Annotated in this window: 104 protein-coding genes and 1 other RNA gene (2 of these 105 only partly in view); 60 read left to right on the forward strand and 45 right to left on the reverse strand. The window is 48.8% G+C overall.

The features are described from left to right. Positions 1-1,347: the 3' portion of a dihydroxy-acid dehydratase gene (gene ilvD, locus ACJJI7_RS04795; protein ID WP_282952261.1), read on the forward strand. The gene continues 489 nt to the left of window position 1, outside the view; the window shows 1,347 of its 1,836 coding nt (coding positions 490-1,836); its start codon lies beyond the left edge, outside the window; its stop codon occupies positions 1,345-1,347. Between the two features lie 48 nt (positions 1,348-1,395). On the opposite strand, the gene ACJJI7_RS04800 is transcribed toward ilvD, so the two are convergent. The 10 genes from ACJJI7_RS04800 to lgt form a co-directional block, all read right to left on the reverse strand. Continuing rightward, positions 1,396-2,046, reverse strand: a complete 651-nt coding sequence (locus ACJJI7_RS04800; RefSeq protein WP_282952260.1) for an energy transducer TonB — start codon at positions 2,044-2,046, stop codon at positions 1,396-1,398. A 221-nt stretch (positions 2,047-2,267) separates the two neighbouring features. Beyond that, positions 2,268-3,620 (reverse strand): tetratricopeptide repeat protein, encoded by a 1,353-nt coding sequence (locus ACJJI7_RS04805; RefSeq protein WP_020414280.1) that lies wholly within the window; start codon positions 3,618-3,620, stop codon positions 2,268-2,270. A gap of 11 nt (positions 3,621-3,631) precedes the next feature. After that, a complete protein-coding gene (locus ACJJI7_RS04810) occupies positions 3,632-4,249 on the reverse strand; it encodes an energy transducer TonB (protein WP_282952259.1) in 618 nt (205 codons plus the stop codon). A 5-nt stretch (positions 4,250-4,254) separates the two neighbouring features. Next, complete coding sequence (locus tag ACJJI7_RS04815) at positions 4,255-4,656, reverse strand: ExbD/TolR family protein (RefSeq protein WP_282952258.1); 402 nt, start codon at positions 4,654-4,656, stop codon at positions 4,255-4,257. Positions 4,657-4,771: 115 nt separating this feature from the next. Next, positions 4,772-5,299, reverse strand: a complete 528-nt coding sequence (locus tag ACJJI7_RS04820; RefSeq protein ID WP_282952257.1) for a MotA/TolQ/ExbB proton channel family protein — start codon at positions 5,297-5,299, stop codon at positions 4,772-4,774. Between the two features lie 14 nt (positions 5,300-5,313). After that, the gene (locus ACJJI7_RS04825; RefSeq protein WP_282952256.1) at positions 5,314-6,684 is read right to left on the reverse strand and encodes a MotA/TolQ/ExbB proton channel family protein; all 1,371 of its coding nucleotides are present in this window, start codon (positions 6,682-6,684) and stop codon (positions 5,314-5,316) included. Continuing rightward, the gene (locus ACJJI7_RS04830) at positions 6,681-7,463 is read right to left on the reverse strand and encodes a DUF3450 domain-containing protein (protein WP_020414275.1); all 783 of its coding nucleotides are present in this window, start codon (positions 7,461-7,463) and stop codon (positions 6,681-6,683) included. Before ACJJI7_RS04830 ends, ACJJI7_RS04825 begins: the two co-directional genes overlap by 4 nt. 287 nt (positions 7,464-7,750) lie before the next feature. Continuing rightward, positions 7,751-8,260, reverse strand: a complete 510-nt coding sequence (locus tag ACJJI7_RS04835; RefSeq protein ID WP_020414274.1) for a dihydrofolate reductase — start codon at positions 8,258-8,260, stop codon at positions 7,751-7,753. A gap of 10 nt (positions 8,261-8,270) precedes the next feature. After that, positions 8,271-9,104, reverse strand: a complete 834-nt coding sequence (locus ACJJI7_RS04840) for a thymidylate synthase (protein ID WP_444902532.1) — start codon at positions 9,102-9,104, stop codon at positions 8,271-8,273. Between the two features lie 6 nt (positions 9,105-9,110). Beyond that, positions 9,111-9,962 (reverse strand): prolipoprotein diacylglyceryl transferase, encoded by an 852-nt coding sequence (gene lgt / locus ACJJI7_RS04845; RefSeq protein WP_020414272.1) that lies wholly within the window; start codon positions 9,960-9,962, stop codon positions 9,111-9,113. Between the two features lie 95 nt (positions 9,963-10,057). Here lgt and ACJJI7_RS04850 point away from each other — a divergent pair, with 95 nt between their 5' ends. The 5 genes from ACJJI7_RS04850 (at position 10,058) to mepK (ending at position 17,533) form a co-directional block, all read left to right on the forward strand. Beyond that, complete coding sequence (locus ACJJI7_RS04850; RefSeq protein WP_020414271.1) at positions 10,058-10,894, forward strand: NRDE family protein; 837 nt, start codon at positions 10,058-10,060, stop codon at positions 10,892-10,894. A gap of 426 nt (positions 10,895-11,320) precedes the next feature. Next, a complete protein-coding gene (locus tag ACJJI7_RS04855) occupies positions 11,321-13,288 on the forward strand; it encodes a L,D-transpeptidase family protein (RefSeq protein WP_282952253.1) in 1,968 nt (655 codons plus the stop codon). Between the two features lie 179 nt (positions 13,289-13,467). Further along, complete coding sequence (locus ACJJI7_RS04860; protein WP_020414269.1) at positions 13,468-14,724, forward strand: L,D-transpeptidase family protein; 1,257 nt, start codon at positions 13,468-13,470, stop codon at positions 14,722-14,724. A gap of 27 nt (positions 14,725-14,751) precedes the next feature. Beyond that, positions 14,752-15,930, forward strand: coding sequence for a L,D-transpeptidase family protein (locus ACJJI7_RS04865; protein WP_020414268.1), 1,179 nt, complete (start codon positions 14,752-14,754; stop codon positions 15,928-15,930). 1,069 nt (positions 15,931-16,999) lie between these two features. After that, positions 17,000-17,533, forward strand: a complete 534-nt coding sequence (gene mepK / locus ACJJI7_RS04870) for a peptidoglycan L,D-endopeptidase MepK (protein WP_020414267.1) — start codon at positions 17,000-17,002, stop codon at positions 17,531-17,533. Between the two features lie 56 nt (positions 17,534-17,589). Here the strand turns inward: mepK and ACJJI7_RS04875 are convergent, their stop codons facing one another. Both ACJJI7_RS04875 and ACJJI7_RS04880 read right to left on the reverse strand, forming a co-directional pair. Beyond that, the gene (locus ACJJI7_RS04875) at positions 17,590-18,768 is read right to left on the reverse strand and encodes an imelysin family protein (protein WP_282952250.1); all 1,179 of its coding nucleotides are present in this window, start codon (positions 18,766-18,768) and stop codon (positions 17,590-17,592) included. A gap of 47 nt (positions 18,769-18,815) precedes the next feature. Further along, on the reverse strand, positions 18,816-19,481 hold the full coding sequence (locus tag ACJJI7_RS04880) for a histidinol-phosphatase (RefSeq protein ID WP_020414265.1): 666 nt from the start codon (positions 19,479-19,481) through the stop codon (positions 18,816-18,818). 168 nt (positions 19,482-19,649) lie between these two features. On the opposite strand from ACJJI7_RS04880, the gene ACJJI7_RS04885 reads away from it, so the two are divergent. Together ACJJI7_RS04885 and ptsP are read left to right on the forward strand one after the other, a co-directional pair. After that, complete coding sequence (locus ACJJI7_RS04885; protein WP_020414264.1) at positions 19,650-20,327, forward strand: RNA pyrophosphohydrolase; 678 nt, start codon at positions 19,650-19,652, stop codon at positions 20,325-20,327. A gap of 95 nt (positions 20,328-20,422) precedes the next feature. Next, the gene (ptsP, locus tag ACJJI7_RS04890) at positions 20,423-22,690 is read left to right on the forward strand and encodes a phosphoenolpyruvate--protein phosphotransferase (protein WP_444902531.1); all 2,268 of its coding nucleotides are present in this window, start codon (positions 20,423-20,425) and stop codon (positions 22,688-22,690) included. Positions 22,691-22,760: 70 nt separating this feature from the next. Here ptsP and gcvH read toward each other — a convergent pair whose 3' ends face one another. From gcvH to ACJJI7_RS04930, 8 genes are all read right to left on the reverse strand, one after another. Next, a complete protein-coding gene (gcvH, locus tag ACJJI7_RS04895) occupies positions 22,761-23,147 on the reverse strand; it encodes a glycine cleavage system protein GcvH (RefSeq protein ID WP_020414262.1) in 387 nt (128 codons plus the stop codon). A gap of 66 nt (positions 23,148-23,213) precedes the next feature. Beyond that, the gene (gene gcvT, locus ACJJI7_RS04900) at positions 23,214-24,302 is read right to left on the reverse strand and encodes a glycine cleavage system aminomethyltransferase GcvT (protein ID WP_282952249.1); all 1,089 of its coding nucleotides are present in this window, start codon (positions 24,300-24,302) and stop codon (positions 23,214-23,216) included. Positions 24,303-24,505: 203 nt separating this feature from the next. Beyond that, positions 24,506-25,621: a CNNM domain-containing protein gene (locus ACJJI7_RS04905; RefSeq protein WP_444902530.1), complete on the reverse strand. Its 1,116-nt coding sequence runs from the start codon at positions 25,619-25,621 to the stop codon at positions 24,506-24,508. 173 nt (positions 25,622-25,794) lie between these two features. Further along, entirely contained in the window at positions 25,795-26,757 is a 963-nt protein-coding gene (locus ACJJI7_RS04910) for a rhomboid family intramembrane serine protease (protein ID WP_444902529.1), read from the reverse strand. 107 nt (positions 26,758-26,864) lie between these two features. Next, positions 26,865-28,100, reverse strand: coding sequence for a UbiH/UbiF/VisC/COQ6 family ubiquinone biosynthesis hydroxylase (locus tag ACJJI7_RS04915; protein ID WP_444902528.1), 1,236 nt, complete (start codon positions 28,098-28,100; stop codon positions 26,865-26,867). A gap of 41 nt (positions 28,101-28,141) precedes the next feature. After that, positions 28,142-29,383, reverse strand: a complete 1,242-nt coding sequence (locus ACJJI7_RS04920) for an FAD-dependent monooxygenase (protein WP_444902527.1) — start codon at positions 29,381-29,383, stop codon at positions 28,142-28,144. Positions 29,384-29,451: 68 nt separating this feature from the next. Continuing rightward, entirely contained in the window at positions 29,452-30,801 is a 1,350-nt protein-coding gene (locus ACJJI7_RS04925; protein ID WP_282952245.1) for an aminopeptidase P N-terminal domain-containing protein, read from the reverse strand. Continuing rightward, positions 30,801-31,487: a UPF0149 family protein gene (locus ACJJI7_RS04930; protein WP_020414255.1), complete on the reverse strand. Its 687-nt coding sequence runs from the start codon at positions 31,485-31,487 to the stop codon at positions 30,801-30,803. The genes ACJJI7_RS04925 and ACJJI7_RS04930 overlap by 1 nt, the downstream gene beginning before the upstream one ends. A 74-nt stretch (positions 31,488-31,561) precedes the next feature. On the opposite strand from ACJJI7_RS04930, the gene ACJJI7_RS04935 reads away from it, so the two are divergent. From ACJJI7_RS04935 to ACJJI7_RS04950, 4 genes are all read left to right on the forward strand, one after another. After that, complete coding sequence (locus ACJJI7_RS04935) at positions 31,562-31,765, forward strand: TIGR02449 family protein (protein WP_020414254.1); 204 nt, start codon at positions 31,562-31,564, stop codon at positions 31,763-31,765. Then, complete coding sequence (locus ACJJI7_RS04940; RefSeq protein ID WP_353375535.1) at positions 31,765-32,103, forward strand: cell division protein ZapA; 339 nt, start codon at positions 31,765-31,767, stop codon at positions 32,101-32,103. The genes ACJJI7_RS04935 and ACJJI7_RS04940 overlap by 1 nt, the downstream gene beginning before the upstream one ends. 85 nt (positions 32,104-32,188) lie before the next feature. Beyond that, a non-coding RNA gene (gene ssrS, locus ACJJI7_RS04945) (6S RNA) lies at positions 32,189-32,369 on the forward strand. A 27-nt stretch (positions 32,370-32,396) separates the two neighbouring features. Further along, on the forward strand, positions 32,397-32,975 hold the full coding sequence (locus ACJJI7_RS04950) for a 5-formyltetrahydrofolate cyclo-ligase (protein WP_020414252.1): 579 nt from the start codon (positions 32,397-32,399) through the stop codon (positions 32,973-32,975). An 87-nt stretch (positions 32,976-33,062) separates the two neighbouring features. Here ACJJI7_RS04950 and ACJJI7_RS04955 read toward each other — a convergent pair whose 3' ends face one another. Next, positions 33,063-33,200 (reverse strand): hypothetical protein, encoded by a 138-nt coding sequence (locus tag ACJJI7_RS04955; RefSeq protein WP_157533578.1) that lies wholly within the window; start codon positions 33,198-33,200, stop codon positions 33,063-33,065. Between the two features lie 245 nt (positions 33,201-33,445). Beyond that, positions 33,446-34,960 carry a threonine ammonia-lyase, biosynthetic gene (gene ilvA, locus ACJJI7_RS04960; RefSeq protein WP_444902526.1) on the reverse strand — a complete coding sequence of 505 codons (1,515 nt, stop codon included), beginning with the start codon at positions 34,958-34,960 and terminating at the stop codon, positions 33,446-33,448. A 215-nt stretch (positions 34,961-35,175) separates the two neighbouring features. Between ilvA and rpiA the strand changes: the two genes are divergently transcribed. From rpiA to ACJJI7_RS04975, 3 genes are all read left to right on the forward strand, one after another. Further along, positions 35,176-35,847 (forward strand): ribose-5-phosphate isomerase RpiA, encoded by a 672-nt coding sequence (gene rpiA, locus ACJJI7_RS04965; protein WP_020414249.1) that lies wholly within the window; start codon positions 35,176-35,178, stop codon positions 35,845-35,847. Between the two features lie 15 nt (positions 35,848-35,862). Continuing rightward, positions 35,863-36,492 (forward strand): transglycosylase SLT domain-containing protein, encoded by a 630-nt coding sequence (locus tag ACJJI7_RS04970; RefSeq protein WP_020414248.1) that lies wholly within the window; start codon positions 35,863-35,865, stop codon positions 36,490-36,492. A gap of 204 nt (positions 36,493-36,696) precedes the next feature. Then, entirely contained in the window at positions 36,697-37,092 is a 396-nt protein-coding gene (locus ACJJI7_RS04975) for a DUF4168 domain-containing protein (protein WP_020414247.1), read from the forward strand. Between the two features lie 32 nt (positions 37,093-37,124). Here the strand turns inward: ACJJI7_RS04975 and ACJJI7_RS04980 are convergent, their stop codons facing one another. Then, a complete protein-coding gene (locus ACJJI7_RS04980; RefSeq protein WP_444902525.1) occupies positions 37,125-37,442 on the reverse strand; it encodes a helix-turn-helix domain-containing protein in 318 nt (105 codons plus the stop codon). Between the two features lie 398 nt (positions 37,443-37,840). Between ACJJI7_RS04980 and ACJJI7_RS04985 the strand changes: the two genes are divergently transcribed. Further along, positions 37,841-38,875 (forward strand): AraC family transcriptional regulator, encoded by a 1,035-nt coding sequence (locus ACJJI7_RS04985; RefSeq protein WP_245556709.1) that lies wholly within the window; start codon positions 37,841-37,843, stop codon positions 38,873-38,875. A gap of 130 nt (positions 38,876-39,005) precedes the next feature. Here ACJJI7_RS04985 and ACJJI7_RS04990 read toward each other — a convergent pair whose 3' ends face one another. Further along, positions 39,006-40,250 carry an OmpA family protein gene (locus ACJJI7_RS04990; protein ID WP_444902524.1) on the reverse strand — a complete coding sequence of 415 codons (1,245 nt, stop codon included), beginning with the start codon at positions 40,248-40,250 and terminating at the stop codon, positions 39,006-39,008. A 384-nt stretch (positions 40,251-40,634) separates the two neighbouring features. Between ACJJI7_RS04990 and ACJJI7_RS04995 the strand changes: the two genes are divergently transcribed. The 5 genes from ACJJI7_RS04995 to ACJJI7_RS05015 all read left to right on the forward strand — a co-directional run bounded on the left by ACJJI7_RS04995 (position 40,635) and on the right by ACJJI7_RS05015 (position 47,626). After that, complete coding sequence (locus ACJJI7_RS04995; RefSeq protein WP_444902523.1) at positions 40,635-41,846, forward strand: acetyl-CoA C-acetyltransferase; 1,212 nt, start codon at positions 40,635-40,637, stop codon at positions 41,844-41,846. 13 nt (positions 41,847-41,859) lie between these two features. After that, positions 41,860-44,016 (forward strand): 3-hydroxyacyl-CoA dehydrogenase NAD-binding domain-containing protein, encoded by a 2,157-nt coding sequence (locus ACJJI7_RS05000; protein WP_444902522.1) that lies wholly within the window; start codon positions 41,860-41,862, stop codon positions 44,014-44,016. A 182-nt stretch (positions 44,017-44,198) separates the two neighbouring features. Beyond that, positions 44,199-45,347, forward strand: coding sequence for an acyl-CoA dehydrogenase family protein (locus ACJJI7_RS05005; RefSeq protein ID WP_020414241.1), 1,149 nt, complete (start codon positions 44,199-44,201; stop codon positions 45,345-45,347). Between the two features lie 143 nt (positions 45,348-45,490). Continuing rightward, positions 45,491-46,684: a CaiB/BaiF CoA transferase family protein gene (locus ACJJI7_RS05010; RefSeq protein WP_020414240.1), complete on the forward strand. Its 1,194-nt coding sequence runs from the start codon at positions 45,491-45,493 to the stop codon at positions 46,682-46,684. Positions 46,685-46,999: 315 nt separating this feature from the next. Next, on the forward strand, positions 47,000-47,626 hold the full coding sequence (locus ACJJI7_RS05015) for a hypothetical protein (RefSeq protein ID WP_020414239.1): 627 nt from the start codon (positions 47,000-47,002) through the stop codon (positions 47,624-47,626). Between the two features lie 70 nt (positions 47,627-47,696). Here ACJJI7_RS05015 and ACJJI7_RS05020 read toward each other — a convergent pair whose 3' ends face one another. After that, entirely contained in the window at positions 47,697-48,242 is a 546-nt protein-coding gene (locus tag ACJJI7_RS05020) for a carboxymuconolactone decarboxylase family protein (RefSeq protein WP_020414238.1), read from the reverse strand. Positions 48,243-49,135: 893 nt separating this feature from the next. Here ACJJI7_RS05020 and ACJJI7_RS05025 point away from each other — a divergent pair. The 6 genes from ACJJI7_RS05025 to ACJJI7_RS05050 all read left to right on the forward strand — a co-directional run bounded on the left by ACJJI7_RS05025 (position 49,136) and on the right by ACJJI7_RS05050 (position 54,577). Next, entirely contained in the window at positions 49,136-49,297 is a 162-nt protein-coding gene (locus ACJJI7_RS05025) for a P-loop NTPase family protein (RefSeq protein WP_475717131.1), read from the forward strand. A 44-nt stretch (positions 49,298-49,341) separates the two neighbouring features. Continuing rightward, on the forward strand, positions 49,342-49,605 hold the full coding sequence (locus tag ACJJI7_RS05030; RefSeq protein WP_444902520.1) for a hypothetical protein: 264 nt from the start codon (positions 49,342-49,344) through the stop codon (positions 49,603-49,605). A gap of 118 nt (positions 49,606-49,723) precedes the next feature. Continuing rightward, positions 49,724-50,191: an ATP-binding cassette domain-containing protein gene (locus tag ACJJI7_RS05035; RefSeq protein ID WP_444902519.1), complete on the forward strand. Its 468-nt coding sequence runs from the start codon at positions 49,724-49,726 to the stop codon at positions 50,189-50,191. 93 nt (positions 50,192-50,284) lie between these two features. Next, entirely contained in the window at positions 50,285-51,802 is a 1,518-nt protein-coding gene (locus ACJJI7_RS05040; RefSeq protein WP_475717132.1) for a cryptochrome/photolyase family protein, read from the forward strand. 385 nt (positions 51,803-52,187) lie between these two features. After that, positions 52,188-53,501, forward strand: coding sequence for a hypothetical protein (locus ACJJI7_RS05045; protein WP_444902517.1), 1,314 nt, complete (start codon positions 52,188-52,190; stop codon positions 53,499-53,501). Positions 53,502-53,512: 11 nt separating this feature from the next. Beyond that, positions 53,513-54,577 carry a hypothetical protein gene (locus tag ACJJI7_RS05050; protein WP_444902516.1) on the forward strand — a complete coding sequence of 355 codons (1,065 nt, stop codon included), beginning with the start codon at positions 53,513-53,515 and terminating at the stop codon, positions 54,575-54,577. A gap of 971 nt (positions 54,578-55,548) precedes the next feature. On the opposite strand, the gene ACJJI7_RS05055 is transcribed toward ACJJI7_RS05050, so the two are convergent. After that, the gene (locus ACJJI7_RS05055) at positions 55,549-55,965 is read right to left on the reverse strand and encodes a VOC family protein (protein WP_020414234.1); all 417 of its coding nucleotides are present in this window, start codon (positions 55,963-55,965) and stop codon (positions 55,549-55,551) included. Between the two features lie 873 nt (positions 55,966-56,838). On the opposite strand from ACJJI7_RS05055, the gene ACJJI7_RS05060 reads away from it, so the two are divergent. The 8 genes from ACJJI7_RS05060 to ACJJI7_RS05095 all read left to right on the forward strand — a co-directional run bounded on the left by ACJJI7_RS05060 (position 56,839) and on the right by ACJJI7_RS05095 (position 66,136). Further along, positions 56,839-57,624, forward strand: a complete 786-nt coding sequence (locus ACJJI7_RS05060; protein WP_444902515.1) for an outer membrane protein OmpK — start codon at positions 56,839-56,841, stop codon at positions 57,622-57,624. 1 nt (position 57,625) lies between these two features. Further along, a complete protein-coding gene (locus ACJJI7_RS05065) occupies positions 57,626-58,975 on the forward strand; it encodes an NCS2 family permease (protein ID WP_444902514.1) in 1,350 nt (449 codons plus the stop codon). 11 nt (positions 58,976-58,986) lie between these two features. Continuing rightward, positions 58,987-59,550, forward strand: a complete 564-nt coding sequence (locus ACJJI7_RS05070; RefSeq protein ID WP_020414231.1) for a phosphoribosyltransferase — start codon at positions 58,987-58,989, stop codon at positions 59,548-59,550. 234 nt (positions 59,551-59,784) lie between these two features. After that, the gene (aptA, locus tag ACJJI7_RS05075; RefSeq protein WP_020414230.1) at positions 59,785-61,125 is read left to right on the forward strand and encodes an omega-aminotransferase AptA; all 1,341 of its coding nucleotides are present in this window, start codon (positions 59,785-59,787) and stop codon (positions 61,123-61,125) included. A gap of 223 nt (positions 61,126-61,348) precedes the next feature. Next, entirely contained in the window at positions 61,349-64,033 is a 2,685-nt protein-coding gene (gene pepN, locus ACJJI7_RS05080; RefSeq protein WP_444902513.1) for an aminopeptidase N, read from the forward strand. 155 nt (positions 64,034-64,188) lie between these two features. Next, the gene (locus tag ACJJI7_RS05085) at positions 64,189-64,650 is read left to right on the forward strand and encodes a GNAT family N-acetyltransferase (RefSeq protein WP_020414228.1); all 462 of its coding nucleotides are present in this window, start codon (positions 64,189-64,191) and stop codon (positions 64,648-64,650) included. Between the two features lie 49 nt (positions 64,651-64,699). Next, positions 64,700-65,728: a Kelch repeat-containing protein gene (locus ACJJI7_RS05090; RefSeq protein WP_020414227.1), complete on the forward strand. Its 1,029-nt coding sequence runs from the start codon at positions 64,700-64,702 to the stop codon at positions 65,726-65,728. Between the two features lie 33 nt (positions 65,729-65,761). Then, positions 65,762-66,136, forward strand: coding sequence for a RidA family protein (locus ACJJI7_RS05095; RefSeq protein WP_020414226.1), 375 nt, complete (start codon positions 65,762-65,764; stop codon positions 66,134-66,136). A gap of 27 nt (positions 66,137-66,163) precedes the next feature. Here the strand turns inward: ACJJI7_RS05095 and ACJJI7_RS05100 are convergent, their stop codons facing one another. Further along, positions 66,164-68,359 (reverse strand): transporter substrate-binding domain-containing protein, encoded by a 2,196-nt coding sequence (locus ACJJI7_RS05100; protein WP_444902512.1) that lies wholly within the window; start codon positions 68,357-68,359, stop codon positions 66,164-66,166. 237 nt (positions 68,360-68,596) lie between these two features. Beyond that, positions 68,597-70,099: a hypothetical protein gene (locus tag ACJJI7_RS05105; RefSeq protein ID WP_444902511.1), complete on the reverse strand. Its 1,503-nt coding sequence runs from the start codon at positions 70,097-70,099 to the stop codon at positions 68,597-68,599. Between the two features lie 327 nt (positions 70,100-70,426). Here ACJJI7_RS05105 and ACJJI7_RS05110 point away from each other — a divergent pair, with 327 nt between their 5' ends. Together ACJJI7_RS05110 and ACJJI7_RS05115 are read left to right on the forward strand one after the other, a co-directional pair. Then, positions 70,427-71,977 carry a CocE/NonD family hydrolase gene (locus ACJJI7_RS05110; protein ID WP_282952226.1) on the forward strand — a complete coding sequence of 517 codons (1,551 nt, stop codon included), beginning with the start codon at positions 70,427-70,429 and terminating at the stop codon, positions 71,975-71,977. Between the two features lie 137 nt (positions 71,978-72,114). Further along, on the forward strand, positions 72,115-74,847 hold the full coding sequence (locus tag ACJJI7_RS05115) for a M1 family metallopeptidase (protein ID WP_444902510.1): 2,733 nt from the start codon (positions 72,115-72,117) through the stop codon (positions 74,845-74,847). A 119-nt stretch (positions 74,848-74,966) separates the two neighbouring features. On the opposite strand, the gene ACJJI7_RS05120 is transcribed toward ACJJI7_RS05115, so the two are convergent. The 3 genes from ACJJI7_RS05120 to ACJJI7_RS05130 form a co-directional block, all read right to left on the reverse strand. Beyond that, on the reverse strand, positions 74,967-75,548 hold the full coding sequence (locus ACJJI7_RS05120) for an HdeD family acid-resistance protein (protein WP_020414221.1): 582 nt from the start codon (positions 75,546-75,548) through the stop codon (positions 74,967-74,969). Between the two features lie 427 nt (positions 75,549-75,975). Beyond that, on the reverse strand, positions 75,976-77,289 hold the full coding sequence (gene aptA, locus ACJJI7_RS05125) for an omega-aminotransferase AptA (RefSeq protein ID WP_020414220.1): 1,314 nt from the start codon (positions 77,287-77,289) through the stop codon (positions 75,976-75,978). Between the two features lie 130 nt (positions 77,290-77,419). Then, a complete protein-coding gene (locus ACJJI7_RS05130) occupies positions 77,420-78,865 on the reverse strand; it encodes an NAD-dependent succinate-semialdehyde dehydrogenase (protein ID WP_444902509.1) in 1,446 nt (481 codons plus the stop codon). Positions 78,866-79,069: 204 nt separating this feature from the next. Between ACJJI7_RS05130 and ACJJI7_RS05135 the strand changes: the two genes are divergently transcribed. From ACJJI7_RS05135 to ACJJI7_RS05185, 11 genes are all read left to right on the forward strand, one after another. After that, complete coding sequence (locus tag ACJJI7_RS05135) at positions 79,070-79,990, forward strand: LysR family transcriptional regulator (RefSeq protein WP_020414218.1); 921 nt, start codon at positions 79,070-79,072, stop codon at positions 79,988-79,990. A gap of 86 nt (positions 79,991-80,076) precedes the next feature. Continuing rightward, positions 80,077-80,580, forward strand: coding sequence for a riboflavin biosynthesis intermediates N-glycosidase (gene ybiA / locus ACJJI7_RS05140; RefSeq protein WP_444902508.1), 504 nt, complete (start codon positions 80,077-80,079; stop codon positions 80,578-80,580). A gap of 105 nt (positions 80,581-80,685) precedes the next feature. Next, on the forward strand, positions 80,686-81,063 hold the full coding sequence (locus ACJJI7_RS05145) for a PH domain-containing protein (RefSeq protein ID WP_020414216.1): 378 nt from the start codon (positions 80,686-80,688) through the stop codon (positions 81,061-81,063). A 102-nt stretch (positions 81,064-81,165) separates the two neighbouring features. Continuing rightward, the gene (locus tag ACJJI7_RS05150) at positions 81,166-81,396 is read left to right on the forward strand and encodes a hexameric tyrosine-coordinated heme protein (RefSeq protein WP_020414215.1); all 231 of its coding nucleotides are present in this window, start codon (positions 81,166-81,168) and stop codon (positions 81,394-81,396) included. A gap of 864 nt (positions 81,397-82,260) precedes the next feature. After that, complete coding sequence (locus tag ACJJI7_RS05155; protein ID WP_040629038.1) at positions 82,261-82,722, forward strand: YccF domain-containing protein; 462 nt, start codon at positions 82,261-82,263, stop codon at positions 82,720-82,722. A gap of 197 nt (positions 82,723-82,919) precedes the next feature. Next, positions 82,920-83,273 (forward strand): hypothetical protein, encoded by a 354-nt coding sequence (locus tag ACJJI7_RS05160; protein ID WP_353375519.1) that lies wholly within the window; start codon positions 82,920-82,922, stop codon positions 83,271-83,273. A gap of 95 nt (positions 83,274-83,368) precedes the next feature. Then, positions 83,369-83,647 (forward strand): DUF5694 domain-containing protein, encoded by a 279-nt coding sequence (locus ACJJI7_RS05165; RefSeq protein ID WP_020414212.1) that lies wholly within the window; start codon positions 83,369-83,371, stop codon positions 83,645-83,647. A gap of 133 nt (positions 83,648-83,780) precedes the next feature. Continuing rightward, positions 83,781-84,608: a DUF5694 domain-containing protein gene (locus ACJJI7_RS05170; RefSeq protein ID WP_020414211.1), complete on the forward strand. Its 828-nt coding sequence runs from the start codon at positions 83,781-83,783 to the stop codon at positions 84,606-84,608. Positions 84,609-84,710: 102 nt separating this feature from the next. Beyond that, positions 84,711-85,643, forward strand: coding sequence for an alpha/beta hydrolase (locus ACJJI7_RS05175; RefSeq protein WP_444902507.1), 933 nt, complete (start codon positions 84,711-84,713; stop codon positions 85,641-85,643). A 65-nt stretch (positions 85,644-85,708) separates the two neighbouring features. Then, positions 85,709-86,413 (forward strand): lipase family alpha/beta hydrolase, encoded by a 705-nt coding sequence (locus tag ACJJI7_RS05180; protein ID WP_245556708.1) that lies wholly within the window; start codon positions 85,709-85,711, stop codon positions 86,411-86,413. Between the two features lie 37 nt (positions 86,414-86,450). Further along, positions 86,451-86,906, forward strand: a complete 456-nt coding sequence (locus tag ACJJI7_RS05185) for a phosphate-starvation-inducible PsiE family protein (protein ID WP_444902506.1) — start codon at positions 86,451-86,453, stop codon at positions 86,904-86,906. Between the two features lie 92 nt (positions 86,907-86,998). Here ACJJI7_RS05185 and ACJJI7_RS05190 read toward each other — a convergent pair whose 3' ends face one another. The 6 genes from ACJJI7_RS05190 to ACJJI7_RS05215 all read right to left on the reverse strand — a co-directional run bounded on the left by ACJJI7_RS05190 (position 86,999) and on the right by ACJJI7_RS05215 (position 92,032). Next, positions 86,999-87,760 carry a TerC family protein gene (locus tag ACJJI7_RS05190; RefSeq protein ID WP_020414207.1) on the reverse strand — a complete coding sequence of 254 codons (762 nt, stop codon included), beginning with the start codon at positions 87,758-87,760 and terminating at the stop codon, positions 86,999-87,001. Positions 87,761-87,871: 111 nt separating this feature from the next. Further along, positions 87,872-88,258 carry a SpoIIAA family protein gene (locus ACJJI7_RS05195; RefSeq protein WP_020414206.1) on the reverse strand — a complete coding sequence of 129 codons (387 nt, stop codon included), beginning with the start codon at positions 88,256-88,258 and terminating at the stop codon, positions 87,872-87,874. Positions 88,259-88,708: 450 nt separating this feature from the next. Continuing rightward, complete coding sequence (locus ACJJI7_RS05200) at positions 88,709-89,074, reverse strand: putative signal transducing protein (RefSeq protein ID WP_444902505.1); 366 nt, start codon at positions 89,072-89,074, stop codon at positions 88,709-88,711. A gap of 14 nt (positions 89,075-89,088) precedes the next feature. After that, on the reverse strand, positions 89,089-89,487 hold the full coding sequence (locus tag ACJJI7_RS05205) for a hypothetical protein (protein WP_020414204.1): 399 nt from the start codon (positions 89,485-89,487) through the stop codon (positions 89,089-89,091). A gap of 214 nt (positions 89,488-89,701) precedes the next feature. After that, complete coding sequence (locus ACJJI7_RS05210) at positions 89,702-91,210, reverse strand: aldehyde dehydrogenase (protein ID WP_444902504.1); 1,509 nt, start codon at positions 91,208-91,210, stop codon at positions 89,702-89,704. A 159-nt stretch (positions 91,211-91,369) separates the two neighbouring features. Then, positions 91,370-92,032, reverse strand: coding sequence for a fumarylacetoacetate hydrolase family protein (locus ACJJI7_RS05215; RefSeq protein ID WP_020414202.1), 663 nt, complete (start codon positions 92,030-92,032; stop codon positions 91,370-91,372). Positions 92,033-92,192: 160 nt separating this feature from the next. Here ACJJI7_RS05215 and serA point away from each other — a divergent pair, with 160 nt between their 5' ends. The 5 genes from serA (at position 92,193) to ACJJI7_RS05240 (ending at position 96,435) form a co-directional block, all read left to right on the forward strand. Then, positions 92,193-93,440, forward strand: a complete 1,248-nt coding sequence (gene serA, locus ACJJI7_RS05220) for a phosphoglycerate dehydrogenase (protein WP_020414201.1) — start codon at positions 92,193-92,195, stop codon at positions 93,438-93,440. 226 nt (positions 93,441-93,666) lie between these two features. Further along, positions 93,667-94,575, forward strand: a complete 909-nt coding sequence (gene rarD / locus ACJJI7_RS05225) for an EamA family transporter RarD (protein WP_444902503.1) — start codon at positions 93,667-93,669, stop codon at positions 94,573-94,575. Positions 94,576-95,014: 439 nt separating this feature from the next. Continuing rightward, complete coding sequence (locus ACJJI7_RS05230; RefSeq protein WP_444902502.1) at positions 95,015-95,137, forward strand: hypothetical protein; 123 nt, start codon at positions 95,015-95,017, stop codon at positions 95,135-95,137. Between the two features lie 21 nt (positions 95,138-95,158). Continuing rightward, positions 95,159-95,224 (forward strand): histidine kinase, encoded by a 66-nt coding sequence (locus ACJJI7_RS05235; protein ID WP_445366292.1) that lies wholly within the window; start codon positions 95,159-95,161, stop codon positions 95,222-95,224. Between the two features lie 317 nt (positions 95,225-95,541). After that, positions 95,542-96,435 carry an MBL fold metallo-hydrolase gene (locus ACJJI7_RS05240; RefSeq protein WP_444902501.1) on the forward strand — a complete coding sequence of 298 codons (894 nt, stop codon included), beginning with the start codon at positions 95,542-95,544 and terminating at the stop codon, positions 96,433-96,435. Between the two features lie 237 nt (positions 96,436-96,672). Here the strand turns inward: ACJJI7_RS05240 and ACJJI7_RS05245 are convergent, their stop codons facing one another. From ACJJI7_RS05245 to ACJJI7_RS05265, 5 genes are all read right to left on the reverse strand, one after another. Beyond that, complete coding sequence (locus ACJJI7_RS05245) at positions 96,673-97,053, reverse strand: VOC family protein (protein ID WP_020414195.1); 381 nt, start codon at positions 97,051-97,053, stop codon at positions 96,673-96,675. A 323-nt stretch (positions 97,054-97,376) separates the two neighbouring features. Then, a complete protein-coding gene (locus ACJJI7_RS05250) occupies positions 97,377-97,898 on the reverse strand; it encodes a DUF4166 domain-containing protein (protein ID WP_444902500.1) in 522 nt (173 codons plus the stop codon). A gap of 120 nt (positions 97,899-98,018) precedes the next feature. After that, positions 98,019-98,999, reverse strand: a complete 981-nt coding sequence (locus ACJJI7_RS05255; protein WP_020414193.1) for an alpha/beta hydrolase — start codon at positions 98,997-98,999, stop codon at positions 98,019-98,021. A 120-nt stretch (positions 99,000-99,119) separates the two neighbouring features. Next, a complete protein-coding gene (gene fba, locus ACJJI7_RS05260; protein WP_444902499.1) occupies positions 99,120-100,184 on the reverse strand; it encodes a class II fructose-bisphosphate aldolase in 1,065 nt (354 codons plus the stop codon). A gap of 92 nt (positions 100,185-100,276) precedes the next feature. Next, positions 100,277-101,440: a phosphoglycerate kinase gene (locus ACJJI7_RS05265; protein WP_444902498.1), complete on the reverse strand. Its 1,164-nt coding sequence runs from the start codon at positions 101,438-101,440 to the stop codon at positions 100,277-100,279. A 547-nt stretch (positions 101,441-101,987) separates the two neighbouring features. Between ACJJI7_RS05265 and ACJJI7_RS05270 the strand changes: the two genes are divergently transcribed. The 4 genes from ACJJI7_RS05270 (at position 101,988) to ACJJI7_RS05285 (ending at position 109,452) form a co-directional block, all read left to right on the forward strand. Next, complete coding sequence (locus ACJJI7_RS05270; protein WP_353375512.1) at positions 101,988-102,386, forward strand: globin; 399 nt, start codon at positions 101,988-101,990, stop codon at positions 102,384-102,386. A 275-nt stretch (positions 102,387-102,661) separates the two neighbouring features. Next, positions 102,662-105,469: a M16 family metallopeptidase gene (locus ACJJI7_RS05275; RefSeq protein WP_444902497.1), complete on the forward strand. Its 2,808-nt coding sequence runs from the start codon at positions 102,662-102,664 to the stop codon at positions 105,467-105,469. 333 nt (positions 105,470-105,802) lie between these two features. Beyond that, positions 105,803-107,305 carry a S8 family serine peptidase gene (locus ACJJI7_RS05280; RefSeq protein ID WP_444902496.1) on the forward strand — a complete coding sequence of 501 codons (1,503 nt, stop codon included), beginning with the start codon at positions 105,803-105,805 and terminating at the stop codon, positions 107,303-107,305. 641 nt (positions 107,306-107,946) lie between these two features. Beyond that, a complete protein-coding gene (locus ACJJI7_RS05285) occupies positions 107,947-109,452 on the forward strand; it encodes a S8 family serine peptidase (RefSeq protein ID WP_282952207.1) in 1,506 nt (501 codons plus the stop codon). Positions 109,453-109,543: 91 nt separating this feature from the next. Here the strand turns inward: ACJJI7_RS05285 and ACJJI7_RS05290 are convergent, their stop codons facing one another. Next, the gene (locus tag ACJJI7_RS05290) at positions 109,544-110,497 is read right to left on the reverse strand and encodes a LysR family transcriptional regulator (protein WP_444902495.1); all 954 of its coding nucleotides are present in this window, start codon (positions 110,495-110,497) and stop codon (positions 109,544-109,546) included. 231 nt (positions 110,498-110,728) lie between these two features. Here ACJJI7_RS05290 and ACJJI7_RS05295 point away from each other — a divergent pair, with 231 nt between their 5' ends. Beyond that, entirely contained in the window at positions 110,729-111,022 is a 294-nt protein-coding gene (locus tag ACJJI7_RS05295) for a putative quinol monooxygenase (RefSeq protein WP_020414184.1), read from the forward strand. A gap of 142 nt (positions 111,023-111,164) precedes the next feature. Here the strand turns inward: ACJJI7_RS05295 and ACJJI7_RS05300 are convergent, their stop codons facing one another. After that, a complete protein-coding gene (locus ACJJI7_RS05300; RefSeq protein WP_282952205.1) occupies positions 111,165-111,866 on the reverse strand; it encodes an SPFH domain-containing protein in 702 nt (233 codons plus the stop codon). A 356-nt stretch (positions 111,867-112,222) separates the two neighbouring features. On the opposite strand from ACJJI7_RS05300, the gene ACJJI7_RS05305 reads away from it, so the two are divergent. After that, on the forward strand, positions 112,223-112,453 hold the full coding sequence (locus ACJJI7_RS05305) for a DUF350 domain-containing protein (RefSeq protein WP_143730198.1): 231 nt from the start codon (positions 112,223-112,225) through the stop codon (positions 112,451-112,453). A gap of 11 nt (positions 112,454-112,464) precedes the next feature. Then, positions 112,465-113,289 (forward strand): transglutaminase domain-containing protein, encoded by an 825-nt coding sequence (locus ACJJI7_RS05310; protein ID WP_020414181.1) that lies wholly within the window; start codon positions 112,465-112,467, stop codon positions 113,287-113,289. 74 nt (positions 113,290-113,363) lie between these two features. Here the strand turns inward: ACJJI7_RS05310 and ACJJI7_RS05315 are convergent, their stop codons facing one another. Continuing rightward, on the reverse strand, positions 113,364-115,343 hold the 3' portion of the coding sequence (locus ACJJI7_RS05315) for a zinc-dependent metalloprotease (RefSeq protein WP_444902494.1). The gene runs 414 nt beyond the window's last position; the window shows 1,980 of its 2,394 coding nt (coding positions 415-2,394); its start codon lies beyond the right edge, outside the window; it ends in the stop codon at positions 113,364-113,366.

The following is a 115,343-nucleotide window of genomic DNA, read 5'->3' on the forward strand; positions in this document are numbered from 1 at the left end:
GATGCGATGGTGATCGCTGCTACGGATACAGCAACTGATGAAGAGGTTGCAGAGTACGAGCGCTCCGCCTGCCCTACCTGCGGCTCATGCTCCGGCATGTTCACCGCAAATTCTATGAACTGTCTGACTGAGGCACTGGGCCTCTCACTGCCAGGCAATGGCACCCTGTTAGCCACCCATGTGGACCGCAAAGAGTTGTTCCTGCGCGCAGGACGAGAAATCGTTTCGCTAACGAAGCGTTACTACGAAGAAAATGACGAGAGCGCCCTGCCTCGCAATATCGCCAACCGCAGTGCTTTCATGAATGCCATGGCTCTCGATATCGCCATGGGTGGCTCGACCAACACGATATTACATCTACTCGCCGCTGCCCAGGAGGGCGATATCGACTTCAACTTACAGGATATCGATCGACTCTCCCGCGAGGTACCGCAACTGTGCAAAGTCGCGCCTAACACAGAGAAGTACCATGTTGAGGACGTCCACCGAGCCGGTGGGGTAATGGCGATTCTCGGCGAATTGGAATCTGCTGGGTTAATTGATGCCTCCCTGCCCACAGCCTACGGTGGCTCATTAGCGGATGCACTAAAGCAATGGGATATCTCTCGCACCGATAAGCAATCGGTGCGTGACTTCTACCGGGCTGGTCCCGCAGGAATTCCCACACAGACCGCATTTAGCCAGGCCTGCCGCTGGCCAACTCTTGATGTCGATCGCCAGCAAGGCTGTATTCGCTCAGCCGAGCATGCTTATTCTGCTGAGGGCGGGCTGGCAGTTTTATTCGGCAACCTGGCCCCTAATGGCTGCGTAGTGAAAACTTCCGGCGTAGACGAGGCGCTTTGGCATTTTGAAGGCCCGGCTCATGTGGTTGAGAGCCAAGAGGAGGCGGTTTCGCATATTCTCAAGGGCAAAGTTCACAAAGGTGAAGCCGTGATAGTGCGCTATGAGGGCCCCAAAGGCGGCCCCGGTATGCAGGAGATGCTCTACCCCACCAGCTACCTGAAATCCAAGGGATTAGGGGAACACTGTGCATTAATTACTGATGGTCGCTTCTCAGGCGGAACTTCCGGCCTCTCTATCGGGCATGTATCACCAGAAGCAGCTTCTGGTGGCACTATCGCCTTAGTGCGAAATGGAGATCCAATACATATTGATATTCCCGCCCGAAAAATAGAGGTCGCGATTAGTGATAAGGAGCTCGAGAAACGCCGCCAGGATATGGTCAGCCTCGGCCCACAAGCCTGGAAACCGGGTGAATCTCGCCCCCGCAAGGTTAGTAAAGCTCTTAAAGCGTATGCGTTACTCGCCACCAGTGCCGATCGGGGCGCGGTGCGAGAAATTAATTGACTAAAAACATGAAGTAAAACGGCCCTCTTTGAGGGCCGTTTTTTTATTTCATTGCGCCAACTTATAAGTAATACGATTACGCACACCATAGCGCTCTACAGGCTGACCGTCTTCCATTTGCGGCTGGTATTTAAATCGCTCAGCCGCTGCCAGTGCCGAGCGATTGAATACATTGGTAGGCTTCCCAGCGCTGTCGAATCCCCCAACTACCTGGGCATCACGCACCGCTCCGGTTTTGGTTATCGTAAACTCCACAACTACGTAACCCTCCATGCCTCTGCGCATAGCCACACTAGGGTAACGCGGTGCGGGCTTATAAACAGGAAGAGGTTCTCTCGATACAATAACCGGGTTACCCCCAGTTTCAGCAACCGGCGGAGCAACCGTTGGTATGGTATCTATAATCTCTACGTCTCTGATCACCTCAGTGCGCTGAATTGGTGGCGGAATATCCTGAGGGCTGGGCGGTGCCTGGTACTCTTTAACCGTTACCACCTTTTTCTCAGTGATATCTATTGGTTGAATCGTCGGTAACGGCTTAGCCACCGGCTCCACAAAATTAGTGGAAATCAACTGGCTCATTAAAAAAATCAACCCGAGAGTTATCAGGGCAGCATAGGCCAAACCTTTGGCATAGCCAGAAAGCTGATAGGTAAGTAGAAATTCAGGGCTGGAAATTGGCGGGCAAGCTCTATCCATAACACCTCTCCTATTATTGTTAGGGTGCAAAAACGGCATCTGGAGTGCCGAAATGGAAAAAGCTGATCAGCTGACTCTAATCATTAGTCAATTCACGAAAAAATGCAAATAGTCCATTAATACAGGTTATTTAGCCTGGGCAATTGAGAGAACTCTAGAAAAGAAAAAAGGCCATACATTTCTGTATGGCCTCCTAAAAAAAGGTAAATAATTGAAGGAAATTAAATCGCTAACTGCTCTTCACGCTTTTTCTCACCCTCAACGTAAGCGATCCACTGCTGCGCAGACTTTTTAGAGCGCTCATCTTTTGAAGCTTTCTTGAGACTTACCAAAGCTGCGTCATAACGTTTCAGGTTAGCATTAGCCATACCCATCACGATGTGCAGCTGATCGACACGCTTAATTTTGCCTTTTGCAAAAGCCTTCTTGCCCATCGAAATGGCTTTCTCATTCTGATCCAGATCCAAATAGATACCGGCCAAACGTGAGTAAATTTCCCCTTTGTCAGACAAGCTAGCTGCAGCCTCCAGCTGAGGGATTGCTTTTTGCAGCTCCTGAGCCATCTGGTAAGCCTGGGCTAAAGTCTCCAGGTTCTTAGCTGTTCGAGGGATCTTCTTCTCTTTAATACCTTTGGCAATAACCTTGGCACCTTTATAAGGCATTTCATGCCCCATAAAGAGATAGCCCATGTTCAGTAAATCCCGATCTTTCTCCAAAGCACCAGCAATATAAGCTGCTTCCATCATATGAAGCTGGTCTTTGTCACGCTTAAGCTCACCGTACATAGCTGCAAGAGTTTTGTAGTACACCGGCTTCGGGTAATACTGCACTAATTTTTCCAGAACACCCGCTACTTTTTTGTAGTCGTTGCGCTCGAAATACACAAACTGCTGCAACCCGTACCAGCCTTCCTTCGGTACCTTGCCCTCTTTCTCATACATGGATACCGCTACGTTGATATCCTTCAGTGCCTTAGCTTGGTCACCAACTTGGTTATAAGCCTGAGCACGCAATGCATAAGAATCTGCAGTAATACGATCAGAAACCTTGAACCACTGGTTCAAGTAATTGATCGCCTGCTTATAGTCTTCGGTTACGAAATAAAGTTGGGCCAAGGTAAACAAAGTGCCCACTTCAAGTGCTACTGGCAGGTTTTTTTCACCCTGACTCAGCACTTTCTTGAAGTAAGGAATAGCCTCTTTGTAGCGCTCGGTACTGTAGTAAACCACACCAAAGAAATTGTACATCTGTGCTATTTCATAGCCATTGTACCGTTTCTTGCTCGCATCCATTTCCTTCAGCGCAGCAAGAGCACCCGCCCAATCCTCTGCATCTGCAGCTTCCTGGGCCTTTTCCAGTTTTTTATACGCCGCTTCGCGCATTGCCGGAACTTTACGGGTCTTTTCTTTACTAGGCTTTTTTTGCTCTTGAGCCTGTGCCGAGGCGAAAGATGCGGAAACACCCGCTGCTTCAAGCACGGTAACACTGACTGCTGGTGCCAAGACCAGGGGCAGCGCTACTGAGGTGCGCAGAGCGAGCTTGGACAAACTTTTGCTAATGCTTGTCAACTTCATAGTGCTTCCCCTTAGTTTTTGGCCATATTAAAGCTGATCTTAGTCCTTACATTGGGAACTTCGGTCGGCTTGCCATCGACTACCCGCGGCTTGTACTTGTATTTCAGTGCAGACTTAAGCGCAGCTCTGTTGAAAACAGAAGTAGGCTTACCATCTAGCGTGAAAGCTTCAATTACGATGGGGTCACGTACAGAACCGTTTGTGGTCACCGTATATTCCACAATCACATACCCTTCCATTCCGCGCTGCAGGGCGCGTCGAGGGTACTGAGGCTGCACCTTAACAATTGGCAGATAATCCCCCTCACCAAAGCTGAAGCCCGACAACTTGACGCCGCCACCTGCTCTAGGGGCAGCAACACTGATACTGGTATCAATATTCGGGTCTTCAAACTCAGGCTCTGGCATCTCCGGCGGAGGCGTTTCTGGCTCCTCCGGTTTCACCGGTTTGGTCGTATCGTACTGTGTTTCGATCTTCTGCTCAGGCATCACCACATCGGCAACTTTGAATTGCTCCTTTTCCTCTGGAGCCTTCATGTTTGCCTGAATCAGCTGATGCATGGTGAAGATGAGGCCGAAGGTGGTGGCTACCGCCAACGTACCTGCCCCAAGAAGTCTTACCGGATTCATAGCTGTTAACTCTTTTCTGTCGCGACCGAAACTTTCTTGATGCCAATTTTCCTGGCAGCTTCCGCAATCAGGGCAATCTTCTCAATACTCGCTTCCTTATCGGGCTGAATTACCAACCACCCTTTTGGGTTTTCCGAGTAGAGGCGCTCCAGGACAATTCTCACCTGGCGCTCATCAACCTTATCTTTGGCAATCCAGATCTCATCACTGTCGTTGATCGCTACCAGAATAGAGGCGGCCTTGAGTTCAGCGGTTGTCGCATCCGGCTTCACAACATCAGCACCCGGTTCTTTAATAAAAGTCGCGGTGACGATAAAGAAGATCAGCATGATGAACACCACGTCCAGCATGGGCGTGAGGTCAATAGCACCCGCTTCTTCTTCTGCCGTATTTTGTCTTTTGCTCATAGCAACTCTCTTAGCGAACTTTCCCGCGAGGGGCTCCAAGGGAGCACCCTCGGTGAAAATATCTGGTTGGCTAAACCTTCACAGCAAATAAGCTCGCCTATTCGCTTATGTGTGCTTAGTGGTCCATCGTCAGATGGTCTTCCAGCAGCTGAGTCTCACGCTCTGCTTTCCGGGCAAGGTAAGTGTTGGCAAATACACCTGAGAGGGCCGCAACCATTCCCGCCATTGTCGGGATAGTTGCCATGGATACACCACTGGCCATCTGCTTGGCGTCACCACCACCAGTAATCGCGAGAACATCGAACACATTGATCATGCCCCAGACCGTACCCAGCAGCCCGAACAAGGGCGCAAGGGCAACACAAGCCTGGATCATATCCATATTGTCCTGAATTTTCTCGGATACCCGGGAGATCATCGCGTAGCGGATCTGGTGGGCCCCCCAGGATTTGCGCTCACCGCGTCCCTCCCATTGGTCAACCACACCTTGAACATCAACCTTCAACGCTTTGTTGAAGTAAAAGACCCGCTCAAAAATCAGCGTCCACATAAAGAAGGTCAGGCCGGCGATCAGGAACAGTACTGGCCCGCCCGACGCCATAAAGGCGTTGACGGCGGCCCATGCGTCGATTAATGCGTGCATGTTGCCGCCTCCTCTTATTTACGCTCGGCGTTTTCCGCCACGATACCGGCACTCTGCTCTTCCAGAATATGCAGAATACGCTTGGCGCGGCCGTTAACGATGGTGTGCATCAATACAGTCGGGATAGCAACACACAGACCGAGAACGGTGGTAATCAATGCAGAAGAGATACCACCAGCCATAGCTTTAGGATCACCAGCACCGAAGATAGTAATCGCCTGGAAGGTAATGATCATACCGGTAACGGTACCCAGCAGACCCAGCAGCGGAGCTACCATTGCAATAATCTTCAACAGGTTGAGACCGGATTCAATTGCTGGGCGCTCTTTCAGAACGGCTTCTTCCATCTTCAGCTCTAGAGTCTCGCCGTCGACACCTTTGTTTTCTTCAGCTACTGCCAGTACACGGCCCAGTGGGTTATTCGTATTAGGAGTAGCTGAACGCAACTGAGCACTTACCTTGGCACTAACACCGGTCAGAACAATCAGGCGGAAAATGGCCAGCAGCATCGCAAATACACCAACTGCAGTGATGATATAACCTACGATGTCACCCTGGTGCCAACGCTCAACAATATCCGGGCTGTTGATCATGGCTTTCAGGTAGGAACCACCGGTAGGACCAGTCGGGTCAACACCAAATGCACTGAAGCCAGCTGTGGAGGCCTGCAGGCTTTCTGCCATACCCTGGAACTTGGCATCCGGCTGACGGATCAACTCAGCCATTTTGTAGGCTTTATTCATCTCCAGGTACTTGCCGTTGGAAACCAAGTTGAAGTTACCAACACGCACAACTTCCTGCTGAGCCTGTTCTCCGCTAGGCTTGATCACAGTTGCGTTGAACTTAACAACCTTGCCAGACTCCACGGTCTCACGCTGAATCTCAAACCACAGGCGTTCGATCTCTTCGATAGTGGGCAGCTGAGTAGCGCTGTTCATCTTTGCCAGCAGGCCATCAATAAACTCGGTACGGCCAGGATACTGGGCAGATACCAGAGAAGAGCCAACATTCGCTCTCAGGTCTGCTGCAGTAGAGGACATATGGCCGAATAGCTCTTTCAGGGAGCCCAGACGCTCGTCCAGCTGCTGGCGCTTCTGGTCAACAGCAACTTCCTGTTCCTGGTATTTCTTTTCCAGCTCGGCAGAGCGCTTTTCTTCCGCCGTGCGAGTGTCTTTGGCCTTGTTCAGCAGAGATTGCTGATTAGCTTTCTGACGACGGAAATCAGCTTCACGCTGTTTGTGCTCTTTGGATTCAGCAATTTTGGATTGTTGAACCATTTTCAGCAGATCGTCGAGGGAAGCTGCTTTCTCTTGGGCAACAGCAGAGAAGCTGATCAGGCCAGCCGCTGCTGCAACTAATACGCGTTTGGCAATAGAGGATTTCATTGCGCTGCCTCCGGAGCCGGGATCGGCATGGTCATGATGTCGATAGTGGCCTGCTTCTTGGCGATCTTCAGGCCATTCATGAGGGCGCGGCGATATTCGCCAGCATCGATTTCAACCCAGGCTTTCTGGCCTTTATCGTAGGCAAGAGAGATCTCGGAATCGGTAGTCTGAGCCAGCAGAGCGATACGGCCGATCTGCAGCACGTTTACTTCGCGCTCCTGGCCATTTACATTCAGGGAATCACCGTAAGTGTCAATCTTACGCGCGTACTCCGCTTCGAAGTTGTACAGCTCCAATACCTGACGGAATTTCTCCGCAACAGTAATATCGGAACGGTCCATATTGTTCTTTACACCTTCGAGGTTCGCCATGCGCTCGTCCAGTTTGAACGGGGCATCCAATTCGATGAACTGCTCCAGACCTTCCAGCATGCGCAGGATCAGCGGCTGGATTTGACGTTCAATGACAGTAACGTTGGCAATAGATGCATCCAGCTCATTGATAACCTGGAGCTGGTTGGCCAGCTGCTTTTCCAGCTGACGGTTGTATACGCGCAGACCATCGATTTCTTTATTGACCACCTTGAAGTCCTGCAGCAGGCTGCTAGTTTCTTCGGCAATCTTGTCGATGCGCTTTTGCGATGCCTGGGCCGCAGTGGTTTTCTGCTGGCCGACGGCGAGTACGTTATCGAGAGTATCCGCAGTGGCTACGCTGCCGTAGAGCGCGCCGGCAGACAGCGCAGTGGTCAGCGCCACAGCCATGAATCGCTTGGTTTTCATTAGACCCCCCAGTGGGTTCAATATTTCACAACATGGTCGCGATGAGTTAGCTGCCACAACGCGGTGTCCTTTTGTTTTAAAAACATTGGTTAGAAGACAGCTAAGAGCCGCACATTGTAAACAGCCGATTTGATTATTCAAATGCCGATTGTCAGCATCGGCCCGCATGGGTAGCAAGGTAACAACCGGGTAACAAAACCGGGTCACTTGCACACATTGGCGGCGGTGTTCCTTGTGTAGGCTGTCGCAGAATTTAACAGATTGATCAACTTTTAATCAAATTGTTTTTATTTAAATCTGTCGTACTGAACTAATGCGTAGTTGTACTCATTCTTGTCTGAAGCAGGGTAACACTCCCGCACCACTTCGACCCATGAGTCGTCAATCTCTGGGAAGAAGGCGTCCCCTTCCACATCGGCATCCACCTCGGTGATATAGAGTCGCGCTGCCATTGGTAGGGCCTGGCGGTAGACCTGCGCCCCACCGATCACCATCAATTCAGCCGCACCTGCCAGTGAGGCCCGCTCACGGGCAAGGTCCAGGGCGGACTCCAGAGAGTCCACCACTTCGACACCTTCAGCTGCCCAATCACGATTGCGGGTGATCACGATATTGACGCGACCCGGTAGAGGTCGGCCGATAGACTCATAGGTTTTGCGCCCCATCACTACAGGTTTGCCCATAGTCGTGCGCTTAAAGAACTGCAGATCACCTGAAATACGCCAGGGGAGCTCATTGTTTTTACCGATAGCACCATTGCGCGCTATAGCCGCAATCAGGGCGATAGATGTATCCATACCTCTCCCCTTAAACCGCGACCGGTGCCGGTATATGCGGATGAGCTTCATAGTTTTGCAGCTCGAAATCTTCAAAGCGGAAGGCGAACAGATCTTCCACATCGGGGTTTAGTTGCATCTTTGGTAGCGGCAGAGGCTCACGCTGCAATTGCAGCTCAACCTGCTCCAGGTGATTGGAGTAGAGATGAGCATCACCAAAAGTATGAATGAACTCGCCCGGCTTAAGGCCACAAACCTGTGCCAGCATCAGGGTTAGCAGGCTGTAGGAAGCAATATTAAAGGGGACTCCGAGGAAGATATCTGCGCTGCGCTGATACAGCTGGCAGGACAACTTACCCTCAGCCACGTAAAACTGAAACAGCGCGTGGCAGGGAGCGAGCGCCATACGCCCCTCGCGGGCATTATCTGCCGGGGAAATCCCCTCATCGGGAAGATCTGCCGGGTTCCAGGCACTGACAATCAGGCGCCGGGAATCGGGACGGGTTTTTAATTGGTGTACCAGCTGTTCAATCTGGTCGATTTGACGGCCATCCGGTGTCGGCCAGGAGCGCCACTGATGGCCGTAAACCGGACCCAGGTCACCATCTTCTGCGGCCCACTCATCCCAGATTCTTACCCTATTTTCCTGCAGGTAACGGATATTGGTATCCCCCCGCAAGAACCAAAGGAGTTCGTGGATGATCGAGCGTAAATGGCACTTTTTCGTGGTAATTAGCGGAAACCCCTCCGCGAGGTCACAGCGCATCTGATACCCAAAAACGCTTAAGGTGCCGGTGCCTGTACGGTCACCTTTTTCCGTGCCGTGATCGCGCACATGGCGCATTAGATCGAGGTACTGCTTCATCTATTGCTATGCTCCGCCATTAACTTGGGAACGCGTCCGCTTATTGCCATTTTTACCACTACGCCCCTCTGGTAGAGGCTGGGTTCGGTAACTCCACACCAGCAGAGCGATACCGGCCAAAATCATCGGCAGGCTCAGAAGCTGGCCACGGGTCATCCAGCCAAAAAGATCGAAACCGATATGACCATCCGGTTCCCGCACAAATTCCACGAGGAAGCGGAATATGCCGTAAAGCAGAACAAACATACCGCCTACGGCAAGGCGTGGACGCGGTTTACTGGAAAACCACCAGAGCACAGCAAAGAGCACAAGCCCTTCAAGAAATGCCTGGTAAAGCTGGGAGGGGTGCCTGGACAGCAGCTCAGGATCGCGGGGAAATACCATGCCCCAGGGGCCTTCAGTCGGCCGGCCCCAGAGTTCCTGGCCGATAAAGTTGCCCATCCGGCCCAGTCCCAAGCCAATAGGCACCAAGGGAGCCACAAAGTCGATTAGCACGGGGAAGGTTGTACCAATTTTACGGGCGTAGAGAACGGTAGCCAGCATCACTCCCACCAGGCCTCCGTGGAAGCTCATGCCGCCCTCCCACACTTTAAGCAGCGAAAGCGGATTCTCAATCAATTGCGGCAGGTTGTAGAAGAACATATAACCGAGTCGCCCGCCAACAACTACGCCTATTGCACAGTAAAGAATTAAGTCTTCGACTTCTGATTTAATTACCGGAGACCATGGTTTGGTGCTGCGACGCAGTGCCAACCACCAGGCTGCGATAAAGCCGAACAGGTACATCAAGCCATACCAGTGCACTTTTAATGGGCCAATAGCGATGGCCACCGGGTCTATTTCAGGGTAAGTCAGCATGGGGGAATCGAGATTGTTTGTTAAGCGCGTATTATGGTCGCAAAGCGCCCCGCAGCGAAAGGGGCGCGCCCTTCCCCACCTCCCAGGAAGCCGCTATGTGCCTACTACTGTTTGCCTATCGCTGCCACCCCGAGTACCCACTCCTGTTGATCGCCAATCGAGATGAATTCTACGCTCGTCCTACCGCCCCAGCAGCGCAGTGGAACACGGGAAGCTTGGTAGCCGGGCGGGATTTGGAAGCTGGCGGCACCTGGGCAGGCATATCCCCCGGCCGTGTCGCCGCAGTCACTAATATCCGCGAACCCGGCACACCCGAACCTGACAATGCGCTTTCCAGAGGGGAAATTCCGGTTAATTTTTTGACTGGCATGAGTACACCAGAGCAATTTGCCAGGACCCTTCAAGGGCCTCGCTACCGCGGCTTTAATGCGCTGCTATTTGACCTGAGAGCAGAACACCCTCTCACCTGTGCCGGCAATCGCCACACTCCATTTTTATTTACGGCAGGGGTTCACGGAATTTCCAACGGAGCACCAGATGCCCCCTGGCCCAAGGTCGAAAAGGGAAAGGCCGGTTTAGAACGGATTGTACAAAATATCAAGGGCCCAATTTCCGGCCATAACTTCGTAGAGCCAGCCCTCAGCTTGCTTCAAGACAGACAAAGAGCTGCGGACGCAAACCTTCCCAAAACGGGGGTTGGCCTTTCCCTTGAACGAGCCCTGTCGTCAATATTCGTACAGATAAACCATAGGGAAAAACTTCTGCCAGCCGACACCAAAACAGATAACTTGACTGGAGGTTACGGTACTCGCGCCAGCACCGTAGTCGCTTTTAATCGAAATGGCGCCAGCCAGTTATGGGAACAGACCTTTGAAAATGGTGAGCCGCAGGGACCCTTGCGTCACTTTTGCCTCGCTCCTCCAGAGCCATAAAAACCCCATGAAAAACTGTGACTTAGCCCACTTTTCACATTTGATTAGCCGTATCTAATCGTACAAGCACCCACCCACTAATGGAATTATTTCCACCAAAAAGAATAAATGTGCATGGTTGATACAGCTAGATTGTCGCTTTTTTCTTTCACACTTAATCTAAGAAGAAGCAAACGCCAAGCAAATTCCTCATTTGTTGCCATACTTACTTTCACAGACTGAAATTGGTTGATATTCGCGCAAGTGCGGCGCCAATTGTGGTCTAAATAAGAGGATGTCGCGCGGGACGCATGACAAGTGCGAGTCAACGCTGAACACCAAAATGTTTCTGGATGGGCTCGCCACAGGTTGGGAAGGTATGAACGATCTGGCGCCCGGTATTATCCGCAAGACAACCCCGGGCCCCTGCAGTATCGCTGAGGTACCATGTCTTATTTCAACCCTGAGCTCCGCAAACGAAAATCCATTCTGCCCCTACTAACCCTGGGCACTCTTTGTGTCTCTATTCTCTATTATGCCTTTGCCGCGAACCAAGAAACGGTGCCGGTATTGCCTGAAAACGCCGTACGACCTCACTTGGTTCACTGGCTGGAAGAAAACCCTGACGCTTGGCCAGCCCAGGATCCTATATTCAACCCTGCCGCGGTGCGCAGAATTTACCAGCGCACGGATTACCGTCTACTGTGGTTCGATAACTACAACCTGAGTGAAAGCGCCAACGATCTGTTGAAGCAACTCACAGCAGCCAGCTCAGGCAATCCCAGCAGCATGGTGGATTACCGCTACCATCTCGGTTATTTCGACCGCACTTTGAGAGACACCCCCCAGCGACTGCAGATGGCCGCAGTTCTCGATATCCTGCTCACCGACGCGTTTGTCTCCTATGCCCAGGACACCCAACTGGACCGGCTAAGCCCCAAGAGTCGACCGCGTCGCGGTATCACTCCTGTGTTCCGTGATGACCAGGGATTTCGCATGGTTGCTCTGATACAACCCAGCCAGCGAGAGACCAATGAACATCGTGGGCGCAAACATTTTCGCGGCTACAACCGAGCGCGCATTATCGGCAGCACCCCACGCAGCCGCCATTACTCACGCGATTACGAAACTGACCGCGATCGCAATTATTCCAGCTCATCAAGCGCCAATCGCAGCTACAACCGCTCACGACACAGCTCTTACCGAGATAACAATGTAAATGGCTCTGGAGCCGGGAGTAATGGCAGCCGCGTATATTACAATCAAGGCCGTAATGCCAATGGTCGGGGAAGCGAGGCGGTCCCGCGCACGGAAAATAGCGAGGGGCCCTACTTCGAGGAGAATAAACCCTACGGTAGTGATGCATATGCCTTGAGAAATGAGCTTGAACGGCTGCGCAAAATCTCTGCTAGCGGGCGCTGGCGTCCCATTCCTCCAGGACCTGTTATGACTATGGGAGCACGCCACCCCCATGTGAGCCACCTGCGGGATATGCTCTCCCTATACGGTGACTATTCCAGTCGCTACAGTTATGGGGGCGTCGACCCCAACCGATTCGACCGCGGACTGCACGAGGCAGTGCTGCGTTTCCAAAAGCGCCATGGTCTTAAACCCGATGGAATTGTGGGCCGCGGCACGCGCAAACGGCTCAACCTCTCCCCTACTGCTCGGGCAAAAATTGTTGAGATGAATATTCTCCGCAGGGAGGAGTTGCCGGCCAATCTTGGGGAGCGCTTTATCCAGGTCAACATTCCCGCTTACCGTCTCCAATACGTGGAGAACAACCAGGTAAAGCTGGCCATGAATGTAGTTGTGGGTAAGAAAAAACATGCAACGCCTGAAATTACTACGAGGGTTAGCAAAGTAGTGTTCAATCCCACCTGGACTGTACCACGCAGTATCCTGGTGAATGAGATCCTGCCCAAAGCGCGCAAGAACCCCACCGGCATGGAAAACATGGGCTATCGGGTGGTTAGTGGTAGAGGGGAGTATCTACCGCTCACATCCCAGAATCTCTCGGCGGCAGGCGCGGGTTCCTACCTGATGCGCCAGATGGGTGGGGAGGAGAATATGCTCGGCCGGGTGAAATTTGAAATCCCCAATAAACACGATGTCTATCTGCACGATACGCGCGCGCGCAAATTATTCTCGCTGACCGACCGGGACTATAGCCACGGCTGTATCCGGTTGGAGAAGCCACGCCACTTGGCTGAGGCGTTATTGCGTCCACAGGGCGAATGGGATCATTGGCGTATAGACAAGCTAACCGTCGGCGAGGAAACCACCGAAGTAGACCTGAGGCAACTGGTCAAGGTGTATATCACTTATTGGACCGCCTGGGTGGATGGCCAGGGCAGGCTGAACTTCCGCCCTGATATCTATGACAAGGACGGACTCAGTGATAACCAGTTCTAAGTTATCGGGGCGGTCCCAGGGCCGCCCTTAGCCTCGTGAAAGTAATACCTATATACCTTTTCCTGTGAGTACCAGCAGCATCCATTCCCCATAATTATTTAGAGTTTCACGGTCACAAGTTACCACTGTGAGCAGAGTGATCATTTCCGGTGATCCTTCTTTGCTTACAGGGGTGACTTATGGGTGTTGGCTTTTTCCCTTCTCGTTTGCGTGTTGCACGAAAACCGATGTGGTGCGGTTGCGCAATAATATTGGCTGTTGCACTGGGCTTTGAGCAGTCGATAGCAGTCGCCGCGCCAGGAAACGCCAAAAAAGATGATTCGATTGAGGGCGTTTCTGGCAGTGATCCTTTTTCCCCTTACGGCCGTCAATATGCCTTGCTAAGCGAGGAGCTGGCGCGCTACAGCGCCTTAGCGGAGGGGGAACAGTGGAAGCCCCTATCTAAAGGGCAACCTATAACTCCCGGAAGCCGCAGCCCTAGGGTCGCGCAGCTCCGCAGCCTGTTGATGCTGTATGGCGATTACCGGCCAGAAGACTTTGCTGAAACTACCGAAAAAGGCAGCCTGGAAGCTGATGTCTACGATAAGCCCCTGCAGCAGGCAGTACGCCGGTTTCAAAGACGCCACGGCCTGAAAGCCGATGGACTTGTGGACGAACGCACTCGCAGTCGTCTCAATACCAATCCTGCCAAACTGGCACAAATCCTGAGCGCCAATCTTCAGCGCTGGGAACAACTGCCCAAAGACCTGGGGCCACGCTATATCGTTGTTAATATCCCGGAATTCAGCCTCCGCCTGATCGACGGTGATCGAGAGCAGTTTCGTATGAAAGTGGTAGTGGGCAAACCGAAGCACAAGACTCCACTGATCGCCACGCGTATGACCCGCCTGGAATTCAATCCAGTGTGGCGTGTGCCGCCGAGTATCGCGCTGAAAGAACTTTTGCCAAAAGGCAGCTCGGCCCTGAGCGCCAAGGGCTACCGACTGGTCAACCACCGCGGCAGGGCTGTTCCCTTTACCAGAGGTAATGTCGCTGGCGTTCGCCGAGGAAAAGTAACGCTGCAGCAAAAAGGTGGACCGGGCAATGCACTGGGACGGGTCAAGTTTGTTATACCCAATCGCCAGGCAATTTTCCTGCACGATACAAACAGCAAGCACCTTTTCAAAAAAAACCAACGCGCTTTCAGTCATGGCTGCATTCGTCTGGAAAAACCGCTGAAGTTTGCCCGCATGATGCTGGCTCAACAAAATCGCTGGAATAGGGCGCGCATAGACCGGGCACTGATGAGTAGCCGCACCCATGGCGTACAACTGAAAAATCCTCTTCCGGTCTATATCGCCTATTGGACTGCCTGGGTGGATGAGCATGGACAGCTACAGTTCCGACCGGATATTTACCAACGTGATAAAGCCGGTGCGGGGACAAACCGTGGTTAAGCACAAGTATCACCACGGGAGTTATTTATGGTCAAGATTCCCCGCCATCTAGGCCTAGCAGCCTTACTCAGTTTGGCTATCGCCTCTGCGACGCCAATACACATTGCCATGGCAACTAAGGAATCTGTGGCTCTAAACCCAGTCAATATCAGTAATCAACTGCGCTCTGAAGCCAACCATTATCGGGAGATTGCCAAACGCTGGCGGCCCATTAATGAAGGGGGCCCTCTTCAGGCAGGGGATAAAGACTTACGCGTGCTGCAATTGCGCAAATTGCTTGAACTATATGGAGACTATCGCGGGCAACCGGGACCTGCGTCAGCCCCTCAGAAGGATCACTTGCGCTTCGACAGCGCCCTACAGTCAGCCCTTGAAAATTTTCAGCGCCGCCACGGACTTCCCGCCACCGGGGTTGCCGATAATGAAACTCTCTCCGCCCTGTCAGTTTCCCCCGTTGAGCGCGCTAGGCAAATGACCCTGAATGCGGATCGCTGGGACCAACTATCCCTTCCCGAGGATGGCCGCTATATATTGGTCAATATTCCCAGCTACCGATTGCAGTTGGTCGAGAATGGACAGGTTAAGCTGGACATGAAAACAGTGGTTGGCAAAAGTAGCACCCGTACACCGAACATGCACAGCCGTATTACCAGTGTCGTCTTCAATCCCACCTGGACAGTGCCGCGAAGCATTCTGATTACCGAACTCCTCCCCAAGGCGCGACACAACCCCGCCGCCATGCACCGTCGTGGCTACCGAGTAGTTCAATATCGTAGCGGAGCCACATCACCAATTACCGATGAAAGCCTCGCCCGTGCAGCCGGTGGCCACGCCACCTTGCGTCAGGTGAGCGGTCCTGACAACACCCTCGGCAAAGTAAAATTTGTTATTCCCAATAAGCAGGCAATCTTTCTACACGATACTCAGGCCCAGAGCCTATTTTCAGAACAACAGCGAGCATTCAGCCACGGGTGTGTACGGCTCCAGCAGCCGGAAGAGTTAGCTTACTCACTTCTTGAGTCTCAGGGATGGGACAGAACTCGCGTTGCTCAGGCCACAACCGGCAGTGAGGTCCTCAATGTTCCGATCAAGCCCGCCCCACGGCTTTTTATTGTCTATATGACAGCCTGGATAGATACCCATGGGCGCCCACAGTTCCGTCAGGATATTTATCACCGCGATAAACATCAGGCCCCTCTGAACTAGCTCCACAAGTGAGTCCGATTTTTGACAACCTGAAAATTATCTACGCTTTAAAACCTAAAAAAATAGTGAAATAAACGCGAACAAAATTTTAGTCATCTGGGCTAAACGTTTTTGTAATGAAAGAAGCACAGCGCTTTTACGGTATCTTTAGGAAAAATCTCAATTCTTAAAAAATCAGATTCAAAAGCCCCATAGCGCTAAGATATGGAATTGAACAACTTGATTTTCTTTCTGGTTATTTAGCTAAAGGCTCTATTTCGACTAAAAAGTCCAACACACATTGAATACTGATAGAGTTACAATTCTCAAAACTGTAAAAACGGCTGCAGCCTACGGTAGTTTTTAAGTACTGAAAAAAGAAGGTCGCAAAGGCAACTTTAGCCACAAACCCCAGCTAAGATTTATAGCAATGGGTAACCGAGATCGCAGAATTCTATAGCTTTGCAAGAATTAAAAAAGGAGTACTGTGGCCAACATTCTTATTTAATAAAAATATGAAGCATCCTGCAGAACTTTTACTTACACCAATCAGGCGCACTCTTATCCACAACCATCACATCGGGATAAAGTATCTATCTGAAGGATATGTAGGAATCATACCCTCAATGTTGTATATACATGTATATACATTCAAAGGGGGAGGGGTAATAGATAGAGGTGGACTTTCTCCCATGCTACATAGGGCTTTCTAACAACCTACCAGCAGCACTCTTCGTATATTTGAATAGCTCTCAAAAGAGTAGGTAATAGGCCTCTTACCGTGTCCGAGCCCCACTTTTCTATCACTTTCCCAGCCCTATGGAACCTAACAGTCGCAGAAAAATGTTTTTTTAACGTTGGCAACAAAATGACAACGCTGTCTCATTGCTAACAGGTATCCTTGAGTTATTTCTGGAAAATTTCCACCCGCCGGTAGCATAAGAGAAAAAATTTACCAGCATAGCGGTATGATTATTTCCGAATTAGCAGCTGCAAATTTGTAACAACTGGTTATTTTTTGTACATTTTCCGCCGTACCCGGATGCGCTATCCGACGCGCTCCGAAGAGAATTAACGACGAGGCGGAATTATGAAGAATCCATCCAGACGTCGATTCCTGGCAGTGACCTGCGCAACTGCGGCGGCGGTCAGCGCCGGACCGACTTTCGCTAAAGTAGGTAGCTCCCGCACCCTGAAGATGCGCAACCTGCACACAGGGGAGAAGCTGGAGGCCGCCTACTGGGCTAACGGAGACTACAGCAGCAATGGCTTGAAACAATTCAACAAATTGCTGCGCGACCACCGAGCCAACGAAGTGACTCGAATGGACCCGAAACTGTTGGATATCGTGTATAAGCTGAAGGAAAAGTTCAATTACACAGGTACCATCGAGATTATCTCGGGATACCGATCGGCCAAGACCAACGCCAAGTTGCGTGCTGCAGGCCGCGGAGTTGCCAAGCGCAGTTACCATACTCGTGGTATGGCCCTGGATATCCGCATGCCGGGCGTCCCACTGTCAAAACTGCGACAGGCGGCACTGGCTCTAAAAGCAGGCGGTGTTGGCTACTATCCGAAAAGTAACTTCGTCCATGTAGATACTGGCCCTGTACGTCGCTGGTAAGACTGAGAAAGTATTCCAAATCAAAAACCCCGGCCATTGCCGGGGTTTTATTTTGATCAGTTCCCTATCGTAGGCAGGGATACCGGCATAACATCCTTTTCCGATAACGGAACCTGGGTTGTTCCTGCCATCAAACCCGCCATACGTTCAAGCAGTTTACGCGCCCGCACCAATTGCCCCGGCTCAGCCAGCTCAAACGGATCCTCCATCTTCAGCAACAAGGCCTCAAAATCCGAAAAAGTCTCTTCCAGTGCACTGACCTGATGACGGTCAAGCAATACTTCCGCCATGCCGCCACCACCGGTAGGTATCCAGTTGGACTGTAAAGTCGCCATGATGCCCAACAGAGCCTGCTTAGAATCCGCAGCCCGACCACTTTCCACGTCACTCTCTGAGCCCTCGGGAAGGCGCCGTAATACTTGTTCATCAATTACCTGAGTATGCGCAGCACGAATTTGCTGCAGCCGTGCCACAGGCCCCAGAGACAGATACTCACGTGACAAATTATTGGCTGAAGTCGGCCAACGGCGCGCGAGACCGGCCATATCCTCTTCCATACCCTTGGCAATCAGCCGGGTCAGTTCGCGGCGACGATTCACCGCCAGCGCCTCAGGTTTCTCACCGTTACTATCGGGGATAAAGTCCTCTGCAGTGCGCTCTCCCGTGGGCCCCCAAAGCATGACTTCCAAGGCATGAAACCCCGTACTGGCTTCCTCATGGGCGGTAAGCCTGTGTTGCTTACGTAAATTAGCCAGGGTCAGCTCGATTGCAGTGTCATTGACAATGCCGCTGTCTGAATACCCTGGCACCGTATCCAGGTAGCCAGCCTGGGCTGGCCAACTGTCCAATGCCAGCATCAACTTGCGCCCCTGGCTACGCAAGTCCACCGGGGAAAACGCCAACTGTATATAGGGAAGGGTTGCCGCAAACTCCCGGTGTGCATCCAGCCAGGAGAGCCTGGCCTCTTCAAGCTGGTCCTCACTGGGATTTGCCAGTAGAGCTTTAACTGCGCGCTGTAAAGTTTCCACTGATGCATGCGTGTGGAGTACCTGGGCCTGTCCCGCCTGCCAAATTGCCAGAGAAAGGTCTGAGGCCGCCTGTTCACTGATCTGTTGCGGCGCCACATCCCGAAGAGTCTTGGGCGGTTCCACGGGCTCCTTCTCACATCCCAATGTGAGCGCCAAGCCACCGAGCAAGAGCACCACAACCAGATACCGAATGCTATGTCCGTTCACTCAATTCCTCATTATTCCCATCACCGCAAAGATCTTGGCTACGCAATTCAGCGGCTCTCCCGCAAGCTGATAACTGGCCAACCGCGCGCTTCTGCCTCTACACGCAGGCGCGCGTCGGGATCTACAGCCACCGGGTGCTCCACTTCGGCCAATAGGGGCAGGTCATTAATGGAATCGCTATAAAACCATTTCTCCCTGCTTTCAAACTCTGGGTTATGCGCCAGCCATTGGCGCAGGCGCAGCACCTTGCCGGCCTGGTAACAGGGCTCTCCGACAACCCGCCCAGTAAACCGGCCCTCTAATTCTTCGGGCTCTGTAGCCAACAACGTGTCTACTCCCAGACGCGCGGCAATGGGCTCTACCACAAAACGATTAGTGGCTGTGATAATCATAATGTGATGCCCTTTGCGGCGATGTTCGCCGATCAACTCCTGCGCCGCAGGCAACCACAACTCACTGACCACTTCCTGCATAAATTCGCTCTGCAGGTTTTCCAGTTGACCGCGTGAAATCTGCGACAATGGTTCCAAAGCGAATTCCAGATAGGCAAAAATATCCAGATCACCACGTTGATAATCCTGGTAGAAGCGGTCATTGGTGGAGCGATAGCGCTCACTATCCACATGCTCCCGATCCACAAGGAACTCGCCCCAGGCGTGATCACTGTCTCCACCGATCAATGTATTATCGAGATCAAATATTGCCAGATGCACCGCCAGCTCCCCCGTAAACTATAGATTCCCAAAGGGTATTTCACCGCCATGGTTAGGCCACCATCAACGTAGCGGCAGTCAATTTTACCTCGCACTTGCCCGTATCACACGGACTACGTCACTGAATTGCTGTAAACCCACCTCTGTGGAACAATGCGGGACAAGTAAGTGCTGCGCACGGCAACACACAACAGTATTGAGGACGGTATTTTGGGCGACGGCAAGCCGGCACAAGCCGGGCGAAGAAACCGCCGTAGGCCCGCCAAACAGTCAAATCGCACCGATAACCCCGCAGCCAACAACCGCAACCGGGGCCAGGGTAGCGAAAACAGCAGCAATATAGATACCGAGGGTTTCCGCCCCAATGTCGGTATCATTGTGCTGAATGTCCGCGGTCAGGCACTGTGGGCTAGGCGGGTAGGTGGCAAGGACGCCTGGCAATTTCCCCAGGGAGGCATAAACCCAGGCGAAACCCCAGAACAGGCGCTATATAGGGAACTGTACGAGGAAATTGGCCTTACTCGCGATCAAGTCAGTCTGATTGCCTGTACTCGTGGCTGGCTGAGATATCGCCTGCCTCAGCGACTGATTCGTCGACGCTCTGAGCCACTGTGTATAGGGCAAAAACAAAAGTGGTTTTTGCTGAAGCTGGAAGCGCAGGAGTCCTCTATCAGCTTCGATAATGGCTACAAACCTGAATTCGACCACTGGCGCTGGGTGAATTATTGGCATCCACTGAGTAAAGTAGTCACTTTCAAGCGCGAGGTTTACCGTCGTGCTTTGACCGAGCTGGCCCCCCAACAGCTTCAGCTGGAAAGACGCTGGCTGCGCGACAAGGGTGAGTGACCCGAAACCTGCTCCTGGTGCGGCTCCGCACCTCCTCTGGCCCCAGGTTAGCCCTGGGCCTATAAATTTCTCCGTTGATTGGCGAGGACAGGCCATTGCTCGGATCTTTACGTAGTATCGTTCAAGAAGTAAACACCGCCAGAGACCTTCCTGCGGTGCTCGAAATTATTGTTCGACGTGTGCGTGAAGTGATGCATACCCGGGTCTGCTCCGTATACCTTCGTGACAAACAATCCGGAAATTATGTCCTGATGGCCACCGATGGCCTGCTCCCAAGTGCCGTGGGTCAAGTGCACTTGGCGCCTGGCGAGGGCCTTGTGGGCAACGTGGTTACCCGCGAAGAGCCCATTAACCTGGAAAAGGCCGAAGCTCACCCCGCCTTCCAGTATTTTCCCTCCACTGGCGAGGAGCGCTTTAGCGCTTTTCTGGGCACGCCGATTATTCACCACCGCACCGTACTTGGTGTTTTGGTTGTCCAGCAGGAGGAACAGCGCCGTTTCGATGAGGGTGAGGAAGCCTTCCTGGTCACGCTGTCCGCTCAATTGGCCGGGGTTATAGCGCATGCGGAGGCCACCGGTATGCTGGCCACCATCCGTAGGCAGCGCCAGGAAACCCATTTCTCCGGTATTGCCGCCTCACCTGGCATTGCCATCGGTCGTGCACATATTGTCACCCCCCAGGCCAACCTGGCCACCGTGCCCTATTCCCTGTGCTTGGATATTGAGGACGAACTCGCCTTATTCCAGCAAGCACTCAGCACTGCCAGGGAAGAAATCCGCGAAGTAGGAGAAAGGCTCAAAGGAGACCTGAACCGCGAGGAGCGTGCGCTGTTCGACGCCTATATCAGTATGCTGGACGATAACTCTCTCGCCGTTGAAGTCTGCGACCGTATCCAACAGCAATTGAGTGCCCCCAGGGCCTGGGCCGAGGTCATGCTCGAACATGTAAGGCGCTTTGAAGCCATGTCCGATTCTTATTTTCGCGACAGGGCAGCCGATGTTCGCGACCTGGGCTCCAGGGTTCTCGCACATCTGCATCAACGCCAGCAGAGCGAGCGAGACTACCCGGATAACACCATTCTCGTGGGAGAGGAGTTAACAGCGGCTGTATTGGCTGAGGTCCCACGGGAAAAGTTAATCGGCGCCGTCTCTGTAAAGGGCTCTTCCAATAGCCACGTAGCTATCATTGCCCGGGCCATGGGCCTGCCTGCCATTATGGGGGTGCAGGATCTCCCCTATGAGACTATCGATGGTGTCGATATGGTTGTGGACGGCTATCGGGGCGACCTACATATCCATCCCGGCGCGGAACTGAAGCGCCGCTATGACGATATTGTGGAGGAGGAACACCAGCTTGCCCGTAGCCTCGACCATATGGCCGGGCTACCAGCGGAAACAGCTGATGGCCACCGGGTTTGCCTGCTAGTTAATACCGGGCTAATGGCCGATGTAGTGCGCTCCCTGGAACGAGGTGCGGAAGGCGTGGGCCTATTTCGGACTGAAGTACCTTTCCTGCTGCGCGACCGCTTCCCCTCTGAGGAAGAGCAGCGGGAAATCTACCGGGAACAGCTGGAGGCCTTCGCGCCCATGCCGGTCACCATGCGAACCCTGGATGTCGGTGGCGATAAGGCGCTGGCCTACTTCCCTATCGAAGAAACTAACCCCTTCCTCGGCTGGCGCGGTATCCGCGTTACCCTGGACCATCCGGAAATATTCCTGGCGCAGGTGCGCGCCATGATGAAAGCCAGCTTAGGGCTCAACAACCTGCGTATCATGTTACCAATGATCAGCGGGCTCAATGAACTGGAAGCTGCGCGCAGGTTAATAGAACGCGCCTACGGAGAGCTGCTGGAAGAAGGGTATGAGATTGAAATGCCGCCGGTTGGTGTCATGGTGGAAGTACCTTCAGCCATTTACCAGATTCGCGAGCTGGCCGAGCGCGCCGACTTTATCTCAGTAGGTAGTAACGACCTGACCCAGTATCTGTTAGCGGTAGACCGCAACAACACACGTGTAGCCAATATCTATCACGCCCTCCATCCCGCGGTGCTTCGCGCGCTACAGGAAATCGTCACCATTGCACATGCAGAGGGCACCAAGGTGAGCATCTGTGGAGAGCTGGCCGGCGAACCCGGGGGGGCGCTGCTGTTAGTGGCAATGGGCTATGACAGACTATCGATGAATGCCACCAATTTGCCAAGGGTAAAGGCTACCTTGCGCGCTGTGCGCCAGGCAGATACCGAGCTGCTTCTACACCAGGTGCTCAAAATGGATTGCGCTGACGAGATTGAACAAACCGTGAGCGCCTTTTTGCAGAGGATCGGCCTCAAAAATATTCTGCGCCCAGCAAGTGCACGGCATTAAGTCCGATACTCTTCAAACAAAAAAGCCGCTGCATTTGGCAGCGGCTTTTTTGTTTGAGAGCAGGAAGTAATTACTCCGCTGACTCCTCGCGATACGCCTCGGCATCCAACATATTGTCCAGCTCACTCACGTCACTGGGCTTGATACGGAAGAACCAGCCATCATCATAAGGGGAAGAGTTCACGGTTTCCGGAGAGTCTTCCAGAGCCTCGTTCACCGCGACAACCTCACCGGAAACGGGGGAGTAAATATCGCTGGCAGCTTTCACCGACTCGACCACACCAGCCTCATCTCCTGCAGCCAGGGTGCTGCCAACTTCGGGGGTTTCAACGTATACCACGTCGCCCAGAGCATCCTGAGCGTGATCGCTGATGCCGATAGTTACGGTGCCATCCTCTTCCAGGCGCGCCCACTCGTGGCTGGAGAGGTATTTCAGTTCATTGCGGATTTCGCTCATGCTGTTATCCCTTGATTAAGCATCTGAATTTATTGTCTTGCCAACGCGTACACCTGCGGGCGACGCTTAAATAACCGATTTGCCATTGCGCACGAAACAGGGCTTCACCACCCTGACTGGCTGCAGCTTTTTGCGGATTTCCACCTCAGCGGTATCGCCAACACTGACCGGTACCCGCGCCATGGCAATGGAGTAACCCAGGGTCGGCGAGAAGGTCCCGCTGGTAATGATACCGCGCTCTTCTGTACCGTCTACCACCACCTGTTGGCCCGCCCGCAGTACACCGCGCTCCTCCAGGACCAGACCAACCAGCTTGTGCTTAACGCCCTGCGCTTTTTCTTCTTCCAAGACTGCACGGCCAATAAAGTTGCGGCCTTCCGGCTCCCAGGCGACGGTCCAAGCCATATTGGCCACCAGTGGGGAAGTCTCTTCATCCATTTCGTGGCCGTAGAGGTTCATACCGGCTTCCAGACGCAGAGTATCGCGAGCACCCAAACCACAAGGCGCTACGCCAGCATCGGCGAGAGCGCGCCAGAAGCCGCTGGCGTCCTCACCCGAGAGCATGATTTCCAGGCCATCTTCACCGGTATAACCGGTGCGCGCCACAAACCAATCACCACGGGCCACACTTTCAAATACTTTCAACGCATCGATTGCCGCAGTCCAGTCGATACCCAGGACTTCCTTGGTTTTAGCGATTGCATTGGGACCTTGGATAGCGATCATTGCAAGATGAGGACGCTCTGTGAGAGTCACATCAAAAGATTCTGCCTGCTTGTTCATCCAGGCTAAGTCTTTGTCGCGGGTCGCGCAGTTCACCACCACTCGATAACCAGGATCACGCAGGTAGACGATCAAGTCGTCGATTACACCGCCTTGGTCATTGAGCATACCAGTGTAGAGAGCCTTGCCAGGCTTGCCGTCTAGCTTGGCCACATCATTGGCCAGCAAATAACGCAGGTAGTCGCGAGCAGCGGGCCCATCGACATCTACTACGGTCATGTGGGAGACATCGAACATCCCCGCATCGGTGCGCACCTTATTATGCTCATCCAGCTGGGAGCCGTAGTGTAGCGGCATGTCCCATCCACCGAAGTCCACTATTTTGCCACCCATGGCGACATGTGTGTCATACAAAGGCGTTCTGTTTCCCATCTTAATTCTCAGTCCGTCAGGTTCCGAAGCGGCGTATTCTAGCGGCTTGAGTACAGACCTTGCCAGCAGGCTATCCGCGGCGACATTTATGGTCAGCAAGCTTAGCAGCCGCCGGGACTAAAACCTGCGCAGAATGCCGGAGGCCGTCAAAGATTCCGCTGGTGCCACCGGTAGTAAAAAAAGTGGCATGAAGAGCGGATAGATTAGTCCCGCGGACGCTCACTCTCCTTATTGCTTTCTTCTGGTTTTTTCTCTTCTTGAGCCGATTCGTCCACCTTTAGACCATATTTTTTGGAGCGCCAACGCCACAGCCGCTTAGCCAACTCCTGGCGATCAGGGGTTTTATCAGCCTCATCGACAATCTCTTCACCGAGCAAGGTCTCAAGAAGATCCTCAAGGGTAATCAATCCCTCAAGGCCACCATACTCATCCAGCACTGCGCTGATCTGCACCCGACGAGATAGCATTTTCTGGAAGGCCTGATAGATCGTGGCAGTTTCTGGCAGCATCAGCATCTCACGGCGGAAATCCTCCAACTTACGCTCGCGCTCTCCCTTGGCATAAGCAAGTAAAAGCTCCTGTTTAAGTACAAAACCTACAACGCAATCTGGATCGCGATTTTCATAAACAGGGATACGCGAGAAGCGCCCTTTTTCAACTTCCTCATAAGCCTCAGCCAATGTTGCATCCTGGGGCAGGGAAAAAACCACGGTGCGTGGAGTCATCACCTCTCGTACCGAGTGATCCCGCAGGGTAAAAAAGAGATTGCGTAAAATATTGGACTCACGCTGTTCCAGCTGGCCCTCAGCCTCACCAATCTCGGCCATAATCGCAAATTCATCGCGGCTAAAGCCGGTCAGGGTCGGCCCATGGGAGAGACCGCGGGTTAACATTTCAGACATTTTGACAAATGGATAGAGCAGCCAAACCAGCCCCCGCAACCCGTAAGCAGTAAATGGTGCCAGTTGACGCCAATAAACCGCTCCCAGGGTTTTGGGGATAATCTCAGAAAAAACCAGAATTAACAGTGTCAGGATCGCAGAGGCAATTCCCAGGTATTGATTGCCAAAAACCGCCGCTGCCTGGGCTCCAGCCCCGGCAGCACCGGCGGTATGAGCGATGGTATTCAGGGTAAGAATTGCGGCCAGGGGCGCATTGATATCCCCCTTGAGTTTACGTAGCAGAGGGCCGGCCTTATGTCCCTCGCGCTCCAATAGTCGCACGTAGGGCGTTGTTACACTGAGAATGACGGACTCGGCTATAGAGCACAAAAATGAGAAACCGAGAGCGATAAATACATAAGTAATTAAGAGAAGCATATATCCCTGGTTACAGAAAAACTGGAATTGAATTTTTGCGTACTGCCAACGACACAACAAGCCTGTAACAAGCTAAAAAAGCAAAAATATTATCAAATGGGCCAATAACAGCCGGACAAGGCCCCACTTATCAAAACAGGAACAACAAACGCAAGTGCACCTTAGGGAGCGGTTCAGCCTGGAATAAACTTCCGCCCCCCGCCCACAACGCAATACACTAAAGCAACGACTAAGCCGCTAACGAAGCCCCCTATATGTGCTGCGTTTGCAACCCCGACTCCGGTGAAAAATGTCACAACCCCCAAAGCGCATAAAACCAGCCAAGCCAAAGCCACGGTGATAATACCTACGGGAATATCACGCCATGCTGGCTGAAAACGCTGCACTACCAAAGCAAACCCTACAAGGCCATACACCACTCCAGACATACCACCAAAAAGAACCCTCGGCTCCCACAAATACTGGGAAAGATTGGAGGCGATAGCCCCGATAAGTACCAGCAACGTATACATGAGGCTGCCACCCCGGGCTTCCAATGGCCGACCTAATATCCAAATACCCAAAGCATTGAACAAAGCATGGGGCAGGGAAAAGTGCACAATAGCTGGTGTCAACAACCGCCACCACTGCCCATTTTGTAGATGCCAGGCAAGAGTGGAATCTGAGAGAGGATTGCCCGTTTGATCCGGGTAGATCAGCAAAGCACTGGAGAAATTATTCGCTTGCAGAAACCAGCCAACAAAACATAGTGCAATCAACAAGAGGCTGACTGGTGTCTTATCCAGGGGAAAACTTGGTAACACTGAGACTTGGTTATGTGCCTGTTCAGACGATACATTTCTTTTAGGTTGATGCGCTGATTCCGTCTCGGGATCATTCACTTCAACTGCCGAATCAGGCGCACCATTTGGCTGAGCAGCTTGTAACTGGACCCTGTCGAGGTCAACTTCACCAGCATCCCAGCGCTGCAGCAGGGGTTTAAGTACTTCTGCTAGGTTGCCATCAAAGGTCATTATCTGCTGCCGGTTTTTCTCCTCAACGATTCGCAACGGCAGTTGATAACGTTGAATAAAATGCGCCAGTGCACAGAGATCCTTCGAAAGAGGAAAGGAATAAATAACTAACCACTGGCTCAAATCGGTAAACCCTTCTAATTGGATTGCCTGACATCACTCATTCCAACGGGCCCTTTTGCACTTACCGGCGCTATATTTTAACAGCAATTACAAGGGGCAAGCTCTCACTACACTGCCATGGCCCGCAGAATGATACGCTTTTTTAACATGGGGCTGGCGTCCACCATACTCAAGCCAGTATTGCGCAGCCAGCGCCAGTGCAAATCGCCAGCACCAAACAGAGATTTAAACGCACTCATGGCTTTTAAGGTTGCAGCATTATCCCCGCGGCGACGACGTTCGTAACGCGCCAACACCGAGGCGTGTGCAGGTTCCAGCCCGCGGGACAAGGCACGGTCTACTTCATCGGTGAGAACACGCACATCCTGGAACCCAAGATTCACGCCCTGTCCAGCCAGAGGATGGATACTATGGGCCGCGTCCCCAACCAGCACGGCACCGGGGCCATGATAACGCTCCGCATGGCGAGCACGCAGAGGAAAAGAAAAGCGCTCACTCACTGATTCGACTTTACCGAGCCGACTTTCGAAAGCTTTTTCCAGATTCAGAGCGAAGGCCTGGTCATCCAACATCAGCAGCTCCCGAGCGAGTGGGTCATCCGCCGACCAGACAACGGCACAGTGATTGTCATCCCCGAGTCCAGCTAGTGGCAGGAATGCCAGGGGGCCACTCTGCAGGAAACGCTGCCAAGCGGTATGGCGATGAGGCTTTTCGCAGCGAGCGACACATACCAGGGCTGCCTGATGATAATCCGTATCCTGGCAGCGAATTCGGAGCAGGTCTCGCACTTTAGAAAGAGCGCCATCGGCCCCAATCAGCAGGCGGGTGCGCACTATCTCGGCCCGTTCACGCAACTCTTCTATGTCATTAAGCTGCTCACCACGCGGCTGTAAGTGCCAAAGCCCACAGTCTCGCCACCAACTTTCCAAACGAAAGCCATTGACCAGCTCCACATTCGGCAGTGCCTCAAGCCGGGCCCTCAAAGCAGCAACAATCACATTGTTTTCAACAATATGGCCGAGATTTGGTAATTGCACATCGCGGCTGTTAAACCTTACTGAACCGGTGCCGTCGGCATCCCAGACTCGCATTTCCACATATGGGCAGGCGCGGCGCGCAGAAATCTCCGCCCAGGCACCAACCTCCTCAAGTAACTCCCGTGAAGCTTGAGTTAAAGCCACCACCCGCGGCTCATAATTTTGGGAAGGTTCCGGCACAGTCCCCTCGGAGGCCTCCAGCAGGGCAAGACGCATATCCGGGTGGCGCACCGCCAACAGTGCGGCCTGGGCCATCCCCACCATACCTGCGCCAACAATGGCAAAGTCCAAACGGTGTCTATTCATATTCAAGCCAATTCCGCTGTTGCACCCTCACAAGGGCACCGTTAAAGCCCAAATCCTGCCGCCTGGCTGACAAACTCCGCTCTCAGCGGCGGTACCAGTGTAAGGCCGAGCAAACCCATTTGGCGCACAACTTGCTGAAAGGGGTTCTCTGATGTGAATAGTGACGGTATTTGGTCACTAAACCCAACAGTCAATTGCTGGTCAAAACTGCGACATCGACCATAGGCCCGCAGGCGATCCAATTCTGCTTTTGAACCCTGCGCAGGTTGATCTCCCGCTAAAGTCTGTGCCAGGGCATAGCAGTCGCGCAGAGTCAGGTTAAACCCCTGCCCGGCTACCGGGTGCAGGAAGTGCGCGCAATTACCAACCAAAACCAGGTTGCGGCGCCATTGCTCCCGCGCTAAGGACAGACTGAGCGGGTACCCCTGTAGGGCTCCAGCCCGCTCAAAACGGCCCGCACGCCAGCCAAAATTTTCTTGCAGACGCAGCAGGCGCTCCTCCTCCGACAGCGTAAAGAGGGCCACCGCCTCACTCTCTGGGCAAGCCCACACCAGTGCAGCGCGATGTCGTCCCTGTCGTTGCTGCAAAGGCAATAACGCCATAGGCCCCAAAGCGGTAAAACGCTCAAAAGCGACGCCACCATGGTCCCGCTGTAGACCAACAGTAGTGACCAGGGCCCTCTGTTGGTACTTTACCGTATCAATTTCTATACCCAACTGCCGACATAGGGGCGATTCCACTCCATCGGCAATAACCAGTAACCTGGTGGTCAATTTATATTGAAAGCCCTGCTCAGCGGCACTCCAATTCAGGTGTGCCCCTGCGGAATCCATTCGAACCCGGCTGACCCTAGCGGGAGCCAACAATTGCACCGCTGTATCCGCCAAAGCGCGATGCAGGATCGGCCCAAGCGCAGCATTCTCAATCACAGCACCGAGCATGCCCTGGAAGCTTGCTTGCTGCTGTGTATGGGTGGACAGAGATGCGCCAAAAGAGTGGCCACGGTCACTCACTTGGATACGCTGGATGGGCGCACAATATTCACGTAAGGCGGACCACAAACCCAGCTGTTGGAATAACTGTAAGCTGCCAGCGGCGATAGCTGTGGCGCGGGTGTCAAAGCTGGGCAACTGGACACTGGCAGAGGCATCAGGTAGCGCTCTCTGTTCCAGCAGTGCAACACTCAGCTGAGGGCAAAAATGTGCCAGCATAAGCGCCAGACTGGCACCGGCCATACCCCCACCAACGATAGCCACATCAAATTGTTGACCTGCCTCAGTCATAAAACTCCCCCAGGCTCTCTATCCATCAATGTAAAGGGCCCGTAAGCCGCAAACTCTTAGTGCTATTTTTAGCGGGTCAGTAAATCCCGCCCATGACGCATTGCATATTCGATCTCTTCTACAGACTTTGGCGCTGCGGCGGATAGGACTTCCACCCCTTCGCCAGTTAGGGCCACGTCATCTTCAATGCGAATACCAATTCCCCGAAACTCTGTTGCAACGCTCTTGTCGTTCAAGGGCACATAAATACCCGGCTCGATGGTCATCACCATGCCGGGCTCCAACTGGCGCCAGGCGCCATGTACCCGGTAGTCTCCGACATCGTGTACATCCATTCCCAACCAGTGGCCTACCCGGTGCATATAAAAGCGCTGGTAAGCACCTGCTTCAATCAAACTCACTAAGTCGCCTTGCAACAGCCCCAGATCTACCAACCCCTGAGTAATTACCTCAACGCTAGCTATATGAGGCTCATCCCAATGGTTGCCGGCCTGTACCCGCTCGATGGCAGCCAGCTGCGCGGACAAAACAATTTCATACAGTGCTTTTTGTGCGCCATTAAAACGGCCATTCACCGGATAAGTTCTCGTGATATCCGCCACGTAACCGCGGTACTCACAGCCAGCGTCCACTAACACCAGATCGCCATCACTCATCTTTGCCTGGTTGCTGCAATAATGCATAACCAAGGCATTGCGACCACTGCCGACAATGGTTGGGTAGGCCGTCTCTCTTGCACCAGCATCGACAAAGGAATGCAGCAGGGTCGCCTCCAGTTGATATTCATAGAGGCCTGGCTGGCAGCGTGCCATGGCTCGGCGGTGTGCTGTAGCACTGATTTCTGCCGCTTGCGCCATCAGACGCAGTTCCTGCGCGCTCTTAATCAAGCGCAACTCACGCAATTGGTAATCCAAGTCCACCATCTCCGGGGCACCCTTGCTGCCTGGAGCCTCGGTAATATTTTGCAAATAGCTGCGAATACGCCGGTCGAGGTGGGCATAGCGTCCCATGGGAAAATAAATACGTTCACGCCCTTCCAGCAGCCCAGGCAAAATGTCATCGAGATCACCTATCGGAAAAGCATCAGATAAACCAAGCCGCTGCACAGCCTGTTCCGGGCCAAGCCGCGGCCCATCCCACATTTCCTTTTCCGCATCGCACTCACGACAAAACAACAGGGTTTCGCCCTGGGTGCGTCCCGGCACCAGAACCAGCAGGGCTTCAGGCTCTTCAAACCCACTCAGGTAGAGAAAATCACTGTCCTGGCGGAAGGGGAAGAAAGTATCGCGGGATCGCAGTTGTTCACCAGCAGAAGAGACAATCGCCAAGCTGTCTGGCGCCAGTTCAGCCATCAGACGGGCGCGACGACGGATATACTCCGTCTTGCTGATTACCGCTTTTTTTCCGCTATTGGACATTAGTGTACAGTTGGACCGCTATCGGATTGCTTGCCGCGCACTTCGGTGAAGATATTGAGTACCGCGACGCGCACGTACTCCTGTAATTCCAGCAGCTGTTGTTCGTTCTCCTCACTCTCCTCTACATGATCGGCATCTACTTGTGAAATTGCACCAATGTCCTTCAGAGCTTCATCGCTGGTGGGAAGCAGCTTCCCCTTGGCACTACCAATACCGAAACCGTGTAAAAAACCTTCGCACCAATGCCCTAGCGCAAGAGTACGCGCGACAATATCGTCATCGTCACAGAGCACCAGTCGGAAAGAAAAGTCGGTATCACTGAGCTGCTTTTGGCTCTCTTTCGCTAATTGCAGAAAATCCTTGTTTAAATCCGCCGGCACAGCCTCCAAATCGAGAAGTTCCGCCAGTTCATGCTGCCAGCGTTTTTTGTCCGGCTCCGCACCTGCAGCCAATATGCCACAGATAAAGCCGTGCAGTTCACTGGGATCCGCCTGGCCGCCGGCCGAGAGAATAGCATTAGCAAGAAGCTCAAATCGGTTGGTTTCTGATGTCATAGTTACCGTGCAATTTTTCTTGATCGGGATATATTCAATGCGTGCAATAGCAGCAGCATGGAAAAGAACTTGTGTTTTCAGGACAATTTTGTGATTGCCCGCGCAGGTGGAGCGATTGACCCACCTTTTCACCGGCAATATAGTAGCGGAATCCCTCGCAGTCTGTCGTGTTGCGAACCCAGACGTCGACCCCAAACGCAGGAAATATGGATAAGCTGCAAGCGTTAGAAAGCACTGTGGATTCACTGATCGCCCGCTGCCAACAGCTGGCCGAAGACAATCGTGAACTGCGCCGGCAGGAAGCCGACTGGCTACGCGAGCGCCAGCGCCTGATAAAAAATAATGAGGCCGCCCGCTCGCGGGTCGAAGCTATGATTAATCGTCTTAAAGGGCTAACGCAAGATTCCTGATGTCTGACTCCGTACCAACATCTGAAACAGTCACCGTATCTATTCTGGGCAAAGAGTACCGTGTGGCCTGTGCAGACCACGAGCGCGCAGGCCTGCAGGCTTCCGCGCACCTTCTGCACGAGCGCATGGCGCGTATCCGCTCAACGGGTACCGTTATTGGCATTGAGCGTATCGCCGTTATGGCCGCACTGAATATTGCTCACGAATTGATCCAGGCCAAAGCGGAATTGAGTAGTATTCCTCTCCAGGAGGAAATGATCGACCGCCTAAAGGACAAAGTACAAAATGCGTTAGGTGAGATAGACCCGGAGCGGGAAACCCAGTCACCGCAAGGATAAAGGTATACGCCTTCCTAATTACAGGCACAACAATTTCCTTTAAATTTCCAGTTAACACCCCCCCCTGCCCAAGTTATAATTAACCTATACCCTGGGGTGTTGGCCAGCAGACTATGTCCTTGAGCCGATAATCTTACCCCGGTGGTTTCCAGCGGGTGCTGGTGCGCAGGTCCGCCATGCAGCGGAAAGCCTTATGTACTCCGGATCCCACCACCTTGAACCTTACGGTTCAAGGCTCCGTCTACAGCCGCACACTCGGGGTTCCTATTTCATCTCCAGTCATTCCCCTACTAATGAGTGAAAATAAAACGCAACTGCGCCAACGTATGCGTGCGGGACGGCGGGGGCTCAGTGCTTATCAGCAGCGTTTGCATGGTCGTGCAGCAATTACCTTATTGAGCCGAATACCACAGATAAAACGCGCCCGCCATATCGGTATGTTTTGGCCTATGGATGGTGAACTGGATGTTCGTCATTTGTTACGGCGTTATCCCAATAAGTATTTTTACTTGCCGGTACTGCCTGTAGAGCCACATCCGCACCTCGGCTTTAGGCGCTGGGCTGGCGAACCATTGTCATTCCGAAATCGCTTTAATATTCCCGAGCCGGTACGCAGCCCCAGTCGAGCACCGAATTTATTGGATTTGGTACTGGTACCGTTGGTGGCCTTTGACCCCAGCGGCGCCCGCCTGGGTATGGGTGCAGGCTTTTACGACCGAACTTTCGAACACAAACTACTGCTGCCGGGTACCGGGCCACAGCTGATTGGCGCTGCCCACCAACTGCAATGCGTGGAGCAATTGCCGACGGACAATTGGGATATACCTTTGGATATGGTGGTGACAGAAAAGCGTATCTATCGCTGCCGTTAATGTTGGAGTTAAAACAAAAAAGGCCGAACACTTTAAGTATTCGGCCTTTTTTGCTGTTTCGTGGGCAGAGCGCCCCCCGGCATCAGCCTAACGGGTAACCACTCCCTGTTGCAGAGCAGCCGGTGGCTCAGATTCCGAGGCAAATACCTCGGTCAAACCACTGGTGCTCAGCAGAACGCCCGCGACAAAGACAACCACAGCGATTGTCAGCGCATCGGCTTTCATTGGGACCATCCTGTACAATCAATTTTTTTGTTATATGCGTTTCGCCTCGCATATGACCTGAGCCATAGCAAAAGTTCCACGATCAAAGAAGATACTGAAGAATCGGCGTGATAGTAACTGTTTATTGGATAATTTATGCGTTTTTTGTCGCATTTTTACGCAAAGGGGTTCGACAAAGCAGAAATTACAGTCTACACCCCAATAACTTCTGAGACGCTTAACCCAATTAAAGGTTTCTCTTCACCTCAGCTACCCAAGAAAAAGCGGTAAGCTGGATTTTCCGTTTCATCCCAAAAGGGATATTGCAGCTGCTCAAGTAAATCCAAAAGTTCTGTGCGAGCCTCGGGCTCGACTTGCAACCCAACCAATACCCGCCCATACGCAGCACCATGGTTACGATAGTGGAACAAGGTAATATTCCAGCGGCCGGCCAAGTGCTCGAGAAACTTCCGCAAGGCTCCGGGCCGCTCAGGAAATTCAAAGCGGTATACAACTTCATCGTGTAATCCAGGTACCCGCCCACCCACCAAGTGGCGAATATGTAACTTTGCCATCTCATTCTCGGTAAGGTCAGTTACCCGATAACCGCCCTCTTTAAGCTTGTCGACCATCTGGCGCCGATCGTTATCGGTAGCCACCTGCAGGCCAACAAAAATATGTGCCTCTTCATCTCCTGCATAGCGATAATTAAACTCGGTAATAGCCCTGTCACCTAAGTCACGACAAAATCTCAGGTAGCTGCCTGGGCTTTCGGGAATACGAACCGCAAGTACCGCCTCGCGCTTTTCGCCAGTTTCTGTGCGCTCGCTAATATAACGCAGCCGATCGAAGTTGATGTTGGCTCCGCTACAAACAGTGGCGAGAACCGAATTGCGGCAATCAATCTGTTCAATAAACCTCTTCAGCCCCGCCAACCCAACAGCCCCAGCCGGCTCGGCGATAGAACGGGTATCCTCAAAAATATCTTTAATCGCTGCACAGATCTCATCGGTACTCACGGTGATCACACCATCCACTGTTTCACTTAGAACTCGGAATGTCTCCTCACCAATTTGCGCTACGGCAACACCATCAGCAAACAACCCTACTTGGGGTAGGCGCAAACGCTCTCCACTTTCCAGGGCAACTTTCAAGCATGCGGCATCTTCAGGCTCCACCGCATAAACCTTTGTTTCCGGCCTTACATACTTGATGTAGGTAGCCATGCCGGCAGCCAGCCCACCTCCACCCACGGGAATAAATACAGCTTCAAGGTTGCCAGAGTATTGGCGCAGCATCTCCATAGCCACAGTTCCCTGGCCAGCGATCACATCCGGGTCGTCATAGGGGTGTACAAAAACCAGGTCGCGTTCCTTCACTAGTTTCCTGGCACGCGCGGCAGCCTCATCAAAGGTATCCCCGTGTAATACCACTTCAGCTCCGCGCATTCTCACAGCATTAACTTTGATCAGAGGTGTGGTCTTCGGCATCACAATCGTTGCACGCACCCCCAACTGGGCTGCACCCAATGCCAATCCCTGAGCATGATTGCCAGCCGATGCCGTGATTACCCCACGAGCACGTTGCTCAGGGGGCAGTTGTAACAACTTGTTATAAGCACCGCGAATTTTGAAGGAAAATACTGGCTGCAGGTCTTCCCGCTTGAGCAGAATGCGGTTACCCAGGCGGTGGGATAGCTGGCGCATCGGTTCTAATGGCGTCTCGGTGGCGACATCGTAAATGCGCGCGTCTAAAATGCGCTTGATATAAGACTTGGGCATGATGTGTATCGGCTGCCGTTGCGATTAATTTCTATGCACGACTCAGGAAAGCCTAGTAGCGTAAGCACTGGCAAAACACTCCCAGCACGCGCAACACCGGCAGGCCAGTCTAAGTCTTGATCAGCACAATTGCCAACAATTTGGCCTTATTGCGCTTTTTTTTGTCGAAAGGTAAAAATAAAGCATAAATAATTGCACAGGAAACTATCCAGAGTATGACCCAGGATGAACTGAAGCAGGCCACTGCCCGCGCCGCTATAGACTATATCTCCCCTCGCCTGGAAGCTGACTCCATCGTCGGAGTGGGCACAGGCTCCACAGCCAATTTCTTTATCGACTATCTGGCGGAGATCAAAGGCAAGTTCGACGGTACTGTCGCCAGCTCAGAAGCCTCGGCACAAAGGCTAAAATCTCATGGAATTCCGGTCTATGAGCTGAATAGTGTAGATAGCATCCAATTTTATGTAGACGGTGCCGATGAAGCTAATCCGGCACTGGAACTAGTCAAGGGAGGCGGTGCCGCCCTAACTAGGGAGAAGATTGTCGCGGCTTGTTCCGATGAGTTTATCTGCATCGCCGATGAGAGTAAGTCTGTAAAGATCCTTGGAGACTTCCCACTGCCGGTGGAGGTGATTCCCATGGCGCGCTCCCTGGTAGCCCGAGAGCTGGTCAAGCTCGGCGGGGACCCGGTTTACCGCCAGGGGGTTATTACCGATAACGGCAATGCAATTCTCGATGTGTACAATCTAAAGATCGAACAACCTGTCGCACTGGAAGAAGCAATCAATAATATTACCGGTGTGGTTACCAATGGCATCTTTGCCAAGCGCCCAGCAGACTTGCTACTGCTCGGAACCAGCACCGGGGTCAAAACCATCACCGCCTAACTGTGCAGTAAATTTATGCAAGAAAATAATAAAAAAAATGGGATTCTGGTGGCGCTGCTTGGCGCCACTGTCCTGAGCGTGGGCTGCGCCACTAGCCCACCCAGTAACCCTGACAATATCTGTTCTATTTTCCGCGAGAAAAAAGGCTGGTATGACGACGCCAAGGCGGCAGAGGAGGAATGGGGCTCCCCGGTTGCAGTGATGATGGCAATCCTGCATCAGGAATCGCGCTTCGTACATGATGCGCGCCCACCGCGCAGCAAGATACTGGGCTTTATTCCCGGACCCCGCCCCTCAGATGCCTATGGTTATGCTCAAGCACTGAAAAATACTTGGCGCGGATATCAACGTTCCACATTTAGTTATGGTGCGGACCGGGATGATTTTGGCGATGCCATAGACTTTGTCGGCTGGTATAACAACACGAGTGCGCGCCGCTGCCAAATCCAGTCCAGAGACAGTTATCACCTGTATCTGGCCTATCACGAAGGACACGGTGGTTTTAATCGACGCAGCTTTAAAAATAAGGCCTGGCTCAAGAAGGTGTCACATAAGGTCTCCGCGCGTGCCCAGCGCTATCAGCAACAACTTAATAGCTGCGAGCAATCCCTAAAGAGGCGCAAGAAATTCCTCGGTCTTTTTTAGGTCCAACCAGTCGAGATCAAAAATTCGCGCGAGTGGCGGGGAAAGGCGCCACGTCCGCGCCGAAACTGGCTACCCTGAAACTAATGTCCCATAGCTGAAAGCACTAAGCTCTCACCTAGTTCCGTACATAACGCCCATTGCCCTAACGTGACGCTGGGTGCTCCCTCTGAGAAGCAAAAGCGTCCACCGACTTTGGAGTGCCCAATGAAGCCCTTTGCCAAATTCCTAACCCTATTTGCCCTGCTGCTCACTGTCCCATTCGTCGCTGCACAACCCGCGTCCCCTCAGGCTAACGCCCCGAAAACGAGTGCCCCCAAGGTATCCTTCAGTGAACCTCAGCTCAAGCAGTTTGCCGACGCCTACCGTTCTATTGTCATGCTGAGTCGGGAATATGCCCCAAAACTTAAGGCTGCTGCTGATATCAAGGAAGCCGAGGCTCTTAATAAAGAGGCCCAAGGCAAAATGATTGCGGCAATCGAGAAAACAGGCTTATCCAAGAGCAAATACCAGGAAATAGCCAACAGCATTAAATCCAACCCGGCACTGTTGGAGAAAGTTAATAAGATACTGCAACAAACCCATACCAAGCCGCAGCAATGAATACAGGCGGCACATCAACCTGATGTGCCGCACTAGTCATCCAGGGTGATTTCCAACACCTGGCAAATGGCCGGCAAATTACTTTTCACCCAGGCTCGATCAAAAGACCCCCAGTCTCGCATCAGATAATAGCCATCGTTGTGGCGCACTCCCTCCTGGACGAATTCCACTCGGGTTCCGTGACCAGGCAGCCCCTTGGCGATTATGTCCTGCACTGTGCGGCGCGGCCAACCAGTCACCTCTTCCAGGGCCGGATTATTCGGGCGGGGAATCTGCTCAATTAAGTATGCAATCAACATGCGCCGACAGATTGTCGGATTCAGCTGGCTCTCAACAGTTGCGGACGGCATTTGGCCACTCCCTCATTGGCATGTAGCTTAATTGTTAACCTCTATGACCTTGAGGTCTAGTGATTAGACGACCTCATCCTCTCCCGCCGCAGGCCTTTTTCCAAAGTAAGCGCTTCCAGCGAGCTACCCGATAAGCACTACAACGAAACGGGATGGAATTTTTCGTTTAAACCTAAATAATGAATAAAAACATGTAATTAGCAGCAGAGATTTCAATATTAGAAAAGAGCATCAGGCACATTTCGCGCCATTCTATTGATCGATAGAGGTCACCTCCCTTATCACTTTGTTACTCCCACCGGCGATAAACCTGACTTTCTGACGCGCATTGCGCATAATCCATGCCTGCACTTGAGCGAAAATATGCAGCTTACAAAATAAAGTTGAGGGCTGAGAGAGTGGAAACTGAAAACCCCAAACTCCACGAGGACCCGGGTATACCTGCCACGGTCGTGCGCGCCCAACTGGTTGGTGCCCACAAAGCAGGATTGGACTGCTTGCAGATACTGCACGACAGCGGTATAGATCCCACCCTGCTTGAGGACCCTGATAACCGCATCAGCCGCGATCAGATGGCCAACCTGCTACGCAGGGAATGGGATCTGCTGAATGACGAATCGGGGGGCTTTCTGGCTCGTCCGTGGCTGCCTGGCACCTTCGCCATGATGGGACATGCCTGTATCAGCTGTCCAAACCTGCGTCGTGCCCTTCTGCGCTCCGGACGGTTTATCAGCATGGTCAGTGATGACCTGCATATCAAATTGGTGGAGGATGGCGAGGAAGCTCGCTTGATTATCCATCACACTAATGACAAGAACCTGCCCAACCAGATTTTTGTCGAGTCTATCGCAGTTATATGGCTGCGCTTCTTTAGCTGGTTGATCGATCGCACCATTCTCCTTGAGCGCGTTTTACTGGCCTTCCCTCAGCCGGATTACAACGAAGATTACAGTGAAATGTTTCCCTGTCGGCATTATTTCAATCAAGCCGAGACCTGCCTGGTATTCAGTACTCGCTACCTGCAAATGCCACTGGTGCGCGATGAACAGCAACTGGCCGAATTCTTGTCCCGTGCTCCCGAGTGTCTTCTCACCCAATACAAATCTGACCACAGCTTCACCGGCCGCATTAGGCGTATGCTGCAACAACAAAACAGCATAGAAAACCTATCCCTCGACGATGTAGCCGCGCGCCTGTATACATCCCCACAGACGCTTCGCCGAAGACTCAAGGAGGAGGGTAATAGCTGGCAGGACATCAAGGACTCAGTGCGCCGAGATATGGCTGTGTACCAGTTAAAACAACAGGAGACTGCAGTAGCAGAAATTGCTGAGCGACTTGGCTTTTCCGAGCCCAGCGCCTTCAACCGCGCCTTTAAAAAGTGGACAGGCCTTGCCCCCGGCGCCTACCGGGAAAAATTCCGCAATGATTAAAGAAAATCCGAAAACTAAATTCTCTTTGGCTTAATGCAAAAATCAGAAAACTAATTGCCCCAAAATACAGCCCCACAAAATTAGCGGGGCTTTTTGCTCCTTTGACTTTCACAAGCTCTGTTATCAATTTTCAGTTGCTAAAAGTTACCACCCGCACGCTGATACGCTCATTACTCATCTTTCTCTGTTCTCTCTTCTCAGCTTCATCCTCTGGGACCTCCTTGGCAGATCCCATACCGGTAGCGGTAATTCTGTTAGCCGCGATTCCCTTCTGCAAGAGTATCTCCCGCACTACATCTGCACGCTCCTGGGAAATCTCCTGTTCCTGGATTTCATTACCCTCACCCTTTACATGCCCCTCAATAGCAATGCTCAGGTTCGGGTTTTCCTGCATTATTTTTGCCAGAGCATTGATATCAGGTGCCGAAGGATCGAGAATCTTCGCAGTCCCCCCTTCAAATTGAACCCTGAGTGGAAACTCCCGGTCAGGCTCCCGGGCAAAACTCTTCAAATAGTCGCGCAGGTTGCTGGCAAAATCATCCGGTCCAAGTTCCGCCTGGGCATTGCTATCGGTTAATGGGGAGTCTCCAACGGGCTCAGAAGGCGATTCCATAAAAGCCTGCTCCTGAGAAGTCAAAGAGGGGCGATTCTCAGGCGCCTCCTCCCTTCCCTTATCCATGCACATATTCAGCGCATAAAGAGCCACCAATACAAGTAACAGCGGAAAAAACCAGCTGCTGAAACTTACTGGTTTACGCTTTTCACCATTACCATGCAGAGCTTCTGGGCGGGGTTCTTGTGGTTTGGCATGGCCGTGAGTAATCAGTGATGCGCCCAATTGATCAAAGCTGGGAACATTTAGGGCTTTGAGCAATGCATCGGGGACTTTGCCCTGGAGAAATTCACGTTGGCCGATCAGGAAAGATGCCAAATCAGAAACATCCATTTTGTGCATCTTTACTTGGCCATTCAGTAAGGATGTAACAATTGGCAGGGCCAACTGGAGCAGGCGGCTGCCATCGCCACTCGGCAATGTCGATGAAGCCAGTTTTTTCACTTCTTCAGTACTGGTACCAAAAACCTTTTGCAACATTCCTGCGCCGGTTTGCAAAATGGCACCGAGTTTGTCTTTGTCAGAAAAACTCTCTGTTACCGTCGAGAGGTCCAGTGCCTCGTTATCGGTAATCATATTGAATAAATATCCCATACCGGTTTTGCTGCTGGCTTTATTCAGCATACCGGCCAGGGAATACGCGATACCACTATCCAGTGCCGCTTGGCCTTTCTCTGCCGGAATATTGAGGGCCGAAGCCAGCGCACCAGTGCCCGAAGCACCCAACTGGCTCGCTGCTATTTCCAGTAGATTTTCTGCCATAGCCAAACCTCACTGCCAGTATTCGCGCAATCTGCCAATGGCCTTCTCGGGTCCCAGTACGCGAAAAATTCAATATCATTCAAATATTTATTGCGTAATTACCAGGCCTGCGCCCCCAGATTGCGCCCGTATTTTCTCTTTACGAAGCAAATTGATCCGCCAAAAAATTTTTGGTGAACAATAAAAAATAGAGCGCCTTATTTGAGTGTACGGCAGCCGAGTCACCGGGTTAGTTTGATTTGGAATAATGAATAAAAATTATCTTCACTCACTTGATAACCACAGCAGACATCTGCGTCACCGTCCCTGTCGTCTTTCATCATTGCACCTAATCTGCACGTAACTATGGTTATACCCACAATCAAAAATAAAGAGGCGAGAACCGTGCCCACAACAGAAGCCTATATTTACGATTCAATCCGCACTCCCCGCGGAAAGGGAAAATCCAGCGGAGCACTACACGAAGTCAAACCCATCACCCTGCTTTCCGGCTTACTGCGAGAATTACAGGGTCGCAACCAATTGGACACCGCCAAGGTCGATGACATCGTCATGGGTTGTGTCACAGCAATCGGCGATCAGGGTGCAGATATTGCTAAGGTGGCCGCTCTCGCCGCTCAATGGAACCAGGATATTGGTGGCGTCACCCTCAACCGCTTCTGTGCATCCGGTGCCGAAGCCGTCAATTTGGCAGCAGCCAAGGTACGCTCAGGTTGGGAGCACCTGGTCGTGGCCGGCGGAGTGGAATCCATGTCCAGAGTGCCAATGGGCAGTGACGGCGGCGCCTGGGCCCTGGACCCTCAAACCGCTATAGACACCAGTTTTGCTCCCCAGGGTATCGGCGCCGACCTGATTGCCACCCTCGGCGGTTTTTCCCGCGAGGATGTGGATAACTTTGCCCTCGAATCACAGCGCAAAGCTGCTGCAGCCTGGGAAAGAGGCGCCTTTGCCAAGTCAATCATTCCAGTACTAGATGAAAATGGCCTGCTAATCCTGGACAGAGACCAGCTTGTGCGGCCCGACACTTCCCTTGAGGGCCTGGCAAACCTAAACCCATCCTTTGCCGGAATGGGGGACCTGTGCTTCGACAGCATTGCCATTTCCCGGTATCCACAAGTGGAGTCAATTCACCATGTACACACTGCCGGTAATTCCTCAGGGATCGTCGATGGCGCTGCTGCAATCCTGATTGGCAGCGAGCAGGCCGGTCGCGATCTGAATCTGACACCGCGGGCGCGTATCATTTCCGCAGCTGTTGTTGGCAGCGAACCCACCATCATGCTGACGGGCCCTGCACCGGCCACACGGAAGGCCCTTAAGGCTGCAGGCCTAACCCCGCAGGATATAGACCTCTACGAAGTGAACGAAGCCTTCGCCTCAGTAGTACTCCGTTTCCAGCACGAGTTGGATATCGATCCACAAAAGCTCAATGTGAATGGCGGCTCTATCGCTATGGGCCACCCACTGGGAGCCACCGGCGCCATGCTGATTGGCACTGTGTTGGACGAACTGGAACAGCGGCAGCAGCGTTACGGCCTTGTGACCTTGTGCGTGGGTGGTGGTATGGGCGTAGCAACCATAATTGAGCGGGTTTAAGGGGGACAAAAAAATGAAATCTATTCGCCTAGAAAAAGACAGCGACAACATTGTCCACCTGATTATGGACAATCCCAATGCGTCGGCCAATGTGATGGACAAAGACTTTACCGACTCTCTCCAAGCCGTAGTGGAACAACTGCAAAAACAGGACTACAAAGGCATCATTGTTCGTTCAGCTAAAAAAACTTTCTTTGCTGGTGGCGACCTTAAATCTCTCTACTCTGCTCAACGAGACGACGCCGAAGCATTTTTTGCCTCATGTGAATCGCTAAAAGCCAACCTGCGCTGGCTGGAAACCCAGGGCAAACCGGTTGTGGCTGCGATTAATGGTGCCGCACTGGGTGGCGGCTGGGAAATTGCCCTTAGCTGCCACCAGCGGATAGCCCTGGATGACGGAGCAGTTAAAATCGGCCTTCCCGAGGTCACGCTTGGCCTTCTTCCCGGTGGTGGTGGCTGTGTACGGATGCCCCGCTTATTGGGTATCCAAAATGCCCTGCCTTTCCTACTCGAGGGCAAGCAGGTGCGAGCAAAACAAGCCCTGGAAGCCGGTCTGCTTCACCAGACAGCCAGCGACGCAGATGACTTGTTAAATAAAGCGCGTGCTTTTATCCAGGCCAGCAGCGATACCCAGGTTTTACAGCCCTGGGATAAGCCCGATTACCGCATGCCTGGCGGGGATGCCAAGAACCCCAAAAATGCCCAGCTGCTAATGATCGCCCCAGCCATGCTGGAAAAGAAAACCCGTGGATGTCTACCTGCTCCCGAGGCAATCCTCGCTACCGTAGTCGAGGGCGCACAGGTAGATTTTGAAACGGCAACACGCATCGAGTCACGTCACTTTGTCGAACTCACATGCGGGCAGGTGGCGAAAAATATGATTGGCACATTCTGGTTTGCTCTCAATGAGCTGAAGGCCGGTGCCTCCCTACCTCAGGACACTCGCAAACTGGAGACTCAGCCTATACAAAAAATTGGGATCTTGGGCGCCGGCATGATGGGCTCTGCAATAGCTTATGCCTGCGCCAGTAAAGGGGTCGAGGTAGTCCTAAAAGATGTCTCTATGGAGGCCGCCCTAAAGGGTAAAAGCTATGCGGAGAACTCTCTGCAAAAGCGCCTGCAGCGCGGTCGTACCGATGAAGTGCGTATGCAATCCATCCTGTCCCGTATCCTCCCCACCGACAACGCGTCTGATCTAACCGGCTGCGAACTGGTAATTGAAGCAGTCTTTGAGGATCGCGAACTAAAAGCCAAAGTCACCCGCGAAACGGAGGCAGAGTTAAGTAACGACGCTGTCTTCGCATCCAATACGTCAACCTTGCCCATTACTGGGCTTGCGAAAGCGTCAGCACGTCCAAAAAACTTTATTGGCATGCACTTTTTCTCCCCCGCCGACAAAATGCCTCTGGTGGAAATTATCTGCGGAGAGGAAACCGGTGAGGAAACTCTGGCCCAAGCCTTTGCTTTCGTATTGCAAATAGGCAAAACCCCTATTGTAGTTAATGACAGCCGTGGCTTTTTTACTTCAAGGGTATTCGGCTGCTTTACCAATGAAGGGATTGGCATGCTCAGCGAGGGCGTAAACCCCGCCACTATTGAGAACGCTGCTTCCCTAGCAGGATTCCCGGTAGGTCCCTTGGCAGTTAGCGATGAGGTTTCCTTAACACTAATGGGAAAAATTCGTCAGCAAACTATCAACGATTTACAAAAAGAAGGGAAAACAGCTCCTACTCATCCAGCCGACGCCGCGATAGACCATATGTTGGAACTAGGCCGTGCCGGTAAAGCTGCGGGTGGCGGGTTTTACTCCTACCCAGAAGGCGGCAAAAAACACTTATGGGCAGGACTACATCAGGAGTTCCCGCTCTCTAATCAACCGCCAATAGAAGATATCAAAGAGCGCCTGCTATTTATCATGGCGCTAGAAACCTTGCGCTGCTATGAAGAGAAAGTACTGCGCAGTGTGCGAGATGCAAATATCGGCTCCATTTTTGGTATTGGCTTCCCACCCTGGACAGGTGGATCCCTGCAATATATCAATCAGTATGGCGTTGCTAAGTTTGCCCAGCGTGCGCAGCAGCTTGCGGAAGCTTATGGAGAAAGATTTTCTCCTCCGGCAGTATTGATAGAACTGGCAGAATCCAGGGAAAGCCTGAAAGACAAAGAGTAATTCCAGAAGCAGTATTTACGTACCTTTCAAACCCGTGGCCCGCAAGGTGCCGCGGGGTCAGTATTTCTGCAACAATACCTTTCTCACACAAAACCAATACAAATGAGACTATTTTAATACTGATCTAAGCACTTACTATTATCCGAAGTTCCAGATAATAACGAATAAAGATGGAGTAACTGATGATACCGAGAACTGTTTACAACGAAGAACATGAGCAATTTCGCGATACAGTGCGTAAGTTCCTCGAAAATGAAGCCATCCCCTACCATGGCCAGTGGGAAAAAGATGGGCAAGTCGATCGTGCTTTATGGAATAAAGCTGGAGAGATGGGTTTCTTATGCCCGCAAATTCCAGAGGCTTATGGCGGCTTGGAACTGGACTACGGTTACAACTCCATTCTCGATGAAGAAGTTGCCCGCGCCGGATTGTCAGGTATTGGCTGGGGACTTCATTCGAATATAGCCGTGCCTTATATCATCAAATATGGTACAGAAGAGCAGAAGAAAAGATTGCTGCCCAAGTGCATTAGCGGTGAGATAGTTACCGCAATTGCCATGACTGAACCCGGCGCAGGCTCAGACTTGCAGGGAGTGAAAACCACAGCCATCAAACAGGACGATCACTACCTGCTCAATGGCTCTAAAACATTTATTACCAACGGCCAGCATGCTGACCTCGTCATAGTAGTTGCTAAAACTGATCCCAGTGAAGGGGCCTCTGGAGTTAGCTTACTATTAGTGGATGCAGACTCTCCAGGGTTCAAGAGGGGCACCAACCTGGAAAAAATTGGTATGAAAGCCCAGGATACCTCCGAGCTATTTTTTGATGATGTAAAGGTACCGGTAGAAAATTTGTTGGGAGCCGAGGGCCAGGGATTTATCTACCTAATGCAGGAATTACCTCAAGAGCGCCTCAGCGTGGCCATCTTTGCAATGGCCAATGCTGAAGCCGCCCTGCAGTGGACTCTCGACTATGTGCGAGAGCGCAAAGCTTTTGGAAAACCTATCTCGGCTTTCCAGAATACACAATTTAAATTAGCTGAACTCGACAGTGAACTCACTGCACTGCGTGTTTTTGTAGACCGCTGTTTGGAGCTACATTATGAGAAAAGGCTCGATGTCGCTACCGCCGCCAAAGCAAAATTACTCAGTACTGATTTTCAGTGTAAATTACTTGATGAATGCGTTCAGTTACATGGCGGTTTCGGCTATATGTGGGAGTACCCCATTGCCCGTGCCTGGGCGGATGCTCGTGTCCAGCGTATTTATGCAGGTACCAATGAGATCATGAAACTGATTATTTCACGCGAACTCCTTCGCGATACCTGATCACCAGTAGCCGATTAGCTGCCTGCTTATCGGCTAGTCCTCTCACAGTACAATGCACTATCGCTAATAACTTCTGATCTCGAACTACCACGAGACCAGATTATTCACATAATCATATAAAGATAAAACAGGCTTGCGATGCTATGAAAGATCAGAATGCCCCCCTGCAAGGCCTCAAGATACTTGATTTCTCCACCCTTTTACCGGGTCCCTATGCCACTATGTTATTGGCCGATATGGGGGCTGATGTTTTACGGGTCGAGTCCCCAACGCGTCCAGATATGTTGCGCAGCTTCCCACCCATGGTTGATACTAAGCATCCCCTTTCAGCGGCGCACGCTACAATCAATCGTAATAAAAAATCCCTGGCACTTGATCTAAAAAAACCGGAAGCAAGGGAGGTTATTCGCCGTTTACTTGGGAAATACGATATTGTCATTGAGCAATTTCGACCCGGTGTTATGGATAGGCTTGGATTTGGATATGAGTCCCTTCAAATCATCCGCCCAGATATCATTTATTGCTCAATCACCGGATACGGGCAAACAGGCCCACTGAAACAGCGCGCCGGTCACGATATCAATTACCTGGCTCGCTGCGGCCTAGCCAGCTATTCAGGCAGGAGTAAAAGCGGCCCCAGCCTAAGTGGTATGCAAATTGCCGATATTGCTGGTGGTTCGCACCACGCGGTAATGGCGATTCTGGCCGCTGTATATAAGCGTCAGCAAACCAATAGCGGGACATATATTGATATCAGCATGACCGACTGCGCATTTGCCCTAAATGCCATTAGCGGAGCTAATGCCCTGACTGAAAGTTGTGATCCGAAGCTGGAAATGGAACTTCTTAATGGTGGTAGCTTCTATGATTATTATCAAACTGCGGATGATCGTCACCTGGCCGTGGGTAGCCTGGAACCGCAATTTGCTGAGGCATTTTTTGTAGGCATAGGTCATCCAGAGTGGGAAGACCGTATATTTGATGAAACTCAACAAAATCAACTTAAACAAGATATTGCCAACATCATTATCCAGCGTGAGCTTATAGAATGGATACGTGTTTTTGAAAAAAGCGACGCCTGTGTAGAACCCGTGCTCAGCTTCAATGAAGCCGCTGAAAGTTCTCTAATGCAAGAACGCAAAATGCTAAGTGTGGCATTAACAGCTAACGGAAACAGGGTCAAGCAAATAAATACCCCTTTTCATTTTGGCAATGAAAAAAGTCAACAACATATAGCAGGCGCAGATCTTGGTGAGCACAGCAAAGGTATATTATTGTCTTTGGGATTCACCCAGGACGAAGTAAAGCAAATCTGTGCTCAAAGCACTTCTTGCTAAAGACTCAGGAATAACTGGTCGTCTTTAGCAGTTCTCAATATGGACAAGCTATGACTCATAGAAATAAAGGGCTTACAGGCTAGCTAGTGCAAACTAGCTCTTAATCATCATTTTATGAAAGGAAGTACAAGTTATTAACTATTTTCAGTGTCGATTTGTTAATCAGCTCAACAATCACTGGATCTAAGAATCAGGCTCACAAAAAACAGATTCTTCCGATCACACCTAATAATGCGCTCTACCCTCTCAATTGTATTTATGGTACTGCTTGGGCATAATTTAACGTGATAAAAATAACCCTAGGATTCGAGATTTATGACAAATCCTTTCTGGCGATTTATCGCCGCCCGGAGGGCGATTTTTCGCAAGTCCTCCTACCTTCGCGTTACCGGTTGGCTTGAATCATTTAAGCGTGGCTACCCTTGTGATGTAGATGGCAATGCTCTTCCATGGATGAATTATCCTGTAATTCACTTTCTCAAAGAGCGCCTAAGTAAAGATATCAATGTATTTGAGTTTGGAAGTGGTTTTTCAACCCGATTTTATGCCGAGCGGGTATCTTCAATACAAAGTGTGGAAGACAATCCCAAGTGGTTTGAAACAATGGCTAAGCAATTACCAGATAATGCCAAAGTCATTTTGCAAGAGGCGGATGAAGATGGAGAGTATTGCCGGTCAATCAACAAATTTGAACAGAATTTCCAGCTTGTGGTAGTGGATGGACGTGACCGGGTAAACTGCTTTAAACAAAGTTTATCTCGCTTAACCGGTGACGGGGTCATATTGCTGGATGATTCATCCCGCAGTAAATATTCTCCAGCTATTGATCTTGGAAAATCTGCTGGATTTAAAGTTCTTCACTTTGAGGGGATTAAACCCACGACAACAGGTTTACACCGCACCAGTTTGTTTTATCGATCGGAAAATTGCCTGGGTCTATAATCAAGATCATTTAGCTCCGAAATAAAGTTAGTTACAACTTATCTACTCAGCCTAAAAAATAAGAAAACTATCAATGTCTCCCCATTTTAACTGGGGAGACAATGGATTTGAGAACTTCATCATTCTCAAACGGGACACCGGTTGAGTCAGAATACCTGGTCAGCATATTGAACCAACTTAACAGAAAGATTGCCCTGCATGCCATGTCATAGGTTCCATAATGATCCACAAAGGCCTTCACTGAATCTTCAGACATTTTTGCGTTATTGGTTATTTCATCACAGGCCTTGCAAAGCACCTGGTGCCAGGTTTCCAGAGGGCCTAAATCATCAGAAAGCACTATATCAACAATTTCTTGAGGGAGTGCAGCGGTCTTTCGATGAAAATTTATTTCATACTGAGAATCATTATCCTTACAAATACGATAAAGAATAATTTCCCGATCATCATCCGGCAAATAATCATCACTAAATAACGCAGAAACTACCGAATATATTTCGGGTGCAATTCCAGTCCTAGCTAGCATTAATGCGATATTGACAGGTGGTAAACCCTGCAATAACTCTTGAGTTTTATTGTCGAAGTCCTGTACTGAAGCCAATGGTATTCTGCTCATAAGGCGCTCCACAAATGACTACTTGGACAAATTAAAAAGTTTATTTTTATAATCCATCCCGAGCGACCATCGTATTGTAGGACCAACTGAAAATTAATCCCTTTTTCAAATAGTTACTCACATATAAATTATAAAATGACTGCAGCGGTAAAAATATCTTTTGTATAACCGGCAACTCACTACCAGGCTAACTGTTTAAGCCCGAAGAATAAGCAACAATGTATTCCCCTCTGGAAAAAAGTTCTTGAATCATCTTCGATGATTCATTAGGGTATATGGTTAAAATAAGTATCCACGTCCTGAATCTCCATATCTTATACTTCGATTGGAGCCATTTACGCCGATGAATTAAACCCGCACTCTATTGCGGTCCCTTTTAATCCTATGCAGGTGATTAATCCTATGCAGGTGGCGTAATTTCGACAAGAATATATCTTCCCTGAAAGTAGAAATACGCTGCCCAATTCGATCATCGGAGGGCATATGATAGCTATTTGTACTATTGAAAACCTTTCTCTAGCATTTGGAGATACATCTCTTTTCCAAAAAATGAATTTGGAATGACCTCCCGGTATGATCGGTCTAGTTGCGCCAATGGTTATGGTAAATCCACTTCTAAAAATACTCTGCGGGCAAACCTCAGCTGATAGCGATAGGGTATCCTGGAGAAGGCCCTACCACATGGTACAATAACCTAATGATCATCCTGAATTAAAGATCGTCGATTGTCTCGAACAAGGAAAGCTGTACGATATTTTTTAAGGTTAGAACGGGGGCATAAATCAGAAAATGATCTGATATCTTTAGCAGACTATTGGCACCTACCTCTTACTTGGCAGCACCAGCTAGAAGAGGCAAATATTATTGCTCCATTAGATACTTCCTTAAAAAAATTGAGCGGTGGACAGAGAGCCAGATTACTCCTTTCCCATGCATTTTCACTTTCAAATAACTTCCTGCTTATAGATGAACCTAGCAATCACCTTGATGAGAATGGATGTAAATGGTTACGAGAAAAAATAATCAAGCATATAGGAGGAATATTAACAGCCTAAGATTTTATGGAGATGAATGCAGCACTTATATACAATAAAAAGAAGTGGAAGAAACTGCTCTACTTCAAAAAACAGAGGGTAATCGAAAAGTGTTAGACCAATTAAATAAAGTTAGACAGCAAAATATTAATAAATATGTCATTAGGCAACAGCAGGGTAAAAACAAAAGGAAACCTCAGAGTATGAGTCTTATGGATGCACAGAAGGATCGTGCAGAAAAAGGCCCTGGGAAATTAAAGCGTAATCTGGAGCAACGCCAATTACTGTTAGAAGCAAAGCGAGATGGGATAAAAAACATCTACAATTGATTCACAAAGATTAAGACTACCGAAACTAACTCTCATTAATTGGAATTCTAGAAAGACGATACAATTACATATCGAAGATTTACAACTCCCTTATGGCTCTTATAAGAGGCCCATATCTTTGACTCCACGCAGAGAAGACCGTTGCAGGAGTTCCGGAATATATGGAAGCGGGAAATCTACATTATTAAAGGTCATCACTGGTCAGCTAAAAGCGCGAGGTGGTGTTTACAGAAATCATGATAGTTTTTGCTATTTAGATCAGGATTTCAGCATTCTCGACAAAGAATTATCCGCCTTAGACAATCTATCCAATTTCTATCCAGGTAAAAAGGAACCTGAATGGCGTACCATACTTGGAAGCCTGCAAATAAGAAGAAATACGCCTCTGCGCCCCCTGAAGTGCCTAAGTGGAGGTGAGCAACTCAAAGTGGCGTTAATTGCAGCTACACGAGGCATTACCACCACGCTACTACTGGATGAACCGGATAATCACTTGCATCTGGCGTTCCCGCCAGCTATTAACAGATGCCATTGCAGAGTTTCCTGGCACGATTTTATTGGTCTCACACGATTTAAATTTTATTGATGCTATAGGTATCGACAGTCAACTTATACTGGACTAAGAGAAACCCCATTAATTACCCAGCAAAAGAGAACACTAATTTTGAATACGCTTCGCTTGATCCTTGGGGACCAGCTGAATTATAAACACTCATGGTACAGAGAAAAGAATCAGAAAATCATATACTTCATGGCCGAAATGCGCCAGGAGACAGACTACGCCGCTCACCATATTCAGAAGGTAGTCGCTTTTTTTGAAGCTATGCAGAATTTCGCTGAATGGCTAAAATCACGCAACAAAGAAATTTTATATTATCAATTACAAGATAGAGAGAATCAGCAAGATCTTTCTAAAAATATAAAACAGATAATAAAAAAATATGACATCAATAAATTTGAGTATCAATTACCAGATGAATATCGCCTTGATAAACAACTAGAGATTCTATGTAAAGAAATACATATTGAATCTGAGACATATGATAGTGAACACTTTCTCACCAAAAGAACAGAGTTAGGTGATTTCTTTGATGGAAAAAAAACTCTTCTAATGGAGAATTTTTATCATTACATGCGCAGAAAGCATAATATTTTGATAAAAAACACAGGAGAACCTGAAGGGGGGAAATGGAATTATGATCAAAGTAATCGAAAGAAATGGAAAGGCGAGATTACAATTCCTAAACAATGCCAAATTAGAAAAGATGTAAAAAAAACACTGAGGAGAATAAATAAATCTGGAATTAAAACCATAGGAAGTATTGACCCAATAAACTTTCCATGGCCAAGTAATCGAATAGAAAGCCAAAAAATGCTTCGGCATTTTTGTAAATATTTATTACCCTATTTTGGCGATTATCAGGACGCAATGGACCCAAATGAAGTTTACTTGTTTCATAGCCGCTTGAGTTTTTCTCTCAACACCAAGATGTTAAGCCCTTCAGAAGTTATTGAAGCAGTAATTTCCCACTGGAGATCTAATAAAAAATCTATTCATATCAGCCAAGTAGAAGGGTTTGTTCGCCAAGTACTTGGGTGGCGGGAATATATGAGGGGAATCTATTGGAGAGAAATGCCTGATTATAGTAAGGAAAACAAACTAAATAACTCCAGTCCACTTCCTGCCTTCTACTGGGATGCGAACACGGATATGAACTGTCTTCATCAAACTATAAGCAACAGCCTTCAAAATGCTTATGCCCATCATATTCAACGTCTGATGATCACCGGTAACTTTGCGTTACTAACCCAAACAGATCCAAACCAGGTAGAAGCCTGGTATCTGGGAGTCTATATCGATGCTATTGAATGGGTGGAAATGCCGAATACTAGGGGGATGAGCCAGTATGCGGATGGAGGCCTATTAGCAACAAAGCCCTATGTAAGTAGCGGTTCTTATATTAATAAAATGAGCAATTACTGCAAAGATTGCCGATATAAGGTTAAGGAAAGAGTAGGAGATGATGCATGTCCATTCAATAGCCTTTATTGGTACTTTCTACTTAAAAAAAAGAAATACCTTAATGGCAATCCAAGAATGGCAATGATGCTCAGCACATTGGATAAAATGACGAATCAGGAGAAAAATGATATTCAGAAACAGGCAATTAGCTTTCTAAGAAAGCTCTATTCTTAAGCAAGGCTGTCACTTTAATTTAATTAGTACATTTAGATCAGTTAGCTCCCTATAAAAAATCTAATCGCCATACCTTACATGTGTGAAATGTATCACGATATCACCAATGACTTATTACATGTAATTACATTCCCACCACCTGTAACTTGTACGAGGATACTATTCATCCGCACTCTAAACTAATTCCACTCTGGCACTATTTTTTTATCCCGCATAGATACACAGAGAATTTTTTTGCGTATGAGCGTCCAACCTGAATTTCAAATATTTTTGAATAGAGGCGCAAAATAACAAATACCTTTTTAGTATTTTTTTAGATAAATTTATGCAATCACTCTTTATAAAATAGCTTTTAAAACACAATGACATTGATAAGGAATCATCGATGAGTACTCTTCCCGAATCTGCCAGCAGCATGGGACTACAACCATTTGGACAGTCGGGTACTGGCCGCTCAATTATGGCTAATGGTCAACTACATGGACTGTTAGAAGGGTACAAAGAGCTTAGCTCTATACCAAGCAGCGAGGGATATCATGCTCTAGCAATTACCAGCGCAGTTAATAGTCTTCGCGGTGGCGTGGCTCCAGTTAACTCTTTTCTTAAAGAGGGTAGCTCTACACGTCGCTGCGTTATAGGGGCAGGCTTTGAAATAGAATATGAGCTAAATAATTATTATGGTGGCCCACAAACTGATGTGGTAATTATAGATATTAGACTTACCGGAGATCAATCAGAAAGCAGAAACCGAGCTGCTTTGTGGAATGCAAATTTTTCATCTTCAGTTGATAGATGGATATCTAAAGATGCCCCTGAGTACATATTGGAAAAATCATCTAAAGTATCTGGATCAAAAGAATCTCCTTTTAAAATCGGAATCAACGGCTATAGCAGGGACTTGGATCACGCAATCAACATTTTGCCATCACATATAAGCCGTGGAGATACTAATAACCTAAATAAGTTGAAAGAAAATGGTTATCTTCTATTTTATGTACCACAAAAAGGTGCGCTTAAATCTGGATGGCGATGCGTAAGAAACTTAGGAAAAAGTATCACCAGGGAAGATCTAGAGGCTGCACGAATATTAGCCAACCATATGAAAGAAGCGCATGATAAAAATTATCATGTTGAGTGGACCAGCCATAGAGGGGGCTCTAAAGTTCTTACTGAGGCAATGAAGTTACTGGCTCAGAGACAAGTAGATCTTGCTGGAAAACAGAAGGTATTTCTTAGTGACCACACATCCAGCCAATATGCTGCGGATGTAGTTCGCCGTAAAATTGGCATGAATACAGATGATGCAACATGGAATAAATCTACACCGGGAATTGCCCAGTTAATAGGAGGCAAGAACCTTGGTACGGCAGATTTAGCCATATCTGCAAATACCCTTTTTAAACATACAGAGAAAGAGAATCGTCCAGGCCAGGCTGTTGATACTCTGCACCATGGGAGAAAACTATATAAAGCTGGTAAAAAAGCAGTGCTTACGGGTACCGGTGCATGGACGATAGTAACTACCCTATCGACCAAATTTGGAATATCCTTTACTATGGCACAAACTATAGTAGGCTTACTCGGCCTCAGTGCAGCACAAACAATTTTATCCAGTATACCGAGCCTTAATGAAGGCTATCATAAAAGTGCAGCCGAACCTTCCAAACAATTGGCACAAAAGCTCTTTTCTAAAAAATAGGCATATAAAAAATGCTGTACAATAGAAGTAAATACCCTAAAGGGCCTGACTTTCAAAAGGCCAGGAAAATTCAAAAAGAACTGTCAGGCTGTAAAACCTCTTTTTTGGCACCTCCGCATTCTGACCCCTATTCCTCAATGGGAATCTGGGAGTCAGAACCTAATATCATTGACATCAATGACTTATCAAAATTCAAACCCCTAGAATGGAGGTTGAAATCTGGTGAGTTAAGGTATTTTTCTGAAGTACAAACTCTGTGTATTTATTCAAATAGATGGGGCTTCAATGGCTTACCCATTATTCAGGGACAGCGTGGAGATGTCAGTTTTTTTATAAATGTTAATTTAATAAAAGATTTACCCGTTAATGAAACTTTATTCCACAATAGAGTATTGGCCCAAGAAACATTCAGAATTTTTGATCTTACTTTTCTACAAAATTTACACAAAGGAAGAAAATCCACCCCTTTTGATCTGACTCCGTCTAGATGGCCATCTTTTTTAGGTCCTATCAACTTTCAATGGGTTAACCAGGGGGGCAGCGATTGGCTTTATTTCGAGAGCCAACCCCTAAAAGATGACTTGGAATTGATTAACTGGAGTACTCCCATTACAGAAAAGCACTTGCTTAGCTGTCAATTCTATATTAACAGATCTTCCACGAACGCTGGAAATGCTTATCGTATAAATCAAAGTGTACAAAGAGAAAATTACTTGAGACTGACACAAGAAATCATGAACACTTTTGAAATAGAGCTAACATCCAACCATAAACAGAAATACAAACGCACTCAGTCTCTTTTGGATGCTAATGAGAAACCCATCTTAACTTGCACCAGCAAACAAATTGATAATGCAAAGCATGTCCTTCAGAGTTGGAGTGACCTAGAGTTTATAGACAGTAAAAAAAATAGTGAAGATGATCACAAAGCGTCAATCGAAGAGGTTACAAAATTTCTTGAGGATCGCATTCAACCAAAATTAATGCCAAATAGCTATCCAGCCGAAGAGGAAATACAGATATCCTCTCGAATACCCCCGAAAGAAATCCAAAAAATTTTAATTGGTGAAGAATAAAAGAATATAGATAAATATACCCAAAACAAGCTGATTGAATTACGACTACAGCTTTATAGTTTTTATATTTTATTTATACCACATAGTCAACACTGGGATAATCTATGACAATTACCACTAGCTATTCGCCACAATAGTAAACTTAAGATCACCGAGTGTCACCAAGAAATCCAACGGGACCAAGTTTCCTCAAGACAAGGGGAATTGAAAAAGATCTCTCCGGCTGCCGGCTAGCCTTTATGGCCCCTCCAAGCCAAGATCCTTATTCTTCTATGGAGAAGAGGGGAAGCTGAACCTGATTCGCAGAATATTTTTGACATTTCCAATTTTCGCTCAATTGAGAAGCCTATAAAGAATGGGAAACGAGAACTTTTCTCAGGAATTAATTTTTTGAGGTTATATTCAAATCGTTGGGGTTTTAATGGTTTACCACTGTCACTTTTAAAGTGTGGGTATTTTAGTTTTATTATTGATGTTCATACAATGGATGACTTACCTATCAATAATAGTCTTTTTAACACTAAGATCTTGGTTGAAGAGACATACCGGTATTTCGACTTAGCTCAGCTGCAAGAATTACACTAAGGTATTAAAGAAAATCCATTTGATCTTACACAATATAAGTGGCCGTCTTACTTAACGCCATTAAATAGCCAGTGCATTCATCAAGGTGGAATAGATTAGTTTTATTTTGAAAGTCAGCCCCTTATTAGTGGATAAGATATATTAAGTTGGTTTACTGCTATAGATGAACGAATCAAACCCAGACCACTACCTTATAGTTATTCGCTAGACAACCTAATGAAGATCACTTCAAGGCTCCCTTTGAAGAAATACAAGTTGGCTATGAACTTGAGAAGTAGGAGAATGTATAAAGATTGGCAATCTGCCAGAAAGAGAATTTTTTAACCAGCCCGACAGTTAATTTTATCGAGCTGGTTTAGCTCTATACTTTGAGAGCAAGCTGAACTCTATTTAAACATCAGCTCCGGATTCACCATAGTCTTCATCTCCAAAACATTTCCGTTTGGATCTTCGATAAAGAAGGTTTCCTGCTCATATTCATTACCGACAAAACGGCGATAGGGCTTATCCAGATATTCGAGGCCGGCGGCCTCGATACGACCTTTTAAGGCTTGGAATTCATCATCTGGTAGATGAATGCCAAAGTGAGGCACTGCAACTTCGCCCATATCCACTTTGTGGCGCACATTCGGCAATTTTTCTTCGCTTTGGTGAAGGGTTAGTTCATTACCCCAAAAGTCGATATCTACCCAGCGCCCCTCTTCACTATTGCCAGTTTTACACCCCAGAACATCACAGTAAAACTTCTTTGCCGTCTCCAGATCTCCTGCAGGAATTGCAAGATGCAGACAATTGGATTTCATATAGCCTCCCACTACTGATCGCCCCTTACTACCTAACAAGTTGACACCATATAGTCATAAGCCAATGTCAAAATGATTAGATTACTTGAGCAACCGATATACACACTCGGAGCCAATTGACCCCATTTTTTTATTTATTTGACCAGGCGAAGTACAACGATAGCTACTTTCACCTGGGAGGATAATCAGAGCTTTCAACCACTCTTTACGTCTGCAAATACGCATCTATTTATAAGGAGTGGTAAGCGCAGAGACCACCTATGATCAAAAAATCACCGACAACTAAATCTAGGTCACAGCCAATAAGCAAGCTTTGAAAAATCCTCCTAAATGAGGGGTGCACTGTAACACAAGTGTTTCGAGGAATAACCGATAAAGTCTTCACTAAAGAACTCTAAGTCAATCTCCCCACCAATATTTATATTTCAGAAGGGCAGCCCTTAATTGATGGGGACTTCTATAGAATCTCGGCCAAAAATCCCCCCTCCTTCCTTTATATAAAGAAACTATTCATAAGTGCACCAACTTGGTGCTTTTACTCTATAAACCTTTACTATTGAAACCAGCTGGTCAAGACCTGAATTAATCACCGCGAACCTAACTACCCTGGTAATCAGACCAACTCCTCACTAGACCTTTTTTCCACTCCTCGTATGTGAGAACAGTAAAAGATAACTTTATTTTTCTATTACGGATTTCTTTGGTACAGGTTTGCTTTCCCTCTGTTTTAAAGCCGCAATTGCTGCAAAAAAAATACTGGAAAACAGTCGGTAAATTCTGGTACATTCCGCGACTATTTTTTAACCAACTCCGCCGACCGGAATGTCGGCCGCCAGTGCGGTTTCCGCCTGTCGCCGTAACAGAGGTAATAGAATGAAACCAACCAAGCCCCTGCTACTAATGGCCACCGGCCTGTTGTCTGTAGCTGCCCAAGCTGAAATGACCTGGAGCGACAACAGTCTGAGCCTGCTGTATGGCCGCGACTATGAAGTGAACTACAGCCTTTCGACGGATGATTCCGAGCGTTCCGTAGTAACTTTTGAGCACGCCAGCGGCCATAGTTGGGGCGATCTATTTATCTTTGCCGACTACCTGGACTCAGAAGAAGGTTCCAATGAACTTTACGCTGAAATTTCACCCCGCCTAAGCCTGGGGAAGCTCAGTGGACGTGAGCTGGCCTGGGGACCTGTGACCGACGTACTAGTAGCTTCCACCGTTGAACTGGGCAATATGGATGACCCGGACGGCCTCACTGCTACCGGCCCGCATTTCACCAATACCCTTGTGGGCCTTGGTTTCGATGTGGCAGTTCCAGGATTCTCCTTTGTGCAAGTGAATGCATATCGCCGCGACAACGACGACAAAGCCAGCAACGAACAGCTGACCCTCGTTTGGGCCATGCCGTTTAGCCTGGGGGATGCCAGCTTCGTGTATGACGGCTTTATTGATTGGACCAGTGCTTCTGAGGATGCACACCCCAGCATGAACTTTACTTCCCAGCTGAAGTGGGATGTAGGTGCCAATTGGGGCGAGCCTAAAGCCCTATATGCCGGTATCGAATATGTACATTGGAATGACAAGTTTGGAATCAAAGATGGTTCCTTCGGGGTTGATTCCAATGAGCGTAACGTAAACCTGTTAGTAAAGTACCACTTCTGATATGAAACCCACTGATATCCAAACATCGGCGACCACAGGGCCTGGCATCTCCCAGGCCCCTCTGCTGGAAAAGCTGTTTAAGCTGTCCGAGCGCCAAACGAATGTTCGTCGGGAAGTGATTGCCGGCGTTACCACATTCCTAACCATGGCTTACATCATTTTTGTAAACCCCAATATCCTGGCGGCTGCCGGCATGGATAAAGGCGCCGTATTTATGGCGACCTGCCTGGCCGCAGCGATTGGTTGCCTGATTATGGGACTTTACGCTAACTATCCAATTGCCCTGGCACCTGGAATGGGACTAAACGCCTTCTTCGCCTACGTAGTAGTCGGCGAGATGGGTTACAGCTGGCAGGTGGCCCTGGGTGCAGTGTTTATATCAGGGGTGGTATTCCTGCTACTCAGTATCTTTAAGTTGCGGGAATGGATTATTGACAGTATTCCTCTTTCCCTACGGCAGTCACTTGCCGCCGGCATTGGCCTGTTCCTGGCCATTATCGCTTTGAAAAGCGCAGGTATTGTTGTTGCGAGCCCGGCTACTCTGGTAACACTCGGGGATCTCAAATCTATTGAAGCCATGCTCGCAGCTCTGGGCTTCTTTATTATCGTGGCCCTCTCTTACCGCCGTATGCTCGGCTCCGTGATGATCGGTATTCTCGCCGTAACAATTATTGCGCTGGCAATCGGCAAGGTTGAGTTCACTGGCCTGGTATCCGCGCCGCCGAGCCTGGCACCCACCTACCTCGAACTGGATATTGCCGGTGCCTTCGAAGTTGGCATGATCAGCGTAATTTTCGCTTTCCTGTTTGTAGACTTGTTTGATACCGCAGGCACCCTTCTGAGTGTTTCTGACCGGGCCAAGCTGTTGGACAAAAACGGTAAACTTCCGGGTATGGGCAAAGCCCTGATGGCCGACAGCTCCGCCTCTGTGGTCGGCTCTGTTTTAGGCTCCTCAACCACCACTTGTTATGTGGAGAGTACCGCTGGTATCACTGCTGGTGGACGCACCGGTCTAACCGCTGTGGTTTGTGCCGTACTGTTTTTGCTGGCAACCTTCTTCTCACCACTGATCGGCATGATTCCCGCTTATGCAACCGCCGGGGCTCTGCTGTACGTTGGTGTCCTGATGACTTCCGGCCTGTCTTCTATCGATTGGGATGACATCACTGAAGCCGCCCCAGCAGTGATTGCTGCGGTTATGATGCCGCTGTCTTTCTCTATCGCCCACGGTATTGCATTGGGCTTTATCGCCTACGCAGTCATTAAAACACTGAGTGGGCGCAGTAAAGACGTCAGTATCAGTGTCTACGTGTTAGCGGCACTCTTTGTTGCCAAGTTCGCCTTTTTCTGAGGGGTACATAGATGAAAAAGCACTTTATCAGCGCACAGCAACTCTTAACGGATTCCTACGCGCTTGCGGAACAGATCTATCAAAGCGGCTTTCGCCCTAATTATATTGTCGGTGTATGGCGTGGTGGCGCTCCGGTTGGTATCGCAGTACAGGAATTGCTGCACGTGATGGGTGTGGATGCAGACCATATCGCAATCCGGACTTCGTCCTACCTCGGCATCGGCGAGCGTGACAAGAAGGTTCGCGTTCATGGCTTAAACTATCTGATCAAGCGCCTTGAGTCACACGACTCCCTATTAATCGTGGACGATGTGCACGATTCTGGCCTGAGTATTGAGCAAACTATCGAAGATCTGCGTGCGGCCTGTAAAAAGAATACACCGGAAATTCGAATTGCCACACCTTACTACAAGCCTAAAAACAATAAGGCTAAACGTGTGCCAGACTACTTTATCCACAAAACTGAAGAGTGGCTGGTTTTCCCACATGAAATTGACGGCCTCTCCAGGGAAGAAATCCTGGAGAACAAACCAGAACTGGCGCCCTATGTAGACCGGATTGCCACCGCCGTTTAACCACGGCCAAGACCGGGGGCCGAGCCCCCGGATCTTTTACTTCCCTGCAACACCTGCCCCCCTAACCTCCCAGTAGTGCCTCCCAGCGGCAATCAAGCCCTACCCCACCACGCCCATACTCCAAACCTTTCTTAATAGCGCCCGCTTATGAAACTAAAGTTAGTTTCAGGCAATTTATTAAATAGAAAATTTGGTCCAGAATTAATTTAATAGAGCAGAAGTCGGAAAATAAAAATGAACGACAAACTCGCAGGGCTAACCCAGACACAACTCGATTCCCATTGGATGCCCTACACAGGCAACCGTCAATTTAAACGGGATCCCCGAATAATCATTGCTGCTGAGGGCTGTTACTTCACCAGTGCCGATGGTCGTCCAATCTTTGATGGGCTCTCGGGGCTTTGGACTTGTGGCGCTGGACACAATCGTCCAGAGATTACCGAGGCAATTAATCGCCAACTAAAAACTCTCGACTATGCCCCTGCATTTCAGTTTGGCCACCCTTTATCTTTTCAACTAGCTGAGCGAATCACCCAATTTATGCCTGTGGGCCTGAACCGTATTTTTTTTACTAATTCGGGCTCAGAATCAGCAGAAACTTCATTGAAAATTGCTCGCGCCTATTGGCGCAAAAGGGGCTTAGCGGCAAAAACCAAGCTTATCGGTCGGATAAAAGGCTATCACGGGGTTAATTTCGGTGGAATCAGCGTGGGTGGTATAGGTGCCAATCGGGCAATGTTTGGCCCCACACTCGATTCCGACCATTTGTCACATACCCTTTTGCCAGATAACCGCTTTTGCCGTGGACAGCCACAACAGGGATCACATTTAGCTGATGAGTTACTCGATTTAATTGCCCTGCACGATGCCAGCAATATAGCAGCGGTAATTGTTGAGCCTATGGCCGGCTCGGCCGGTGTACTTCCACCCCCTGAGGGCTATTTGCAACGCCTGCGCGATATCTGCAACGAACACCAGATATTGTTGATTTTTGATGAGGTTATCACCGCCTTTGGCAGAATGGGGACAGCCACTGGAGCCGAGTTTTTCGGGGTTGTGCCGGATATTCTGAATACCGCTAAACAGCTTACCAATGGCGCTTTTCCTATGGGTGCCGTCGCAGTACAGCAGGGTATATACGATACATTTATGGAAAAAGCGGGGCCAGACTATCAACTTGAATTACCCCATGGTTACACTTACTCAGGCCACCCTGTAGCCTGTGCCTCTGCGCTGGCAACTTTGAATATCCTCAAGCAGGAGGACCTGTTCAAACGGTCCGCCGAACTTGCTTATGAGCTTGAGAAGTATATTCACCAGCTCAAAGGACTCCCCCTGATCCATGATATCCGCAATTGCGGACTGGCCGCGGGCCTAACCATTCAACCTGCTCCTGGTGAGCCTCTACTGCACCCCTTTCGAATTGCGATGAAAATGTGGAGTAAGGGCTTCTATATCCGCTATGGAGGAGACACGATTCAACTGGGAATGCCTTTCATTTCCAGTAGCGAGGAAATCGATGGTTTAGTCAATGCCCTAGCAGAATCCATCCTCGAAGTAGCCAATGGCAAATAGCCCTTTCTCAACATTGACCTTATTCCTCATCAGCCTACCGCACAAGTCCGACACCTCAGCGCACAACCCTGGCTGCTGGAACTGTAATAACTACCCCCCTTGTACAATGACATTTGGCGCTCCCAAAAAAAATTTGGCCCTAGCTATATCACACATGCTGGAATGAGCGGAACACCTACTATTAGTAAAACAAAAGCAACAAAAAGTAAGACGTGAGAATACAATGATCAAAACCAGTAAGCTGATGCCGCCCAAGCTCACTGCTGCTCTGCTATGCACAGCTATACTGGCCGCCTGCGGCCAGGAATCCAGCACTTTACAAGCACAGAAGGAAACTACTTATGTGCCGGTACACAGGGCCAATATATCGGGCCTCTCTGAAGAATATGCCAAATTACGTAAACAACAGGTGGTCGAGGTTGATTACCGCTTGAGTGTCAACCTGGATGGTACTGGTGAAAGTTATTTTGGTACCGTACACGCTGATATCCAGTTCAAAAAAGCTTTACAGCAGCCTCTCACTATTGATTTTGCCGGTGGTAAAGTCGAATCGGTAAAAGTTGATGGCAAAGAAACTCCGTTCGAATATAACGGCCACTTCATTACCGTTCCCATATTGCACCTGCCAAATCGACAGCACGCAATTACAGTGAACTATCAACACCCCTATTCCAATAATGGCTCCGGACTACACCGCTTCGAAGATCCAAAAGATGGCAAAGTCTATATGTATACTGACTTTGAGCCCTATGATGCCAACCGGCTTTTCCCACACTTCGATCAACCAAATCTAAAAGCTCGTTACACTCTGGATGTTACTGCTCCAAAAGACTGGGTAGTTATCAGCGCGGAGAGGGAAAGTCGAGTAGAGGAGCAAGGAGAGCTGAAGCATTGGTTTTTCCCTCAGTCGCAAAAATTTTCCTCCTATATTTTTTCTCTTCATGCAGGCCCATACCATATCTGGGAAGATGATGCTGCCGGCATACCACTACGCCTGATGGCCCGCCAAAGCCTGGCAGAGTATGTTAAAATCGAAGATTGGTTTACTTTTACCAAGCAATCCTTTGAGTTCTTCCAGCCATATTTTGAAATAGATTACCCTTTCAAAAAATACGACCAGATCCTTGTTCCTGACTTTAACGCCGGTGCCATGGAAAACGTAGGTTCAGTTACTTTTAATGACGCCTATGTTTCACGCGGGGAAAAAACCCAGGCACAGCGTATGGGCCTGGCAAATGTCATTGCCCATGAGCTGGCTCACCAATGGTTTGGCAACCTGGTAACCATGAACTGGTGGGATGATCTATGGCTCAATGAGAGTTTCGCCACTTATATGGCTAACCTGGCCCTGGCGGAGAACAGTGAGTTTACCAATGCCTGGGAGAATTTTTATCTGGGTACCAAACAGTGGGCCTACCACTCAGATCAACGCCCCACCACCCACGCTATCCAGCTGCCCGTCAAGAATACTGATGAAGCCTTTGCCAACTTCGATGGTATTACCTACGGTAAAGGTGGCTCGGTGTTGAAGCAGCTACCCTACTATCTGGGAAAAGAGGAGTTCCGTAAAGGGGTCAGCAATTACCTGAAAGAGCTCTCCCACCAAAACTCAACACTTGACGACTTCATGGGGCATCTGGGAAAAGCCTCCGGGGTTAATTTAGATATCTGGCAACAGCAATGGCTTTACCAAGCTGGTCTCAATACCATCGAGGCCAGCTTTCAATGTGAAAATAACCAGATTAGTCATTTGACCCTCACTCAGACTGCACCGCAAGAGTATCCCACCTTACGAGAACAGCGTACGCAACTTGGCCTCTATCGTATGGATGGCGAAAATATGAAGCGCTTCGCCACCTTGCCAGTACTATATAGTGGTGCCAAAACTAATGTGGAAGATGCCAAAGGGCTGCCCTGCCCGCAAATTCTCTACCCCAATGAGGGGGACTGGGCTTTTGTGAAAGTAAATCTGGATTCGGTAACGCTGAAGAATATGGCTCAGCATATTAATGCTATCCAGCAGCCTTTTGCTCGTCTTATGATGTGGCAAAGTCTGTTTGATAGCACTTATGATACAAAACTTCCTTTAGATGAATATATCAGCTTTATTATCAGCAATGGCGCAGTGGAACAGGATATTAATGCCATCCGGCTCAATGCCCGCTATTTAAGTTTTGTCTACAGCTACCTTAACCAAATTCCGGTCGGAAAAGAGCGCCGCAACGAACTACAACAGGCGATCGAAGACTTTGTCTGGACACAACTTCAAAAAGCGGCCAGCAGTAGTGACCAGCAGAAAGTTTGGTTTGATACTTTTACCAATGTAGCCCGCTCTAATGCAGCACTGGATAATGCCAAACAGTTGTTAATGGGGGAGCTCTCCGTTAAAGGTTTAAAACTAGATCCAGATATGCGCTGGGAATTAATAAGCTTGCAGAACCGTTATCTTTTTGCCGACTATGAAAAAGCCATTGCCCGAGAGTTGAAACAAGACAACTCTGACCGATCAAAGCTCAATGCTATAGCGGCTGAAGCCGTTAGGCCCTCACCGGCAGTTAAACAGAAATGGTTAGATAATTTGATCCTAAATAGAGATAAGTTCAAGTTGAGCGAACTTCGTACAGCCACTTCATCTCTGTTTACCTCAGAACAGATTGAGCTTTTCAACACTAATAGCGAACGAATATTTTCAGCTTTAGATCAGATCAATAATGAAGATTCCTCAGAGTTAATTAGTATCTATGCATATATGCTCCCCCTTATGTGCTCGAAAGAAGGCGCCCAAAAACTTAGCGATACTCTGAAGGAAAAACAACAGCTCAAACCTACGCTGGTCAAGGCATTAAAAAATCATCGCTATACCAGCGAGCGTTGCATCAAAATGGGGCAGGCTTTAGTAAAACGGTAGCAAGGTTGACCCTAATCACACAACTTGCCAGCTAAAATTATTTTAAGGGCTCTCAGAGCCCTTTTTTATTCAATTGGATTATCGAACTGATATAAAATTAGTCCTCAGCTTATATCTAGCGGTACACTCCCTGAAAAAGGTAAAGGATTTCAGGTATGAAAATTTTTGTAGAAAAAGATAATCTTGTTGATGGAGCTATTGCTAAGCTCTTGAACTCTCACCTACAGGAAATGTATAGGCACTCCCCAGCTGAAAGTGTTCATGCATTGGACCCAAAAGCCTTGCAGGATTCAACCATTACCTTCTGGAGTGCACGTATCAATGGAACTCTGGCCGGATGTGGAGCCCTCAAGGAAATCGCACAATTCCAAGGGGAGTTAAAATCGATGAAAACTAGTCAGTCCTTCCTGCGTATTGGAGTTGCCAAGGCAGTACTGGAAGAAATACTTAAAGAAGCCAGGCTTCGGAGCTATAAAGAAGTTAAGCTGGAAACCGGAAGCGGCGCAGCATTTGCACCCGCAGTGGCACTTTACCAGCGGTATGGTTTTGAGCCTTGTGCACCGTTTGCCAACTATAAAAGAGACCCACACAGCTTGTTTTTCTGTAAAAAATTATAAATACCATTATCTATTAATAATAATTATGCCTATTTCCAGAAGAGATTTTTTGAAACTCACAGGATTTTCACCTCTGGTGTTTGCTGGGATCAGTGTTGACAACTCATTAGCAAATGAGAAATCAATTCCTTTTTTAAGTCAAATGCCCGGGCTGAAAACGCCTATACAAGAAATTTATCCCGCCGTCTTCAATAATGAAATCTATGTTGCCGGTGGCTTTATTCCGTCAACCACTCCCGCTTTTTTCGGCCTTTCTCCGTCAGAGGAGAACTACATTTTTTCCCCTAAACTGCAAAAATGGCGAACTGGACCATCACTTCCCGCTCCGAGGCACCACCTCGGCATGGCCAGTAACTCAAAATACCTATACGCTATTGGTGGATTCACTGGAAAAAAAGGGAACGCCTGGCAGCCCCAAAAGACTGTTTGGAGGCTATCCGAGGCAAAAGAGCAGTGGAGCTCTGCACCATCACTTCCAGTACCAATAGCGGAAAGTGTGCATGTCTCACTCTTGGAGAAAATCCATGTTATTGGTGGAAAGTCCCCCAATTCTGAATCCAAAAACCGAGACAGCAAAAAGCACTATCTATTAGTTGATAATAAACACTGGGAAACAGCGGCACCCCCAAGTATCAATAGGAACTCAGCAGCAGGTGCAGGTCTCAATAACAGAATTTATGTTGTGGGTGGTCGGCAGGTTGGCGACAGCACAAAAAAAGCTAAAAATCTTTCGTATTTTGAAGTTTATGACTCCAATCTTGACAAATGGGAAAAGATAAGGCCATTGCCACAAGCACTTGCTGGTCTTACTGCAACGCCACTTAACGGAAAAATCGTCGTTACCGGAGGTGAGGCATTTGGCCCTAATGGCAACTGGAAGACAGGTACGGTATCCAGTGCTATTTGGATCTATGATCCACTCAGCGATCAGTGGGGTAAAGAAGCGAAACTCAATGAAACACGTCATGGTCATGGCGCCGCTACTATAGGTAACAACCTCTATATTATTGGCGGCGCCGCCAAAGTAGGCCCACAGGATACACTTGGTTCCATGGTAAAATTGAGCTGGAGAGAATAACTGATTTAATCACTAGATCCCGAAGGAAGAACTATGTTAAGTAGAAGAGATTACCCTTTCCTACCAAAACCAAAAGGCCCAATGACTCATGCAGTCATTCATGAAAAGAGTCTTTATATCTCCGGCCTTACGGCCATGGGCACTGACGCTCAGGCTGAAGACTTAACTGAGCAAATACGAGAAATTCTCTCTCAATTAAAAAAAGTTCTGGATTATGAAGGGCTTACTAAGTCAGACCTAATTAAGCTTACAATTTTTATAAAAGAGATAGACAAATTAGGTATAATCCGAGAGGAGTTATTTTCTTTTTATGACAGTCACTATCCCGCCTGCTCATTGGTAGAGGTTTCCAATCTGGTGCATGCAGACCTTAAAATAGAAATTGAAGCGGTAGCAGCAATAGCATAAACCGTTCTGCGGGGAGGTCATGGGCTGCTATTGTGTATCCATATAGTGCTGGTTACGCTCAACACCTAGGTACCCAATATATCTGTCCCTGATTTCCCGCACATAATTTACCGGCTCCCTACCACGCACATAGCCAAATCGACTGCTTCGATAATACTCAGGTTGAGACAAAAGTAGCATGGCCTCCTCAACGTGCCCAAACCACTGGTTAGGGTCCAGTTCCAGCCTCTGGGCAAGATTTCTGGCATCTCTCACATGACCATGGCCCGCATTATAGGAAGCCAGGGTGAAATATATTTTCTGGTCGAGAGGTAGGTTTTGCGGGAAGCGATCATCCAGCCAATCCAGGTAGGATACACCTGCTCGAATGCCATTTTCCGGATCATATAAATTACCAATACCCAGCTGGCGGGCTGTGCGAGGAAGTACCTGCATCAACCCCTGGGCCCCGGCAAATGAACGTGCCTGAGGATTAAATTGGCTTTCCTGATACATTTGCGCGACCACCATTCGCCAGTCGCGGTCAGTATTTTGAGTATATTTTTGCACTATAGGATCAAATGGCGATAATACATCCGTGCTGCGCAGGCGCTGTCCCTGATGCTTAAGGATACGCTTCTGTTCTTTAAAATACTTGTTATAGGTAACATTGAAAAACAGGTCACGATTATGTTTTTCTAAGAACGTATTCAAATGCTCCAATAACACCGGTTGCTTAGCACGAACACCCCAAGCGATATCGCGATCACCAGGAAGTTCGCCGACTACTCTAAAATCGTTACGATAAGTGCTTTCAATTGCCACGAGATGTGAATCGACAACAGTGTAGGGGAAAGCTCCGCTGGCCACAGAATCAATGAGAAATTCCGTTGTAACGCCTTCAATACGTTTTATCTGAAGAGGTAGCAGCTCCTGTGCATGCTGTTTTTGCAGTAATTTCACCAGGCTATCGTGATAACTGGTTTGCGGATTTACCGCCACTATCTGCCCGGCCAGCAACTCCTCCAGTGTCAAGTTGTTATTTTCACTTGCGCCTTGGGGACCGGCCACCAACAACTCCTTGACTGCCATAACTGGTCGGGAAAATACTAACCCCTGTTGACGCCGACCCTCGGTAATTGTAAGAGATGCTGCAATCATATCTCCCATTCCTGCCTGTAGCGCATCAGCTAGGTCCATATCCGGATCTGGCACTATCATGCTGAGACGCAGCTTATGATCACGGGCAAATTTCTTCAGTAAATCATAATCGAACCCCATTAATTCACCGCGCCAAATAAAGTAAGAGGCGGGATGATTACGAGTGAGCACTCTCAAGGTTCCACTCTCCAGGATCTCCTGCCAATCACGCAGAGCCTGCTCCCTCTTCTGGCTGGCCAATACCAATTCAGCCGTAAAAAATTCATTCAGTTCTCGACGGAGGGCCACAGAATCACGTCGCACCGCCCAGGCGATAGCTCGTTCAGAGTTGAGCTTGGAACTACTGATCAGTTGTGGATAAGCTGGAAGAAACGCATCAACCTGGTTGCTGTCAATGACAGTCGCCTGATATCTCCCCTCGGCTACGGCGGTTAGCAGCTCTTCATGCTCTACCGGGCCATCCAGATAGGTAACTTTATAGTTCTGCGCATCCTCGCTATGAATCAACGTCTCAGCAAAGGCGCTGCCACGCCTCACAGCAACCTGTAATGGCCTATTCGGCACGGGTTGTAACCCATTATCCCGCCGGGTTACCAATAACTCACTGACAAACTGCAGGGGGCGTGTAAAGGAAACCACAGCCTTTCGCTCCTGCGTTCGGGAAAAATTGCTGGCAATGACATCGCCACGACCTTCAATAAGTGCCGGAATCAGTTGCGCGAAGTTGTCCACATACACCCATTGAGGTTGAAGGCCCCGACTGTGGGCAAACTTTTCCGCTAACTCCCTCCATTCACTCATAGGTAGCCCAATACGCGGCAGCGAGCCCTCTTGGGGCCCCCTCGGCGCAAGCAGACGCAGGACGCCTCTCTCCTTCAAAGCAGGCATATCCCCCAGGTCTACATAGTTTTCAAAAACCGGAGCTTCTACCAGCTGTGTTTGCCGCTGATTTGGCGCAGGCTGTTGGGAAATTGCCAGATCAGTGTCGGCAGTGTCATCGACAGAGGCCTGTCGCTGCTCACAACCTAAAAGCAGAAATAGTGAGATCAGTAAAAGGAAAATAAAAAGCAATCTTCTTTGCACAGTGCACCTTTTAGCTTTTATTAGGCATCGTACTACGCTTCCTGCGCGCTGCAGTTTGCGCTTCGCCATCTGGAGCGGCCGCTGTTAGGTAAATCGTACCAGCTTAAGGTGAAAGATCCCCCCCCAAAAAAAAAGCCCGGCAAACTCAATTGCCGGGCAAATATACGTTGGCGAATGTAGGTTGTCTCTTACACGGAGTGACAAGCCCTCTCTTATTCGATGAGCCTCTTATTTTTATTAGATGGATTTAGGTTTGCCCTGTAGCTCCGCCAATCTCATTTTTATTTGTTTGTTCTCATCCTCATCAGGGAGTTCGAACATCAGCGGTTTTGCCACTTTCGCAAAGTACTCCGCATCTTTCTGTTGGTATAGCTCTTCAGCCAGCCACTGGGCAATATGCAGCTCACGAGGTGCACGAATATAGGCCTGCTCCAGCTTTTCCAGATACTCTTCCCGGGGGTAACCCAGCATTTCCATAGCCATTGCCAGGCCGAACCAATGGGAGGCATTTTCCGGTTCTTTGTCTACCAGGTATTTAAATTCCTCACGGGATTTTTTCAGACTGCGAAGGTCACGCGCATGGTTTGGAACCGTAGCCTGTTGGTTAACCGTCAACCACGCGTGCGCACTCAAGTACCAGGGCTGCTGGCGATCGCTGCGAGGCACACTGGCGAGTAAGTGGCTGGCTTGGGGGAAATCCCCTATGCGCAGATCCGCACTGGCTTTAATAGCGGCCAGTTGGGTGCTGTAAATGCCGGCGTGGTACGCATAGGAAAGAAGGTCATCCAGGGCCTGCAGGTTGTAACCAGACTGGGCGATAAACCCGGCCAGGATATTCACGGATTCACGCTTGGGCAGACGTTTGACTTTAGGCTTGGCCTCTTTGAAGTGCGCGGGGATTTCACCACTAACCACTTCATATTCACCAGAATCGAACGCGGCAACATATGCTTTTTCAAGCTCTTCAACCGACATGCCCAGGGCCTTCTCCAGTGATTTCACCGGGTCAGCGCCGTCGTTATAGGCTTTGACGAACTGCTTAAATTCTTCCGACTTATCTCCCTCCATCATCAGCCAGTGAGACAAGAGCCAACCGCTGGCATACACATCGGCTTTCTCCTCGGCATCGGTGTTATAAACAGTTGCACGCAAGAGCCTATCCAGGGGCATCAGGCCTGCATACATCAAGGTTTGGGCGCGTTCCTGCGGGATTTCACCCAGCTCATAGCGGCCTTTCTTGGGGAAAGACATGGTTGCCATAAACTCGGCAAAGCCCTCGCTGTACCAATAGGGGAAGTGGATGGTATTGCCGTTATAGGAAAGGAAGTGAGTGTACTCGTGGAAAAGGAATTCACGGGCCTTAAGTTGCTTCTTTATGCTGCGGCCATCCAGATTCACCAGGGCATAGCTACCTTCGGCGGAAGTATCGAACAGGCCATTAGTCATTTCAGCTAGTTCAGCACCCACCAATCCAGCATAAGTATCCCTGTCCCCCGCCGCATAAATGGTGAGTTTTGGGGTATTTGGATCTACCTCCAGAAGCTCTGTAGCCACTGCGCGATAGCGTTCCAGGTCAGCGACCAGGGTCTTTACCGCTTTGGGATCACCATCGGTAATGACTCGAAAATTTTCACTATCCACTTCATACCAAATTTCCTCCCCCAGGTAGCGGGGAGCAGCATTGGCGGTCAGTACAAATCCGAAACAAAGTACTAAGAAAACAGCTGCGCGAGAAACCATAGTTCGGGCCACCAGTCGTTGTTAATGAAGCCCTCCATGGTCAAATAGTGAAGCCCATACACTACCGCTTTTAATTGATTAAAAAAAGAACAATTTGATCACAAAACATCACCTTTCATATTTTTTTGTGACTTGCCGGACAGGGTATTCAGTAGTCAAGTTGCAGAAAAACTGGAGGGGATAACGACAAACTAAGAGACAAGCGTCTCAATTTTGGCCCTTCTGGCATACAAATAGAGGACAAGCTTCTATATATTGCGCTGTTGACCATTTTCTAAAAAATGGTCAAAAAAATAATAATTAATCTGCTTTGATGAGAGAAACATAATGAAAACTGCACCACTACTGGCGCTGCTTGGCGGCGCCTTGATGTCAGCCCATGCCTGGTCGGCACCCGAATATATTTCCGATCTGGATATTACCTCTTTTGATGGAACTGTACTCGATGCCAATTTGTTTGTGCCTGAAACCCCAGCACCTGCAGAGGGCTACCCCACCGTCATCTTCACCAACAGCTGGGGCCTTGAGAAACGCCAATATCATTTCCAGGCCAAAGAGCTCGCAGAGAATGGCTATCTGGTATTGAGCTACTCCACTCGTGGCTTTGGCCACTCGGGCGGCCTGGTAGACGTAGCCGGGGAGAACAGTATTGCCGATGTTGGTGTTCTGATCGACTGGTTAGAATCCAATTATTCTGTAGGTAAGCTGGGAATGGCCGGTATTTCCTATGGAGGTGGCATTTCCCTGCTAAGCGCGGCACAAGACCCTCGGATTGATGCGGTAGCTGCCCTGTCCGGTTGGGCCGACGTGGTTGAAGCCCTCTACCCCAATGAGACCGTTAACCTGGTTTGGGGTAGCTTGCTTGTTACTACTGCTTTCGACAAAGAAGCTGAACTGGAACAGGTCTGGGGTGACCTCCGAAGCGGTCAAAATTTGGAGCAGGTCATCGAGTTCGGTGCCAAACGTTCGGCTATCAGCTACATCGATCAATTGAACAAAAACGGCACTGCAGTACTGGTATCTAATAACTTTGCCGATTATCTGTTTAAGCCCAACAGCATGACTGACTTTTACTCCCTGCTTGAGGGCCCCAAAAAGCTGATGCTGAATCCTGGCACCCACGCCATTACCGAGACCCTCTCTGGCAACGATGGCCATATATGGTCCACCAGCTTCCGCTGGTTCGATCACCACCTGAAAGGCGAAGACAACGGCATCAACCGCGAGCCTAAAGTGGATATGACAGTGCGCATCAGTAATGAGCTGGAGCACTATGAAGACTATCCGGTAACCCAGGAGAGCACCACTTGGTATCTGCAACCACGCTTCACCATGTTTAACAGTGGCAGTATGGAGAGCGGCAAGTACGATGGCTGGAGCTGGAGTAATGAATTCCACGGGGGCTGGGATACCTTTGCTGGTACCGGTATCCCATTGATTTCCGATGCCCTCGAAGGTTTTGGTATCCCAGTGTACGCGCCAATGATGGCGATCAACGGTTACTATGCCATTGAGTACAAGTCACCAAGACAATCAGAAACCCTGCAAATCCGCGGTGCTCCTAAGCTGGAAATGTGGATTGAACCCAGTAAGGAAGAGGTTCAACTCAACGTACACCTCTACGATGTCAGCCTCTTTGGCCTTGGCCGCCTGATCACCCATGCACCAATTACAGTGCGTACCGACCAGCCCGGTAAGAAGCAAAAAATCGAAGTTGAGTTATTTACTACCAGCTATAACGTACCTGCCGGCCACCGTGTAGTTATGGCCATTGATACCCAGGGCCCTATCTATAAGAAACCGGAAGACACCAACTACACCATCACAGTGCCTTATAGCAGCAGTAAGGTTTCCAGCCTGACAGTTCCGCACCTGTAAGAAACCCTCCCGCAACAAGCCCGGCAGATCTCCCGGCCGGGCTTTCTTCTCGCGGTTGATCAAACCACTTCAGGACTAGGCGTATTTTTCGCCAAACCGTTACAATGGCCTCTTTTTAGGCAAAGTACCCTCTCCCTATGAACAAGAAGATACCACTTGCCCTGTTGGCCGCGACTTTACTGTCTGTAGCCGGCTGCAATCCAGAAGAAAAGGCCGCGCAAAAACCCGAACTGCAGACCAGCACCTCGGCTGTAACCTTGGACTTGAGTGATGCCCCAGAGGGCAAATTGCCACAGGGAGTGAGCCCCACCGCCTACCGGCTAGACCTCAACCTGGACCCTCGCCAGGATTCCTTTAGCGGCAGTGTCGCTATCGATATCCAGCTGGCCAAGGCTGCCAACCATATCTGGCTACATGGCAATAACCTCGGTGTAAGTGTGATTAAGGCACAGTTGACTGATGGGCGCGAAGTCGCAGCTCAATATCGCCAGGTACTAGACAGCGGTGTGGCCGCTATCGAATTTGCCGAACTGTTACCCGCCGGCGAGTTCACACTGCTTATTGACTACAGTGCCGACTTTGATCGCAACCTGGCGGGCTTGTTTAAGGTTGAGGAGCAGGGCAGCGCCTATGTCCTGGCCAAGTCCGAGTCGATCCAGGCGCGCAAGTACCTGCCTGGCTTTGACGAGCCAGGCCTCAAGGCGACCTTCTCTGTCAGCCTGACTGTACCTGAAGGCTATGCCGCTATTAGTAATGGGCCCGAGCTAAAACGTGAAGCCGCAGGTGAAGGCATGGAGAAGGTGACTTTTGCTGCTACGCCCCCCATGTCCACCTACTTGCTGTCTCTATCGGTAGGGCCCTTCGATATCGTCGAGCGCCCGGCCATACCACCGAGTAAATATCGCAAAGAGCCTATTCCACTACGTGGTTTTGCCCGACAGGGCCGTGGTGGCGATATGAATTATATCCTCGATATCACCCCCGAAATGGTGGAAACCTTCGAGAACCAACTACAACGCCCTTACCCCTTCAAGAAACTCGACATCATCGCAGCACCCCAATGGCCCAGTGGTGCTACCGAGTTATCTGCCGCCATCACCTATCGCGAACAGCGCATTCTGGTAGGTGATAATCCCGCCCCCGGTGCCCGCCTGGCCCTGGTGGAGGTACATGCCCATGAAATCGCCCATATGTGGTTTGGCAACCAGGTAACTCCGCCCTGGTGGGACGACTTGTGGTTGAAAGAAGGGTTTGCCACCTGGGGAGAACCTTTGGTGCTGCGTATTATGGAGCCGGAAGGTGGCCACGACCTGAATGCCGCGACTTACGCCATTGGCGCTATGCAGTTGGATTCCCTGGCTAGTACTCGCGCTATTCGCGAACCGGTGACTGACAACAACAATATCCGTAACGCCTATGACTCCATCACCTATTCAAAGAGTCTCGGTGTGATCAATATGGTGGACAGCTATTTTGGAGCCGAGCGTTTTCGCCCAGCCCTGGGGCGCTACCTGGAAACCTTTAGTGATGGGGAAGCGGACTCGCCATCCTTCTACAAAGTTATTGGCGAAGAGACCAATACTCCAGAACTGACAGAGGCTTTCCGCAGTTTCGTTGAGCAAAAGGGTGTACCTCAGCTGGAGCTGTTGCTGGATTGCACAACTCCGTCCCAGGCAAAACTGCATGTAAGCCAAAGCCGCTACAAAGCCCTGGGCTCTCCCATTGAAGAGACCGGGCAAAAGTGGAACATCCCATTCTGCTTCAGCAGTGCCGGCAGTGAACAGCAATGCCAGATACTGACCCGCAAAGAAGAAACCCTGGATATTGCCGTCAATACCTGCCCGAGCTGGGTAATGCCGAACGCCCAGGGCAGCGGGTATTATCGCTGGAACTTGCCTGAAGCCCAGTGGCAGGCCCTGCTCGAACATTTTGCAGAATTCGCACCCACTGAACAGCTGTCCATTATCGACAGCGCCTTTGCTGCCTTCGAGGCCGGAAAACTGCCAGCAGCTCAGTTACTTGAAGTTGTACGCCAATCTGCAAGAGTAGAAAAACGGCAGGTCATCACCTTGCCACTAAACTACCTGCGCAAGTATCGGGAGAGCTACTTGGGTGAAGTGCAGCACTCTGCATTCCTAAACTTTGCTCAAAACCTGTATTTACCGCTACTAAACAACAGTGCCAACAGCGCTGAACCCGATCAGCAAATGCTGCACAGTGAACTGCTCGGCTTTATGGCATTGGTCGCTGGCGATCCAGATACGCGCAAGCAGTTAGTGGATAAAGCCACTGCATTCACCGGTTACAAAACAACCCGCGACCCTGAAGCGCTGGACTCCGACCTCTATGGTCCTGCGTTAACCGTAGCCGTACAGGATGCTGGTGATGACTTTTTGTCGCACTTGATCAAAGTACGCGGCGTGCTGGATGATCCGCGCTTCGAGAATGCCAGCGCCAGTGCCATTGGCAGTAGTGACAGTCCCTCGCAATTAGAAGTCGTGCAAAAGTTGGCCCTCAGCGAAGAAATGGGACCCCGTGAAACCTTCACATTGATTCAGTACTCCCTGGCCCAACCTGAGGTACAAGAACAAAACTGGCAGTGGCTGCGCGATAACTTTGACAAGGTTGTGGATAAAATTCCGGCCCAAATTCGTCGCCGCACCCCGGCTTTTGCTGGCGTTTTCTGTGATGCAAAACGCTTGCAGGAATTACAGCAGTTGTTTGCTCAACACGGCGCTCTCACTCCCGGTTACCAACGCAGCCTGGCACAGACAGAAGAGCGTATACAGCTGTGTATGGCACTGGAGAAAAAAGGGCAGTCCTTGATGGAAGCTTTGCCGAGGTCAGTGGGCCTCGCCCAAAATATCTGATACAGCCGCGCTAATTTATATTGCGCCTTTTATTGCAGTATTAAATATCCTCATAGCAGGGAAATTTTTTCTGCCAGTGCCGGGAGGGGATTACTCTCCCGGCTAACTTGCCCAAAATTTCAGGATTCACCTTTATTGTGCTTACGTAGTCGGAATGCCAGCCAAATCATCGGCAGACCAAAAATAATTGCGTAGGCTCCTATCAACCACACCAGCGCCAAGGCGCCTGCCCCCGGACTCACCAGAATCGCAATACCGAAGATTACCGAAAGCACACCGATGGCAATCAGCAGCCACTCATTGTCAATTTCCTTGCGCAAGCGAATCGCACCGACAATCTCAAAAATTCCACGAACCAGAGCCCAGGCACCAATAAAAATTACCAGTACCAACGCTGTTATTTGTGGATACATAAAAGTCACTATACCTGCTGCCAGGCTGATTAAACCGGAGACGATCAGCCACCATAGGGGGGTAGACTTGTGTCTCCCCATCACCGCCGCAACCAGCGAGAAAATCCCATCCAACAAAGCATAAATACCAAATAGGAAAACCAGGGTCAGCAGGGATAATCCCGGCCAGATGAAAGTTAGCACCCCGAAAATTACCGCAATTAACCCGCGTAATAACAGCAGCCACCAATTGGCCGAGAGGACCTGCAATATAGGCCCGGAGGGGAGAGAGGAAGTATCAGTGGACATAGAGCAGTCCCCGGGTAGAACATCTATTTTAATTTAAGCGCCACAGTCCATGGACTACCAGTTTTTCGGGAAAATCTCCGCAGAAAAACAGCAAAAAGATGCTAAAAAGCCAATTGCCTTCTCATAATCTGGAGACTTAAAGCATTGGGGAAACTACCCATTGGATAAGGGCTGTAAGGAGGGAGGCGGCCCACGAGCGCGACCATGCAGTCGACTCTGCAAAGACTGAGATCGCGCCGCAGGCCGCTATTTCCAGTGTAGCCGTAACTGACAAATCAGGTTATTGACCAAACTGGATTAGAAGTCAGGTGTAAATAGCACAGGGAAACTCTCTCACTGCGGGGTTTATTTTTCTGCTAAGCAGAGGAAAGGCTTTGGGAAATGCAGTGAAAGTAGCCGGCAGCCCGAAGGCTGCCGGAAGAGTTGATCAGGACAGCTCGCCAATCACACCACGCAGTTTATCGACAATTGCATCAATCTCGTGCTTTTCGATAATGAGTGGTGGGGACATACACAGGGCATCACCAATACCTCGGGCCATCACTCCTGCCTCCCAGGCCATGCCAGATGCTTTGGCCCCGAATTTACCCTTCAGGTTTTCCGGCGCACGCAGTTCAATCGCACCAACCAAGCCGTAGTTGCGCACATCAATCACATTGTCCATATCCGCCAGGCTGTGCAAGGCATTTTCCCAATGCTGGCCGATCTCACCGGATGCACGAGTTAGCAGGCCTTCGCGCTCGTAGATATCCAGGGTTGCCATACCTGCAGCACAAGCTACTGGATGCGCGGAGTAGGTGTAGCCATGGAAGAATTCCACCATACCCTCAGCGGCCGCATCCATAATGGTGTTGTGGATATCGTCTTTCACAAAGACCGCACTCAAAGGCACTGCCGCATTGGTAATACCTTTGGCGGAGGTGATCATATCCGGGGTCACGCCGAATTCGATGGAGCCAAACGCGGAGCCGGTACGGCCCCAACCGGAAATTACCTCATCAAAAATCAGCAACAGGTCATGCTGGTCACAAATCTCACGCAAACGCTGCAGGTAACCTTTTGGAGGTAGCACCACACCGCCAGCACCGGCAAACGGCTCGACGATTACCGCAGCGATTTGATCTGCACCGTGGAAGGCCACCAGGCGCTCCAGGTCTTCCGCCAGTTCCACACCATGCTCAGGAAGACCACGGCTGAAAGCATTGCGCTCAATATCCAGGGTATGGCGCATATGATTGGCTTTAACCGGCTGACCAAAGCTCTGGTAATTCGGAGCGATACCACCTACAGAGATACCACCGAAGTTCACCCCGTGGTAACCCTTTTCGCGGCCGATAAACATGGTGCGGGTGCCTTTGCCTCGTGCGCGCTGGTATTGCAGGGCAATTTTCAATGCAGTCTCTACCGCTTCGGAACCGGAGTTGCCGAAAAATACATGGTTGAGGCCATCTGGAGTATGCTTCACCAAGCGCTCGGAGTACTCAAAACCCAGCTCGTGACCGAAATTAAAAATAGAGCTGTAATCCAGAGTTTTTGCCTGCTGGTATATTGCCTCAGCAATTTCGGTACGACCGTGACCGGCATTGCTGCACCAGAGGCCAGCGGTTGCATCAATAATCTGGCGTCCACCCTTTTCGGTGAGATAAATACCCTCAGCGCGCTCCACGATCCGCGGTGCGGATTTAAAGGTGCGATTGGGGGTAAAAGGCATCCAGAAAGCGTTGGTTTGCATCTCAGACATAAACTGTATCTCCGCAAGTTCCCTGAAATTTCAATGTATTCGGATTTGGAAGCCATTGGCTCCCGCTAATCTCTCAAGGCGCTTGTGCAATTTCAGACAAGCGCGTGGCATAACCGTTCGGACCTGTGGGTCAAGCACCGAAGCAGCAGTATTTGGTCTCGTAGAATTCGGCCATACCCTCAACTCCCCCCTCGCGACCAATACCGGACTCCTTGGTGCCGCCAAAAGGTGCGACCGTAGTGGAGAAAACCCCGGTATTGCAGGCAATCATGCCGTATTCAAGTGCCTCGACCACTCGGTTAGCGCGACGAATATTCTCACTCATTACATAAGCGGCCAGGCCATAGGGAGTATCATTAGCACGGCGAACTACATCATCTTCCTCGGTAAACTTCTGCACTGCCGCAATCGGTCCAAAATTTTCTTCCTGAGCAATGCGCATATCATCAGTAACACTGGTGATCAGGGTCGGGGCAAAATAGTTCTCACCATTTGGCAGCTGCTCACCGCCAATTTCAATCTTGGCGCCAGCCGCTACCGCATCCTGCACCAGGCCCTGAACGCGATCTACTGCACGGCGGAAGATCATCGGGCCCATATTCACCCCCTCTTCTGTGCCGTGGCCAATCTTCATTGCAGCCACTTCAGCACGCAGTTTTTCTACGAACTCATCGTGCACAGATTCGTGCACATAGATACGATTGGTGGCTACACACACTTGGCCGGCATTGCGGAACTTGGTCGCTACACAGGCCTTCACCGCGGTATCGATATCTGCATCATCGAAAACGATAAAGGGGGCATTTCCACCCAGCTCCATGGACATCTTCTTCACCGTGCTGGCGCACTGGGCCATCAGCAGCTTGCCGACAGCAGTGGAACCAGTGAAAGTAAATTTGGCCACACGGGGATCCTGGGTCAGTACTCTGCCGATGCCCGGCGCATCAGTGCCAGTCACAACATTGATAGTGCCCTTGGGCAGGCCAGCCTCTTCTGCCAGCCGACAAAGAGCCAGTGCGGAAAGCGGGGTCTCGAGAGCGGGTTTGATCACCACGGTACAGCCAGCTGCCAGCGCAGGCGCCGCTTTGCGGGTAATCATCGCATTGGGGAAGTTCCACGGTGTAATGCAGGTTACAACACCCACTGGCTGGCGGATGGTGCTCAGACGCATCGCCGGGTTGTGGGTAGGAATCGTCTGGCCGTAAGCGCGGCGGCACTCCTCCGCAAACCACTCGATAAAAGAAGCGCCGTAGAGAATTTCACCCTTGGCTTCCGCCAGGGGCTTGCCCTGCTCCAAAGTGAGGATACGCGCCAAATCATCGCTGTTATCCATAATTAGCTGATACCAGCGCTTAAGGATGGCGGCACGTTCGCCGGCGGTGCGGCGGCTCCACTCTGGGAAAGCCGCGTTAGCTGCGGCTACCGCTGCCTCTGCATCTGCCGCTGAACCATCGGCTACTTTGCCCAACAACTCGCCATTGGCCGGATCACGCACCTCTGCGGTGCCCTCAGCATCCCGCCACTCTCCATCGATATAGTTCTGAAACTTCAACAGGTCTGGATTCGCCAGTTTCACCGGAAACTCCTGATAATTGCGTGTTATTAATAGTATTGCGGCGATTTTGGCCGCAGCTAGGAGGGGAGAATAGTAGTATTTTTGCAACTAAAATTTATATTTATCAAACTTTATCTCAAAGCAGCTAAGGCCTTTCCCCTTACAGCTGCCTAGCAATGCTAAGTTACGGCAAAAATTCGTGGAAAACACGGGAGAATTCGGCAAATGAGCAAGGCAAAAAGTGCTCTGGGTGGTCGCCTCAGCGATATGGATCTCCGTCTGCTGAGAGTCTTTCGAGAAGTAGTGCGCGCCGGCGGTCTGGCACCGGCAGAAGTAGCACTCAACATCGGGCGCTCCACCATCAGTGTTCATATCTCTGACCTGGAGACCCGTCTGGGTATGCAACTATGCCTCCGCTCTCGCGGGCGTGCCGATTTCAAACTGACACCAGAGGGAGAAACCCTCTTTCAGGCAATTTTGGAACTGGATGGGCATCTGGATGCCTTTAGAAGCCAGGTTAACGCTATTCAGTCCCAGCTTACCGGTACCCTACGCCTGGTGATGCCGGATGACGTATTGGAAATCCCCCAGCTAGACCTGCCCGCAACCATTGCTCGCCTGAGAGAACAGGCCCCCCAGTTACACCTGGAGGTCCAACTGGCCGCACCCCAGGAGCTGGAGTTGGAAATCCTCGCCGGCCGCGCCGATGTTGGCATCAACCCGCTGCATTCACACAGGCCGGGTTTAGACTACCAACCTCTATTCCAACATCAATCCACCCTTTACTGTGGCGCCAATCACCCGTGTGCCCAAGCCAACAAAATTAGTGAAGAGTTACTCACTCAGCAGGAACTGGCCGCTCCCAGCCATGCTGTTTTATCTGGTGCAGCTCATCTCTATCGCCTTTTTCCCAAACGCTCCACCGCCAACCATATGGCAGCAAGACTCGCCATGATTCTCTCTGGATCTTTTATCGGGTTTCTTCCTGAGTATCTTGCACGTAAATATGTTCAAGCACATCAGCTCCTGCCCCTGTTATCAGGGAAATTTCATTACCGCATTCAAAATGCAGCGACTTTCAAAAAAAGTGCAGCTGAGCACCCCACAATCAAGCTGTTTCTGAGAGCACTGGTGATACGTGAATAATTAATCAAGAGTATCTGATATACCCATTTAGTTAATCTGTATTATCACTCTCCTAGAATTCACGACATCCAAGTAAGGAAAATTCAATGAGGGAAACAGAAAAGTTTTACTTTTTTTGGAAGCATCAGTTTGGGCAGTGGACACTGAGAGATATATCAGATATCGATGGTCAAACCTACAACTGCTGCGAACAGTATATGATGTACAAAAAGGCAATACTTTTCGGCGATATTAAGACCGCTGATAACATCCTCAAAGAAGAAAATCCATCCGAGCAACAAAGGCTAGGTAGAGCCGTTCTAGGTTATGAATCAAAAACCTGGGATCAACACAAACTTGGGGTAGTTTGGACAGCGAACTATCTGAAGTTTACGCAACACGAAGACTTAAAAGAGAGGTTACTTGGAACGAACAATAAAATCTTAGCTGAGTCTTCTCCTCATGACTTAATTTGGGGTATAGGCCTGAGTTCGGATGACAACAGAATATTGAATCCAGATAACTGGACCGGGAAAAACCTACTTGGTGAGATTCTTATGTCGATAAGATCAATAATCAAGCTCAACACCTTAGGACAAATCACTAGGTAATTTATGTTCTACTTAAAAAATAGTTACCAATAATACATACTACTATTCCTTACACCTTAGTGTTAATCTAAGCATAATTGCTTTTAGATCCACCAGGGAAGAGCTGTGATCGACTTCAAAAACTCCTCTGTCTTCAAACTAAAGCCCATTGATATCTCCTCTGCCAGGGATGAATTTAATAAGTTCCTGATAGATGGTGAATCCATTTTTGCAGGCTTCAAGGCAATAAGAGACCAGGTAGTATTCACCAACAAGCGTATTATTGCAGCCAATGTGCAGGGATTGACCGGATCTAAAGTAGATTACACATCCTTGCCCTACAGTAGAATTCAGGCTTTCTCAGTTGAAACTGCAGGCACATTGGATATGGACTGTGAAATTGTGGTTTATCTCAGCGAAGTTGGTAAGGTCGAATTTGAAATCAAAGGCTCCTTTGATCTTGTCCAGTTCAATCAACACATCAGCAAGTATGTACTCGACTGATTGACTAAGTGAACATTAACCCACTATGTTTTGGCTTGGTTTAACCATCACCAGGACATAAGTTCTTAAATTATATCGATTAAACAAATGAGAGGGAATTTCATGTCTCAAATTTGGTTAGAAAGCCTGATTACCGAAAATGCACAGCAGGGTTTTGAGCTGGCGATGAAACTATCCAGAATGGGAGTAAAATATACTCAACCTTCTGACGAAGTAAGAGGAAAACTAAGGGCCTCCTATGAGGAAAATGCCGATAGCCTGATCGCATCCTCCCAAGTTGTTGCTATCAATTTCCAGACTGTGGCGGCGGCGAATAACTACTGGCGTAGTTAATAAACTCCAGTGCGCTTTGTGATCAAATAGCCCAGGTTTATCGCCAATAAGTACACAGAGCGCATTTATAACCTCTATCCCACACAGGTATATCAAGAATAAATTTTCTTCAAATTCACAATCAATTTTATATCAATCGTATTTCATCTATCTAAACCTTATTATTCCTGGACTATCCATCAAGTCTGCAAATAATATTCAAGCTGGACTGATAGTTATACAACATATTAATCGAATAGATAAATTAATCAGGATTAATACCGGTAAGATAGTAACTTGCCGCAAGTGAAGGTACCAGATACCCAGAGTGTCAGTGTATGCTTCGATATTTATAATAGTCAAATGGCAGGTATATTATCCTATCCCTCTAACAATCGATTTGGTGGTTTAATTAAGGAGTATCTCCAGAAGATAGAACCCGCCACCAACAATTTACTGATAAATCATCTTTCCCAGTTTTCTGCCTCTTATTTTTCATTGCTACTTCAGGATATAGGGAGCATTGTCAGTCGGATTCAGGCAACCATTTATCAACTTTATATTATTTAAGGTCCAACTTCATATAATGACAGATGACCTGATCCATTATTAAGCAGCTTCAATAAATATCAAGAACTCTCTGCTTTCATAGCATTACATCCCTATAAAAAATTGAGAAGCCATTTGGCACAATACCAAAAATACCACCAGCAAAAATAATTTAAACGGTGCATCCAAACACTCAGGATAAAGCGTCTAAGCCACAAAGCACTTGATTCTAAATAAGAGATTACATTGATGATTGATTACGAGCTATAAATCTGGCATTTTCTAACCAGATGCAATAAATTTTTAATGAGTATAGATAGGATACTAAAGCTAAGTATGAGAACTCTGGGAAATTTTCTTTGGTTTATATTAGGTGGTTTTGTTATGGGCCTCTGCTGGTGGTTTTTTGCTCTAGTAGCATTTATCAGTATTATCGGTATTCCCTGGGGGAGAGCCTGCTTTGTTATGGGTAAGTTTTCATTCTTTCCCTTTGGTCGTGAAGCAATATCACGCAAAGAACTAACCTTAAATGAGGACATAGGTACCAGCGGGTTTGGCTTAGTGGGTAATATTATCTGGTTCCTATTCGCAGGTATCTGGCTGGCTATTGGCCATTTGGTTCATGCTCTTGCCTGCTTTTTAACCATTATTGGCATTCCATTTGGAATCCAACATCTTAAGCTTGCCGGTATTTCCTTATCTCCAATTGGCAAAACCATTGTAACTAAGGAAGTTGCCCAGGCTGCAAGGATGAAAAATGCCAGCGCAACTGTTTCTCAAATTCGAGGTAACGCCTAGCTTCTTCTAAAATATAAATTTCCCAACTTAGGTGCCTAATCAAATGGCATTATAAACATTTACTTAAGACAAACGTATCAAATAGTTTATGTTGAAAGGCAGCAAAAAATTCTTTTTGCTACATCTCCTTGTTATTCTGTAGCGTCTAATGATAAGCAATTCTCATCTTTCTATTATATGAAAACAGGGAGTAAACAATGAGAGCAATCATCTCAATTATATCTGGCATATTTGCTTTTGGTGTTAGCTCTATAATCTATGCAAATCATAAATCAATACCAGCCGACCTGGAGATACAACCTGTCCAGGTAATGCTATTTGGTGTATTTCATTTTCACAACCCAGGATTGGACACAGTAAAGTCAGAGGTGACAAATGCACTGACACCCAGTAACCAGGACTATTTGGAAGAACTCACCAGCAAACTTACGGATGAACCCCCTACCCATGTATTAATTGAATGTCCATCAACACACCAGAGACAAATGGATCAGAAATTCAATTCTTATAAAAATGGCAGTCACGAACTTAGTGTAAATGAAAATCAGTAACTGGGATTTCGTATAGCCGTAAGTCGGGACTGAAAAGTGTCATATGTTATGATGAAAGAAATGTTCACTAGAAAGGTGCTGAACTAAGAGAGTATATGGCCAAAGAAACTCCAGAAGAAAGAAAATTCATGAAAACTAAAAAAAAGCTCAGCAAAGAAACTTCCCAGAGAAATAAGAGTTTATCTTTAGGCCAATTGCTCGAATTTCATAATAATCCCATAGAAGATAGAGATAACATGAATCTCTATATCATGGGAAATGATATTGGTGTGGGGCAGGAATTTATCGATGCCGATGCAGCAACCAGCTCGTGGCATCACAATTTTCGCATGTACGCCAATATACAGGTTCAAGCCAACCGGGAACTAAAGTAATCGCTATCGGTGGATCTGGCCATACCGCTATTCTAAAGCCCCTTCAGAAGGTTGACAAAAGTCGCCACCCTTGGGATGTTAATGAATACCTGTAATAATTATTTAAAATAGCCGCTGGCAAATAAGGATAACAATGAAAAATTTTATAAAAATCTTTAGCAGTACAATCATTTTAGTATATTGTTCTGCAAGTTGGGCTGCGGAAAAAGAAGTATTATCCAGCCCTGAAGCACCGACAGCTCAGGTAATGTTATTCGGTACCTTTCATTTCGCAAATCCTGGCCGAGATACAGTAAAGCTGAATGTTATTGATGTGCTAACACCTGAAAATCAAGCCTATCTGGAGCAATTAACTGAAAAACTCGCAAGCGAGTCCCCCACCCATGTAATGCTTGAATGTGACCCGAGCATCCAAAACAAGATTGATAAAAAATTTCAGTCTTATCTGAATGGACAACATAGGCTTGAAGTCAATGAAAGTCAGCAGTTGGGCTTTCGCATTGCAGCTAAAGCAAAGCTAAGTGGCGTTATCTGCTATGATGAAAATCAGGTGCACTGGGATGGGTCCAAGCTCATGAACTATATGAGTACCAATACACCAGAAAGAAAGAAAATATTCGATACAGAGATAGAAGAGTTCGGGAATTTGTCCAGCAAGCAACACAAAACGCTAACCTTAAGACAATTACTCCAGATCGATAACTCTGTTGAGAGAGACAGAAAAAATATGAACCTATATCTTATGGTAAATGATATTGACTCTGGTGAGGGTTTTTCAGGGGCAGATGCATCAGTCAGTTGGTGGCACAGAAACTTTCGAATGTATGCCAATATCCAGACTAAGGCTCAGCCAGGAACCAAGGTTATCGCCATTGCAGGCTCAGGTCATACCGCCCTTATGAAAACACTTCTGGCCACTGATCTTCAGCGCGAAGCCTGGGAAATAAACGATTACCTGTAAAGCTATCCAGCTTTGGCTCATCCCCCAAGGGGGGTGAGCCAGGGTTCCCTAGTTTTCCATAGAGTTGATTTTCAAATCAATGGATTACAATAGGTGGATAATATGCTTCCTAGCTTGCGTATTTTACTCGCTCTTCTTTGCTATCTAACCTTTACATTTTTCTCTAAGGCCTTCGCAGAGGCGCAGCTGGCTTCCGGCACCCTGGAGACATTGCCCAGCATTTCCTACGAGGGCATTGCAGATCGTCCAGTACAGGTATGGCTGCCAGATGAATACCCAGCCCAGGCTCCCTATGCTGTTCTGTATATGCATGATGGGCAGATGCTTTTTGATAGCCGCACTACATGGAATGGGCAGGAATGGGGTGTAGACGAAACGGCATCCCGCCTGATCGCAGAGGGCCGTACGCGACCTTTTATCGTGGTTGCACTGCACAATAGCGGAGATGGCCGCCATGGTGATTATTTCCCGCAAAAAGCGCGAGATCTAATGTCTGAGTCTTCACGAAGGGTGAAGCACCCTTTTAATCGAGCTGAGCTGCGAGCTGACCGGTACCTGGAGTTTCTGATAAAAAGGGTAAAGCCTTATATAGATACAAACTATAAAGTCAGTCGTAACCCAGAGAACACTTTTATCGCTGGTTCCAGTATGGGAGGACTGATTTCCCTTTATGCGGTGTTGGAGTATCCACAAGTATTCTCTGCTACTGCAGCAATTTCCACCCACTGGCCAGGCATCGGTCCCGAAGAGACACTCCCTGTCGCAGAATCCATTCGCAAATACCTCCGGGAAAATCTACCTGAACCGGGAAAACATCGCTTTTACTTTGATCATGGCACCGAGACACTGGACCGCTTTTATCCGCCTCTGCAACAGGCTGTGGACAAGATTATGCGCAAGCGAGGTTATAACGACAACAACTGGCAGTCACGGGTTTTTGTAGAGCATACCCACGATGAGAAGTCTTGGAATGCCAGGCTGGATCATGCCCTTATTTTCCTTCTTGGCACGGAAAAACAGCGCGACTATCAATAACCTCTGCCTACCTCAAAATTTTTGGCAATTGAATCGCTGGCGATTGAATAGCTTATGAGGGATATTTGATCGCCACAAGTCTTGCCCAACTACACTTTGGGCAGGTGCAGTTCACAGGGCTTCAACTTCGGGGTTCAGTGGACCTCTGTGGAAGATCACTCCTACTCTATGCGATGAATCCTAAAAGTCACACAGTTCTACTGATACCCGGAATTTTCGACCGTGGATCTTCCCTGCTACGGATGCAACACGCTCTGGCGGATGCAGGATTCGACACCCATTACATTCACCTGCGTTATAACTCCGGCTGGCACGGTATGGAGCACCTTTCTTCACAGCTGATGGCGAAGATGGAAAAACTGGTAAAAAAAGGAGCTACCTGCACCTTGGTAGGATTCAGCATGGGAGGTATTGTTGCACGCTATTATCTTCAGTCGATGAATGGTATTGGCAGGGTACATAAATTTATTTCTATCGCTTCCCCTCATCATGGCAGCTATTGGGCCAATTTCCTACCCTACAAAGGTGGCAAGCAATTACGCGTCGGAAGTGAATTCCTGCGAGGGTTAAATCAGAGCATCCATATGCTGGAAACAACAGATCCAGTTTCCATCTGGACAAAATATGATGTCACCATTATGCCCCACAGTAGTGCCAAACTCGGAATAGGCACCTCCTATGAAGTCCCTGTAATTCTGCACCGATTAATGCCCATGAGCAGTAAGGTCATCTCGCTAATGAAGAAAGAGGTTATCAGCGGAATGGAATAACTTGTATTCCTCTGAACAATGACTGTGGGAGCCAGAGATGAGCGATCCAGAACAAAAACCTATTCGTCCGGAAAGTGCGATACATGGTTACTATCATAAGTTTGAGAGCCTGATCGCCCTAATCCTTACCTTTATTATTGTGATTATCATAATTGTCGCCATCAGCCGTCTGGCTTACTCGGTCTATTCCATGCTAATAGTAGGCATGAGAGACCCTCTGGATCACAAGGTATTCCAAACCATATTTGGCGAAATCATCACACTGCTGATCGCCCTTGAGTTTAGCCGTACGTTACAATATGTGGTCACACGTCAACAAAGCAATATTCAAACTACGGTTGTTGTATTGATTGCCATATTGGCACTTGCACGTAAATTTATAATCCTGGACCTGGATAAAGTCAGTGCTGGGGAGCTTTTAGGATTGGCTGCTGCAACTTTGGCTCTGGGGCTCACCTATCTGATATTAAAGGTCAGAAATAGAACTGTCTAAGGATCACTTGTCACTAAGAAATAGAAAATAAGCCAAGTCCTTTATCTTCTTGGCTTATTTTTCAATTTTTTAAGTGCTCACTTGAGAAATAATCACTGACTATCTTCACGCAGGGACTGGTGCAGTTTGACCGGTGGAGTCTGTCGCTCCTTTTTGCTCCGCAGACGTAAATTAAGCATTTCCACTGCCATGGAGAAGGCCATGGAAAAATAGATATAGCCCTTGGGCACATGCACATCAAAGCCCTCTACCACTAAGGTGAGCCCCACCATTATCAAGAATGCCAACGCCAGAATTTTTACCGTGGGATGGCGATCGACAAAGTCACCAATTGGTTTTGCCGCAATCAGCATAACAATTACCGCTAAGACAATAGCAATTGCCATAATGGAGATTTCATCCACCAGCCCCACCGCAGTAATTACTGAGTCGAGAGAGAAAACTATATCAAGTATTGCAATCTGTAGCAGGACCATACCAAAACCGGCTGTGCCCAAGCTTGACGCATCGGTTTCGGCACCCTCCAAGCTATTGTGTATTTCATGGGTGGCCTTACCAATCAAGAACAATCCACCCCCAACCAGAATGATGTCACGCCCGGAAATTTCCACTCCAAACGCACTAAATAGTGGCTCCACCAAGCCCATAATCCAGACAATAGAAAATAACAACCCCAGGCGGGTCACCATAGCAAGGGTCAGACCAATAAAACGGGCTGGTTCCCGCTGTTTGGGCGGTAAGCGCCCGACAAGAATGGAAATAAAAATAATATTGTCGATGCCCAATACGATTTCCAACGCTGCCAGTGTAGCCAGCGCAACCCAGGCCTCCGGGTTACTTACCCACTCGAACATGAAGCAATCCTTATTTGTGATTATTGTTGTTCTGCAGTAACACCCTGAGAAAATATTAAACTGCACTGCTCTACCTGAACACGCATTCTGCTGCGTGATGCAAAAGCTATTTTATTCCCCCTCACGTAACCAAGCCATGGCATCGGCTTCATTTTCAAAGACCTTGTATTCCCCTCCGATAAACCAGCTCCCTACCTTGCCTGCTACCTTCATCCAGCGCTTGTCTGAAATCACTGCAATTCGATTGAACTGGCGCCCATGGGCCATTCCCAGCTTGAAGTCATCCCAGGCGGCTCGCGGTTCCCAACCCTGTAACTCACTGGCATCCATTAAGCAATCGATTTTTGGATGCTCAACCCCCTCAAGAGCCGAGTTGAGCATCGGCACCATCGTCTGGTAATCCTCGTGGGTCAGCTTTCCGCGCGCTCGTAGGGTAAGAAAAAAATGGTTGCCGTTCTGCTCCAGACCAATCGAAATACCATGGGGTTGGTCACTCATAAGCTCCCCTTCTCTGCTTGGAGTCAATTTTTAAATTACCAGAGTCAAACCTAAGTAAATAATGGTAGTAGCCTCTAGAGACTGATTTCTTCATACCTCTTTTCCTGGAGATCCATTTCCAAGAGGGTCACAGAGTGATCTTGCTCCGATAAAACGGGCACGCCCCTCTCCGGCCTTCAAATTCTCTAAAACTAAGTCCATTAACGGTTATGATGACGAGAGTAAGCTTGCTATTGGCAGGCGTGGTACCGGAATTTTTTTGCTAATAAATCGGAGTGATACATGAATATCAATAACACCATTCATTTCTACCGTCCCTCACCTAGTTTACGCCCCTCCAATAAACCAAAGGCTTCACGATAGAGGTTAATCGCTCTCTCCAGATCGTCTGTATCAATATTGACTTGTACTACTTAGGTGAATCCATCTCCCGGCCCAAATTCCGACAATTCAACCCGCTACCGGTCGGGTCTTGCCACATTGCCAGCAATAATCGAATGCCGCACCATTTTCCTCCCCACACTGTGGACAAGGCCAGCTTGTTTGTTCTGCCTCTGCATCCTTTAATAGCTGGCATGCACGCTCGTAATCTCGATCCCGCTCCAACCAGAGTTCTGGCCAGGCCTGATTTGGTGCCAACTCCCCAGATGCCCCCTGGGCATATTCATTTTTCAGCTTTACTGGAATACCTGCCACCTCAAGCCGACTCTTAGCCAGCTCCACCAGCAGGCGATTTTCATGGGTATAAATTAATTTCATAACAGTAGAGGCCGCTAAAACGGCCTCCAGAGTAACCCCGCCAGACGGCTGAGCCAAATTAAAATAACCTGCTACTCCACAACTTCAAATGCACAGTTCACGACCTGACAGTACTCTTCGTGGGGCACAGTAATAATTTCCAAAACAGAGCCCAGGGAATTTAGAGCAGCCCTACCATTCACCAAAACCCGGCCAGAACGACTGGCAATATACTCAAGCACAGTGCGCCCCCTGGCATTCCTGTATACCGCCAGGCGCTGGCCCTTTTCCACCACATCACCATGTCTAACGAATAATTGTACCCAGTCATTGGCACGGACACGCATGGGGCTGGAACCTGCTTGGTTCGCATATACCCGCTCAATACTGACTAGCCCCGTAACTTCTCCAGCGAGAGGGGCCTCCGCTGCCCATAAATGTGTCAGTCCGCTAACAGCCAGAATAACGATCAACAGGCAGACTCTTTTCAATACGATGCTCCTACACCTAGTTAACTCCACGGGCTCTGACCCACGCTATTACGCATGTCGTCAAAGCCTTTTTGAAAAGGACGATAATTTAGGTATAGCTGACTGGATAATTCACGCCAGAGTTAGCGTGGATGGGAAAAAGAAGAAATAAAAAAGGGCCGCAGTTAGTGGCCCTTTTCAAAATCTGTGCTACTGGAACCCTGCCAGAGGGAACCTAGCCCAGATCAATCCAAGTGGATTTCAGTTCACAGTACTTATCCAACGCATGCAGCGATTTGTCACGGCCATTACCTGACTGCTTAAAACCGCCGAAGGGCACGGTGATATCCCCGCCAAAGTAATTGTTGACCCACACAGAGCCCGCATAGATCTCACGGGCCATACGATGGGCCCGGCCCAGGTTATTGGTCCAGATTCCCGCTGCCAGACCGTAAATGGAGTCATTAGCAATAGCGAGCGCTTCCTCTTCGCTCTCAAACTCAATAACCGACAAAACCGGCCCAAAGATTTCCTCGCGGGCGATCATCATATCGCCGGTCACACCGCGGAATACGGTGGGCTCGTAGTAATAACCACCGGCCACCTCGTCCACTGGTTTGCCGCCACATACCAGTTGGGCGCCCTGCTCCAAGCCTTTAGCGACATAAAATTCAACAGTATCGAACTGGCTGCGATCGATCAGTGCGCCCATTGCGGTATTTGGATCTTGAGGATGGCCAGGCTTAAAGCGTTCGGCGGCCTTACTCACTTTTTGAATGAACTCATCGGCGATGCTTTTTTCCACAAGCAGACGTGAGCCGGCGGTACAGGTTTCCCCTTGGTTGTAGAAAATAGCCAGCGCTGCAGCATCGGCAGCCTTATCCAGGTCTGCATCGGCGAAGACAATATTTGGGCTCTTTCCGCCCAGCTCCAAGAAAGTGCGCTTCAGGTTTGACTGACCGGAATATTCAGTGAGTGTCTTACCCACTTCAGTGGAACCAGTAAAGGTGAGGCAATCGATATCCATATGCAGGCCCAACGCCTTACCCAAGCTGCTGCCCGGCCCCGGCAACACATTCAGTACGCCATCAGGGAGACCCGCTTCCTTGGCCAGACAAGCCAATTTAATTGCAGTCAGCGGAGTATTGGAGGCCGGCTTCAGGATCACACTGTTACCGGTGGCCAGGGCTGGCCCCAACTTCCAAGCGGTCGTAGACAGTGGGAAATTCCAAGGCACAATTGCCGCCACCACCCCCAGGGGCATACGAGTTACCAGGCCAAGCTCGTCGGGGCCTGTGGGGGCGACTTCATCGTAGATCTTGTCGATAGCCTCACCACTCCAACGAATAGTGGTAGCTGCTCCGGGAACATCTACAGCTATGGTGTCGCCAATGGGTTTGCCTGCGTCCAGGCTTTCCAGCAAGGCAATTTCCAGCAAGTGCTCTTCGATCAATTCAGCGAAGCGCACCATGATTTTCTTGCGCTGCATCGGCGGCATTTTTGACCAGACACCGGAGCTAAACGCCTCGCGCGCCACACGCACCGCGTGGTCCGCATCTTCAGGGCCACAACTGGCTATCTGGGCAAGCTCTTCGCCATTAGCAGGGTTGTAGGTGGCACGGGTTTCACCGGAGAGGGCGTCTACATAATGCCCGTTGATAAAGGCTCGACCCTCGATCTTCAGTGAGGCCGCCAGGGCCTGCCATTCCTGCAGGTTTTCGGGGATTTTATTTTGCGCTGACATGGCACACCTCGTTTGGGACAGAAAATTTATCTGGGTTATATCGAAAATGTGATCACAAATCAAAGGGGATAATGGGCCTGGGGCCAGTCTTCCTTCAAATTGCGCTCACAGATCAGTGTGGTGAAGAGTAAAGCAGCTGAATGTAAGCAGCCTTTGGAGCTATGCCACCTGGGTTTCCACCTGCAGCCAGTCATCCTGTAACTGCATCATCAACTTGTCACCGTGCTGCAACTCACCAACTCCCGCGGGAGTACCAGTCAGAACGACATCGCCAGGTTCTAGGGTAAAGAAACTGCTGATATAGGCCACCAGATCGAGAATCGGAGTGAGCATATGCTCGGTCTTGCCCCGTTGGCGCAACTCACCATTTAGCCACAGGGAGTAACTGAGCTTGTCCCAATCCGGCAGCCAGTCCAGTTTTACAAATGGTGAAAGAGGACAGGAATTATCAAAGCCCTTGGCCTTCTCCCAGGGGTGTCCCGCCTTTTTGAGCGTCGCCTGCAAATCGCGCAGGGTTAGGTCCAATGAGAGGCCCAGCCCCGCGATTGCAGGCGATACTTCTACAGCATTGGCATTACACAACCTCTCACCAATCAGCAGCGACAACTCGCCTTCAAAATGACAGCTGCCACGCCCAACCGGCATATGAATAGGTTGGGTCATATCCACCGCTGCGGTAGCTGGCTTGATAAAAAGCAGCGGTTCATCTGGTACCGGATTATTGAGTTCTGCAGCGTGGTCTGCATAGTTACGCCCTATACAAACGATCTTTCCAAGCCGGAATGGGACATTGGTGCCACAGGTAAATTGGTGCTGATACATAAATAAACCAGATAGTTAGGATAGGTATTTCGAATAAAACGATATAACCAGCATGTGCTATGATCGCGCCTTCGCCTGTCTCCCGACACCCGAAGAAGTGACCCAACCGGAATAAACGCACCAGTTATTGCGTTACTCGCACTCAGTGAAGAGATAGTTTATGGCTCCGCACAATACCGATCAAAAAAAGTCCCTGCAAAAAGACAAAATTCGCATCCTGCTGCTGGAAGGCGTACATCAGTCGGCCATCGACCTGCTCGCCTCCCGTGGCTACACCAACGTGGAGTTCCTGAAAACTTCACTGCCCGAAGACCAGTTGGTTGAGAGGATCGCGGATGCCCACTTTATCGGTATTCGCTCGCGAACCCAGCTAACCCGTAAGGTACTGGAACACGCCTCCAAACTGATTGCGATCGGCTGCTTTTGTATCGGTACCAACCAAGTTGACTTAAAAGCGGCCACCGAGCTGGGTATCGCCGTATTTAATGCACCCTATTCCAACACCCGCAGTGTGGCAGAGCTGATCATCGCCGAGACGATCTTTATGCTACGCGGTATTCCAGAGAAAAATGCCATGTGCCATCGCGGCGGATGGCTCAAGTCCGCGGTTGGTTCCTTCGAAGCCCGTGGTAAAACCCTCGGGATTATCGGTTATGGTGCCATTGGCTCGCAGGTGTCGGTCATGGCAGAGGCCATCGGTATGCGAGTGAAATTTTATGATGTCGTCACCAAGTTGCCGTTGGGTAACGCCAGCCAGGTAGGCTCTTTGGGGGAATTGCTGCGCGAGTCCGATGTGGTTTCCCTGCATGTACCAGAGCTCCCCTCTACCAAAATGATGATGGGGGCTGCGCAAATCGCACAAATGAAGCCCGGCGCCATCCTGCTAAACGCCTCTCGCGGTACCGTGGTGGATATTGAAGCCCTGGCTGAAGCCCTCAACAGCAAGCACCTGGCCGGTGCCGCCATAGACGTATTCCCAGTAGAGCCCCGTGGCAATGACGATGAATTCCTCTCTCCGCTACGCGGTATCGACAATGCCCTGCTGACTCCCCACGTGGGCGGCTCCACCATGGAGGCCCAGGAGAATATCGGCACCGAGGTAGCGGAAAAGCTGGCACACTATTCCGATAACGGTACCACCACCAGCTCGGTCAACTTCCCTGAAGTGGCACTGCCGGGACATGTAGGCACTCACCGCCTACTGCATATTCATAAGAATGTGCCCGGTATAATGAGCGCGATCAACCAGGTATTTTCAGAGAATGCGATCAATATCTCCGCGCAGTTCCTGCAAACCAACGAAACCCTGGGCTACGTGGTTATCGACGTCGATGCAGAGTACTCCGACTTAGCCTTGGAAAAGCTGAAGAATATCCCCGGTACCCTGCGCTGCCGCGTACTCTTTTAACATCTGCCCCAGCCCCCACAGTTCCTGCGGGGGCTTGGTATCCGCATAGCTTGAGCCCGCCTACCACCTGTCTCTCAACGCCTTCAATTGACCGATAAAGGGATTGATCCCCACTGGCGGACACTTCTACAATAGAAGCCTCTATTCTGTTGGTTCGGCCTCTCACGAAACCCCTCGTGTATCCAGGTCTAACCCGATTTTTCGTTCTTCCACAGCAGGTGTCCCCTTGCGCAACAACGATACCGCCACTACCGGCTTGCTTGCCGGCATTGCCGCCTTTCTCATTTGGGGGCTGGCCCCAATTTACTTCAACCAGCTGCAAGGTATTCCCGCGGCTGAAATCCTCGCGCACCGCAGTATCTGGTCCCTTGCACTGGCGCTGCTGATTATGCTGCTGCTAGGCAAGCTTCCCGATCTCGTCCACACTCTGCGCGATGGTAAGAAAATGCAGGGGTTAGCTCTCACCACAGCGCTGATTAGCGGTAACTGGCTGGTATTTATCTGGGCCATTAACAATGGACACCTGCTGGAAAGCAGCCTCGGCTACTATATCAACCCCTTGATCAATATTGTCCTGGGTGTCTTATTCTTGGGAGAAAAATTGCGACGGCTGCAGTGGTTGGCGGTAGCGCTTGCAGCCATGGGGATTGTCCATGAGCTTTGGCAGTTCGGCCGCGTGCCGGTTATCGCCTTATTCCTGGCTGGATCTTTCGCCCTCTATGGCCTTGCACGTAAACGTGCACCGGTGGAGAGCCTTACCGGACTAGCTATAGAGACCCTGTATATGTTGCCGGTAGCGCTGATCTACCTGCTTTGGAGTGCCAGTCCCACCAGCAACCTGTTAAATAATGGCTGGGAACTGAATAGTCTGCTGTTGTTAGCCGGCCCCGTCACCCTGGTGCCACTGCTGCTTTTCACTATTGCAGCACGCAGGCTGAATCTTTCCACTGTGGGGTTCCTGCAATATATTGGGCCGTCACTAATGCTGGTGGTCGCCACCCAAATACTTGGTGAGCCATTTAGCGAGGGCAAGCTGACTACCTTTATGTTTGTGTGGCTGGGCCTTGCACTTTACTCAATTGACGCACTGGCACAGAGGCGCAAACTCCATTTACAGGGCAAGGCCACACTCTAGAGAGTGAGTGCGAGCAAGTTTCCCCACCGAAGTGTGTGAAAATGGCGGCTACCGATAAGGACTAAATGCCGCCATACAGCAAAGCCCAAACCTTTCGGCCTGCAAGCTGCCTCTACCGAGCCGGCAGCAATTACTCACTGTACTGACTGCGACGCTGGTCTGGACCCTATTGCTTGGACTCTACTGGGGAAGTACTTATGGAGAGGTACTTATGCGGAGTTACTGGTGCGTGCCAACAGCTCGGCACTGGCAACACTCCTGTTTTTTACCTGTTGGAATACTGGCCAAAAAGTTACCCCAATCACTGGCCCGCTGGGCCATTCAGGTTATTGGAGTTTATCCATTCCCTTAGCCCTGCTCGCGGTCTATATAGGCACTACTGAGGAAGAGGCCCTCATTTTGGCAAAACCACAACCAGCATCTGAGGTTTCTTGTCATTATGGTAACCAGCAAGCTGTTTGCTCTCTGGATCGCCATGTCGGCCTTACTGCGCCAGCAGGATATAAAACTACGTGAACAAGCCAGGCAATTTGAACGTGAGAGGGGCGCCCTGGAGCGATAGACATTGGATAGCCGGTTGCGATTGTTACAATCCCAGGTAACACTGCACTTTCTTTTTAATACTCTCGCCAATATTCGCAAGCTATAAGAGTCAGCTTCTCCCCGGGTACCGGCACTGCTAGATAGCTTGATCAGCTATCTGCGCGCAACTATTCCACAACTGGATTCAATCAAGAGCGGTCCCTACTACAGACTTACTGGGCCCTTATGAAAATACGCATGCCCGATCGTCTGCAATTTTCCATAGTTACCGATAATAAGGTGCATCAACTACCCTGCCCGCCCCTGGCATTATTGACCCTAGTAGAAAAAGAATAAAAGATTTCTGAAGTGCTTACTTAAATACCGTTAGAGAATCTTGCGAATCCGCTGGATCCCAAACCATTCACACAGGTGCATCGCTCAGTGGTTAAGACACCCTGCCTGGCGGTGCGTAGCAGCGGCAAATTGTTCTTAATTGATGCAGGAGAAGGCGCCGCTGCTCGTATAGGGCAGTTAGATTTAAATCTCGCCCAAGTAGACCCCATATTTATCACCCACTGGCACTCCGATCATTTTGGTGGGCTTGCAATGGGAATCAATGAGTCCTGGTTTGTAGTAGCTAATTCACCTTTTAATATATATGGCCCTTATGGTATCTATAATACTATGGAGGGCATCAGGAAAAGTTTTGGGCCCGATATATTATTCAGGTCATCCAATCGACAGGGAATTCTAGACCCCATATTAGCAGTCGCTACACCACATTTAGTAAACATTGCTGGGGAACAGACAGAAATTGTTCAGGATATTTGGCACCATGGAAATACTTACGTTTCGGTTTTCGCCGTACATCATGAACCGGTATTTCCCGCTTTCGGTTATGAAATCCGATTCGGCCCCTGCAAGGTAATTGTTACCGGGGATACCCATGTATTTGATACACTGGAATCAATCGAGCGCGATGCTGATCTTCTCATCTCCGAAGCGTTAAGTTATGAACAGTACATCAGTAAACTTAAGCAAACCGGGAATAATCGCAGGGCTCGCCTACGCTATGAGAAAGCCGATCAAATCATCCATTACCATTCTAATACACTGGATATTGCCAAAATGGCAACTAAATCCGGGGTTAAATCCATCGCTCTCACCCACCTTATACCTCCCCCAGTGACCGAAGAAGATAAAAAGGGGTTTGTCACCGGTATGAGCAAATACTACTCTGGTCCAATCAGGGTAATGGATGATCTGGACGAAATAGTACTATCCGATAGTGGCCGCGGCCAAGGCAGAGTAGAGTACCTTTCAGATGAAAATTAAATCAGGTCTACAAATGACGGAAATATACCGGTTACTATTATCTTATTTTATTCAGACCCTGAAGGTGAGCCCACAACTATCTTTAAAAATCCGGATGATAAGAGAGATTAAACCTGTAAATTCTAAACCAAGTAGAAGGGGGAGTTTCAGTCAATTTATTCACTTCGAAAATATCCATACTATAACCAACCGCTGCCATATTTAAGGTAAGCGATTGGTTATAACAGCTGGAAATTTTCATTCTACCCGATGGATCGCACAAATCTTGTTACCATCTGGGTCACGCAAGTAGGCAATATAAAGCTTTCCTGCCACCCCCTCTCTTACTCCCGGTGGATCCTCACAACGAACACCCCCATTTTCGAGCCCAGCCGAATGCCAAGCATCAGTCTGCTCAACACTAGTAGCAGTAAAACCTATAGTCCCGCCATTTGCATGACTAGCCGACTCACCATTGATCGGCTTGGAGATAGCAAAAACCCCAGTCTTAGTGAAATAAAAGCAACGCCCCTTCTCATCAATGATCCCAGGCTTATGGCCTAGTACTCCCAAAATTGCATCATAAAAAGCCTTGGCTTTCTGCATATCATTGGTACCAACCATAACATGACTAAACATTGCGCCCTCCTGTTTCTTACTAAGTGGCAAAGTCTTAGGCCGTATATATTTACAATTTATGTGCTGGGAAACAATAACCAAATCTACCGAAAAAACCTAACCCTTAAGTAGAATTGTCATTTATTTCTACCAATTAGCGGCCAACGCTTTATCCCTGTATATCGCCATCCACACCCCTAAATTTAGCTTCCTTGCATCTACTTAATTCAAGCGGCTAGAGGCAGAGTTATTACTCCCACCAGAACCAAACTGTAAAAAACATTTACTACCCTAATTTTTAACATCTTAAAATTATTAACGGACTAAATTTAACCCCTTGGAAATTAGACAGAAGAAAACTCCATACAACCACCATAAGCAAGGATTTTCCCTATAGCAAACATAGTCACCTTCACATTGAAATAATATTTCCCATCAAGCTCATACTCCACAGCAAATATTCTGGGGCTAATTATTTTTGGCAGTGGAATACCAAAAATTCTTGTTTTTATAAATTCATAGGCCAATGTCCCACCTACCTCTACAGGGTAGAAATACATCCGTAAAGGCCCCATCTGTTCAACCAGCAAGTCTCCAGTGGATGCAAACTTAGAGTTCAATATTAATCCATCGAAATTACGCATCCACAAAATACCATCCGAAGTGTGGTGGCACTCTACACGAAGTGGACAACTGTGATTTTGTTTCGGAAACCTGAAAAGGGTGCAAATAAAATGCGCAAGTAGTCTCCCTCTCTCAACATTCACCTCCCCCTCAATTACTTTTTTTCCAGTATGAAGTTCTTTAATAAGTGGAGAAAGCCTATCGTAGGAAGGTCCCATTTTCTTTGAAAGAATATTTGTCATTACTATTACTTAGCAAGTCGATTAAAATTCTACTCAATAGAAAATCATTAGCTTTTTAAATACACAGTCGTGGCGGGTAATAATTGGCTAAAAATCTAAGCTAAAAGTCTCTAGAGTAATCTATTGATTCAACCAGTCATCCAGTGCCGCCAATATCTGGTGTCGATAAGGCTGGGTCTCATTGATCATTTGATGACGGGCCCCACGAATCAACACTCGATGGCAGTGGGGGAATCGGTCCCGGATTGCACGCATATCGTAGCGCCAATCAACAGTTCCATCTCCCGTACCCTGGACTACAAGAATTTTACGGGGGTTACGTGCAGTTTTGGGAAATGTTCTTATCCAGTCCACCATAGCACCAAGCCAACACATGGAGATCACCTGTGACTGCAGAGGATCGCGTAGTGCTTGGCGTCGAGAGAACTCCGCATCATGGGTATTGATATTAAACTCACGACTTGGCTCACTGATAAACAGGCGTCCTAAATAATACTTCCACTTTACAAAGTGCCAATTTGCAGGGCGCACAAGGGGAGCCAGCAGAAAAACTTTATCCAATGGCTGCCGACGACTGTACTGCAAATGTGCTAGTAAGGCCGCACCACCAGTGCTCTGCCCCAAGGCATGCCAAGGCTTGGGTAATTTCCCCTCAGCTACAGATAAAAGCTGATCAAATACCTGGCGATATTGTAAAAAAGTCTGGATAGCTACTCGCTCTCCGCTAGAGAGGCCATGGCCGGGAAAATCAAATATTACCACATTCAGATTTCGCTCAAGCCCGAAGCGAATGGCGGGCCCATAAATGCCAGTGTGATCAAAATAACCATGGCAAATAAATAAGGTGCCACGAGGGTTCTCAACTAACCAATACTGGGACACCAACTCAAAACCGGCGGCATTGAAAGTGCCAACTCCAGTTTTATGGGCAAGGGGAAAGTGTAAATCGTAAAAATTTCGGTAATCCTGCATTTCCGTCAGCAATGGTGCCGCATCATTGGCAAAGTCTAGGTGCGGCAACTTTTGACGCAGCGCCGTATAGTCCGGGCGCTTAATCACCGGGCTGCTTTCGTAGGTGCTGATGTCTTGCAAGGTTTCCATTGGACTAATGGTACTGCATTTTTGCCGGGGTGGAAGTGATGCTGTGAACGGACAGGGAGCTTAAATGCAAAAAGGCGGGCTTTAGGCCCGCCTTTCATCGCCTTCAGAGAGAGTAACTGCTTACTTAATTTGCGGTTCCAACTCACCGACAGCATAGCGTTGGCTCATAGCATCAAGGCTCAGCGGGCGAATCTTGCTTGCCTGGCCAGCGGTACCGAAAGCTTCATAACGCGCTACGCAAATGTCTTTCATCGCCTGCAAAGCGGCTTTGTAGAATTTACGTGGATCGAACTCGGATGGGTTCTCAGCCAGGAAGCGGCGGGTCGCACCGGTAGAAGCGAGACGTAAGTCGGTATCAATGTTGACCTTGCGTACGCCGTATTTGATGCCTTCACAAATCTGTTCAACCGGCACGCCGTAAGTTTCAGGGATTTCACCACCAAACTCATTGATCACCGCCAGCCATTCCTGGGGTACAGAAGAGGAGCCATGCATCACCAAATGGGTACCCGGGATACGCGCATGGATTTCCTTGATTCGATCGATAGCGAGAATATCCCCTGTGGGCGGACGAGTGAACTTATAAGCACCGTGGCTGGTACCACAGGCAATTGCCAGGGCATCCACTTTGGTTTTTTGCACAAAATCTGCCGCTTCTTCTGGATCAGTCAACAGCTGGTCATGAGACAGTTTACCTTCAGCACCGACACCGTCCTCTTCACCCGCCATACCGGTTTCCAGGGAACCCAGACAGCCCAACTCACCTTCAACAGAAACACCGCAAGCATGAGCCATATGAACCGCACGCTGTGTAACATCGACGTTGTATTCATATGAAGCTGGAGTTTTGCCATCTTCGCGCAGGGAACCGTCCATCATTACAGAGCTGAAGCCCAACTGGATAGAACGCTGACAAACCGCCGGGCTGGTACCGTGGTCTTGGTGCATTACCACCGGGATTTCCGGGAACTCTTCAATAGCGGCCAGGATCAAGTGGCGCAAGAAGGGTGCGCCAGCATATTTGCGCGCACCGGCAGAAGCCTGAACGATCACCGGAGAGTCGGTCTCTTTGGCCGCCTCCATAATCGCACGCATTTGCTCCAGGTTATTGACGTTAAATGCGGGTACGCCGTAACCGTGCTCAGCGGCATGGTCCAGCAATTGGCGCAGGCTGATAAGAGCCATAGTTAATTCCTTTCTCGTCTACTCGTAGTAATTTTAATTTTTTGCTTTTATCACCCACCGGTTAACTCAGGCAGGCGTTATTCCGGTTTATCTCAGTCGTCAGCACGTGACTCAAGTATCGCCACTGCCGGAAGCTTCTTACCTTCTACATACTCCAGGAAGGCACCGCCGCCAGTGGAGATATAAGACACCTTATCGGCAATACCGTATTTATCCACTGCAGCCAATGTGTCACCACCACCGGCGATGGAGAAGGCACTGCTATCGGCGATGGCCATGGACAAGTGCTCGGTACCAGCACCGAACTGGTCAAATTCGAACACACCTACGGGGCCGTTCCAAATAATCGTCTTGGCATCTTTAAGGATCTCTGCCAGCTTTCCAGAGGACTGAGGACCGATATCAAAGATCATATCGTCCTCAGCTACGGCATCGGCAGACTTCGTCTCAGCAGCAGCTGCTTCGCTAAACTCTTTGCCGGTGACAACATCCACAGGAACAGGGATATCGCACTTTTGCATCAGGCTTTTGGCTGTACCCACCAAATCATGCTCACATAGGGATTTACCTACTGGTTTACCGCTGGCAGCAAGGAAAGTATTGGCTATACCGCCACCAACAATCAGCTGGTCCACCTTGTCAGCCAAACTCTCCAGCACTGTGAGTTTGGTCGATACCTTAGAGCCACCAACGATTGCTACCAATGGGCGCGCCGGCTCGGCCAGGGTCTTTTCCAAGGCATCTAATTCAGCAGCAAGAAGGGGACCAGCGCATGCAATCGGGGCAAACTTGGCAACTCCATGGGTAGAGGCTTGGGCACGGTGGGCAGTGCCAAATGCATCCATAACAAAGACATCGCACAAAGCAGCATAAGCTTTGGCCAGCTCTTCACTGTCTTTCTTTTCACCCTCGTTAAAACGCACATTTTCCAACAGTGCGACCTCACCATCAGCCAGCTCAACACCTTCCCGCCACTCCTTGATCAGGGCCACTTTACGATCCAGCAGTTGACCAAGATGGGCGGCAACCGGGGCCAGGGAAAACTCCTCTGCATACTCGCCCTCAGTCGGGCGTCCAAGGTGAGACATCAGTAACACTTTGGCGCCAGCATCAATAGCGGCCTGGATCGTCGGGAGTGCCGCACGGATCCGAGCATCAGAAGTCACCTGACCGTCTTTTACAGGTACATTCAAGTCCTCGCGTATAAGTAGGCGCTTACCCGCCAGGTCCAGATCTGTCATCAGTTTGACCGCCATTCGCCAATCCTCTCCTACTTCGATTAACTGAAAATATGGGCGCGGAGTATATCAACAGCACTCCACCGTTGCCGACAGGAAAACCCGTAAAAGCGCCGTTAATTCACCAAGAATTCTGGCTTGGAGAGGTGCTGGTACAGTCTCCCGGTTCATAACAGGTAAAGACTCAGCCCATATCGATGCAATCCAGGGCATAAAAAACTCAAAAGGCTCTCTGATGCAGACACCATACGCCAAATAGGGCAGCTCGAAACGATGAGCTTGATGCACAACCCATACTCCGAGGTGTATCTAGTCAGGGGAAGTCAGCCAGCCCATTTTACCCTGCTGATTTGCCAAATCCTCTGCTGAATGGCCAAACTCAACTCTCGACTAAATAGTCAGATCTAGAGTCCAAGAACTTGTCGAGCAGTAACTAAATTATTGATACATCAATACTTTTCGCTTGGTAACGGTCCCGCTAGAATCGCTGCCCCCTAAAGCACTACTACACAAGATCCAGCCTGTGGTACGCCACCGGCGGAAAAACTATGGAGATCCAATAGGTATGGAACGATCGGACAGTGATATTGTTTTCCAAAGTTATGGACGTTGCTGTAATAACGAACAATTCTTTGTCGACTTTTACGACCGCTTCATGGGTAGCTCTGCTGATATTCGCAATCTGTTTGCCAATACCGATATGAAGGCGCAACGACACCTGCTACGCAATGGCATTATGCAGCTTGTCCTCTATTCTCGTGGAATGTCAGACACCAAACTGCGCGCACTGGGAAAAAGTCATGATCGCGATGGCTACAATATTCGCCCTGAGTGGTATCGGTTATGGCTGGATGCATTGATAGCTACACTGCGCCAACATGACAACGACTTTTCCCCGGAAGTTGAAGCCGCATGGAACCGGGCGATAACACCGGGTATCGATATCATCCGTCAAGCATACTAATACCGGTTTTCTAGCCAATCAAAGTATCTACTTTTCTACTACCAACCCACCAGGTTTGCCAACTCCCCCTCGAATAGATATAAAATCCTAATCGGAAGCCCCTTGCCATATGCAGGGGGTAGGGAGTGAACCAATTGGTTTGGCCCCTCCCAAAGATCATCACCAGAATAAAATATAAATAATAATTTCTGGTTTATTATTTCTAGAGCAGCCAATCTCACTAGTTCTCCACCATTGTTGGCAGCCACTTAGGATGATTCGACAAGGAAATTTCTATGAAAATTGTACGAAAGTACAGTGTGCCTTTAGCGTTATCACTTGCGATATCTGCTTGTGGTGAAGCCCCGAAAAATAACGAAAGTGCTCAATCCAAAGTTGAGTCAAGCATTACTGTGCCTAAGAGCACAATTACCCCCTTAAATATCAAATATGAAAAATTTACCTTACCGAATGGCCTGCGCGTTATTGTTCATGAGGACCGAAAAGCACCGATTGTATCCGTGGGTGTCTGGTACCATGTAGGGTCTAAAGATGAAAAACCCGGGCGCACCGGTTTTGCCCACCTATTCGAACATTTAATGTTTAACGGCTCAGAAAATTACAACGACGAATACTTCAAACCTTTTGAGCTAGCAGGTGCTACCGGTATGAACGGTACCACTTGGCTAGACCGTACCAACTACTTTGAAACAGTACCAAGTAATGCCCTGGATATGGCTCTATGGATGGAGTCTGACCGTATGGGCCACTTGCTCGGAGTAATCACCCAGGAAAAACTTGACGAACAGCGCGGTGTGGTTCAAAACGAAAAACGCCAAGGGCAAAATCAACCTTATGGCAAAGTTTGGGAACGTATGCAAAAAGCAATATACCCAGCTGGCCACCCCTATTCCTGGACCACTATCGGCTCTATGGAAGACCTAAATGCGGCTACCCTGGATGATGTCCATGAATGGTTTAAGCAATATTACGGCGCAGCTAACACTGTACTGGTATTAGCCGGGGATATTGATGTCGAAACAGCTAAAGAAAAGGCCAGTAAATATTTTGGTGATATTCCTTCTGGCCCGCCATTAATCAAAAAGAAAGCGTGGATCGCTAAACGAGATCAGTCTAGCCGCGAGCAGATGTTTGATCGCGTTGCTCAACCGCGACTCTATAAGGTCTGGAATACACCTAACCTTGCTCATGAAGATGCCAATGCAATTGCACTTGCAGCAGCGGTACTTGGTGATGGGAAAAACTCACGGCTGTATAAACGATTGGTATACCAAGATCAAATTGCCACCGATGTCAGTGTTGGGGTACATGAGTTTGAACTGTCCTCAATTTTCCCAATTACTGCAAATGCAAAGCCCGGTATAGAGCTCTCAACAATTGAAAAAGCCATAGATGAAGAGTTGCAGCGCTTCCTAAAAGAGGGCCCGACTCCAGAAGAGCTGTCCCGCATTAATATGAGCGAGTACGCATCCTTCGCTCGCAACTTGGAACAGATAGGGGGCTGGAGTGGCAAAGGAGTTATTCTTGCACGCGGTGAACTCTATTTAAACAATCCCAATGCCTACCTAGAAGCACTGGGAGAAAAACAAAAAATCACTCCACAGCAGGTTCAGGTTGCCGCGCAAAAGTGGCTTTCTAGTGGCGACTACAATTTAGAAGTCCACCCATTCCCTGAATACACAACCGCAGAGACTGGCGCAGATAGGTCCAAGTTGCCTGAAACCGGCGACTTCCCCAGTGTCCCATTCCCCAAGTTGCAAACAGCCGAACTTCCCAACGGGCTCAAAATAGTGTTGGCTGAGCGTGACTCAGTACCAGTCGTAGACATGCGCCTTCAATTTGATGCCGGCTATGCCGCAGATCAAGGTAGTAAGCTTGGTACATCAAGTTATGCGATGTCTATGTTAAAAGAGGGTACAGGCAAACTAAACGCACTTGAAATCAGTGCAAAAGAGGAAATCCTTGGAGCACGTATTAGCTCATATGCAGCTATCGACACTTCAACTATTCGCTTGAATGCATTAAAAGTAAATATTGATGATTCCATGGATTTATTCGCCGACATAGTAATGAACCCAGCTTTCTCTGATGATGAAATTGAGAGAAAACGCACCCGCTGGATTGCTTCTATCCAGCAAGAGAAAACTCGCCCAATGGAAATGGCTCTACGTAGCCTGCCGCCGCTTCTCTATGGTAAAGATCACGCCTACAGCGCACCACTCACAGGCTCCGGTACAGAGGATTCGATCACGTCACTGAACCGGGATGACTTATTGAATTACCATCAAACCTGGTTACGCCCGGATAATGCCACTTTGATCGTTGTGGGTGATATTACTCTGGATGAATTAACCCAAAAGATGGAGCGGCACTTTGCTGATTGGCGCGCACCAGAAAACCCATTACCAGAGAAAAATCTATCTCAAACTGCACACCCAGAAAAATCTAGTATTTATATTATCGATAAACCTGGAGCCGAGCAGACAATTATCATTGGTGGCCTATTGGCCCCCTCTGAAAAAATAGCAGAACGCGAAGCATTGCATGTGATGAATGATATCTTTGGTGGCACATTTACAGCACGTCTCAACATGAATTTGCGTGAAGACAAGCACTGGGCCTATGGTGCCTACTCCTTTATGACTGGCGCTAAGGGGCAGCAACCACTGATGGTTTACGCACCGGTCCAAACTGACAAAACCAGCGAGTCTCTCAAAGAGCTTCAGAAGGAACTTTACGCTTATATCGGCGATAACCCTGCACGTGAGAAAGAACTTGAAAAGATTAAAAGCAAGCGGGTAAATGAATTACCCGGGCGCTTTGAAACTATTAGAGCTGTATCTGGTGAGATTGTTAGTATAGTTACTTATGATCGCCCCTTGGATTACATGGATAGCTATGCAGCTAAAATTCGCGGTGTAGACCTTGAATCTGTGCATAACCTTGCCAAGCAAACAATTAAACCAGATCAATTTACCTGGGTGATCGTTGGAGACAAGGAAAAGATAGAAAATGGTATTCGAGAACTTGATATTGGTCCAATTACCGAACTAGATAGTGAAGGGATGCCTAAACTAAAGTAAGCAATTAGTATTAAAAATTAATTCAGACAGTCAGACTCCTGATTTAGAGGGGTCTGATTGCGTTAACAGCCCACCTCAAAGCAATCCATTCCCCCATAAGTTACCACTGCCTATAAGCCAATATACATAACGTTTTAGAACAAATAAATCTCAATGAATCTGGCGTCAAATCTCAATTTTTACTTTCAAGGAAAATTAAATTCAGAAAGTGCTGTTTTTTATTTCTCAAATAGGAAAAGGTTGTTATTTTCATAACTGGGAGGGGCGGGATTTACTTCCTTAAAGGATTTTACCCTTCCACTAAAAAAATAAATTCTGTTAAAGGAGTGACAAATGAAAAAATCTCTTCCAGCACTTGCCAGCAGCGTCCTGGCTTTATCCTTAGCAACCTCCGCTATGGCCGAAGAAAAACGCTATATCGTCACATTTAAAGACGGTAAAGAAGAAACGGTTAGGTCTCTGGTAAAAGAAAATGGCGGCCGTAAGGCTTTGGAATTAAACCGGCACAATGCCATGGCTGCTCATCTACCTGCCGAAGCTGTAATGGCCCTACGCAGAAATCCAAATATTGCATTTATTGAGGAAGACATGAAGCGTTATGCTTTATCCCAGGAAACCCCCTACGGTATTCCTATGGTACAAGCAGATCAGCTTACTGACCTACAGGCAGGTAATCGTACAGTCTGTATTATTGACTCAGGCTACGACCTGGCTCACGAGGATCTCTCTGGCAACGCGGTGAATGGTACCAATGATCCCGAAGGTACAGGTAACTGGTACGAAGACCAGAGTGGTCACGGCACACATGTGGCAGGCACTATCGCCGCTATGAATAACGACTCAGGTGTTGTAGGTGTTTTACCTAGTAGTAATATCAATCTACATATCGTTAAAGTTTTTGGGGCTGATGGCTGGGCCTATTCCTCTTCACTAATCGCCGCCGCAGAGGTATGTGCAGAGAATGGTGCAAACGTTATTAATATGAGCCTAGGCGGCGATAGACCCAATTTCTTTGAAAGACGTGGCTTTGACAGCCTCAACAAACGCGGCATTTTGTCTGTTGCTGCTGCAGGTAATGATGGAAATACTCGTCATAGCTACCCGGCATCCTATAGCTCAGTAGTTTCTGTAGCTGCAATCGACAGTAACAAGCAAATTGCTGGTTTTTCCCAACAGACCAATCAAGTTGAGCTTGCTGGCCCAGGGGTACAGGTTTTATCCTCTATTCCTACAGGTAGCGGCCAGGCTGCCTCACTAGAAGTATCTGGTGTTGAAGTAGAAGCTGCAGCTATGACAGGCACTCCCATTGCCACTATCAGCGGCGCGCTAGAGAGTTGTGGCACTGCCGAATCAGCTTGCATCAGTGCAGCAGGTAAAATCTGTCTGATTCAGCGCGGCAATATTAGCTTTGCTGAAAAAGTCCTTAATTGCGAAGCTGGTGGAGGTATTGGAGCCGTCATCTACAACAATGAACCAGGGCTGCTATTTGGCACTCATGGAGGAGTTGAGACCCACATTCCTTCGGTGGGAATCTCTGACGCTGATGGGGCTGCACTGCTAACACAACTGGGGGCGAGCGCTACTATCGAAACCGAAGCGATGGACTATGCCTATTTTAATGGTACCTCCATGGCAACTCCCCATGTGGCCGGTGTTGCGGCTCTTGTTTGGAGCCACTTCCCAAGCTGTAGTAACTCCGAAATTCGTGCCGCGCTATGGGCAACAGCGGAGGATCTGGGTGAGTCCGGCCGGGACAATGCTTATGGCTATGGCTTGGTACAAGCCAAGGCAGCTTATAATTATTTACAAGCGAATGGTTGCGCTGGATCAATTTAATCTCGTCTAAAAATCTCAAAAAAAAGAGGGGGACTACTTCCCCCTCTATTCCGATCGTTAAAATATTTTCTAGAGTTTAAGAATTTTAAAATTTGGAGATTAGCCACCTTCAAACAACCACATTAAAACGCAAAAACTTAGCAACCTATTTTCTTACATGTCAATAAGATACAGGCGTAAAAATAAAAATGGTTTTTAGCAAAAAAATTAACACACCTCTATTCTTTGCATAAGTATATAAAATGCATTTATAACTGAAAGATATAGATTCTTAACCAAGCTTTATATTTTATAGAAAAAACTTACGGACTGGAAAATAAGAATCAAAACATTGCCACGAATGAAAAACCGATATCCGCAACACCTAAAGATCTATCATGAGATTAATTATAAAAACAAGTAAGCACTTATTAACTCAACAGTAAAAGCTAGCGACTAGACGAATCAAACAGCAACTATCTCAATTATTTTTTCCAGAAAACCAAATTCAGTTTTTCACTTTGCAATACATTCATAAGCTGGCATACAATCACTTCACCAAAAACTAATATTTTTCTGAACCTCCAAAGATAAAAATAATTCTCACACAGATTAAATCATCGAGAAAATAACTAAAATAATTACTCATTCAGGAGCAAATAATGAAGAACATTGTATCACTGGTCGCTACAAGTGTATTGACTATGTCCATAGCAAATCACGCGAATGCCGAAGACAAACGCTATATTATTACCTTTAAGCAAGGTAAAGGTGAAACAGTAAAGTCCCAAATGCGTGCGCGAGGTGGACGCAAAGCCCTGGATATCCGCAGGCAAAATGCCATGGCAGCACACCTTCCTGAGAAAGCACTGCAAGCCTTGCGAAAAAACCCAAATATCGAATTCATCGAGGAAGATGTCAAACGGTACCCAATGTCCCAGCAAGTACCCTTTGGCATACCCATGGTACAAGCAGATCAGCTCGGGGATACTCAAGCCGGCAACCGAACTGTCTGTATCATTGACTCTGGCTACGATATAGCGCATGAAGACCTTTCCGGTAATGCGGTAACCGGTAGTAGCGATCCAAGTGGCGCCGGGAACTGGTATGAAGATCAAAGTGGTCATGGCACTCATGTCGCCGGCACTATTGCAGCAATGAATAATGACACGGGTGTTGTTGGTGTCATGCCAAGCAGTAACATCAATCTTCACATTGTCAAAGTGTTTGGTGGTGATGGCTGGGCCTATTCATCCTCCCTGATGGCTGCAGCGGAAGTTTGTGCGGACAACGGTGCTAACGTTATTAATATGAGCCTTGGTGGAGAGCGATTTAATTTCTTCGAAAGGCGTACATTCAATAGCCTGAACAGCCGTGGCATTTTATCTGTTGCAGCAGCAGGCAATGACGGAAATACGCAGCACTCCTACCCTGCCTCTTATGATTCTGTAGTTTCTGTTGGCGCACTCGACAGCAATAAAGAGATCTGGGCATCATCCCAGCAAACCAACCAGGTAGAGCTCTCCGCACCTGGAGTACAGGTCCTCTCCTCAGTTCCGACCGGCACCGGAAGAGCCTCCTCTTTGAACGTGGCAGGTGTTGAGATCGAGGCTGCACCTATTTCAGGCTCCCCCTTGGGCGATATTACAGGTGCACTCGAAAATTGCGACACCGGTGAATCTGCCTGTAATAGCGCTTCAGGTAAGATATGTTTGATTGAGCGCGGTAATATCAGTTTTGCAGACAAAGTATTGAACTGTGAGGCCGGCGGTGGTATTGCCGCGGTGATCTACAATAATGAAGCCGGTTTACTCTCCAGCGCAACTCTGGGTGAAACCGTCACCAACATCCCATCTATAGGCATCTCTGATAGCGATGGCAACGCCCTACTGGGACAACTCGGAGCCAGCGCTAGTTTGGCTAACCAAGCCAGTGATTACGAGTACTTCAATGGCACTTCTATGGCAACTCCTCACGTAGCGGGTGTTGCCGCTCTTGTTTGGAGCCACTTTCCCAGCTGTAGTAATACCGAGATACGTACAGCCCTGACTGCAACTGCAGAAGATCTGGGGGACTCCGGTCGCGATAATGCTTATGGCTATGGATTAGTACAAGCCAAGGCGGCTTACGACTACTTGGCAACGAATGGCTGTACTGGTGCAATCTAGCTTAAAGCAATAAGCTCAGGAAATTGGAGAGAGGGGCAGCCCTCTCTCTAACAGACCAACAATAATTTCAACTTTAGAAAAACCCTATTATTTAATACTTTGAATCTATATTTTTAACAGCCCCTTCCGATAGAATTTTTTTACTAACCAGCTGCAACAAAATCCCAATACATTTTTCCCGAATGGTGTCCCTAATAATACGAACTGCAGGTGTAATTGTTTGCCTGCCAGGGCAAACAAGCCATAATTCGGTAGACTTAGGTAAATAGTTGGCCATCAAAGGGACCACTTTTCCATCCAGTAAATCTGAAGACATATCCAGGCAGGATTTTATCGCCAGCCCCTTACCCGCTACACACCAGCGGCGAACCAAATCCCCATCATTGGAAGAGCAATTACCGCTCATTTGTACCTTGAATATCTTTTCTTTATGAGAAAATTCCCATTTATTATGAATGATCCCGTGTAATTGATAGAAAAGACCATTATGGCTAGTAAGATCCCGGGGATGCTTAGGGATACTCTGCCGATCCAAATAATTGGGAGCTGCACACAGTAAGCGCGGCACATCACAAATTTTGAAACCATAAAGGTTTGCATCCCCCGGTGGCCCATAACGCAGGGCGATATCCACAGGGTCACGATAAAAGTCCACTTGGCTATCGCTGATATTCACTTTCAAGTTTATCCCCGGGTGCCTGTCCTGAAATTCATCAAGCCAGGGCGAAACCAGATTACGCCCAAAATCCGAGGAAACACCAATGCGCAGGTCACCGCTAACTTCCGCACTGCCCTCCTTTAGATCTTGTTTGGCCAGATCAAGCATCAACAATGCTTCCTCACACTTCGGAATAAAGCGCTCTCCTGCGCCCGAAAGCCTCAGCTGCCGCGTCGTCCGAATAAACAAGTCTGCCCCCAGGGCATTCTCGACACGCTTAACTGCTGCGCTCGCCGTTGCCGTAAGCATATCGAGGCTTGCCGCAGCGGCAGTAATACTGCAAAATTCAGCTACTTTAAGTATGACTTTTAAGTCTTCAATCAGCATATTATCAATTATTTTTTGATAAAGATTCAAAGATTGTAGCGTTTTCAAAAAGTAAAGCTACTTCTAAAATACACTCACTTCATCAATACAGCCGTAGTAGTCCGAGGCAAAACAAGGCCTCTGAAGAGGTATTTGTATTGATATCAGGTAAAAACGATTGATAAAGATGGGGCTGCACTTAAGCAAGCAACCATTATAAACTTTTAATCAAGAGGATTTCGGAGCTACATCATGAGCAGACTAACAATAGTTGCCAATATTAAAGCCAAAGCTGATCAGGTTGACCTGGTAAAATCTGAGCTTTTAAAGCTGATCAATACCACACGAACAGAAGAAGGTTGTGTGAATTACAATTTACACCAGGATAACGACAATCCTGCTCATTTTCTTTTTTATGAAAACTGGCAAAGCCGCGATCTGTGGCAAACCCATATGAACAACACCCACTTACAGGAGTATATGGCTGCCACAAAAGGTGCTGTAGAAGAATTTACCCTGAATGAAATGACAGAAATAGATAATTAACAAAAAACTTCAGAATATATGGCACCGAGAATAACTTGGTGCCACTTTTACAATCTTTTATCTATACTCTTAGAGCAACTTTGAAGATTAACTCGTGCCAACTGATAGAGAGCCAATCATAATTAATTAGCTAATTACCAGATCACTTATTTCCTGCCACCCGCTTTACCTGATCACTAAATACAGCATGCTGTAACCCAATCGTTCCCAGGGCTTCAACCGGCAAGAAAACCTTGTTGTTGGATGCCGCCATCTTATCCAGGACCTCCAGGGTCCGATAGGAGAGATATTTGTCAGTCACTGATTTAGCCAATAAATCATTTACTTCTTTCTGTCCGATCGCCTTCTCGCGGGCAATAGCTCGATTCATTTTCTCTCGCTCCAAATCCCGCTCCATTTGGATCTTCTGGATCTCAAACTGAGCCTTCTCCTGCTCAATCAATTCACGTCGTTCTGCTGCTCGCTCCTTGGCTTGGGTAATCACTTTGGGAAACTGTACATCAGCAATACCTAGGCGTTTAACGACAATTGGAGTGCCCTCCAATGCTTTGGAGACTTCATTGAAAAGCTCGTGGCTGAGAGATTCCCGGCTGGAAGCGATCTCATTAATAGAGTACTTGGCTACAACTGCACGTATCACATCTCTAATTACCGGTTGGGCATAGGTACCATATACATGGTTAACTGAAATGTTGCCATTCACCGGTGGAATTCGATCAAAGACATGATCAATCGCTGCATTATTAATAGCCCCGGTCATGCGGATATCAAAGCTCATATTGAGTTGATCTTTGGGCATAAAAACCTTGAATTTTTCCACATGCCCAAAATCTGCAATTGTCATGGTGACAAGCCTGTCGCAGTAAAAAATGCAAATATCTAAGCGGAACTTGGAAGGGGGTACCACCTCTGGTTTATAACCATTCTTAGTAAGAATTTTACCCACATGTGCTGGAGGCACCTCAACTCGATCCGCGCATGCCGCCAGAAGCAGCAATGATGCTATTAGTCCCAGTACAGATAAATAACGCATATTTATTCCAAAAACAAATCAACAAAATAATCAAGATATTGCAACCAGATAAAAACAGCAAGACGCACTAGAAAACAAAAATATGATATTATCCCTCAACATGAAATATGGGTCAGTCCCATTTTGATTTGGTACGCTATAAAAAATACTGTTTACTTGGTGGGCAAATGCAGCTGGAATTTATCACTGCCACTTTTTTTAATCTTGGCATAAATCTGATCTACACCTTACTCGCGCTATTTATCGGCATTGCCGCGCTAATTACTATCGATAAGAAGCTCTTGCGCACCGTAGATATAGAGGGTGAACTCAAGAATGGTAATATCGCTGTATCCATTTTCGCTTCTACAATTTTAATCTTTGTGGCCATCATCATCTCCTTTGGCCTGAAAGGGTAGGAGGAAGCTCCATGCGCAAGTGGATAGCTCCGCTATTGATTGTTTCAACACTGTTAATGTTGCCGGAGGTGTTACGCAATACAGTGCAGGGCCAGAAGATAAAAGGTGTTCCAGGTGAGCCACTTGCCTCTAATGGTAGAACTTATGGTGTAAATACCAGCCTTATTGAGGATCGCCAGTATGGGGTTGTAAAGGTTACTGGGACCAGCTACCCGCTGGCAGAAGAGACAATCCAGAAAGTAGTCGCCAGGCGAACACTGGAAGAAAGCGCCCATGTTTCCATTTGGAACTGGCAGGGACTCGAAGCGGTAACTGCATCAGCCAGGGGCCTGGATCAGCAACACCACTTTGCCAACAGCTACCTCGTGGGTTTTAAACCCTTTAAAACTCGACAACTATGGGTACCCCTGTATACGCTGGCTATGAATAAACAATACCAGTATGACCATCAACAATACGCCGGACTGTCTGATATCTGGCAGACATCCCGCCAGGCCTATTACCAGAAACGCGGAGACTGTGAAGACCATGCCATTTTACTCGCCGACTGGCTGATTGAATTGGGTGTGGATGCAAGGGTAGCGCTGGGTACCCACAATGGCCAGGGGCATGCCTGGGTGGTTGCCATCGTAGATGGCCAGGAGTATCTACTGGAGGCAACCAGCAAGCGCCGTCAGACCAGCTGGCAGGCAATGCCATTGGCTGCTTTGGCGGAAGGTTATGAAGTGGAATTTCAATTCAACCGCAACTTCTTCTGGGCAAAGAAAACCACAGCCCCCACCCGAAAATATCGCGGCAATCACTGGATCAGGAAATCTCAGTTTGTACGTAGTTGAGAAGTGAGAAATAAAAGCCCCCCAATGAGTATTGGGGGCTTTTTCAAACACTTTTTTATTTCCCACTATCTCAATTAAATTGGCGAACCCGGTGGCATCGCCTTGATATCTTCGGCTTTTACTTCCAGCTCACCACGCATAAAAGCCTCGATACGTTTTGCCTGGAAATAGTAGTGGGCACTGTATCCTTGCGGATCCTCACCAAAGAGCTTTTTCTGACCCAGAGCCTGCTGAAAAGTGGCCAGCTCAAGCTGGGCCTTGGCCCGCACAGATTCGGCTGCTTTCCTGTCACTGGCAAGCAACATTAAGCGCTGTATATAGACATGGTTCACTCGCTGGTGAATAACTGCCTGCAGGCCCGAATACTGCTCACTCTGCAGTGCCATAGAAGTGAGCTGATTCAACACCTGTGTAAAGCCTGGAATTTCGCTGCTACGGGCGCTTTGCTGATTCATTCGCGCAGCCCGCTGAGGATCCATAAGAATTGAGAGGGTATGGCCAGCTGCCGCTTCACCGAGTGCCACCGTATCAAAGGCAACACCGGTATAAGAAGGGAAGCTCTCCGCAGTGCGCTCATAGCCATAAGATTTGGGCGGAATTAATTGTAATACCTGCTCCGGCAATGCCAGGAACTCAGGGGAGAGAGTCCCCAGTAAAGTATCAATGGCCTGCTGCTGACGCTCTGCCGGCACCAGGGTATAGCTATTTTGTTCAGCGTCGTTATAGAGGTAATCGTAATCCAGGCCACCAATCAATTTACCCACGGCTTCTGCCTGATAGCGATGCCCGTAATAAACCGGCACCAGTGTTTCCTCCAGATCAGAGCGGGGAGCAGATTTCGGATTGGCTGCAGTAGAAAAGTTGTTCAGGGCATGGCGGCGCAACTCCACCATACGGTCAAACTCAACCAGTGGATCATTACCATTATCCCAAAGATGGGATACCGCATGCGCATTGTTGATTGCACGGGAATCCGGATCTGAAATAAAGCGCAATTTTTGCTCCTTCGCCTCTCGGATCACTGAATCCAGGAACTCCTGTTCATCTTTGCCAGTGCCATAACCATAGCGAACTGCCAACTTATCCCAAACACCGATTCCAGTGGCATAAGCCTTATCCAAATCCATATCAGTGTGTACCAGAGACACCAATGGTGCCGGGTAGTCCATCACCGATGCACGCCCCTTAGTGCTGGCAGCAAAGTTGTGAGCCAAACCCAGCGTATGGCCAACCTCGTGGGCAGACAACTGACGTATACGCGCCAGAGCCATCGCCTTGAGGGACTCTGTATCTGCAGATTCGCCGACATAGGGTTGCAGTAACCCCTGGGCTATCAGGAAGTCCTGGCGCACACGCAAAGAGCCCAGGGTGACATTGCCTTTGAGAATCTCTCCGCTACGAGGATCAAAAACCGAGTACCCATAAGACCAGCCTCGGGTAGAGCGGTGCACCCAATTGATGACGTTGTAGCGTACATCCAACGGATCTACATCCTCGGGCAAAATCTCGACCCGGAAAGCATCTTTATAGCCCGCCGCGGTAAAGGCCTGACTCCACCAGCTCGCACCTTCGACGAGAGCACTGCGCACGGGCTCTGGCACCCCCGAATCCACGTAGTACACAATCGGTTCGACTACCTCATTACTACCCGGCTTCTTCTCCAGGCGATGACGATAGATAAAGCGCTGGTCCAAGGGTTGGTCAATAGCGCTGGCGTAATCCCGATATGCAAAGGGAAAGTAGCCACTACGGCTATGGAATTGGCGAGGTTGGTATTTCTTGTCCGGCAATTCAATCAACGAAATATGTTGGCGCAGGGTTACCAGGGTTGGAGTTGGTACCACTTCGCGCAGATATTTACCTGGTTTGGCACCGGTAAAAGTCAGCTGCACTTCAAATTCGCTGTTTTTGGGAAAATTCTTTGTGCGCGGAAGGTAAACGGCGGACTTTGACTTATCCACAGAGTAATTACCCTGCTCAGCCTGCCGGAGGCGCACAGCAATACCATGCTGATCGCTCAGCAGGAAAGGGGTAAAGTCAATCAGAACACCATC

This window comes from Microbulbifer variabilis, assembly GCF_056232115.1.

Coding starts and splice junctions, on each gene's coding strand:
- ACJJI7_RS04800 (WP_282952260.1), bottom strand. CDS start 2,046: ATGGATAGAGCTTGCCCGCCAATTTCCAGCCCTGAATTTCTACTTACC.
- ACJJI7_RS04805 (WP_020414280.1), bottom strand. CDS start 3,620: ATGAAGTTGACAAGCATTAGCAAAAGTTTGTCCAAGCTCGCTCTGCGC.
- ACJJI7_RS04810 (WP_282952259.1), bottom strand. CDS start 4,249: ATGAATCCGGTAAGACTTCTTGGGGCAGGTACGTTGGCGGTAGCCACC.
- ACJJI7_RS04815 (WP_282952258.1), bottom strand. CDS start 4,656: ATGAGCAAAAGACAAAATACGGCAGAAGAAGAAGCGGGTGCTATTGAC.
- ACJJI7_RS04820 (WP_282952257.1), bottom strand. CDS start 5,299: ATGCACGCATTAATCGACGCATGGGCCGCCGTCAACGCCTTTATGGCG.
- ACJJI7_RS04825 (WP_282952256.1), bottom strand. CDS start 6,684: ATGAAATCCTCTATTGCCAAACGCGTATTAGTTGCAGCAGCGGCTGGC.
- ACJJI7_RS04830 (WP_020414275.1), bottom strand. CDS start 7,463: ATGAAAACCAAGCGATTCATGGCTGTGGCGCTGACCACTGCGCTGTCT.
- ACJJI7_RS04835 (WP_020414274.1), bottom strand. CDS start 8,260: ATGGATACATCTATCGCCCTGATTGCGGCTATAGCGCGCAATGGTGCT.
- ACJJI7_RS04840 (WP_444902532.1), bottom strand. CDS start 9,104: ATGAAGCAGTACCTCGATCTAATGCGCCATGTGCGCGATCACGGCACG.
- lgt (WP_020414272.1), bottom strand. CDS start 9,962: ATGCTGACTTACCCTGAAATAGACCCGGTGGCCATCGCTATTGGCCCA.
- ACJJI7_RS04850 (WP_020414271.1), top strand. CDS start 10,058: ATGTGCCTACTACTGTTTGCCTATCGCTGCCACCCCGAGTACCCACTC.
- ACJJI7_RS04855 (WP_282952253.1), top strand. CDS start 11,321: ATGTCTTATTTCAACCCTGAGCTCCGCAAACGAAAATCCATTCTGCCC.
- ACJJI7_RS04860 (WP_020414269.1), top strand. CDS start 13,468: ATGGGTGTTGGCTTTTTCCCTTCTCGTTTGCGTGTTGCACGAAAACCG.
- ACJJI7_RS04865 (WP_020414268.1), top strand. CDS start 14,752: ATGGTCAAGATTCCCCGCCATCTAGGCCTAGCAGCCTTACTCAGTTTG.
- mepK (WP_020414267.1), top strand. CDS start 17,000: ATGAAGAATCCATCCAGACGTCGATTCCTGGCAGTGACCTGCGCAACT.
- gcvH (WP_020414262.1), bottom strand. CDS start 23,147: ATGAGCGAAATCCGCAATGAACTGAAATACCTCTCCAGCCACGAGTGG.
- gcvT (WP_282952249.1), bottom strand. CDS start 24,302: ATGGGAAACAGAACGCCTTTGTATGACACACATGTCGCCATGGGTGGC.
- ACJJI7_RS04905 (WP_444902530.1), bottom strand. CDS start 25,621: ATGCTTCTCTTAATTACTTATGTATTTATCGCTCTCGGTTTCTCATTT.
- ACJJI7_RS04915 (WP_444902528.1), bottom strand. CDS start 28,100: ATGAATAGACACCGTTTGGACTTTGCCATTGTTGGCGCAGGTATGGTG.
- ACJJI7_RS04920 (WP_444902527.1), bottom strand. CDS start 29,383: ATGACTGAGGCAGGTCAACAATTTGATGTGGCTATCGTTGGTGGGGGT.
- ACJJI7_RS04925 (WP_282952245.1), bottom strand. CDS start 30,801: ATGTCCAATAGCGGAAAAAAAGCGGTAATCAGCAAGACGGAGTATATC.
- ACJJI7_RS04935 (WP_020414254.1), top strand. CDS start 31,562: ATGGATAAGCTGCAAGCGTTAGAAAGCACTGTGGATTCACTGATCGCC.
- ACJJI7_RS04940 (WP_353375535.1), top strand. CDS start 31,765: ATGTCTGACTCCGTACCAACATCTGAAACAGTCACCGTATCTATTCTG.
- ACJJI7_RS04950 (WP_020414252.1), top strand. CDS start 32,397: ATGAGTGAAAATAAAACGCAACTGCGCCAACGTATGCGTGCGGGACGG.
- ACJJI7_RS04955 (WP_157533578.1), bottom strand. CDS start 33,200: ATGAAAGCCGATGCGCTGACAATCGCTGTGGTTGTCTTTGTCGCGGGC.
- ilvA (WP_444902526.1), bottom strand. CDS start 34,960: ATGCCCAAGTCTTATATCAAGCGCATTTTAGACGCGCGCATTTACGAT.
- rpiA (WP_020414249.1), top strand. CDS start 35,176: ATGACCCAGGATGAACTGAAGCAGGCCACTGCCCGCGCCGCTATAGAC.
- ACJJI7_RS04970 (WP_020414248.1), top strand. CDS start 35,863: ATGCAAGAAAATAATAAAAAAAATGGGATTCTGGTGGCGCTGCTTGGC.
- ACJJI7_RS04975 (WP_020414247.1), top strand. CDS start 36,697: ATGAAGCCCTTTGCCAAATTCCTAACCCTATTTGCCCTGCTGCTCACT.
- ACJJI7_RS04980 (WP_444902525.1), bottom strand. CDS start 37,442: ATGCCGTCCGCAACTGTTGAGAGCCAGCTGAATCCGACAATCTGTCGG.
- ACJJI7_RS04990 (WP_444902524.1), bottom strand. CDS start 40,250: ATGGCAGAAAATCTACTGGAAATAGCAGCGAGCCAGTTGGGTGCTTCG.
- ACJJI7_RS05000 (WP_444902522.1), top strand. CDS start 41,860: ATGAAATCTATTCGCCTAGAAAAAGACAGCGACAACATTGTCCACCTG.
- ACJJI7_RS05005 (WP_020414241.1), top strand. CDS start 44,199: ATGATACCGAGAACTGTTTACAACGAAGAACATGAGCAATTTCGCGAT.
- ACJJI7_RS05010 (WP_020414240.1), top strand. CDS start 45,491: ATGAAAGATCAGAATGCCCCCCTGCAAGGCCTCAAGATACTTGATTTC.
- ACJJI7_RS05015 (WP_020414239.1), top strand. CDS start 47,000: ATGACAAATCCTTTCTGGCGATTTATCGCCGCCCGGAGGGCGATTTTT.
- ACJJI7_RS05020 (WP_020414238.1), bottom strand. CDS start 48,242: ATGAGCAGAATACCATTGGCTTCAGTACAGGACTTCGACAATAAAACT.
- ACJJI7_RS05045 (WP_444902517.1), top strand. CDS start 52,188: ATGAGTACTCTTCCCGAATCTGCCAGCAGCATGGGACTACAACCATTT.
- ACJJI7_RS05050 (WP_444902516.1), top strand. CDS start 53,513: ATGCTGTACAATAGAAGTAAATACCCTAAAGGGCCTGACTTTCAAAAG.
- ACJJI7_RS05055 (WP_020414234.1), bottom strand. CDS start 55,965: ATGAAATCCAATTGTCTGCATCTTGCAATTCCTGCAGGAGATCTGGAG.
- ACJJI7_RS05060 (WP_444902515.1), top strand. CDS start 56,839: ATGAAACCAACCAAGCCCCTGCTACTAATGGCCACCGGCCTGTTGTCT.
- ACJJI7_RS05065 (WP_444902514.1), top strand. CDS start 57,626: ATGAAACCCACTGATATCCAAACATCGGCGACCACAGGGCCTGGCATC.
- ACJJI7_RS05070 (WP_020414231.1), top strand. CDS start 58,987: ATGAAAAAGCACTTTATCAGCGCACAGCAACTCTTAACGGATTCCTAC.
- aptA (WP_020414230.1), top strand. CDS start 59,785: ATGAACGACAAACTCGCAGGGCTAACCCAGACACAACTCGATTCCCAT.
- pepN (WP_444902513.1), top strand. CDS start 61,349: ATGATCAAAACCAGTAAGCTGATGCCGCCCAAGCTCACTGCTGCTCTG.
- ACJJI7_RS05085 (WP_020414228.1), top strand. CDS start 64,189: ATGAAAATTTTTGTAGAAAAAGATAATCTTGTTGATGGAGCTATTGCT.
- ACJJI7_RS05095 (WP_020414226.1), top strand. CDS start 65,762: ATGTTAAGTAGAAGAGATTACCCTTTCCTACCAAAACCAAAAGGCCCA.
- ACJJI7_RS05105 (WP_444902511.1), bottom strand. CDS start 70,099: ATGGTTTCTCGCGCAGCTGTTTTCTTAGTACTTTGTTTCGGATTTGTA.
- ACJJI7_RS05110 (WP_282952226.1), top strand. CDS start 70,427: ATGAAAACTGCACCACTACTGGCGCTGCTTGGCGGCGCCTTGATGTCA.
- ACJJI7_RS05115 (WP_444902510.1), top strand. CDS start 72,115: ATGAACAAGAAGATACCACTTGCCCTGTTGGCCGCGACTTTACTGTCT.
- ACJJI7_RS05120 (WP_020414221.1), bottom strand. CDS start 75,548: ATGTCCACTGATACTTCCTCTCTCCCCTCCGGGCCTATATTGCAGGTC.
- aptA (WP_020414220.1), bottom strand. CDS start 77,289: ATGTCTGAGATGCAAACCAACGCTTTCTGGATGCCTTTTACCCCCAAT.
- ACJJI7_RS05135 (WP_020414218.1), top strand. CDS start 79,070: ATGAGCAAGGCAAAAAGTGCTCTGGGTGGTCGCCTCAGCGATATGGAT.
- ybiA (WP_444902508.1), top strand. CDS start 80,077: ATGAGGGAAACAGAAAAGTTTTACTTTTTTTGGAAGCATCAGTTTGGG.
- ACJJI7_RS05150 (WP_020414215.1), top strand. CDS start 81,166: ATGTCTCAAATTTGGTTAGAAAGCCTGATTACCGAAAATGCACAGCAG.
- ACJJI7_RS05155 (WP_040629038.1), top strand. CDS start 82,261: ATGAGAACTCTGGGAAATTTTCTTTGGTTTATATTAGGTGGTTTTGTT.
- ACJJI7_RS05160 (WP_353375519.1), top strand. CDS start 82,920: ATGAGAGCAATCATCTCAATTATATCTGGCATATTTGCTTTTGGTGTT.
- ACJJI7_RS05165 (WP_020414212.1), top strand. CDS start 83,369: ATGGCCAAAGAAACTCCAGAAGAAAGAAAATTCATGAAAACTAAAAAA.
- ACJJI7_RS05170 (WP_020414211.1), top strand. CDS start 83,781: ATGAAAAATTTTATAAAAATCTTTAGCAGTACAATCATTTTAGTATAT.
- ACJJI7_RS05175 (WP_444902507.1), top strand. CDS start 84,711: ATGCTTCCTAGCTTGCGTATTTTACTCGCTCTTCTTTGCTATCTAACC.
- ACJJI7_RS05185 (WP_444902506.1), top strand. CDS start 86,451: ATGAGCGATCCAGAACAAAAACCTATTCGTCCGGAAAGTGCGATACAT.
- ACJJI7_RS05190 (WP_020414207.1), bottom strand. CDS start 87,760: ATGTTCGAGTGGGTAAGTAACCCGGAGGCCTGGGTTGCGCTGGCTACA.
- ACJJI7_RS05195 (WP_020414206.1), bottom strand. CDS start 88,258: ATGAGTGACCAACCCCATGGTATTTCGATTGGTCTGGAGCAGAACGGC.
- ACJJI7_RS05210 (WP_444902504.1), bottom strand. CDS start 91,210: ATGTCAGCGCAAAATAAAATCCCCGAAAACCTGCAGGAATGGCAGGCC.
- ACJJI7_RS05215 (WP_020414202.1), bottom strand. CDS start 92,032: ATGTATCAGCACCAATTTACCTGTGGCACCAATGTCCCATTCCGGCTT.
- serA (WP_020414201.1), top strand. CDS start 92,193: ATGGCTCCGCACAATACCGATCAAAAAAAGTCCCTGCAAAAAGACAAA.
- ACJJI7_RS05230 (WP_444902502.1), top strand. CDS start 95,015: ATGGTAACCAGCAAGCTGTTTGCTCTCTGGATCGCCATGTCGGCCTTA.
- ACJJI7_RS05245 (WP_020414195.1), bottom strand. CDS start 97,053: ATGTTTAGTCATGTTATGGTTGGTACCAATGATATGCAGAAAGCCAAG.
- ACJJI7_RS05250 (WP_444902500.1), bottom strand. CDS start 97,898: ATGACAAATATTCTTTCAAAGAAAATGGGACCTTCCTACGATAGGCTT.
- ACJJI7_RS05255 (WP_020414193.1), bottom strand. CDS start 98,999: ATGGAAACCTTGCAAGACATCAGCACCTACGAAAGCAGCCCGGTGATT.
- fba (WP_444902499.1), bottom strand. CDS start 100,184: ATGGCTCTTATCAGCCTGCGCCAATTGCTGGACCATGCCGCTGAGCAC.
- ACJJI7_RS05265 (WP_444902498.1), bottom strand. CDS start 101,440: ATGGCGGTCAAACTGATGACAGATCTGGACCTGGCGGGTAAGCGCCTA.
- ACJJI7_RS05270 (WP_353375512.1), top strand. CDS start 101,988: ATGGAACGATCGGACAGTGATATTGTTTTCCAAAGTTATGGACGTTGC.
- ACJJI7_RS05275 (WP_444902497.1), top strand. CDS start 102,662: ATGAAAATTGTACGAAAGTACAGTGTGCCTTTAGCGTTATCACTTGCG.
- ACJJI7_RS05280 (WP_444902496.1), top strand. CDS start 105,803: ATGAAAAAATCTCTTCCAGCACTTGCCAGCAGCGTCCTGGCTTTATCC.
- ACJJI7_RS05285 (WP_282952207.1), top strand. CDS start 107,947: ATGAAGAACATTGTATCACTGGTCGCTACAAGTGTATTGACTATGTCC.
- ACJJI7_RS05290 (WP_444902495.1), bottom strand. CDS start 110,497: ATGCTGATTGAAGACTTAAAAGTCATACTTAAAGTAGCTGAATTTTGC.
- ACJJI7_RS05295 (WP_020414184.1), top strand. CDS start 110,729: ATGAGCAGACTAACAATAGTTGCCAATATTAAAGCCAAAGCTGATCAG.
- ACJJI7_RS05300 (WP_282952205.1), bottom strand. CDS start 111,866: ATGACAATTGCAGATTTTGGGCATGTGGAAAAATTCAAGGTTTTTATG.
- ACJJI7_RS05305 (WP_143730198.1), top strand. CDS start 112,223: ATGCAGCTGGAATTTATCACTGCCACTTTTTTTAATCTTGGCATAAAT.
- ACJJI7_RS05310 (WP_020414181.1), top strand. CDS start 112,465: ATGCGCAAGTGGATAGCTCCGCTATTGATTGTTTCAACACTGTTAATG.